The organism is Ectopseudomonas alcaliphila (genome assembly GCF_900101755.1).
GTDB lineage: Bacteria > Pseudomonadota > Gammaproteobacteria > Pseudomonadales > Pseudomonadaceae > Aquipseudomonas > Aquipseudomonas alcaliphila.
On the sequence record NZ_FNAE01000001.1, the window covers coordinates 170809 to 283699 of the forward strand.

General features: G+C 63.3%; 105 protein-coding genes, 1 tRNA gene and 1 riboswitch (1 of these 107 cut by a window edge). Of the genes, 47 read left to right on the top strand and 59 right to left on the bottom strand.

From position 1 onward, the window contains the following. Nucleotides 1-5: 5 nt before the first annotated feature. The gene (locus BLR77_RS00800; RefSeq protein WP_074675003.1) at nucleotides 6-872 is read right to left on the bottom strand and encodes a PHP domain-containing protein; all 867 of its coding nucleotides are present in this window, start codon (nucleotides 870-872) and stop codon (nucleotides 6-8) included. A gap of 274 nt (nucleotides 873-1146) precedes the next feature. On the opposite strand from BLR77_RS00800, the gene BLR77_RS00805 reads away from it, so the two are divergent. The 5 genes from BLR77_RS00805 (at nucleotide 1147) to BLR77_RS00825 (ending at nucleotide 4489) form a co-directional block, all read left to right on the top strand. Next, nucleotides 1147-1446, top strand: coding sequence for a YciI family protein (locus tag BLR77_RS00805; RefSeq protein WP_074675004.1), 300 nt, complete (start codon nucleotides 1147-1149; stop codon nucleotides 1444-1446). A 41-nt stretch (nucleotides 1447-1487) separates the two neighbouring features. Next, nucleotides 1488-1862: a translation initiation factor 2 (IF-2, GTPase) gene (locus BLR77_RS00810; RefSeq protein ID WP_074675005.1), complete on the top strand. Its 375-nt coding sequence runs from the start codon at nucleotides 1488-1490 to the stop codon at nucleotides 1860-1862. Between the two features lie 3 nt (nucleotides 1863-1865). Then, nucleotides 1866-2543, top strand: coding sequence for a response regulator transcription factor (locus tag BLR77_RS00815; protein ID WP_074675006.1), 678 nt, complete (start codon nucleotides 1866-1868; stop codon nucleotides 2541-2543). A gap of 139 nt (nucleotides 2544-2682) precedes the next feature. Then, nucleotides 2683-3096 (top strand): Spy/CpxP family protein refolding chaperone, encoded by a 414-nt coding sequence (locus tag BLR77_RS00820; protein ID WP_074675007.1) that lies wholly within the window; start codon nucleotides 2683-2685, stop codon nucleotides 3094-3096. 64 nt (nucleotides 3097-3160) lie between these two features. Next, nucleotides 3161-4489, top strand: coding sequence for a sensor histidine kinase (locus BLR77_RS00825; protein ID WP_074675008.1), 1329 nt, complete (start codon nucleotides 3161-3163; stop codon nucleotides 4487-4489). 12 nt (nucleotides 4490-4501) lie between these two features. On the opposite strand, the gene BLR77_RS00830 is transcribed toward BLR77_RS00825, so the two are convergent. After that, nucleotides 4502-5062 carry a nitroreductase family protein gene (locus BLR77_RS00830; RefSeq protein ID WP_074675009.1) on the bottom strand — a complete coding sequence of 187 codons (561 nt, stop codon included), beginning with the start codon at nucleotides 5060-5062 and terminating at the stop codon, nucleotides 4502-4504. 172 nt (nucleotides 5063-5234) lie between these two features. Beyond that, nucleotides 5235-5606, bottom strand: coding sequence for a YkgJ family cysteine cluster protein (locus BLR77_RS00835; protein WP_037002400.1), 372 nt, complete (start codon nucleotides 5604-5606; stop codon nucleotides 5235-5237). 150 nt (nucleotides 5607-5756) lie between these two features. Here BLR77_RS00835 and BLR77_RS00840 point away from each other — a divergent pair, with 150 nt between their 5' ends. Both BLR77_RS00840 and BLR77_RS00845 read left to right on the top strand, forming a co-directional pair. Beyond that, nucleotides 5757-7211 carry a TrkH family potassium uptake protein gene (locus BLR77_RS00840; protein ID WP_074675010.1) on the top strand — a complete coding sequence of 485 codons (1455 nt, stop codon included), beginning with the start codon at nucleotides 5757-5759 and terminating at the stop codon, nucleotides 7209-7211. Between the two features lie 3 nt (nucleotides 7212-7214). Beyond that, on the top strand, nucleotides 7215-8669 hold the full coding sequence (locus BLR77_RS00845; RefSeq protein ID WP_074675011.1) for a TrkH family potassium uptake protein: 1455 nt from the start codon (nucleotides 7215-7217) through the stop codon (nucleotides 8667-8669). Nucleotides 8670-8683: 14 nt separating this feature from the next. On the opposite strand, the gene BLR77_RS00850 is transcribed toward BLR77_RS00845, so the two are convergent. Continuing rightward, nucleotides 8684-9697, bottom strand: coding sequence for an AraC family transcriptional regulator (locus BLR77_RS00850; RefSeq protein WP_074675012.1), 1014 nt, complete (start codon nucleotides 9695-9697; stop codon nucleotides 8684-8686). 135 nt (nucleotides 9698-9832) lie between these two features. Between BLR77_RS00850 and BLR77_RS00855 the strand changes: the two genes are divergently transcribed. The 3 genes from BLR77_RS00855 to BLR77_RS00865 all read left to right on the top strand — a co-directional run bounded on the left by BLR77_RS00855 (nucleotide 9833) and on the right by BLR77_RS00865 (nucleotide 12330). Beyond that, nucleotides 9833-10150 carry an Mpo1-like protein gene (locus tag BLR77_RS00855; protein ID WP_074675013.1) on the top strand — a complete coding sequence of 106 codons (318 nt, stop codon included), beginning with the start codon at nucleotides 9833-9835 and terminating at the stop codon, nucleotides 10148-10150. 46 nt (nucleotides 10151-10196) lie between these two features. Then, nucleotides 10197-10784 carry an HD domain-containing protein gene (locus BLR77_RS00860; protein WP_074675014.1) on the top strand — a complete coding sequence of 196 codons (588 nt, stop codon included), beginning with the start codon at nucleotides 10197-10199 and terminating at the stop codon, nucleotides 10782-10784. A 157-nt stretch (nucleotides 10785-10941) separates the two neighbouring features. Continuing rightward, nucleotides 10942-12330 (top strand): adenylate/guanylate cyclase domain-containing protein, encoded by a 1389-nt coding sequence (locus BLR77_RS00865; protein WP_074675015.1) that lies wholly within the window; start codon nucleotides 10942-10944, stop codon nucleotides 12328-12330. 96 nt (nucleotides 12331-12426) lie between these two features. On the opposite strand, the gene BLR77_RS00870 is transcribed toward BLR77_RS00865, so the two are convergent. Further along, nucleotides 12427-13467, bottom strand: a complete 1041-nt coding sequence (locus BLR77_RS00870; protein WP_074675016.1) for a glycosyltransferase family 4 protein — start codon at nucleotides 13465-13467, stop codon at nucleotides 12427-12429. Continuing rightward, the gene (locus BLR77_RS00875; RefSeq protein WP_074675017.1) at nucleotides 13464-14276 is read right to left on the bottom strand and encodes a UDP-2,3-diacylglucosamine diphosphatase; all 813 of its coding nucleotides are present in this window, start codon (nucleotides 14274-14276) and stop codon (nucleotides 13464-13466) included. The genes BLR77_RS00870 and BLR77_RS00875 overlap by 4 nt, the downstream gene beginning before the upstream one ends. Before the next feature lie 134 nt (nucleotides 14277-14410). Here BLR77_RS00875 and BLR77_RS00880 point away from each other — a divergent pair, with 134 nt between their 5' ends. The 3 genes from BLR77_RS00880 to BLR77_RS00890 all read left to right on the top strand — a co-directional run bounded on the left by BLR77_RS00880 (nucleotide 14411) and on the right by BLR77_RS00890 (nucleotide 16562). Then, nucleotides 14411-15157, top strand: a complete 747-nt coding sequence (locus tag BLR77_RS00880) for a helix-turn-helix transcriptional regulator (protein ID WP_074675018.1) — start codon at nucleotides 14411-14413, stop codon at nucleotides 15155-15157. Between the two features lie 221 nt (nucleotides 15158-15378). Continuing rightward, on the top strand, nucleotides 15379-15714 hold the full coding sequence (locus BLR77_RS00885) for a tRNA-binding protein (protein WP_074675019.1): 336 nt from the start codon (nucleotides 15379-15381) through the stop codon (nucleotides 15712-15714). Then, nucleotides 15711-16562 carry a DMT family transporter gene (locus BLR77_RS00890; protein ID WP_074675020.1) on the top strand — a complete coding sequence of 284 codons (852 nt, stop codon included), beginning with the start codon at nucleotides 15711-15713 and terminating at the stop codon, nucleotides 16560-16562. Before BLR77_RS00885 ends, BLR77_RS00890 begins: the two co-directional genes overlap by 4 nt. Before the next feature lie 201 nt (nucleotides 16563-16763). Here BLR77_RS00890 and BLR77_RS00895 read toward each other — a convergent pair whose 3' ends face one another. Beyond that, nucleotides 16764-17045 carry an Rdx family protein gene (locus BLR77_RS00895; RefSeq protein ID WP_024308640.1) on the bottom strand — a complete coding sequence of 94 codons (282 nt, stop codon included), beginning with the start codon at nucleotides 17043-17045 and terminating at the stop codon, nucleotides 16764-16766. A gap of 71 nt (nucleotides 17046-17116) precedes the next feature. On the opposite strand from BLR77_RS00895, the gene BLR77_RS00900 reads away from it, so the two are divergent. Next, nucleotides 17117-19303: a patatin-like phospholipase family protein gene (locus tag BLR77_RS00900; RefSeq protein WP_074675021.1), complete on the top strand. Its 2187-nt coding sequence runs from the start codon at nucleotides 17117-17119 to the stop codon at nucleotides 19301-19303. Nucleotides 19304-19356: 53 nt separating this feature from the next. On the opposite strand, the gene BLR77_RS00905 is transcribed toward BLR77_RS00900, so the two are convergent. The 4 genes from BLR77_RS00905 to recQ all read right to left on the bottom strand — a co-directional run bounded on the left by BLR77_RS00905 (nucleotide 19357) and on the right by recQ (nucleotide 25681). Further along, nucleotides 19357-21453 (bottom strand): FimV/HubP family polar landmark protein, encoded by a 2097-nt coding sequence (locus BLR77_RS00905; protein WP_452124523.1) that lies wholly within the window; start codon nucleotides 21451-21453, stop codon nucleotides 19357-19359. Between the two features lie 279 nt (nucleotides 21454-21732). Beyond that, the gene (locus tag BLR77_RS00910) at nucleotides 21733-22164 is read right to left on the bottom strand and encodes a MarR family transcriptional regulator (protein ID WP_074675023.1); all 432 of its coding nucleotides are present in this window, start codon (nucleotides 22162-22164) and stop codon (nucleotides 21733-21735) included. A 132-nt stretch (nucleotides 22165-22296) separates the two neighbouring features. After that, on the bottom strand, nucleotides 22297-23457 hold the full coding sequence (locus tag BLR77_RS00915; protein WP_074675024.1) for a GGDEF domain-containing protein: 1161 nt from the start codon (nucleotides 23455-23457) through the stop codon (nucleotides 22297-22299). A 91-nt stretch (nucleotides 23458-23548) separates the two neighbouring features. After that, nucleotides 23549-25681: a DNA helicase RecQ gene (gene recQ / locus BLR77_RS00920; protein ID WP_074675025.1), complete on the bottom strand. Its 2133-nt coding sequence runs from the start codon at nucleotides 25679-25681 to the stop codon at nucleotides 23549-23551. A 171-nt stretch (nucleotides 25682-25852) separates the two neighbouring features. Here recQ and BLR77_RS00925 point away from each other — a divergent pair, with 171 nt between their 5' ends. From BLR77_RS00925 to lapD, 4 genes are all read left to right on the top strand, one after another. Continuing rightward, nucleotides 25853-26437 (top strand): UPF0149 family protein, encoded by a 585-nt coding sequence (locus tag BLR77_RS00925; protein ID WP_074675026.1) that lies wholly within the window; start codon nucleotides 25853-25855, stop codon nucleotides 26435-26437. A 45-nt stretch (nucleotides 26438-26482) separates the two neighbouring features. Next, nucleotides 26483-26881: a YbaN family protein gene (locus BLR77_RS00930; RefSeq protein WP_059391679.1), complete on the top strand. Its 399-nt coding sequence runs from the start codon at nucleotides 26483-26485 to the stop codon at nucleotides 26879-26881. A 186-nt stretch (nucleotides 26882-27067) separates the two neighbouring features. Next, complete coding sequence (gene lapG / locus BLR77_RS00935) at nucleotides 27068-27748, top strand: cysteine protease LapG (RefSeq protein ID WP_074675027.1); 681 nt, start codon at nucleotides 27068-27070, stop codon at nucleotides 27746-27748. A 9-nt stretch (nucleotides 27749-27757) separates the two neighbouring features. Next, nucleotides 27758-29704 carry a cyclic di-GMP receptor LapD gene (lapD, locus tag BLR77_RS00940; protein ID WP_074675028.1) on the top strand — a complete coding sequence of 649 codons (1947 nt, stop codon included), beginning with the start codon at nucleotides 27758-27760 and terminating at the stop codon, nucleotides 29702-29704. Nucleotides 29705-29798: 94 nt separating this feature from the next. Here lapD and BLR77_RS00945 read toward each other — a convergent pair whose 3' ends face one another. Together BLR77_RS00945 and BLR77_RS00950 are read right to left on the bottom strand one after the other, a co-directional pair. Then, complete coding sequence (locus BLR77_RS00945) at nucleotides 29799-30140, bottom strand: tryptophan synthase subunit beta (RefSeq protein ID WP_074675029.1); 342 nt, start codon at nucleotides 30138-30140, stop codon at nucleotides 29799-29801. A 152-nt stretch (nucleotides 30141-30292) separates the two neighbouring features. Continuing rightward, nucleotides 30293-38404 (bottom strand): retention module-containing protein, encoded by an 8112-nt coding sequence (locus BLR77_RS00950; protein WP_074675030.1) that lies wholly within the window; start codon nucleotides 38402-38404, stop codon nucleotides 30293-30295. Between the two features lie 446 nt (nucleotides 38405-38850). On the opposite strand from BLR77_RS00950, the gene BLR77_RS00955 reads away from it, so the two are divergent. From BLR77_RS00955 to BLR77_RS00965, 3 genes are read left to right on the top strand one after another with little or no spacing between them, the layout of a single operon-like run. After that, a complete protein-coding gene (locus tag BLR77_RS00955) occupies nucleotides 38851-40206 on the top strand; it encodes a TolC family outer membrane protein (protein WP_074675031.1) in 1356 nt (451 codons plus the stop codon). 33 nt (nucleotides 40207-40239) lie between these two features. Beyond that, on the top strand, nucleotides 40240-42390 hold the full coding sequence (locus tag BLR77_RS00960) for a type I secretion system permease/ATPase (protein ID WP_139202844.1): 2151 nt from the start codon (nucleotides 40240-40242) through the stop codon (nucleotides 42388-42390). 12 nt (nucleotides 42391-42402) lie between these two features. After that, entirely contained in the window at nucleotides 42403-43761 is a 1359-nt protein-coding gene (locus BLR77_RS00965; protein WP_074675033.1) for an HlyD family type I secretion periplasmic adaptor subunit, read from the top strand. Between the two features lie 288 nt (nucleotides 43762-44049). On the opposite strand, the gene BLR77_RS00970 is transcribed toward BLR77_RS00965, so the two are convergent. The 3 genes from BLR77_RS00970 to BLR77_RS00980 form a co-directional block, all read right to left on the bottom strand. Next, complete coding sequence (locus BLR77_RS00970; protein ID WP_074675034.1) at nucleotides 44050-44643, bottom strand: tRNA-uridine aminocarboxypropyltransferase; 594 nt, start codon at nucleotides 44641-44643, stop codon at nucleotides 44050-44052. A 93-nt stretch (nucleotides 44644-44736) separates the two neighbouring features. Then, a complete protein-coding gene (locus BLR77_RS00975) occupies nucleotides 44737-46302 on the bottom strand; it encodes a methyl-accepting chemotaxis protein (RefSeq protein WP_074675035.1) in 1566 nt (521 codons plus the stop codon). 117 nt (nucleotides 46303-46419) lie between these two features. Next, a complete protein-coding gene (locus BLR77_RS00980; protein WP_074675036.1) occupies nucleotides 46420-47313 on the bottom strand; it encodes a LysR family transcriptional regulator in 894 nt (297 codons plus the stop codon). Between the two features lie 422 nt (nucleotides 47314-47735). Between BLR77_RS00980 and BLR77_RS00985 the strand changes: the two genes are divergently transcribed. From BLR77_RS00985 to BLR77_RS01030, 10 genes are all read left to right on the top strand, one after another. Beyond that, entirely contained in the window at nucleotides 47736-48578 is an 843-nt protein-coding gene (locus tag BLR77_RS00985) for a sugar phosphate isomerase/epimerase family protein (protein ID WP_074675037.1), read from the top strand. Between the two features lie 9 nt (nucleotides 48579-48587). Beyond that, nucleotides 48588-49628, top strand: coding sequence for an isopenicillin N synthase family dioxygenase (locus tag BLR77_RS00990; RefSeq protein WP_074675038.1), 1041 nt, complete (start codon nucleotides 48588-48590; stop codon nucleotides 49626-49628). Between the two features lie 45 nt (nucleotides 49629-49673). Next, nucleotides 49674-50486 (top strand): ABC transporter substrate-binding protein, encoded by an 813-nt coding sequence (locus BLR77_RS00995; RefSeq protein WP_074675039.1) that lies wholly within the window; start codon nucleotides 49674-49676, stop codon nucleotides 50484-50486. Between the two features lie 128 nt (nucleotides 50487-50614). Beyond that, nucleotides 50615-52129, top strand: coding sequence for an amino acid ABC transporter permease/ATP-binding protein (locus tag BLR77_RS01000; RefSeq protein ID WP_074675040.1), 1515 nt, complete (start codon nucleotides 50615-50617; stop codon nucleotides 52127-52129). Further along, a complete protein-coding gene (locus BLR77_RS01005; RefSeq protein ID WP_074675041.1) occupies nucleotides 52126-52848 on the top strand; it encodes a class II aldolase/adducin family protein in 723 nt (240 codons plus the stop codon). The genes BLR77_RS01000 and BLR77_RS01005 overlap by 4 nt, the downstream gene beginning before the upstream one ends. A gap of 146 nt (nucleotides 52849-52994) precedes the next feature. Then, nucleotides 52995-53954 (top strand): agmatinase, encoded by a 960-nt coding sequence (gene speB, locus BLR77_RS01010; protein ID WP_074675042.1) that lies wholly within the window; start codon nucleotides 52995-52997, stop codon nucleotides 53952-53954. Between the two features lie 79 nt (nucleotides 53955-54033). Further along, nucleotides 54034-55428 carry a YjiH family protein gene (locus BLR77_RS01015; RefSeq protein ID WP_074675043.1) on the top strand — a complete coding sequence of 465 codons (1395 nt, stop codon included), beginning with the start codon at nucleotides 54034-54036 and terminating at the stop codon, nucleotides 55426-55428. Nucleotides 55429-55449: 21 nt separating this feature from the next. Beyond that, entirely contained in the window at nucleotides 55450-57051 is a 1602-nt protein-coding gene (locus BLR77_RS01020; RefSeq protein WP_074675044.1) for a 5-guanidino-2-oxopentanoate decarboxylase, read from the top strand. A gap of 323 nt (nucleotides 57052-57374) precedes the next feature. Next, on the top strand, nucleotides 57375-58715 hold the full coding sequence (locus BLR77_RS01025) for a purine-cytosine permease family protein (RefSeq protein WP_074675045.1): 1341 nt from the start codon (nucleotides 57375-57377) through the stop codon (nucleotides 58713-58715). 115 nt (nucleotides 58716-58830) lie between these two features. Beyond that, a complete protein-coding gene (locus BLR77_RS01030; protein WP_074675046.1) occupies nucleotides 58831-59562 on the top strand; it encodes an MBL fold metallo-hydrolase in 732 nt (243 codons plus the stop codon). Nucleotides 59563-59568: 6 nt separating this feature from the next. Here the strand turns inward: BLR77_RS01030 and BLR77_RS25780 are convergent, their stop codons facing one another. Together BLR77_RS25780 and aceK are read right to left on the bottom strand one after the other, a co-directional pair. After that, the gene (locus tag BLR77_RS25780) at nucleotides 59569-59697 is read right to left on the bottom strand and encodes a PA1414 family protein (RefSeq protein WP_017677423.1); all 129 of its coding nucleotides are present in this window, start codon (nucleotides 59695-59697) and stop codon (nucleotides 59569-59571) included. 87 nt (nucleotides 59698-59784) lie between these two features. Further along, complete coding sequence (gene aceK / locus BLR77_RS01035) at nucleotides 59785-61503, bottom strand: bifunctional isocitrate dehydrogenase kinase/phosphatase (protein WP_074675047.1); 1719 nt, start codon at nucleotides 61501-61503, stop codon at nucleotides 59785-59787. A 176-nt stretch (nucleotides 61504-61679) separates the two neighbouring features. Here aceK and BLR77_RS01040 point away from each other — a divergent pair, with 176 nt between their 5' ends. Further along, nucleotides 61680-62570: a DMT family transporter gene (locus BLR77_RS01040; RefSeq protein ID WP_074675048.1), complete on the top strand. Its 891-nt coding sequence runs from the start codon at nucleotides 61680-61682 to the stop codon at nucleotides 62568-62570. Nucleotides 62571-62735: 165 nt separating this feature from the next. On the opposite strand, the gene cysK is transcribed toward BLR77_RS01040, so the two are convergent. Then, nucleotides 62736-63707: a cysteine synthase A gene (gene cysK, locus BLR77_RS01045; protein WP_074675049.1), complete on the bottom strand. Its 972-nt coding sequence runs from the start codon at nucleotides 63705-63707 to the stop codon at nucleotides 62736-62738. A 127-nt stretch (nucleotides 63708-63834) separates the two neighbouring features. On the opposite strand from cysK, the gene BLR77_RS01050 reads away from it, so the two are divergent. The 5 genes from BLR77_RS01050 (at nucleotide 63835) to BLR77_RS01070 (ending at nucleotide 67963) form a co-directional block, all read left to right on the top strand. Next, entirely contained in the window at nucleotides 63835-64917 is a 1083-nt protein-coding gene (locus tag BLR77_RS01050; protein ID WP_074675050.1) for an AsmA family protein, read from the top strand. A 159-nt stretch (nucleotides 64918-65076) separates the two neighbouring features. Beyond that, entirely contained in the window at nucleotides 65077-65922 is an 846-nt protein-coding gene (locus BLR77_RS01055) for an AAA family ATPase (protein WP_074675051.1), read from the top strand. A 7-nt stretch (nucleotides 65923-65929) separates the two neighbouring features. Next, on the top strand, nucleotides 65930-66364 hold the full coding sequence (locus BLR77_RS01060; RefSeq protein ID WP_074675052.1) for a hypothetical protein: 435 nt from the start codon (nucleotides 65930-65932) through the stop codon (nucleotides 66362-66364). Next, nucleotides 66357-66752, top strand: a complete 396-nt coding sequence (locus BLR77_RS01065; RefSeq protein ID WP_083366012.1) for a GFA family protein — start codon at nucleotides 66357-66359, stop codon at nucleotides 66750-66752. The genes BLR77_RS01060 and BLR77_RS01065 overlap by 8 nt, the downstream gene beginning before the upstream one ends. Before the next feature lie 32 nt (nucleotides 66753-66784). Beyond that, nucleotides 66785-67963, top strand: coding sequence for a vWA domain-containing protein (locus BLR77_RS01070; RefSeq protein WP_074675054.1), 1179 nt, complete (start codon nucleotides 66785-66787; stop codon nucleotides 67961-67963). Between the two features lie 132 nt (nucleotides 67964-68095). Here the strand turns inward: BLR77_RS01070 and BLR77_RS01075 are convergent, their stop codons facing one another. From BLR77_RS01075 to BLR77_RS01095, 5 genes are all read right to left on the bottom strand, one after another. After that, nucleotides 68096-69148: a DUF2167 domain-containing protein gene (locus BLR77_RS01075; RefSeq protein WP_074675055.1), complete on the bottom strand. Its 1053-nt coding sequence runs from the start codon at nucleotides 69146-69148 to the stop codon at nucleotides 68096-68098. A 258-nt stretch (nucleotides 69149-69406) separates the two neighbouring features. After that, nucleotides 69407-69931, bottom strand: coding sequence for a DUF2937 family protein (locus BLR77_RS01080; protein WP_074675056.1), 525 nt, complete (start codon nucleotides 69929-69931; stop codon nucleotides 69407-69409). Between the two features lie 4 nt (nucleotides 69932-69935). Then, nucleotides 69936-70709 carry a class II glutamine amidotransferase gene (locus BLR77_RS01085; RefSeq protein WP_074675057.1) on the bottom strand — a complete coding sequence of 258 codons (774 nt, stop codon included), beginning with the start codon at nucleotides 70707-70709 and terminating at the stop codon, nucleotides 69936-69938. Nucleotides 70710-70713: 4 nt separating this feature from the next. Continuing rightward, nucleotides 70714-71160, bottom strand: a complete 447-nt coding sequence (locus BLR77_RS01090) for an HIT family protein (RefSeq protein WP_074676720.1) — start codon at nucleotides 71158-71160, stop codon at nucleotides 70714-70716. A gap of 63 nt (nucleotides 71161-71223) precedes the next feature. Then, nucleotides 71224-71697, bottom strand: a complete 474-nt coding sequence (locus BLR77_RS01095) for an MFS transporter (protein ID WP_074675058.1) — start codon at nucleotides 71695-71697, stop codon at nucleotides 71224-71226. 105 nt (nucleotides 71698-71802) lie between these two features. On the opposite strand from BLR77_RS01095, the gene BLR77_RS01100 reads away from it, so the two are divergent. Continuing rightward, complete coding sequence (locus BLR77_RS01100) at nucleotides 71803-73845, top strand: S9 family peptidase (protein ID WP_074675059.1); 2043 nt, start codon at nucleotides 71803-71805, stop codon at nucleotides 73843-73845. A gap of 77 nt (nucleotides 73846-73922) precedes the next feature. On the opposite strand, the gene BLR77_RS01105 is transcribed toward BLR77_RS01100, so the two are convergent. Further along, entirely contained in the window at nucleotides 73923-74237 is a 315-nt protein-coding gene (locus BLR77_RS01105) for a hypothetical protein (RefSeq protein WP_074675060.1), read from the bottom strand. A gap of 75 nt (nucleotides 74238-74312) precedes the next feature. Between BLR77_RS01105 and BLR77_RS01110 the strand changes: the two genes are divergently transcribed. Further along, nucleotides 74313-74666: a YajD family HNH nuclease gene (locus BLR77_RS01110; RefSeq protein WP_074675061.1), complete on the top strand. Its 354-nt coding sequence runs from the start codon at nucleotides 74313-74315 to the stop codon at nucleotides 74664-74666. A gap of 3 nt (nucleotides 74667-74669) precedes the next feature. On the opposite strand, the gene BLR77_RS01115 is transcribed toward BLR77_RS01110, so the two are convergent. The 8 genes from BLR77_RS01115 to rnd form a co-directional block, all read right to left on the bottom strand. Then, complete coding sequence (locus BLR77_RS01115) at nucleotides 74670-77171, bottom strand: TonB-dependent receptor (RefSeq protein WP_139202907.1); 2502 nt, start codon at nucleotides 77169-77171, stop codon at nucleotides 74670-74672. A 155-nt stretch (nucleotides 77172-77326) separates the two neighbouring features. Beyond that, nucleotides 77327-78277, bottom strand: coding sequence for a FecR family protein (locus BLR77_RS01120; RefSeq protein WP_074675063.1), 951 nt, complete (start codon nucleotides 78275-78277; stop codon nucleotides 77327-77329). Continuing rightward, on the bottom strand, nucleotides 78274-78798 hold the full coding sequence (locus BLR77_RS01125; protein ID WP_074676722.1) for an RNA polymerase sigma factor: 525 nt from the start codon (nucleotides 78796-78798) through the stop codon (nucleotides 78274-78276). Before BLR77_RS01125 ends, BLR77_RS01120 begins: the two co-directional genes overlap by 4 nt. Before the next feature lie 127 nt (nucleotides 78799-78925). Then, entirely contained in the window at nucleotides 78926-80152 is a 1227-nt protein-coding gene (locus BLR77_RS01130; RefSeq protein ID WP_074675064.1) for a gluzincin family metallopeptidase, read from the bottom strand. A 101-nt stretch (nucleotides 80153-80253) separates the two neighbouring features. Beyond that, nucleotides 80254-80703, bottom strand: a complete 450-nt coding sequence (locus BLR77_RS01135; RefSeq protein ID WP_074675065.1) for a YcgN family cysteine cluster protein — start codon at nucleotides 80701-80703, stop codon at nucleotides 80254-80256. Between the two features lie 84 nt (nucleotides 80704-80787). Further along, nucleotides 80788-81720 (bottom strand): D-2-hydroxyacid dehydrogenase, encoded by a 933-nt coding sequence (locus BLR77_RS01140; protein ID WP_074675066.1) that lies wholly within the window; start codon nucleotides 81718-81720, stop codon nucleotides 80788-80790. 3 nt (nucleotides 81721-81723) lie between these two features. Then, nucleotides 81724-82017: a YcgL domain-containing protein gene (locus tag BLR77_RS01145; protein WP_074675067.1), complete on the bottom strand. Its 294-nt coding sequence runs from the start codon at nucleotides 82015-82017 to the stop codon at nucleotides 81724-81726. Next, nucleotides 82014-83147: a ribonuclease D gene (gene rnd, locus BLR77_RS01150; RefSeq protein ID WP_074675068.1), complete on the bottom strand. Its 1134-nt coding sequence runs from the start codon at nucleotides 83145-83147 to the stop codon at nucleotides 82014-82016. The genes BLR77_RS01145 and rnd overlap by 4 nt, the downstream gene beginning before the upstream one ends. Before the next feature lie 131 nt (nucleotides 83148-83278). On the opposite strand from rnd, the gene BLR77_RS01155 reads away from it, so the two are divergent. Beyond that, nucleotides 83279-84340 (top strand): SMP-30/gluconolactonase/LRE family protein, encoded by a 1062-nt coding sequence (locus tag BLR77_RS01155; RefSeq protein ID WP_139202909.1) that lies wholly within the window; start codon nucleotides 83279-83281, stop codon nucleotides 84338-84340. 150 nt (nucleotides 84341-84490) lie between these two features. Here BLR77_RS01155 and BLR77_RS01160 read toward each other — a convergent pair whose 3' ends face one another. Both BLR77_RS01160 and gdhA read right to left on the bottom strand, forming a co-directional pair. Beyond that, a complete protein-coding gene (locus BLR77_RS01160) occupies nucleotides 84491-85171 on the bottom strand; it encodes a spermidine synthase (RefSeq protein WP_074675070.1) in 681 nt (226 codons plus the stop codon). Nucleotides 85172-85339: 168 nt separating this feature from the next. Continuing rightward, the gene (gene gdhA / locus BLR77_RS01165; protein WP_074675071.1) at nucleotides 85340-86677 is read right to left on the bottom strand and encodes an NADP-specific glutamate dehydrogenase; all 1338 of its coding nucleotides are present in this window, start codon (nucleotides 86675-86677) and stop codon (nucleotides 85340-85342) included. Between the two features lie 332 nt (nucleotides 86678-87009). Between gdhA and BLR77_RS01170 the strand changes: the two genes are divergently transcribed. From BLR77_RS01170 to BLR77_RS01185, 4 genes are all read left to right on the top strand, one after another. Continuing rightward, nucleotides 87010-87864 (top strand): sulfurtransferase, encoded by an 855-nt coding sequence (locus tag BLR77_RS01170; protein WP_074675072.1) that lies wholly within the window; start codon nucleotides 87010-87012, stop codon nucleotides 87862-87864. Nucleotides 87865-88063: 199 nt separating this feature from the next. Next, nucleotides 88064-88543, top strand: a complete 480-nt coding sequence (locus BLR77_RS01175) for a hypothetical protein (protein WP_074675073.1) — start codon at nucleotides 88064-88066, stop codon at nucleotides 88541-88543. Between the two features lie 149 nt (nucleotides 88544-88692). Then, complete coding sequence (locus tag BLR77_RS01180; RefSeq protein WP_074675074.1) at nucleotides 88693-89967, top strand: OmpP1/FadL family transporter; 1275 nt, start codon at nucleotides 88693-88695, stop codon at nucleotides 89965-89967. A 63-nt stretch (nucleotides 89968-90030) separates the two neighbouring features. After that, entirely contained in the window at nucleotides 90031-90642 is a 612-nt protein-coding gene (locus BLR77_RS01185) for a response regulator transcription factor (protein WP_074675075.1), read from the top strand. Here the strand turns inward: BLR77_RS01185 and BLR77_RS01190 are convergent, their stop codons facing one another. From BLR77_RS01190 to moaB, 24 genes are all read right to left on the bottom strand, one after another. Continuing rightward, nucleotides 90643-92391, bottom strand: coding sequence for a hybrid sensor histidine kinase/response regulator (locus tag BLR77_RS01190; RefSeq protein ID WP_074675076.1), 1749 nt, complete (start codon nucleotides 92389-92391; stop codon nucleotides 90643-90645). Between the two features lie 12 nt (nucleotides 92392-92403). Continuing rightward, nucleotides 92404-93462, bottom strand: coding sequence for a lipase secretion chaperone (locus tag BLR77_RS01195; RefSeq protein ID WP_074675077.1), 1059 nt, complete (start codon nucleotides 93460-93462; stop codon nucleotides 92404-92406). Nucleotides 93463-93504: 42 nt separating this feature from the next. After that, nucleotides 93505-94431, bottom strand: a complete 927-nt coding sequence (locus tag BLR77_RS01200; protein ID WP_074675078.1) for an esterase/lipase family protein — start codon at nucleotides 94429-94431, stop codon at nucleotides 93505-93507. A 346-nt stretch (nucleotides 94432-94777) separates the two neighbouring features. Then, nucleotides 94778-95329: a glutathione peroxidase gene (locus BLR77_RS01205; protein ID WP_074675079.1), complete on the bottom strand. Its 552-nt coding sequence runs from the start codon at nucleotides 95327-95329 to the stop codon at nucleotides 94778-94780. A 63-nt stretch (nucleotides 95330-95392) separates the two neighbouring features. After that, nucleotides 95393-95518, bottom strand: a complete 126-nt coding sequence (locus tag BLR77_RS25785; RefSeq protein WP_274379652.1) for a hypothetical protein — start codon at nucleotides 95516-95518, stop codon at nucleotides 95393-95395. Next, nucleotides 95515-96720 (bottom strand): MFS transporter, encoded by a 1206-nt coding sequence (locus tag BLR77_RS01210; protein ID WP_074675080.1) that lies wholly within the window; start codon nucleotides 96718-96720, stop codon nucleotides 95515-95517. The genes BLR77_RS25785 and BLR77_RS01210 overlap by 4 nt, the downstream gene beginning before the upstream one ends. A gap of 52 nt (nucleotides 96721-96772) precedes the next feature. Further along, complete coding sequence (locus tag BLR77_RS01215) at nucleotides 96773-97177, bottom strand: MarR family winged helix-turn-helix transcriptional regulator (RefSeq protein WP_074675081.1); 405 nt, start codon at nucleotides 97175-97177, stop codon at nucleotides 96773-96775. A gap of 72 nt (nucleotides 97178-97249) precedes the next feature. Next, the gene (locus BLR77_RS01220) at nucleotides 97250-97981 is read right to left on the bottom strand and encodes an adenosylcobinamide-GDP ribazoletransferase (protein ID WP_074675082.1); all 732 of its coding nucleotides are present in this window, start codon (nucleotides 97979-97981) and stop codon (nucleotides 97250-97252) included. Continuing rightward, complete coding sequence (gene cobC, locus BLR77_RS01225) at nucleotides 97978-98550, bottom strand: alpha-ribazole phosphatase family protein (protein WP_074675083.1); 573 nt, start codon at nucleotides 98548-98550, stop codon at nucleotides 97978-97980. The genes BLR77_RS01220 and cobC overlap by 4 nt, the downstream gene beginning before the upstream one ends. After that, entirely contained in the window at nucleotides 98550-99605 is a 1056-nt protein-coding gene (gene cobT, locus BLR77_RS01230; RefSeq protein ID WP_074675084.1) for a nicotinate-nucleotide--dimethylbenzimidazole phosphoribosyltransferase, read from the bottom strand. The genes cobC and cobT overlap by 1 nt, the downstream gene beginning before the upstream one ends. Continuing rightward, entirely contained in the window at nucleotides 99602-100123 is a 522-nt protein-coding gene (gene cobU / locus BLR77_RS01235; RefSeq protein WP_074675085.1) for a bifunctional adenosylcobinamide kinase/adenosylcobinamide-phosphate guanylyltransferase, read from the bottom strand. The genes cobT and cobU overlap by 4 nt, the downstream gene beginning before the upstream one ends. An 88-nt stretch (nucleotides 100124-100211) precedes the next feature. After that, a complete protein-coding gene (locus BLR77_RS01240; RefSeq protein WP_074675086.1) occupies nucleotides 100212-101660 on the bottom strand; it encodes a cobyric acid synthase in 1449 nt (482 codons plus the stop codon). Beyond that, nucleotides 101660-102670 (bottom strand): threonine-phosphate decarboxylase CobD, encoded by a 1011-nt coding sequence (gene cobD, locus BLR77_RS01245; protein WP_074675087.1) that lies wholly within the window; start codon nucleotides 102668-102670, stop codon nucleotides 101660-101662. The genes BLR77_RS01240 and cobD overlap by 1 nt, the downstream gene beginning before the upstream one ends. Continuing rightward, nucleotides 102663-103571 carry an adenosylcobinamide-phosphate synthase CbiB gene (gene cbiB / locus BLR77_RS01250; protein WP_074675088.1) on the bottom strand — a complete coding sequence of 303 codons (909 nt, stop codon included), beginning with the start codon at nucleotides 103569-103571 and terminating at the stop codon, nucleotides 102663-102665. Before cbiB ends, cobD begins: the two co-directional genes overlap by 8 nt. A 3-nt stretch (nucleotides 103572-103574) precedes the next feature. After that, nucleotides 103575-104228 (bottom strand): 5,6-dimethylbenzimidazole synthase, encoded by a 654-nt coding sequence (gene bluB / locus BLR77_RS01255; RefSeq protein ID WP_074675089.1) that lies wholly within the window; start codon nucleotides 104226-104228, stop codon nucleotides 103575-103577. Beyond that, nucleotides 104225-105517: a cobyrinic acid a,c-diamide synthase CobB gene (locus tag BLR77_RS01260; protein WP_074675090.1), complete on the bottom strand. Its 1293-nt coding sequence runs from the start codon at nucleotides 105515-105517 to the stop codon at nucleotides 104225-104227. Before BLR77_RS01260 ends, bluB begins: the two co-directional genes overlap by 4 nt. Then, nucleotides 105517-106128, bottom strand: a complete 612-nt coding sequence (cobO, locus tag BLR77_RS01265; protein ID WP_074675091.1) for a cob(I)yrinic acid a,c-diamide adenosyltransferase — start codon at nucleotides 106126-106128, stop codon at nucleotides 105517-105519. Before cobO ends, BLR77_RS01260 begins: the two co-directional genes overlap by 1 nt. Before the next feature lie 188 nt (nucleotides 106129-106316). Further along, a riboswitch (cobalamin riboswitch) is annotated at nucleotides 106317-106525 on the bottom strand. 33 nt (nucleotides 106526-106558) lie between these two features. After that, nucleotides 106559-107224, bottom strand: a complete 666-nt coding sequence (locus tag BLR77_RS01270) for a DUF799 domain-containing protein (RefSeq protein WP_373423183.1) — start codon at nucleotides 107222-107224, stop codon at nucleotides 106559-106561. 2 nt (nucleotides 107225-107226) lie between these two features. After that, nucleotides 107227-107583 carry a DUF4810 domain-containing protein gene (locus BLR77_RS01275; protein WP_074675093.1) on the bottom strand — a complete coding sequence of 119 codons (357 nt, stop codon included), beginning with the start codon at nucleotides 107581-107583 and terminating at the stop codon, nucleotides 107227-107229. Between the two features lie 16 nt (nucleotides 107584-107599). Then, the gene (locus BLR77_RS01280) at nucleotides 107600-108268 is read right to left on the bottom strand and encodes a CsgG/HfaB family protein (RefSeq protein WP_074675094.1); all 669 of its coding nucleotides are present in this window, start codon (nucleotides 108266-108268) and stop codon (nucleotides 107600-107602) included. Nucleotides 108269-108630: 362 nt separating this feature from the next. Then, entirely contained in the window at nucleotides 108631-109155 is a 525-nt protein-coding gene (locus tag BLR77_RS01285) for a C40 family peptidase (protein WP_074675095.1), read from the bottom strand. A gap of 84 nt (nucleotides 109156-109239) precedes the next feature. Next, entirely contained in the window at nucleotides 109240-109860 is a 621-nt protein-coding gene (locus tag BLR77_RS01290; RefSeq protein ID WP_074675096.1) for a C40 family peptidase, read from the bottom strand. Between the two features lie 145 nt (nucleotides 109861-110005). Continuing rightward, nucleotides 110006-111220, bottom strand: coding sequence for a molybdopterin molybdotransferase MoeA (locus BLR77_RS01295; protein WP_074675097.1), 1215 nt, complete (start codon nucleotides 111218-111220; stop codon nucleotides 110006-110008). Then, on the bottom strand, nucleotides 111217-111756 hold the full coding sequence (gene moaB, locus BLR77_RS01300) for a molybdenum cofactor biosynthesis protein B (protein ID WP_074675098.1): 540 nt from the start codon (nucleotides 111754-111756) through the stop codon (nucleotides 111217-111219). The genes BLR77_RS01295 and moaB overlap by 4 nt, the downstream gene beginning before the upstream one ends. A 68-nt stretch (nucleotides 111757-111824) precedes the next feature. Between moaB and mobA the strand changes: the two genes are divergently transcribed. The 3 genes from mobA to BLR77_RS01315 all read left to right on the top strand — a co-directional run. Beyond that, entirely contained in the window at nucleotides 111825-112415 is a 591-nt protein-coding gene (mobA, locus tag BLR77_RS01305; RefSeq protein WP_074675099.1) for a molybdenum cofactor guanylyltransferase MobA, read from the top strand. Nucleotides 112416-112501: 86 nt separating this feature from the next. Beyond that, nucleotides 112502-112723, top strand: a complete 222-nt coding sequence (locus BLR77_RS01310; protein ID WP_074675100.1) for a YgdI/YgdR family lipoprotein — start codon at nucleotides 112502-112504, stop codon at nucleotides 112721-112723. A 129-nt stretch (nucleotides 112724-112852) separates the two neighbouring features. Continuing rightward, nucleotides 112853-112891, top strand: a tRNA-Pro gene (locus BLR77_RS01315); it runs 38 nt beyond the window's last position.

The window sequence follows — 112891 nt, forward strand, 5'->3', positions numbered from 1 at the left end:
CCAGCTCATGAAGTGACAGCGGATGGCTGTGCATGTTCGAAGCGCTCCCAGAGCGCAGTCAGGTCATCAGGCAACGGGCGGTACATGCCCAACTCAGACCAGTCGCCAGGCGCATGAAAATCGCTGCCGACACTGGCCATCAAACCAAACTCGCGCGCCAGAATGGCCAAACCACCGACTTGCTCGGCGGGCTGCATGCCATTGACCACTTCCAGGGCATGGCCACCGGCTGCCGCGAAGTCGGCCACCAGACGTCGACGCTTACTGCGAGTGAAGTCGTACTGCCACGGATGCGCAAGACTGATCCAGGCGCTGGCTGAGCGCAAGGTGGCGACAGTTTCTTCCAGCATAGGCCAATGCTGCTTGACGTCACCCAGCTTGCCCGAGCCCAACCATTTGCGAAACGCCTCGGCGCGATCGCGCACGTGACCAGCGCGCACCAGAAATTCGGCGAAATGCGGTCGGGCCGGCGCGTTGCCACTGTCGCCCAGTGCCTGCTGAACCGCCCGCGCGCCCTCCAGAGCGCCAGGCATACCTTTGGCCGCCAGACGTCGGTCGATCTCTTGCGCACGCTGCCAGCGCCCATGGTGCAGGGCCTCGATGGCCGCACACAGCGCCGGCGCCTCGCGCTCGAAGGCATAACCCAATACGTGGATGGTCGCTCCACCCCAGGTGCAGGACAGCTCGATGCCATTGATCAGCTGCATATCCAGAGCCGTCGCTGCGCGGCGTGCTTCATCGAGGCCTTCCAGCGTGTCATGATCGGTCAACGCCAGCAGCCGAACGCCACGTTCGTGCGCCCTGGCCACCAGTACGGCGGGCGCCAGGGCGCCATCGGAGGCGGTGCTGTGGCAGTGCAGATCGACAATCATGGCGGCGCTTTCGTTGAGATTGATGTTTGTTATTATGCCCCACATTAGCGCCAAGCAGGCCGTTGAAAAACGTAGGCGAGGCAGCCAGTGCAATACCGATGGCGGCCCCACAAAAACAGGCGAAAAAGCGGAGTTTACGAGTTGTAAATGAGCATTTTGAGCCTGTTTTTAACGCAGCAATGGCAACGTAGGTAGTTTTTCAACAGCCTGCTAGGCAGTCGCCGTGTGGCGCAAATACTTCATCCCCCCGCTTCGACCCTAGATAAGGACTGAGATGCTCTACGCCATCATCGCCACCGACGTCGAAAACTCCCTGGAAAATCGCCTGGCCACCCGCCCCGCTCACCTCGCTCGTCTGGAGCAGCTGAAGCACGAAGGCCGCCTGCTGCTGGCCGGCCCACACCCGGCCATCGACAGCAATGATCCGGGCCCGGCGGGCTTCAGCGGCAGCCTGGTGGTTGCCGAGTTCGATTCCCTGGAAGCTGCCCAGCAGTGGGCCGACGCCGACCCGTACCGCGCAGCCGGCGTGTATGCCAGCGTGTTGGTCAAACCCTTCAAGAAAGTGCTGCCCTGACGAAACGCCACCCACGCTGCTTTCGCACACAAGGAATCGCGATGCGCTCGATCCCGCTGTCCCTGCTGGTCACCGTGATGCTGGCTTGTGCTTTGGTACAGGCAGAAGAAGAACCCGCTCAGCCGTCCGCCCCTGCAGCCGCGACCAACAGTCAGGCGCTGGAGCAGCGCCTGGCGCAAAGCGAGCAACTGCGCAACGAGCAGCAAGCGAGCAGCGCCGTACAGCTACAACGCCTGCGCCAGGAAAATCAGCGCCTGCGCTTGCAGCTCAAGGAAAGCCAGGCGCAGGCTCAACCCCGGCTACTCAGCGAGGAACAGACCTGGTTCGCCCTTGGCGCCGCCCTGAGTCTGATCTCGATGGTGTTCGGCGCCCTGCTGCGTGGTTCTCGCAAGACCCGTCGCGAATGGATCAATTGAGCCATGAGCCGACTGCTGCTGATCGATGACGACCAGGAACTCTGCGAGCTGCTGGCCAGCTGGCTGACCCAGGAGGGCTTTCAGGTGACCGCTTGCCATGAGGCCGGCGGTGCCCGTCAGGCACTCGCCGCACAGGCGCCCGACGCCGTGGTGCTGGATGTAATGCTGCCGGACGGCAGCGGCCTGGAGTTGCTCAAGCAACTACGAGGTGAGCATCCGGACCTGCCGGTACTGATGCTCTCCGCCCGCGGCGAACCGCTGGATCGCATCCTCGGCCTGGAGCTGGGCGCCGATGATTACCTGGCCAAACCCTGCGACCCGCGCGAGCTGACCGCACGCCTGCGTGCCGTGCTGCGCCGCACCGCACCGGCCCCGGCCAGCAGCCAGCTGGAACTGGGCGACCTCAACTTCAGCCCCAACCGCGGAGTGGTCAGCATTGGCGAGCATGACGTCCCCCTGACGCTTTCCGAAAGCCGCCTGCTCGAAGCCCTGCTGCGCCAACCGGGTGAGCCGGTGGACAAACAGGCATTGGCGCAACTCGCCCTGGGCCGCAAATTGACCCTGTACGACCGCAGCCTGGACATGCACGTCAGCAACCTGCGCAAGAAGCTCGGACCGCACCCGGACGGCCGCCCTCGCATTCTCGCCCTGCGCAGCCGCGGCTATTACTACGCGCTGTAAGCGCTTTTGCCGGCGCTAGGTAAATAGCCTGCAACACCGCCTTTACCCAAGCTTTACCCACGCCTGACTGCCCTTGACCTTGACCGCCGCATACTGAGCCCATCCGGTCGTTACCGGTTTCGAGACAAGGAGAATCACCATGCGCAAGACCCTCACCGCCCTACTGCTCGCCGCTGCCCTGCCGACCCTGGCCTTCGCCATGCCTATGCAAGACGGCGGCCCTCGCCACCATGACCGCAGCCACGGCATGTTCAAGGAGCTGAACCTGAGCAAGGAACAGCGCCAGGAGTTTCGCAAACTGATGGGCGAGCAGATGAAGGCCCATCGCGACATCACCAAGCGCTACCTGGACAAGTTGCCGGAAGCCGAGAAGCAGGCCATGAAGAAGGAGCTGGACAAGGCCCGCGCCGACCAGCACAAGGCCCTGCGTGACCTGCTCAACCCCGAGCAGCAGAAAGCCTTCGACGAACACCAGAAGAAAATGGAAGCTCGCCGCGCGGAAATGGCCGAATTCAAGGCCTGGAAGGCCGAGAAGGACAGCAAAACCAACTGATCGACACCCCCTAGACCCGCCGCCGCGCTCCCTGAGCCCGGCGGCTTTTGCATGAGGAATCACCGTGCGTTCACTGTTCTGGCGGATTCTGGCGACTTTCTGGCTGGGCATCGCACTGGTGGCCGGTCTGTCGTTGCTGCTCGGCCGCGCCCTGAATCAGGACGCCTGGATTCTGAGCCTGCACCCGGGCCTTGGCGATCTCGATAGCAAGTGGGTCAAGCACTATGAACAGCAGGGACCGGCAGCCGCCCAGGACTTTCTCGAGCGACGCAAACGCCAATACCGCATCGATACCCAGGTACTCGGCGAAAGCGGCCAGCAACTGGTCAAAGGCACCTTTCCGTCGCGCGCCGCCGCTTTCGAGGCGCGCCATGGCGATGACCGTCGCCTGCCCTGGCGCCGCCTGACGGCCGAATACACCAGCCCGGAAAGCGGCGAAAGCTATCTGTTCATTTACCGCATCCCGCATCCGGAGCTGGCAGCCTGGCACCGCGGCAGCCTGTTCTGGCCACTTAGCGCCATCGCCATCGCCCTGGTGGTACTGACACTGTTCAGCCTGATGCTGACGCTGACGATCACCCGCCCACTGGATCGCCTGCGCGGCGCCGTGCATGACCTTGGCCAAACCGCCTATCAGCAGAACAGCCTGGCCCGCCTGGCCACGCGCCGAGACGAGCTGGGCCTGCTGGCCAAGGATTTCAATCGCATGGGTGAGCGCCTGCAGGGGTTGATCGGCAGCCAGCGCCAGCTGCTGCGCGATGTCTCCCACGAACTGCGTTCACCTCTGGCACGCCTGCGTATTGCACTGGCCCTGGCAGAGCGCGCCGATGCCGCCGAGCGTGACAAGCTCTGGCCTCGCCTGAGTCAGGAGTGTGATCGACTGGAAGCGCTGATCAGCGAAATTCTTGCCCTGGCCCGCCTGGACGCCGAACCGGGCGCCGCCCAGCCGGTCGACCTGGATGCCCTGCTCGGCAACCTGCAGGAAGACGCGCGCCTGACCGCACCGCAACAACAGCTGCAGATCGATCTCGACCCACGTGCACGCCTGGAAGGCTGGCCAGACATGTTGGAGCGTGCGCTGGATAACCTGCTGCGCAATGCTTTGCGCTTCAGCCCAGCGGATCAACCTGTCCTCATCAGCGTGCAAAGCCAAGGGCAAAGCGTAACGCTGAGCGTGCGCGACCATGGCCCTGGGGTGGCCAATGAACACCTGCAGCAGTTGGGCAAGCCCTTCTTCCGCGCGCCGGGTCAGAGCGGCCCCGGCCATGGCCTCGGCCTGGCCATCGCGCGCCGGGCGGCGCAGCGTCATGGTGGTGAACTGCTGCTGAACAACCACCCGGAAGGCGGTTTCATCGCCACGCTCCGCCTGCCGGCAAAACAGCAGACCAGCTGAATCGACGCTCGATCAGCCCTCCCAGGCGCTGACGAAATCCTCGACGCTGAGCTCAGGGGCGCGCCGCAACTCACGCTCCGGTGTGCCAAGGTAGAGGTAGGCGATGATCTGCTCGTCCGCCGCCAGGCCCAAACCTTTGGCCACATGGGCGTTGTAGGCCATGTCGCCGGTACGCCAGACGGCACCGATACCCTGAGCATGCGCGGCCAGCAGCATGCCGTGAGTAGCACAGCCGGCAGCGATCACCTGCTCGGAGGCGGGCACCTTGGGATGAGCCTGAACCCGCGCGATCACCACCACCAGCAGCGGTGCGCGCAGTGGCATGCCACGCACCTTGTTCAGCGCCTCCAGCGGAGTCTGCGCATCGGCGACCTGCAAGGCCTCGGCGAACAGCTCACCCATGCGCTCACGCGCCTGCCCCTCGACCGTCAGAAACCGCCAGGGACGTAGCTGGCCATGATCAGGCGCACGCAAGGCTGCGCGAAACAGCAGGTCACGCTGCCCCGCATCCGGAGCCGGTTCGACCAGGCGCGGAACGGAAACACGGTTGAGCAGAGCGTCGAGAGCCTCCATCGGCCACCTCCAAAAACAAAGATGGCGCATTCTCAATGCTGCAAGCTGCTAGCTGCAAGCTGACCAATGCACGGAGCGGATGTCAGAAGCCTGTCAAACCGTGGCCCGGATGCAACACGGGGCTTGCTGGCCCCGGATTGCATCCGGGCTACACGCCAGCCTGCAGCCGCCGTCAGGCTACGCGGTCAGGCGATATCACCGGTTGTACTGGCGGCGTCAGCGGCGGCAGACCGTAAGCCTTGCGCGCATCGTCACAACGCGGATTGTGCTCACCGTTCGCCCATGACGCTTCGAACTCGCGGCAACTGCTCGAACGCTGTTCGTACATGGTGCAACGCACACCACAACCGACGTCGCCCAGCAGTTGCGTGCAACGTGCCGGCTTGCTCTCGGTGCCGCGCATGGCGACGTAGTGGGGGCTGATCTGGATGACCTGCTCGTCCGGAACGCTACCGCCCGCGGACTGGCACTCGCCCCAGAAGAAGGACACACGAAAAAACGCGCAGCAGGCGCCGCACGTAAGGCAGGGATTGGCTTCGGACATTTGAGGAGAACTCGGAAACCGACGGACGTCGGCAACTGGCGGCTATTCTATGCTCGGCAATGCGCTTGTAAAGCCCCCAACCGTTACGGTTTACAGCCGCCCGTCCGCGGGTAGAATGGCGCACTTTTACAACACGCCAGAGCCCTCTACATGGCCTTGCCGACGCTGCGCATCATCGGTTTCATCATCGGCATATTCCTGATTACCCTGGCGATCAGCATGGCCATCCCCATGCTGACCCTGCTGATCTTCGAGCAGCCGGAAGATCTCAATGCCTTTCTCTGGTCCAGCCTGATCACCCTGGGCGCCGGGCTCGCGCTGGTGATTCCCGGCCGTCCGCAAAACGCCCAACTGCGCCCGCGTGACATGTACCTGCTGACGACCGGAAGCTGGACCCTGGTTTGCGGTTTCGCCGCTCTGCCGATGATGCTGATCGCGCACATCAGTTACACCGATGCCGTCTTCGAGACCATGTCAGGCATCACCACTACCGGCTCGACCGTACTGACCGGGCTGGACAACATGTCGCCCGGCATTCTGATCTGGCGTTCGATGCTGCAATGGCTGGGTGGCATCGGCTTCATCGGCATGGCCGTGGCGATTCTGCCGCTGCTGCGCGTCGGCGGCATGCGCCTGTTCCAGACCGAATCTTCGGATTGGGGCGAAAAGGTCATGCCGCGCTCGCACATGGCCGCCAAGTACCTGCTGCTGGTCTATCTGGCCCTCACCGGGTTCGGCTTCCTGGCCTACTGGGCCGCCGGCATGGCCCCTTTCGACGCGATCAACCACGCGATGACCTCGATCTCCACTGGCGGCTATTCCACCTCGGATTCGTCCCTGGCCAACTGGCAGCAACCGGCCGTGCATTGGACGGCAGTGGTGCTGATGCTGCTCGGTGGTATGCCATTCATGCTCTATGTCGCCTTCGTCCGCGGCAATCGCCAGGCGCTGTTCAAGGATCACCAGGTACGCGGCTTTATCGGTTTTCTGCTGCTGGCCTGGCTGGTGTTCGCCACCTGGCTGTGGATCAATTCGGACCACGCCTGGCTCGACGCCCTTCGCATCGTCGCGGTGAACGTCACCTCGGTGGTCACCACCACCGGCTTCGCCCTCGGTGACTACAGCAGCTGGGGCAGTTTCGCCGTGCTGCTGTTCTTCTATCTGACCTTCGTCGGCGGCTGTTCCGGCTCCACATCGGGCGGCCTGAAGATCTTCCGTTTCCAGGTCGCCTACGTGCTGCTCAAGGCCAACCTGATGCAACTGGTGCATCCGCGCGCGGTGATCAAGCAGCAGTACAACAACCACAATCTGGATGAAGAGATCGTCCGCTCGCTGATCACCTTCTCCTTCTTCTTCACCATCACCATCGGTGTGCTGGCCCTGGCCCTGACCCTGGTCGGCCTGGACTGGGTCACCGCACTGACCGGCGCCGCGACCGCCGTGTGCAACGTCGGTCCGGGTCTTGGCCCGATCATCGGCCCGGCCGGCAACTTCGCCAGCCTGCCGGACTCGGCCAAGTGGCTGCTCAGTGCCGGCATGCTGCTGGGCCGCCTGGAAATTCTGACCGTGCTGGTGCTGGTCACCCGCAGCTTCTGGAAACACTGACCAATGCCTCTGTCCAGCCTGCGCATCCTCGCCTTCATCAACGGCATCTTCCTCGTCACCCTGGCGCTGAGCATGCTGGTGCCGGTGATCACCCTGCTGATCTTCGAACAGCCGCAGGGCATCAATGCCTTTCTCTGGTCCAGCCTGATCACCGCACTCACCGGTATTGCCATGATCGCTCAGGGCAGGCCCCAGCAAACGAAACTGCGCCCACGCGACATGTACATGCTGACGGTGTCGAGCTGGGTGATGGTGTCGATCTTCGCCGCCTTGCCATTCCTCTTCGCCGAGCGCGCCAGTATCACCGACGCCTACTTCGAGAGCATGTCCGGCATCACCGCTACCGGCGCCACGGTATTCAGCGGCCTCGACGACATGTCCCCCGGCACGCTGATCTGGCGCTCGCTGCTGCACTGGCTGGGTGGCATCGGCTTTATCGGCATGGCCGTGGCGATCCTGCCGATCCTGCGCATCGGTGGCATGCGCCTGTTCCAGACCGAGTCGTCGGATCGCTCGGAAAAGGTCATGCCGCGCTCGCACATGGTCGCCAAGTACATGGTGCTGGCCTATGTCGGCCTCAGTGCCATAGCCGTGCTGGCCTTCTGGCTGGCAGGCATGGGCCTGTTCGACTCGATCAACCACGCCATGTCCGCCATCGCCACCGGCGGCTTTTCCACCTCGGACTCTTCACTGGGTAAATGGCAGGCACCGGCGATTCACTGGGTCGCGGTCATGGTCATGGTGCTTGGCAGCCTGCCCTTCGTGCTCTACGTCAGCGCCCTGCGCGGCAACTACCGCGCGCTGCTACGTGATGCTCAGGTGCACGGTTTCCTGCTGTTACTGGTGGGCAGCTGGGTGGTGCTGGCTAGCTGGAAATGGCTCACCAGCGACCTTTACTGGCTCGATGCGCTGCGTCTGGTCGCCGTGAATATCACCTCGATCATGACCACCACCGGCTTTGCCGTCGGCGATTATCACATGTGGGGCCCGTTCGCCAGCATGATGTTCTTCTACCTGGGCTTCGTCGGGGGCTGCTCCGGCTCCACCGCTGGCGGCCTGAAGATCTTCCGCTTACAGGTCGCCTACATCCTGCTCAAGGCCAACCTCAGGCAGCTCATTCACCCCCGCGCGGTGATCAAACAGCAGTACAACCGCCACCGCCTGGATGAAGACATCGTTCGCTCGATACTGGCTTTCGCCTTCTTCTACACCATCACCATCGCCACCCTGGCGCTGGCGGTGGCGATGTGCGGGGTGGACTGGATCACCGCCCTGACCGGCGCTGCAGCGACGGTCTCCGGCGTTGGCCCGGGTATGGGCGAGATGGTCGGCCCGGCCGGCAACTACGCCACCCTGCCCGACCTGGCCAAGTGGCTGCTGAGCTTTGGCATGCTGCTCGGGCGCCTGGAGATTCTCACCGTGCTGGTGTTGCTGTTCCCGGCCTTCTGGCGCCATTGAGCGAGGCGTGAAGCTCAGCCGACAAGCCCACGACGACTGCGGTATTCGCCCGGTGTTTCACCGAACCAGCGGCGAAACGCCCTGAAAAAGTTGCTCGGATCGGCAAACCCCAGCAGGTAGGCGACTTCCAGCAGCGTCAGGTCGACCTGACCAAGATACTGCTCGGCCAGCTCACGGCGGGTGTCGTCGAGCAGTTGCTGGTAGCTGGTGCCCTCCTCCTGCAGACGCCGCTGCAGGGTACGCTGCGACAGGTGCAGCGTTTGCGCCACCACCTCGCGACGCGGCTCGCCTTGGGGCAACAGGCGGCACAGCACCTGACGCGCCTGATGGGTGACACGACTGCTGCAGAAACGCGCCAGGTATTCGCCGGCAAAACGATCATGCAGCTGCGCCAGCGCCTCGTTGGCACTGGGCAATGGCGCCTCCAGATCGGCACGCTCGAAGATCAACCCATAGTGCTCGGCATTGAACTTCAGCGGCGCCTGAAACACCTGCTGGTAGGGCACCAGGTCGGCAGGCGCCGGGCCTTGCAGGCGAATTTCACGAGGGCGAATGGGCTTTCCGGTCATCCAGCGGCAAAACGCCAGACAGTAGGCCAGCGACGCCTCGGCGCTCTGCCGGGCAGGCGGCAGGCGGTCGCCATGAATGACCAGCGTCAGCGCGTAGCCGTCGGGCTGTGGCAGGAAATTCAGGTCCGCCCCTTCACCGATGATGCGCTGATAGCGCACCAGACGGGTGAAGCCGTCGCGCAGATTGCGACTGGACATCAGCGCATAGCCCACCACATGGAAGGACGCAGGACGCACCACCTGCGCCATGTTCAGGCCGATCGCAGGGTTGCCCGACAACGCCACGGCCCGCTGCCACAGCCGGGTCATGCCGTCCTGAGGGAAGCGCGCATCCGGATCGTTCAACGCGGCGTAATCCATGCCCAGCTCGGCGAACAGAGCGACGCAGTCGACGCCGCCCAGCTCCAGCGCCTGCACGATGGCCAAGGCCCAGTTGGATGATGTGGTTCTTTCGCTCATCGTCTTGTTCTTATGGTCGATCAGGCCAGCAAGGTCAGGGTTGGCGGCGCAAGGATACTAGACTGGCACCTTAAGTCAGTGGCCCACGGAGACAGCAGGTCTAGACTCGTGGGTGACAATAACAGGAGGTGCGCCATGACCGCCCAGACTACCGAACGCTACCAGAGCTTCGCCGAGTTCTACCCCTATTACCTGCAGGAGCACAGCAACCCCGTGTGCCGCCGCCTGCACTATGCAGGCAGCCTGCTGGTGCTGGCGATCCTCGCCTATGCCCTGCTCACACAGCAATGGCTATGGCTGCTGGCCATGCCGCTGGCCGGCTATGGCTTCGCCTGGGTCGGCCACTTCATTTTCGAAAAGAATCGGCCGGCCACCTTTCAGTATCCGCTATACAGCCTGATGGGCGACTGGGTGATGCTCAAGGATGCCTTTACCGGCCGCATCCGTTTCTGACGAGACGGATGCACGCCCGCCTACAGAACAACAAGAACGAGAAACCATGAACAGCCGCGCCCGCTTTACCCATATGCAAGACGGCCAGGCCGAGGACTGGGCCATCATCGCCCAGGACTTCGCCGCCTACGCCGCCCAGCTGCCTGCCCGCATCCTCGATCACCTGCGTCTGCTCGACGGCGATTTCGGCGGTTTTCCGGTCGACCGCCTGACCCACTCGCTGCAGACCGCCACCCGCGCCTATCACGACGGCCGCGACGAGGAATACGTGATCTGCGCGCTGCTGCATGACATCGGCGATACCCTCGGCAGCTACAACCACCCGGACATCGCCGCAGCCATCCTCAAGCCCTTCGTCAGTGCCGAGAACCACTGGATGGTGGAGAAACACGGCATCTTCCAGGGCTATTACTTCTTCCATCATCTGGGCATGGATCGTCACCTGCGCGAGCAGTTCAAGGATCACCCCCAGTACCAGGCGACCATCGAGTTCTGCGCCAAGTACGACGCGGCCGCCTTCGACCCTGACTATGAGAGCCTGCCACTGAGCTTTTTCGAGCCCATGCTGCAGCGCGTGTTCGCCCGGCCGAAGAACTCCATCTATCTGGCTGCTATGGAAAATACCGGCGCCTGACCGCTGGCCACTGTTACGCCACCGTTCGGCGGCCATGCTTGGCTGGCCGCCACCCCTTGGTTATGATCCCCGCCCAGCGAGCCTCTGGCTCAGGTCTTGCAGACCAGCCAGGCGTCCAGCAGAGACGCCAGAAATCCAGCAGGGACAGTTCCAGCAGATGAAGCCAGCAATCACCAGCCGTGCCAACGGGCTACCGACGCCGCCGTTGCGCGAATACTATTCGCGCGTACTGGCCTATATCGCCACGGCCGCCAGCATCGCCGCCGGCACCTATGTCGGGCACTTCGCCTACGACATTCTGTGGATGGTGCCCTACGCCCTGCTCTACCCTCATCTGGCGCACAACCTCAGCCGCCGCTTCAAGCGCGACCATCCGCAACAGACCGACCTCGCCCTGCTGTTCTTCGATGCCCTGCACGCCGGCGCATCCTGCGTGCTGCTGGGTTTCTCCGCCGTACCCAGCCTGATGTTCCTGCTGACTCTCTGTTTCAGTGCCCTGGTGATCGGTGGCATGCGCTATCTGGGCCTGGGGCTGCTGGTGGCCGCCAGCGGCATGGCGCTGTGCGCCGCGCTGGTGGAAGTTCATCCCAATACCGACACGCCGACGCTGGTGGCGCTGGTCAGCATCCTCTTCGCCACCCTGTACATCTGCATCACCGCCTATTTCGTCAACCAGCAGGGCCTGCGCCTGGCCCAGGTGCGCAGCGAGATCAAGCGCGAGCAGGAAAAGGCCGCACGCCTGGCGCGCAATCTGGCCAAGTACCTGTCACCACAGGTCTGGGAATCGATCTTCACCGGCAAGAAGAGCGTGCGCCTGGAGACTCAGCGCAAGAAGCTCACGGTGTTCTTCTCCGATATCAAGGGCTTCACCGAACTGTCAGAAGAGCTGGAAGCCGAAGCGCTGACCGACCTGCTCAACACCTACCTCAACGAAATGTCGAAGATCACCCTGAAATACGGCGGCACCATCGACAAGTTCATCGGCGACTGCGTCATGGTGTTCTTCGGCGACCCGAGCAGCAACGGCGCCAAGAAGGATGCGGTAGCGGCGGTTTCCATGGCCATCGCCATGCGCAAGCACATGAAGGTGTTGCGCCAGCAGTGGCGCGCCCAGGGCATCACCAAGCCGCTGGAAATCCGCATGGGCCTCAATACCGGCTACTGCACGGTGGGCAACTTCGGCGCCGACACGCGCATGGACTACACCATCATCGGCCGCGACGTGAACCTTGCCAGCCGCCTGGAAAGCGCTGCCGAATCCGGCGAAATCCTGATCTCCCACGAGACCTATTCGCTGGTCAAGGACGTGATCATGTGCCGCGACAAGGGCCAGATCGCCGTCAAGGGCTTCACCCGCCCGGTGCAGATCTACCAGGTGGTGGACTTCCGCCGCGACCTGGGTGCCACGTCCAGCTACGTCGAGCATGAGCTGCCGGGCTTCTCCATGTACCTGGACACCAACGGCATCCAGAACTTCGACAAGGAGCGGGTGATCCAGGCGCTCAACCAGGCCGCCGAAAAGCTGCGTGACAAGGTCATTCTCTGACCCTGCCCCCGGCGGATCGCGGCTGAAGCCGCTCCTACATGAGTTAGGTCGGCGCTTGCATTAACGTAGGAGCGGCTTCAGCCGCGAAAAAACGGCCTACAACGCAGTATCCGGCAACGCCTCATCCAGCAACGCCGGCTCACCATCGATCAGCGGCTGCAACGCCAGAAACTCCAGCGCCGAAGCGCGCCAGGACTGCGCTGCCGCCAGTTCCGCGCAACGCCCCCGGTCCAGCTCCAGCGCAGCCAGACAAGCAGCGCGCAGATCCTCGGCCATCACGCCACTGATTCCCTGTTGCAGCACATCCAGCGGCCCGGCCACGGGAAACGCAGCCACCGGCGTGCCGCAAGCCAGCGCTTCCAGCATCACCAGGCCATAGGTATCGGTACGCGAGGGGAAGACCAGCACCGACGCATCCTGGTAGGCCTCGGCCAGCGCCTGGCCATGGCGATAACCGACGAAGCGCACCTGCGGATACTGCGCTTGCAACGCCTCACGCTGCGGGCCGTCGCCGACCACACGCTTCTCACCCGGTAGATCCAGATCGAGAAAGGCCTGCAGGTTCTTTTCCGGGGCGATGCGTCCGACGTAGAGAAACACCGGCCGCACCGGGCGTGAACGCGCCTCGTCCGGCCGAAACAGCCGGGTATCCACGCCCTTGCGCCACAGTTTCAGCCTTCGCAGATCCCAGCTGACGAACTCCTCACGCAGTCGCTCGGTCGTCACCAGCACAGCCTGACTCGGGCGATGGAAGGCGCGCAGAAAGGCATAACCGAAGCGCGGTGCAATCCAGGGCCAGCGCGTGCTGACGTACTCCGGGAAGCGCGTATGGATCGCCGTGGAGAACGCCAGCCCACGCTTGACCAGCCAACGTCTCGCCGCCCAGCCCAAAGGCCCCTCGGTCGCGAGATGCACACAGTCCGGACGAAAGGCGCGAATCGCCGCGCCGACGCGCCACAGATCCCACACCAGCGGAATCTCAGGGTAGGTCGGACAGGGCATAGCGCGGAAATCGGCTGGCGACAGCAGCTTGACCTGATGACCCAGCCCGCGCAGCTCAGCAACCAACGCTGCCAGGCTGGTGACCACGCCATTGACCTGAGGCGCCCAGGCGTCCGAGACGATCAGTATCCTCATGCGCCGGTCTCGAGGGCGACGGCTGGCTCCTCGCTGGCCAGTTGCGCCTCGGCCAGGCGATAGAGTTCGATCTGCCCGTCCCAGTGCTCGATCAGCGCCGTGCAGGACTCCACCCAGTCGCCGCAGTTCATGTATTCCACGCCACTTACCTGGCGAATCTCGGCATGGTGAATATGGCCGCAGACCACGCCCTGCAGGCCGCGCTTGACGCACTCGTGAGCGATGGCCTCCTCGAAATCGCTGATGAAGTTCACCGCCGTCTTGACCTTGTGCTTGAGGTAGGCCGACAACGACCAGTACCCGTATCCCCAACGACTGCGCCAGTGATTGAGCCAGCGATTGAGGGTCAGGGTGAACTCGTAGGCGGAGTCGCCGAGAAACGCCAGCCAGCGATGGTAACGGGTGATCACGTCGAACTGATCGCCGTGGATCACCAGCAACTGGCGGCCATCGGCCGTGACGTGCACCGCCTCGTCGACCAGTTGGATGTTGCCCAGCAGCAGACTGGAATAGCGGCGCAGGAATTCGTCATGGTTGCCGGTGACGTAGATCACCTCGGTACCGCGCTTGCTCATGGTCAGCAGGCGGCGGATCACGTTGGTGTGCGCCTGCGGCCAGTAGATGCCGCCGCGCAGTTTCCAGCCGTCGATGATGTCGCCCACCAGATAGATGCGGTCGGCGTGATAGCGCTTGAGAAAGGCTGCCAGGTGTTCGGCCTGGCAGTCGCGTGTGCCGAGGTGCACGTCTGAGATCCACAGGGTACGGACACGTTGCTTGCGGCTGGGCTTGGCGAGCTGGGCGCTGGTCATGGGCGGCCTCCGGCTGGGTTTAGACGAGCTTGAGGCGTCGCGGTGAAAGGCTTGTGACAGGAAAAAGACCGTTCCATGACGCAGCATCGCCTCAGCTCAGGCGTTACACTCCGGCGGTTACCGAGGAAACCGCCATGCTCCCGATCCTGTCCCTGCGTCATTACAGCCACGAAGTGCTCAGCCATAGCCACGACCATGCGCAGCTGGTGTTCGGCCTGGCTGGCGAGCTACAATTCGAAGTGGACGGCCAGGGCAGCCAGGTGCTGCGCCACCACCTGGCAGTGGTGCCGGCCGCAGCACGCCATACCTGTGGCAGCCCACGCGGCAGCCAGTGCCTGGTGCTGGACCTGCCGGCCAACGACTGGCTGGAACGCCAGCTCGGCCAACACGCGAGCGACATCCAGCGCCTGCTGGACAAACCCAACGCCCTGCAACTCGATCCGTCCCAGGGCCAGTTGCTCAACTGGCTGGCCTGCAGCCCGATCAACGATCCGATCATCGCCAGCCAAGGCGCGGCGCTGCTGCTCGGCAGCCTGGCCTGCAGCCGCCAGCAAGCCGAAGCGTCCGGTTTGCCGATGGCTGCCCTGGATCGCTATATCGAGCAGCACGCGGCGCATCCGCTGCAGGTGGCGGATCTGGCGCGCCTGGCCGGTCTGTCGGTGGCGCGCTTCCACGCCCGCTTCCTCGCCGAGACCGGGCGCACGCCCATGGAACACATTCGCCAACGGCGCCTGCACCTGGCCGAACACCTGCTGCGTGGCAGCGACCTGGCCGTCGGCGAAATCGCTGCCCGTGTCGGCTACAACTCGCAAAGCGCCTTTACCGCCGCCCTATCACGCCACCTGGGCATGACCCCGCGACAGCTGCGCCGCACGCGCTAGCGACCGTGTTCGCGCCCCAACCGTGAAATCGCCCCGGATTTCATCCGGGCTACAGCTGGAGCGCAGGGTGCGCCGTACGCAGCGCAAAACTATCGGTTGGCCCCGGTGCGCGCGGCGCACCCTACGCGCTGCCGAGAGTCTGGCGACAAAACTCATCACTCCCGCGACAGACAGCTACCGTCTGCGCCGCCTAGACTGCGCCGCATCATCGAGGAGTACCCATGCAAACCATCGAATGGCAGGATTTCGAGAAGGTGGAGCTGCGCGTCGGCACCATTCGCAGCGCCCGTCCCAATGAAAAAGCGGTGAAGCCGGCTTTCGTGCTGGAAGTGGATCTCGGCGAACTGGGCATCAGGACCTCCAGCGCGCAGATCACCGCGCATTACGTCTGTGACGATCTGGTCGGTCGCCAGGTGCTGTGCGTCTGCAATTTCGCCCCCAAACGCATCGCCGGGGTGCGCTCGGAAGTGCTGGTCACCGGTGTCTATGACAACGACAACCGTGTCGTCCTGGCCGGTTTCGACAGGCCACTGCCCAACGGTGCGCGCCTGGCATGACGGAACGTAACGCCCTGCTGGCGATTCACCTGGGTGCCCTGCTGTTCGGCCTGTCAGGCATTTTCGGCAAACTGGCGGCGACCACGCCGAACATGATTGCAGGCGGCCGCGCCTTCTTCGCCGTACTCGCCTTGAGCCTGGCTGCGGTGCTCTGGCGCAGCCGCAACGCGATTCGTCCAAGCCTGCGGCAGATGGTTCTGCTGGCACTCGGCGGCCTGCTGCTGGGCACCCACTGGGTCACCTTCTTCGAAGCGGTGAAAATCTCCGGCGTGGCCATCGCCACCCTCGGCTTCGCCAGCTTCCCGGCCTTCACCGTGTTGCTCGAAGGCCTGTTGTTTCGCGAGCGCACCCGCCCCAGCGAGTTCGCCATGGTCGGCGTGGTCTGCGTGGGGCTGATCCTGGTTACGCCGCAGTTCAGCCTCAACAGTGAAGCCACAGTCGGATTGCTGTGGGCGGTGCTGTCGGGCTTTCTGTTCGCCCTGCTGTCGCTGCTCAATCGTGCCAGTACGCGCGGCCTCGACCCGGTAAAGGCCGCGCTGTACCAGAACATCACCGTCCTGTTGTGCTTCCTGCCGCTGGCCTGGCCGCTGCTGCCCAGCGTGCGCGCGGTGGACTGGTTGTGGCTGGCCATGCTCGGGATTTTCTGCACGGGCCTGGCGCACAGCCTGTTCGTCGCCAGCCTGCGTGTGCTCAAGGCACGCACCACGGCAGTGATCTTCGCCCTGGAACCGGTCTACGGGATTCTGTTCGCCTGGTGGCTGTTCAGCGAGCAGCCGACACTGCGCATGCTGGCCGGTGGCGTGCTGATCGTCAGCGCCATCTTCGTTTCGGCGCGGATGGCGCGCTGAAACGAAGACGTCGCCCAAGAGCCTGTTTAGGATCTCGCGAGCTAGAGCGATACAACACCGATGGCGGCCCCGAAAAAATAAGCGAGGAACGGTCGGAGTCGCGGGCGACTGTACTTTTGTACATGAGCATTTCGACCGAGCTGGCGCTCCAGCTTGTTTTTAACGCAGTAACGCCGACGCGCAGCAGATCATAAATAGGCTCTAGCGGTCGTTGTGGCCCAGGTCGCGGGTTGGATCGATCAGATCGCGCACCCGCTGCTTGAGCACCTTGGCCTCGGGGAAACCACCATCGGCCTTGCGCTCCCAGATCTGCCGGCCATCGCAGAGGATGCGGAACACACCGCCAGTGCCCGGCTCCAGGCTGACCCGCCCCAGCTCGTCGGCAAAGGTGCTGAGCAGTTCCTGAGCCAGCCACGCGGCGCGCAGCAGCCACTGACACTGGGTGCAATAGGTGATGACGATTTCAGGCTTCTGATCGGACATGGCAGCGGCTCTACTGTGGGGCTTGATGCCTATAATAACGGCCTTTGTCTCTGCTCCTGCCGGAATCCACCATGCGCCGCCTGCTCTTGTCGCTGCTCTGCCTGTTCGCCCTGTCCAGCCTTCCGGCCATCGCCGCCGAGCGAGTCGGCCTGGTGCTGTCGGGCGGCGCCGCCCGCGGCCTGGCGCACATCGGTGTGCTCAAGGCGCTGGAAGAACAAGGCATTCGCATCGATGCCATCGCCGGCACCAGCATGGGCGCCATCGTCGGTGGGCTCTACGCTTCCGGCTATTCGGTGGCTGAGCTTGAGCGCCTGGCGCTGGAACTGGACTGGCAACAGGCGCTGTCCGACTCACCGCCGCGCGAGGACATCCCCTTTCGCCGCAAGCAGGACGACCGCGATTTTCTGATCAAGCAGAAACTCAGCTTCCGCGACGATGGCAGCCTGGGCCTGCCGCTGGGCGTGATCCAGGGCCAGAACCTGGCGCTGCTGCTGGAAAGCCTGCTGGTGCATCGCAGCGCCACCCGCGACTTCGATCATCTGCCGATCCCCTATCGCGCCGTGGCCACCGATGTGGTCACGGGTGAGCAGGTGATCATGGGCAGCGGCCACCTGCCGCAGGTGATGCGCGCCAGTATGTCGATCCCGGCGGTGTTCGCCCCGGTGGAAGTGGACGGCCGCCTGCTGGTCGACGGCGGCATGGTCAACAACGTGCCAATCGACGTTGCGCGGCAGATGGGCGTCGATCACGTCATCGTCGTCGACCTGGGCATGCCACTGAAACCGGCCAAGGAGCTGCTCACCGTGGTCGACGTGATGAATCAGTCGATCAACCTGATGATGCGCAAGAACTCCGAGGCTCAACTCGAAACGCTGGAGGCGGACGACGTATTGATCCTGCCACCTCTGGCCGGCTTCGGCGTCGCCGACTTCAACCGTGGCGAACAGATGATGGACGCCGGGTATCGCGCCACACAGATTCAGGCCGAGCGCTTGGCCCGTTTGCGTACCAGCAGTGCCGGCAACCCGGCACTGGCCATGGCGCGCTCGCGCGAACAGCGCACACCGGTGATCCGTGAGATCCAGGTGGAAAACGACTCGAAAGTCGGCGATGCGGTGATTCGCCGGCACATTCGCCAGCCACTGGGCGAACCGCTGGACATGGATCGTCTGCAGAAGGACATGGGCACCCTTTACGGCCTCGACTACTTCGAGCGCGTGCAGTACCGGGTAGAGCCGCTGGACGAGCGCGGCAGCGCCCTGGTGATCGATGCCCGTGGCAAACGCACCGGGACCGATTACCTGCGCCTGGGGCTCAATCTGTCCGACGACATGCGTGGCGACAGCGCTTTCAACATCGGCGCCAGTTACCGCATCAACGGCATCAACGAGCTCGGCGCCGAATGGCTGACACGCCTGCAGCTGGGTGACCGCCAGGAGCTCTACAGCGAGTTCTATCAGCCACTGGACGCCGGCTCACGCTACTTCGTCGCGCCCTACCTGTTCGGCGAGGCGCAGAACGTCGAAGCGATCCTGGACAACGACCCCATCGCCGAATACCGCCTGGAGCGCTACGGCTATGGCCTCAATCTCGGCCGGCAGATCGCCAACAACGGCGAGATTCGTTTCGGCATCGCTCAGGCCTGGGGCGAAGCGGATGTCCGCGTCGGCGAGCGCGATCTGCCCAGCTTCAGTTTCAGCGAGGGGTATTACGAGCTGCTGTACTCCTTCGACACCCTGGACAACCTCGACTTCCCGCGTACCGGTGAGGACATCGGCCTGATGCTGCGCAAGTATGACCGCGGGCTGGGCTCGGACGAGGAGTATCGGCAATGGCAGCTGAAGCTGGACAAGGCCTACAGCCATGGACCCAATACCTGGCTGTTCGGTGGCCGCTACGGACGCACGCTGGATGAAGCGGAAGTGGTCACCTCAGGTTTCATTCTCGGTGGCGCCCAGGAGCTGTCCGGCTTCCGCCAGGACTCGCTGAGCGGCCAGAACATGGCGTTGGCGCGGATGATCTACTACCGGCGCATGACGCAAACCTCGATGTTGCCGCTGAACTTCCCACTGTACCTGGGCCTGTCGCTGGAACGCGGCCGCGCCTGGAACAACGACAACGCCTTCGATAGCGGCTACATCAACGCAGCGAGCATCTTCCTCGGTCTGGATACGCCGCTGGGTCCGCTAAACTTCAGTTACGGCTTCAACGACGAACGGGAAAAAGCGCTGTACCTGAACCTGGGCAAGAGCTTCTGAAACGACGAGGCCGCGCATGTGCGCGGCCTCGTCAGGTGCAGCAGCAGAGTCGGTCAGGCGATTTCCGCCAGCAACTGGCGCGCGGCCTTCCTCTGCTCGTCATCGCCGTGGTCGATCACCTCGTTGAGGATGTCGCAGGCGGTGGCGATATCGCCCTGCTTGATATAAGCCAGGGCCTGGTTGAGCTGGGCCATGTGCTCCGGGTTGCCCGCCAGGTGATCGATGTCGCCCTGTAGCGCTGCAGTGGCATCGGCATCGCCGGCAAAAGCGTCGAGGAAGTTGTCATCCAGCGCCGGCACTTCATCGCTCAGCACCATTTCCATCTCACCAAAGGCGCTCAACTGCTCGTCTTCATGATGCAGCTCGAACACCTCCGGCAGCTCCTGCAGATTGCTGGCGAACGACGCATCGAACTCCGGCACTGCAGCAGCCTTGGGTTTGGACTTGGCAGTGGCTGGGAACGGGCTGACCAGATCCCAGTCGGCATCCAGCGACAGGTCGTCGAGATTGAGCTGAAAATCAGGTTCAGTCGAAGGCTCTGCCACAGGTTGCAGGGCAGCGACAGGCTCTATCGGTGCCTGCTGAATCACCCGCAGATCAGGATGACGCGCCTTCAGCGCATCGATGCGCTCGGCGTCGAACGCTTCGGCACGCAGCACTTCCTCCTCGCGCGCGAAGCCCACTCCATCGCCCAGCAGTGCCAGAACTTCCAACAGGCGGAAGCGTAGATCACTACGCTGCGGATCCTGCGCCAGGGCTTTGTTCAGTTCACCGCGCGCCTCGCTGAGACGGCCGTAGGCGATATAGACATTGGCGGCCTCGAGCGGGTCGACGGGCCCTGGCGCGCGCGCCGGGGCTGGAGTCGGCACCGCCTTGACCACAGGAGCTGCGCTAACGGGTGCCGCAACCGCAGCGAGTTGTGGATGAGACTGTTGCTGAGGCGGCTGTACCTTTGGCTGTACCTGCACCACCGGTTTGGTTTTCTCGCCACGCCGCCGCAGCGCCCAGAACAGCGCACCGAGCAACAGCAGAAGCCCGATACCACCGGCCAGCAGTGTCGACCACCAGCCTCGTTCTGCTACCACAGGCTCCTCGACACCGGCCGGTGCTGCTGCAATGGGCTGAGTCGCCGGCTCGGCCGGCGTACGCGCCGCCAGCTCAGCCAACTGAGCGTCCTTCTGCGCCAGTTGTTCCTGCAGTTGCTGCAGTTGCAATTGCAGTTGCGCCAGCCCTTGCTGCAGTTGCAGATTCTCCGCAGCCTGGTTGGCCAGCTCCAGATCGACCTGGCGCTGTTTCTCGGCCAACAGCTCCAGGCTTTCGCTTTGTTGCGGCGCTGGCTCCAGGGCAGCCAGAGGCGCGCTCACGGGCCCTTCGGCAGTGTTTTCTGCGAACGCAGGTGCGGCCTCGGCAACAACCGGAGCAGCGCTCGCCTGGGCAGCCCCCGCGCGAGCAGCATCTGGCAGCAGCAGGTCGGCGCCAGCCTGCAGGCGACTTGGATCGCCGCCGGCAAAGGCATTCGGGTTGAGGGCAAGAATGCCCTCCATCAGCGCCTGCTGAGACAACGTACTGCCCTGCTCACGCAGACGCGCAGCGATGGACCAGAGACTGTCGCCACGGCTGACCTGATGACGGTGCCCTGCAGATGCACTCGGCGGCGTGACCGTGCTGACCGGCGAGACCGGTGCCGCGGCGCGAGTAGAGGGCTGAGAAATGGCTGCAGCACTCGGCGCAGACACGGCGGTGTAAGCCGAAGAGCCAGGAGGGTCCAGCAGCACGGTGTATTCACGCAGCAGCTGGCCGTTGGGGCGCGCCAATTCGACGATGAAGTTCAGGTACGGCTCGCGCACCGGGCGGTTCGACACCACGCGGATCACGCTACGTGAACCCTGCAGAAGCGGCGTGAAGCGCAGATCGTTTAGAAAATAGAAACGTTCGACCCCCGAACGACTGAACACCTCGGCAGGCGCCAGGCCGACACGCAGATCCTGCGCACCGAGATCGCCCACTTCGAGCAACTCGATTTCGGCCTCGAAAGGCTGATTCAGCGCCGAATGCAGCGTGATTTCACCCAAACCGAGCGCCGGAGCCATTCCCGAATAGAGAGCAGACCCAGACGCCAAACCCAACATCAACTGACGCACCCGAGCCATGTGACCTCCAGGGTTATCCGGCTCGAACGCCACCTCCTCGACTTCCTGTCTGAGCTTCCCTTGGCCGGGAGGCTGGCGCCCTTGATAGTTCAGAGAACGAGCGACAAGGTCCTTGTCGAGGCCGTCTCGAATTGCATTATGGCTACTAATTCACAAAGTAGCGGCTTGGACGCCAGTTCGCCGACGAAAGCACAGTGCCATCAAGGTAAATCAGTCAAAAATTAGGCACAGAAAAAATCCGATCAGAAATTGATCGGATTTTTGACAGTACAGGCGAACTCACTTCATCAGGTTGCCGAGTACTCGGGCGTGCACCTGCTGACAGCGGCGCAGATCATCCTCGTCGATACCGGCGAAGACCTCATGGCGCAGTTGGGTGGAAATCGCTTCGATCTTCTCGATCAAAGGCTGCGCATTCGGCTGCAGTGCGATCTTCTTGGCGCGACGGTCTTCGGGTACCGCCACGCGAATGACCAGCCCCTGGCTTTCGAGACTGTCGAGCAGACGCGCCAGCGTCGGGCCTTCCACGCCGATGCTCTGCGCCAATTCACGCTGGGTCGGCATTTCGCTGAAGCGCGCCAGATGCAGCAGCACCAGCCAACGAGCCTGGGACAGGCCGAGGCCAACCAGGCGTCTATCGAGTTCGGAACGCCAGGCACGTGACAGCTGGGCGACCTGCATGGCAAAGCGATGTTGATCGGGGTAAGACATGGGCAAGCGGACTCATACAAAGGTCAAAAACTAATTATTAGTCAGCTAGCCATAACCCGATGCGCAGGGCAAGCGCAGATTGCGCCAGGAGCATTGCAGAATGCGACCGACTCGCTACGCCCCGACTGCAACTCAGGCCGCGACCCTGTTACGTCCGAAAGCCTTGGCCTCGTACAGCGCTCTGTCAGCCTGTTCGTAGAGTTGGCTCAATTCAGGCTGGCTGTCGGGGCTCAGGCAGGCGACGCCGACGGACATGGTCAGTACATCGGCGCTATCGGAGCCACGATGGGCAATGCCCACCTCCTCTAGCGAATGGCGTAGCGCCTCGGCGCGCTGCCTGGCTTCATTGGCGCTGATGTCGAACAACAGCAGCGCGAACTCCTCACCGCCAAGCCGTACGCCCATATCCAGTGGGCGCCGTGCGGCCTGCTCGATCAGTGACCCGACACGCTGCAAAGCCTCGTCGCCAGCCTGATGGCCATAGCAGTCGTTGTACGCCTTGAAATGATCGATATCGCAGAGCAGCAACGCAATCGATATGCCGTCACGCTGCGCCTGGCGCCACAGGCGCTCGAACTGCCGGTTGAAGCTACGGCGGTTGTGCAGCCCGGTCAGGCTGTCGTGATGGGCAAGCAGATGCATCAGGCGGCTGATCAGGAAATACTCGCGCGACTTGTATTCCAGTAGGTAGCAACCGACAGCGCCGATAAGATTGCCGAAGACCAGGAACAACAGGCTGTTGATCAGACGCGGAGCAGGCAGCCCTGCGGCCAGTTCCGCCAGCCCATAGGCGAGCAGAATCACCAGGGAACAGGCAAGGGCCTGGCTCAAGCGCAGGCCTACCAGGAAGTACGCCGCCATGCTCACCAGCAGCAGACCTTCATAGGGGTAGCCGGGGTTGGCGCGATGGGCGATGCCGACAATCACTGCTGCCCCCACGCCGAGCACGAGGATGCAGATCATGCTCAGCGGTAGCAAAAGATGAATGTAGCGACGTTGCAGGATCAAGGCCGCGCAAACCAGCAGGATGACCAGCACCACCACGCGCACCGCGATCACCCACCCCAGGTGTGATGCAGGCACCACCAACATGTCGAGCGCCGCCAGAGCCAGCCAGATGACCGTGGCGACGCAGAGCGCGATCCGTTTTAGCTCGAAGCCATCCTCGAGCATGTGCGCACGATATTCACGCTCGAGAGCGCGGGAGAAACGCAACCGACGAAAGCCCAGGCTCAACTGATCGGCATAGGGGCTCGGACGAACTTCGTCGGGCCAAGCGTGATAGTTAGGCACCCTCACCTCGTTATCTGGCGGCCTGCCCACACCTTAGCCTTGTGAGCGAAATGCCGCCAGAATCACACTGGCGAGTTTCACCGCGGGCCGCTCAGATCTCGAACTCGGCCTGCAGTGCTGCGCGCACGCAGTAGAGTACCGCCTCATCGACCCGCCCGGCGAATAACGGGGCAATCTCGCTGACTGCCGGTAACTCGCCCTCGCCATCGAGGAAGGCCTCCTGAATCTCGCCCAACAGTTCCTCAGGCAGGTCCAACGCCTGTTCCAGGCTCAGTTGCTGCTGGGCGATGGCTTCGGCCAGCAGGCTGTAAACGTTCTTCTCGCTGCAGTTAAGCTGGCCGGCAATCTGCGCGGGCGTCATGCCGGCGCGGGCCAGGCTGACCAGCTCATGACGCAGATCGGCCACCGGAGCCGGCGTGTCATCCGCGCCGCTGCCATTGAGCACTTCCAGGAAGGCCTGACCGTAGCGTTCCAGCTTGCGCGCGCCGACGCCGCTGACCTCGGCCATCTCGCTCAGCGAGCTGGGCTGGCTGCGCAGCATCTCCAGCAGCGTGGCATCGGGGAAGATCACGTACGGCGGTACGCTGTGTTCCTCGGCCAGCTTACGGCGCAGGCTACGTAGCGCCTCCCACATTTCCCGTTCATGGCCACGCACCAACTGGCTGGCGGCGCTGCTGGAGGCCTTGGCCGCCTGCGCCGGCTTGGGTTCACGGCGCAGTTGCAAGCTGACCTCACCGCGCAGCAGCGGCCTGCAGGTCTCACTCAGACGCAGACCGCCGAAACCGTCCAGATCGACATCGGCCAGACCGCGGGCAACCAACTGGCGGAACAGGGTGCGCCATTCGACTTCGGAAAAACCCTTGCCCACACCGAACACTGCCAGGTGCTGATGACCAGCGGCACGAATCTTTTCGTTGTCTCGGCCGAGCAGAATATCCACCAGATGGCCGACACCATAGCGCTGGCCACTGCGATAGACAGCCGACAACGCCTGGCGCGCCGGCTCGGTGGCGTCCCAGGTCTCGACACCGTCGATGCAGTTGTCGCAGTGCCCGCAAGGGTTGGGCAGTTCTTCATCGAAGTAGGCCAGCAGCGCCTGACGCCGGCAGCGTGTCTCCTCGCACAGGGCGAGCATGGCGTCGAGCTTGTGCTGCTCGATGCGCTTGTGGCGCTCGTCACCTTCGGAATTGTTGAGCATCTGCTTGAGGAAGATCACATCCTGCAGGCCGTAAGCCATCCAGGCATCGGCCGGCAGACCGTCGCGGCCGGCGCGACCGGTCTCCTGGTAGTAGGCCTCCAGCGACTTGGGCAGATCCAGGTGACAGACGAAACGCACGTTGGGCTTGTCGATGCCCATGCCGAACGCGATGGTCGCCACCATGATCAGGCCTTCCTCGTTGAGAAAGCGCTTCTGATTGAAGGCACGCAATTCGTTGGGCAGGCCGGCGTGATAAGGCAGAGCCGGGAAGCCCTGGTTGCTGAGAAAGTCAGCGACCTCCTCGACCTTCTTGCGCGACAGGCAATAGACGATGCCGGCATCACCCTTGCGCGCAGCGAGAAAGTTCAGCAGTTGCTTGCGCGGCTGATCCTTGGGCTGGATGCGGTAGAAGATGTTCGGCCGATCGAAGCTCGACAGAAAGCGCTCGGCGTTGTCCAGGTGCAGGCGCTGGACGATTTCTTCGCGGGTGCGCTTGTCCGCGGTGGCGGTCAGGGCGATGCGCGGCACATGGGGAAAAAGCTCGGCAAGCTGACCAAGCTGCAGGTATTCCGGACGGAAATCATGGCCCCACTGCGAGACGCAGTGCGCTTCGTCGATGGCAAACAGGGCAATGTCCAGGCCCTGCAGGAAGCTCAGCATGCGCGGCTGCACCAGGCGCTCGGGCGCCAGGTAGAGCATCTTGATCTGCCCGCGACGGATACGGTCGGCGATCTCACGTTGCTCGTCAGGGCCCAACGTGGAATTCAGCGCCACGGCTGCCACACCCAGCTCATCAAGGGTGGCCACCTGATCGTCCATCAGGGCGATCAGCGGTGATACCACCACTGCCAGGCCCTCACGCATCAATGCCGGCACCTGGAAGCACAACGACTTGCCGCCGCCGGTAGGCATCAACACCAAGGCATCACCGCCGGCGGCTACACGCTCGATGATCGCGGCCTGGTTGCCGCGAAAGGCGTCGTAACCGAAAACGTCTTTGAGAATGCGCATGGCGTGGTCGAGCATGAAGGCCTCCAAATCGAGCCGCACATTATGCCGCAGGATCGGTCATAACAGGGTGCCTACCTGTCCGAAGCCGCTGAATCGCTGTCAGTAGAGCGCCCGTGCTGGTCGCAGAGGCAGCGGTGAACTAGAATCCATCCTCGTTTATCCCCTAAGCCTCAAGGTAACCCCACGATGTCCTTCGCTGAGCAACTATCCCGCCTGCAAGCCTTTCTCGATGCCGATGAGCTGCACGAAGAAGCGCTGGACTACGTGGCCGCCCATGGTTATCTCACTGCACTGGCGATCTGCCCCGATCAGGTGCCGGAGCGTGAGTGGATCGACGCCCTGTTCGCCGAGCCGCCGCACTACCGTAGCGACGCCGAGCGTGAAGAGGTCGAAAGCACGCTGATCCATCTCAAGGCCCATATCGCCCGTCAGCTGGCCGGCGAAGAAGAGCCCGAACTGCCGTGCGACCTGGACCTCGGTGACGAGCCGGATGACTCCGACCTGCGCGGCTGGTGCATCGGTTTCATGGAAGGCGTGTTCCTGCGTGAAGCCGTGTGGTTCGAGGATGCCGAAGACGAAGTCAGCGAGTTGCTGCTGCCGATCATGGTCGGTTCCGGTCTGTTCGACGAACAGGCCGAGTTTGCCGAGATCGCCCGCGACCGCGACCTGGTGGACAGCATGATCGACCAGATTCCCGAGCTGCTTACCGCCCTCTTTCTGCTGTGCCAGGCTCCGGAAGAAAAACCTGCGCTGCTCAAACCCCGCCACTGACCGCACCAGCCGGGGCACTGCCCCGGCTGCCGCCAAGACTCGCCCATGCCGCGTGACATCCAGCCAAGCCGCCATCGCAGTGTCCGCTACCTGCTGCTGACCATCGGCTGGCTGAGCGTGGCGCTCGGGGTCATCGGCATCTTCCTGCCAGTATTGCCGACTACACCGTTCCTGCTCCTGGCGGCGGCCTGCTTCGTGCGCAGCTCACGGCGTTTCTACCTCTGGCTGGTCACCCATCCGCACCTGGGGCCATGGATTCGCGACTACCTCGAAGGCCAGGGCATCCCGCTCAAGGGCAAGGTCTACGCCCTGGTGCTGATGTGGGCCAGCATCAGCTTCTCCTGCTATCTGGTACCCATGCCCTGGGCGCGAGTATTCATGCTCAGCAGTGCGGTACTGGTCAGCCTGTATATCCTCAAGCAAAAGACCCTGCCCAATCCCTGATTGGTCTGCGTAGCCCGGATGCAATCCGGGAACCCGGCGCCACTTCCTCGGATTGCGCCTTGGCGACGGAAGCCAGCCACTTAATCGACAACCTTTTGACACCGTCTTCTCGCTCCAGCGAAGAGGCCGGCAAAAAGCCGACACCTCGCCTAGACTCAGCCAATCGAGCCTGGAGACCACGACCCCATGCGACGGCTGCGTGTTCAGGGATGGCGGTGGCGGCTGCTGATCCTGTGGATCGGCGGCGGGCTGCTGGCCGCGCTGGCGCTGGCCGATTGGGACTTCGCGGTGATCGTGAAGAACGCGGAGAACCGCTACGGCAACCTCGGCCCTGCGCGCAAACGCATTCTCGACTGGGAAGAGCTGATCAAGACCAGCGCCAGCCTGGGCGAGGCGGACAAGCTCAACGAGGTCAATCGCTTCTTCAACCGCACCATCCGCTTCGTCGATGACATCCAGCTCTGGCAGGAGAACGACTACTGGGCCACCCCGGTAGAAATGCTGGTCAAGGGCGCCGGCGATTGCGAGGACTACTCCATCGCCAAGTACTTCACCCTGCGCCGCCTCGGTATCCCCAGCGAGAAGCTGCGCATCACCTACGTCAAGGCGCTGAACTACAACCAGGCGCACATGGTGCTGACCTACTACGCCAGCCCCACCGCCGAGCCGCTGGTGCTGGACAACCTGATCAACGACATCCGCCCTGCCTCGCAACGCAAGGACCTGCTGCCGGTGTACGCCTTCAATGCCGAAGGGCTCTATCTCGCAGGTTCCAACACGCGCAAGAGCGACACCAAGAAGCTCTCTCGCTGGCAGGACATCCTGAAAAAAATGCGTGCGGAGGGCTTCGCCATCGGCGAAGGCTAGGAGGAACCCATGTCCCTACTCAAGCAGCTGTTTCTCGCCATCTGCCTGTTTCTGGTGGTGGCCTTCACCGGCAGTTTCATCGCCGGAGTGGAGAGCTCGCGCGAACAGTTGATCAGCCAGTTGCGTTCGCACGCTCAGGACGCCGCCACGGCGCTGGGGCTGTCGATGACGCCGCACGTGGACGACCCGGCGATGATCGAGCTGATGGTCAGCTCGATCTTCGACAGCGGCTACTTCGCCAGCATCCGCGTGGTACGCATTGCCGACGACAGCCTGATCGTCGAACGCAGCACCGAGATCAGGCCCGAAAGCGTACCCGGATGGTTCGTCGAGCTGGTCGATCTGCAGCCCCAGGGCGGCGATGCGTTGATCATGCGCGGCTGGGAGCAGGCCGCCAGAGTAGAGGTGCTCAGCCATCCGCAGTTCGCCCTGGCCAAGCTGTGGGACAGCGCCCTCGGCAGCCTGTTCTGGCTGCTGCTGTGTGGCCTGGTCAGTGCCGTGCTCGGTGGCTGGCTGCTGCGTACCCAACTGCGGCCGCTGGACAACATGGTGCAGCAGGCGCAAGCCATCAGCCGCCGCGAGTTCCTCACCCTGCCCCGTGTACCACGCACGCCGGAGCTCAAGCGCGTGGTACTGGCAATGAACCAGATGGTCGACAAGCTCAAGACCCTGTTCGCCGAAGAAGCCGCGCGCAGCGAGAAACTGCGTGAGGAGGCTTATCAGGACAGCCTCACCGGCCTGGCCAACCGCCGTCAGTTCGACATACGCCTGAGCAACCAGTTAGTGATCAACGAGCAGCATCCAGAGGGCTACCTGCTGCTGCTGCGCCTCAACGACCTGGGCGGCCTCAACCAGCGCCTCGGCGGCCAGCGTACCGATGCGCTGATCGCCGCATTGGGCGATCAGCTCCGCCAACTGCTGGCGTTACCAGGGCGCAGCCAATGGCTGGCATCGCGCAACCGCGGCGGCGAGTTCACGCTGCTTGCGCCCGGCCTCAATGGCGAAGACGCAGATCGCCTGGCCAGCGAACTCAGCGAAGCCCTGAACAGCCTGAAGCAGACTGGTGCCAGCGACTGCGATCCCGTTGCCCACATCGGTATTGCCGCCTTTCGCCCTGGCGAGCAGAGCGAGGCAGTGCTGAGTCGCGCGGATCAGGCGCTGGCCCAGGCGCAGAGCCGCTCGGACAGGTGCTGGGAGCGCCTCGACGACTTCACCACCCGGCCCACTCATGGCCTGCACGACTGGCGCGGCTGGATCGACGATGCGCTGACCCAGGGCAAATTGCAGTTGTATTTCCAGCCGGTTGCCGAATGCGCCGCGGGCACGCTGATGCAGCACAAGGTCCTGGCGCGCCTGCTTGATCCGGCCGGCGAAGCCATCACCGCCGGGCGCTTCCTGCCCTGGATCGAGCGCCTGGGCTGGGCCGCGCGCTTCGATCTGGCGATGCTCGAACACAGCCTTGACCACCTGACGCGACACCCGCAACCCCTGGCGCTGAGCCTGTCTGCCGCGACCTTGCGCAATGAACAGGACAAAGCGCGCCTGCTTGATGCGCTGAACAGTCGCAAAGACGTAGCGCACCTGATGACGCTGGAAATCGATGAACGCCACCTGCCGCCACCCGCCGAGCTGGAAGCGCTGAGCCAGGCGATTCGGGAGGCTGGTTTCAACCTGGGCCTGCAACATTTCGGTGGGCGCTTCAGCCTGATTGGCAATCTCACCCACCTGGGCCTGGCCTACCTGAAGATCGATGGCACCTATATCCGCGCCATCGACCAGGAGAGCGACAAGCGGCTGTTCATTGAAGCAATCTTCCGCGCTACCAACAGCATCGACCTGCCGCTGATCGCCGAGATGGTGGAAACCGAAGAGGAGCTCGCAGTCCTGACTGAACTGGGCATACACGGCGCCATGGGCCGTCTGATCGGCGCACCGGCTCCATGGGGCAGCAAATGACTGTAAAGGCCCCGCCCCGGGGCGACTTTCCAAAGGTCCGGGTTGTCGCACCGACCGCTTCGCCGCAGGGCGCGACTCCTACAAAGGCGTGGTCCTAGACCAGATCGTGCTCGTCGTCGCCAAGCAGGCCGCTAAGGCCCTCGATCTCGGCGCGGGCAATGGCGCGCTGGTCGAGCTTCTGCCGCGCGGCCTCGGGCAGGTCGGTGTAGCGGATGACGCCTCGCTCGACCAGTACGCTGACCACGTCTTCCAATACGCGCACCAGCTCCAGGTCAGACTGTTTCAGGCTGTCCAGGCGCGCCTTGACCTCTTCCCTGGCCTCAAGCCAGCTGTGTAGCTCCTCGCTCTCGACAGCCAGGTTTTCCGTCATACCCTCAAAGGGTTCATGTTCCACTCGCAACAAACGCCCGGCCGCGTCGCGCTGTACGTAAACCATCGCTGCCTCCAGCAAACGCCATAAAAAAGCCCGCCACCCGGAGCGGGTAGCGGGCTTACTCTAGTTGAGTGCTGCAACTAAGGAAACTCTGATAAGCGTTTCCCTTTGCCTGAGAGGCCGCCAGCACAACGCTGACGGCCTCCCCTTACCTCTCAGGCGACCAGCTGATTCTGGTCCAGCATGCCCTGGATGATATCTGCAGTATTGCCACCGGAGAGGATGGTGTTCTCCAGGGTGATGGTCTGATCCACCGGCGCGCCACCTCCTGCACTGGCGATGTTGATCACCGTACTACCCGGATCGCTGACGAAGTCGAAGCTCAGGTATTGGCTCAACACGTCGGCGCTGGCCGGATCGCTGACGCCCACCAAAAGCTGCGACAGATCCAGCGTGTCCTCTCCGTTACCGAAGTCCTTGACGATATCGTGATAGTTGCCGCCGCGATCCCCCGCATTCCAGACGAAAGTATCGTTGCCGCTACCGCCGAACAGCACATCGTTGCCAGCGCCGCCGATCAGGATGTCATCGCCGCCCTGGCCGAACAGCCAGTCGTTGCCGGCACCGCCTTCGAGCGTGTCATTACCTCCGACGCCCGGCACCGATGCACCCAGTTGCTCGGCGTGCAGGTGGATGAAGTCCATGATCTGCGTCTGAGTCGGGGCCACCCCGGAATTGAGCGCCGTCAGGTGGTCGATCAGTACCTGATAACCGGGCGCCTTGCTGGCGTCTATCCACAGGGTATTGAGCGCGTCACCGAACAGGTAGTCGTCACCTGCACCGGCCACCAGATGATCGTCACCCAGGCTGGCGTAACCACCATCGGTGACGCTGCCGGGGTCGAGCACCGCGAAAAGTTCACTCGGCGTGGTAACGATCTGCGGCTGGCCTACCGCACCGTTGACGGTGTTGCCACCGAAGGACAGTGACCCCTCCCCAGTCACATCGGTATTGTCGAAGAAACGCAGCACATTGCTGTTGACCCCGGTACCGATGCCGATGGCATGCACCTCGGCGCGCTCCATCAAGATCGAGGCATGATCCAGAGCCCGGTCGACGTCGCGGTAGTTCACCGTGCTGCCGCTGTTGCTGTTGTCACCGTTATAGGTGGTCGGGTCGCCATCGGTCAGGAAGTAGGCGAGGTTGTTGTAGCCGTTGGCCTGCACCCCATCGAACCAGGCATTGGTCTGCTGCATCGCCGCCTCGTAGTTGGTGGCCCCGGAAGCGGTCAGCGCCATCAGCACGTTGTTCGGTGCAGCCAGGGCCGCCTGGATCTGCGCCAGGGTGCCGCTGAGCAGCAGGCTGGAGCTGGACGAGAAGGAGATCAGCGCGATATTGATCTGCCCGGTATGGGTACCGAGTTTGCCAATGAAGGCATTGACCGCATCCTTGAGCAACGCCAGGCGGCTGCTGTATCCCCCATCGCCATCCGGATCGCTGCTCATGCTGCCGGAACGATCGAGGATCAAGGCGATGTTGTAATTCTCCGCCGGCTGGACCACCGGTGGCTTAGCGCCCCCCAGGTCACCGATCAGCACGTCATTGCCGAAGGTCCCTTCGATAGCACCCTTGCCATCGTCATACTGACTGGGCACATGGTGAGGCACGCTGGAGTTCGGTGTGTCGTCGGCATTGCTGCCGACAACCAGTACCGACTGATCGCCGCGGATGCAGATATCCAGATCGGCCGAAGCACGGTCGCCATCGCCGTCGCTCACCACGTAGGTAAAGCTCTGCGTCAACTGCCCGCTGGGGCCGAAGCTCAGGTTGCCTTTCGCGGAGAAGTCGAACTGCCCGACATTGTCCCCATCCAGGTGAATCTTCAGGGTCCCGGTTGCGGTAGTGAGCGTCAGCTCGGCGGTCGCGGCATTGAAGGCCCAGGTGACGGTACCAGCCCCGCTCACCTCGATGCCGTCGCCGGCCTCGTTGAGGCTGAAGGTCTGGCCATCGACACTGACCGACTCAATACGCCCAAGACCATCGGCGCCCAGGCTGTCGTTGGCCAGAACGTCACCGGAGACACTGCCGCCCAGGTCGGCCAGGTCCAGCAGAGTTTCGGACAGGCTGTCAGGCGCGCTGTTGATCACCGAACCATCACTGGCGATCTGCCCCATGAAGGAGCCCGTGAAGTTGATGCCCACGGAGTGCGCCGTAAAGCTGTTGGTGGCGCTGTTGTTATCGCCATCGATGTTGCCGATGAAGTTCGTCCAGTTGTTGGCGATCCAGGTGGTCAGCGTCCCGCCCTGCGCTCCGACGGTGGGCTCACCATCGGAGATGAAGTACAGCTTGTGCTGCTGCGCCGGATCGGCGCCCGGAGCGTTGATATCGTTGGTGATCTGCGTCTTGGCCACGCCCAGGGCCTGCTCGTAGTTGGTGAAACCACTGACGGAAAGACCGTTGACCGCCGTGAGCAGAGCCGTATAGCCCGGATCACCCACTGAACTGAAGGTGAAGTCGCCGATTTCCGCAGCACCCGAGTTGAAGGTGATCAGGTTGACGTGCACCGGAGCAGAAAGATCGGCATAGCCCTGGGCCAGGGCGATCACCGCCTGCTTGAGCGCTGCCAGCTTGGCGCCAGCCATGCTCAACGAGACGTCCAGCACCAGGGTCAGGTTCACCAGCGGCGGGGCGGCCTGAACGATGCAGTCGGGCTTGTCGCTGGCGGCAATGGGCACATCATCCTGCACGTCGATCACCAGCGTCCCCGCCGGGAAGCCGGCGGGTAACGGGTCGCCGTCGCCATCGGTCGCCTGCAGCATCTTGGAGAAATCGATAGGCTGCCCTGCCGTACCCAGGGTCTCACCATCGTCGCCATCGCCCAGCGGATGATCCAGCGGACCTTTGAGCTCGAAGCGATAACTGCCGTCAGCCCCCACCTCGAAGCTGAATACCGGATAGCCGTCGACACCCGCCACCTCACCGATCAGGGTGGAATTGACCAACTGGTCGCCATCCCATTCGTACTCGACTCGGTAGCTCAGTTCGACGCCACCGGAGCTGAGCTGCTGCGTCAGCATCGAGGCCACATCACCGGTCAGGCTGAAGTTCCCCGGCCCATCGGCACCAAAATTGACCAGCGCGTGCAGAGTGCCAGCACCCCCTTCGGCCACCAGTGTCTGGCCAGCCTCGGGATTGCCGAGATAGGGCGCGCTGAGCAGATCTTCATGCACGAGATGGTTGATGGACGGGGCGCAATTTTCCCCCGCCTCCTGATACTGCGGCCGCGTCGCCTCGAGCACCGCCGGCCCACCGAAGGCGCTGTTGCCACCGACCAGGTAGTTGCCCAGGCCTAGCGCGACTGGATCGACGATTTCACCATCGCCATCGTAGAACTTGGTACCTGCCTTGATGTAATAGGTTTCGACGGTGCCGCCATAGGCCTGCTCGACCCAGGCGACGTAACCTTGCGGGTGGCTGGGATCCTTGATGTCACTCCCGCCGGAATACTCGATCTTGACTGCTTTGACGCCATCATTGGTGTTGACCAGGAACAACACATGGGAAATGCCATGATCGATGTTCTTCGGGTCACAGCCGCAGTCCTTATCGGCCAGGGTTGGCACGTCGTCCTGCACGTTGATGACGAACAGACCGCCAGCCCCCTGCGGTATCTGCAGCGGGTCGCCATCACCATCGGTGATCGCCAGCAACTGGGTGAAGTCGATGCCAAAGGCGCCGCCCGACGACCAGAGCTCATTGTCATCGCCATTTTTCAGCGGATGATCGATTGGCCCCTGCAGGGTGAAGGTGAAGTGACCGTTAGCCTCCACCACCAGGGTGAATACCGGATAACCGTCTGCAACCGTGGCTGTCGCAGTAAGCGTGGTGCTGACCAGATTGCCGTCGTCATCGAGCTCCTGGGTGACCTTGTAGTCGAGTGGCTCACCGCCAGAAGTCAGCCCCTGGGCGTTCAGCAACTCGGCTGCACTATCCTCCCCCACCAGGCTGAAATCGCCGGGGCCATCGGCGCCGAAGGCAACCAGTGACAGCAAACTGGCTGCTCCCGTCGCAGTACTGATCACCAACGTCTGGCCAGGACCATCCGGGTTGCCCTGGTGGGGATCGGTCAGTTTGTCCTCATGAACCGTACCACCCACCGGCGCAGGCGTCTTGACCGTCCAGGTAGCCTGGATATTGACGTCGTTGTAGTCGTTATCGCTATCGCTGGCGCTGTTGATATCCTCCCAGTTCTGGTTTCCGGGGGCGTCGTTGTCTTGTACATGGGTCTTGCCTGCGGGATTGAGCGCCGGGTTGTCGAACAGCACATCAGCGCCGCCACTGCCGGTAAGCGGCTGACCATCAGCCACTGCCTGCCACTGCCCATCGATCAACTGGAACGTTAGCGCAGTGCCGTCAGGTACATCGTTCGAGGCACCATTGGGGATGATGAAGAAGCCCACTGACGCGGGATCAAGCCCCTGCAGCGTGATGGAATCACCGATCTGCATGGCGGTGGTATTACCCCAGACCAGCACGCCACTGACGGGTATGCCGTCAGGCCCTTTGATGTAGTAGCCGTAGCTGTTGAGGTAGCCGGCATCACCACCCTTGTAGGTAAGGGTCAGGCAGTGATTGGGGCCGCCATCCACCAGCTCGGGGACGTCGTCCTGCACGTTGATGACGAACAGGCCACCTGCATCGGCGGGCATTTGCAGCGGATCACCATCTCCATCGGTCGCGGTGATCAACTGGGTGAAATCGATGCCGAACGCGTCACCGTTGGACCACAGCTCATCGTCATCACCATCTTGTACCGGGTGGTCGATGGGCCCCTCCAGCTCGAAGTGGAAGCTGCCATCGGCATGGACCGTCAGGGTAAACACCGGGTAGCTACCCAGGCTTTCCGCAGATACGGCGGTCAGGGTCGAACTGACCAGCTTGCCGTCGACGAGGGTTGCCACCATTTCGTAAACCAGCCCCTCGCCGCCGGACGTCAGTCCCTGGGCATCCAGCAACCCCTTGGCCACAGTGCTCTCGACCAGACCGAACGCACCGGGACCATCAGCACCGAAGGAGACCAGCGAAGACAGGTTGCCTGCACCGCCAGCGGTACTGACCACCAGAGTCTGGCCGCCATTGTCGGGGTTACCGCCATGCGGGTGGGTCAGAAGGTCCTCATGGACCGTTCCACCCAGGGCCGGGCTCTGCGGATCGACGGGTTTCAGGACCGGCACATCGTCCTCAACATCAATAACGAAGCTACCGGCACCAAAGCCACCGGCAATCGGGTCGCCGTCACCGTCAGTGGCGATCAATACGCCGGAGAAATCCAGCACCAGGTTGCTTGTGCCCAGGGTTTCGCTGTCATCACCATCCTGCAGCGGATGGTCCAACGGGCCCTGCAGCAGGAACTCGTAGCTGCCATCGGCATCCACGGTCAGGGTGAAGATGGGCTTGACTCCAGCCATTGCGGTCAGCGTGCTGCCATCGGCGGACACGCTGTACACCAACGCCACACCTCCCGACGTCAGCCCCAGGTTCTGCAGAGCCGTCAGCGCGCCCGGCTCAGTGCTCAGCGTAAAGCCTCCACGCCCGTCGGCCCCGAAGTTCACCAACGCATCCAGGGTGCCGGCACCACCACTGACGCTCAGCACCTGATCGTCGCCCTCGGCATTGCCCGGCATCAGCGCATCTTCGTGTACCAGCCCACTGACCACCGGCTGTTGCGGATTGAGCTGGGCCGGCAGCGGAACGTCATCCTGAATGTTGATGACGAACAGGCCTTTAGCGCCTTCAGGCAGTTGGAGCGGATCGCCGTCGCCATCAGTAGCGGTGAACAGGCGAGTGAAGTCGAGGCCGATACCGCCTTCGGACGACCACAGTTCGTTATCGTCACCATCGGCGCGAGGATGATCGATGGGGCCCTCCAGTTCGAAGCGGAAGCTGCCATCGGCGTTGATTACCAGGGTGAATACCGGATAGCCGCCAACCTCAGCGACCGCCGTCGCAGTTAATGTGGTGCTAAGCAGGTTGCCGTCAGGATCCGTGGCCGTGCTAACGCTGTAGACCAGTGGCTCACCGCCAGAAGTCAGGCCCTGGGCACCCAGTACCTCTGCTACCGTTTCACTGCTTACCAGGCCGAATGCACCCGGGCCGTCAGCCCCGAAGGACACCAGCGCCATCAGACTACCAGCGCCACCCTCCGTACTGATCACCAGGCGCTGACCAGCTTCAGGATTACCGGGATAAGGCGTGTCCAGTTGGTCTTCGTGCACCGTGCCGCCGACGGGCGCCTTGGTGGTCCATGCCACCTGGATGTTCACGTCGTTGTAGTCGTTGTCACTGTTACCGTCGCTGACATCCTCCCAGTTCTGATTGCCCGGCGCGGCATTGTCGTCAACATGGGGCTTGCCATTGGGATTCAGCGCTGGGTTGTCGAACAATACGTGCGCACCACCGGCGCCATTGATTTCTGTATCGCCGATGAAGGCCTTCAACTGCCCACCGACGACCTTGAAAGTTACCTCGGCGTTACTGACAGCGCCGTTCGAGCCCCCATTGGGAATGATGAAAAACCCAACCTGACTCGGATCGAGCCCGTGAAGGGTGATCGAGTCGCCCTCAGTCAGACCGGTGGTGTCGCCCCAGATGATCTGACCGCCAGTCGGCTCACCACCTGGGCCTTTGATGTAATAGCCGTAGCTGTTGAGGTATGACGCATCACCGCCCTGATAGGTGATGGTAAGGCAGTGTTTGACCCCGTCTTCCACCAACACAGGTACGTCGTCTTCCACGTCGATCACGAAGCTGCCAGGGTTGAAGCCGCCTGACACCGCGTCGCCGTCATAGTCGGTAGCGATCAGCAGCTTGGAGAAGTCCAGCGCCAGGTCCTTGTCGCCCAACAGCTCACTGTCATCTCCATCCTTGCGTGGATGATCGATCGGCCCCAACAGGGTGAAGACATACCCACCATCACTGCTCACCACCAGCGTGAACACCGGCACGCCACCCGCAGTCGCTGTCAACGTGCTGGTGCTGCCATCGCCCGAGACCTCTACTGAATAGACCAACGGCTCGGTACCCGACGTCAGGGCCAGGGCCTGCAGATCGGCCAGCGCCCCAGGCTCGGTACTCAGCTGGAAGCCGCCACGCCCATCAGCCCCGAAGTTGACCAGCACATCCAGTGCCCCCGGATCGCCAATCAGCTGATGGGTTTGCGCCGGCAGGTTGCCGGGCTCGGCATTGCCGACAACAGCCAGGGCATCTTCATGCACCAGGCCTCCGACGACCGGACGCTGACCTTCACTGCCGGCCAGTTCGGGACTGTCGTCGTCGATCAGGATGCTCAGGCTCCCGCTTGCCGGGGTGCCGTTACCGTCGGTGATGGTGTAGTTGAACAGATACAGGATGTCGTTCTCGTCGCTCTCACCCAGGGGCGGTGCGGCATGATCCAGGGGAGCGAAGAGGTCGAACTGATAAGCCCCGGTCAGCAGGTTGGTGACCTGCACCTCGAACACCAGCGTCTCGCCGGCAAAGGCGGTCAGGACGAGTCCGTCGGCGCTGACCTGATAGGTCAGCGGTACACCACCCGAAGAGATACCCAGGGCCGCCAGCCCAGCAGTCGACCAGGTGAAGGTGCCCGGCCCGTCCGGCCCGAAACTGTAGCCGAGCACGCCACTGACACTCGTGGCCTCGCCGTCCAGGTCGTTCACACCGCCAGCGATGCCGTTAGGCAGGCCGTCCTCGTCCACCGCATTGGAGGCCGTGCCACCCGTGGGAATACCATCCACCGCAGGCGCCGCATCGGCAGTAGCGATGGGTTCAGCCTCCGGAAACTCAGGTCCACCGGGTAGGCCTTCAGTGGGGAAACCGATCACCGGATCCAGCGCCCCGCCGACCTCATCGAGCAGCACGAAGGAATGCCCGCCCCCCACGCCGCCCGCTCCGCCAGCGCCAGCACCTGGCCCTGCGGCAGTGGCCTCGCCCTCGAGGGTCGGGTCGACACCGGCTTCGATGGCCGCCTGCAAGCGCTCGACATCGGTGAGGTCGGCATCGCTGGGAGCGGCAGGAGGCGTTTCAGCGACCGGGGTCTGCGATTCGCCGCGATAGGCGAGCATCTGCGCGTCGAGCGTCATGCTGCTGTCGCGCCCAAGCGTCAGTTGCTGGCCGTTGGTCATGGCAATGGCCACCGCGCCCGCGGCGCCGGTTACCAGTTGCTCGCCCGCGTAGACCCGATCCCCTTCGCTGATCGGCCGGCGCGATCCGTCGCTCGCTACCGCGAACACTTCGCCGACAACCTGACTGACGACACCAATAAGAGTAGCCATGATTCCATCCTCACTACAGCTGCCGACCACCGCCGACACGTACCTACCGAAAGGGCCAGAACACCTTTTCGAAGCCGAGGAGAAAACCAAGACAGCTGATTGAAATGGAACGGCGCAAAATCCCAAAAACGCTACTGACAAAAAAATGTCACTACAGCCTGCGTCGAACTACTCCATCAGATGAATCCCCGCCCTTTTGATGCCTGACAACTCAATTGGGCTGCGCACCCACGGAAAATGAGGACTTGCGCAGCTCACAGGTTGAAACAATGTGCTGCTTTTCGCAGAGTTCATAAGATTTTTTCTGAATATAGGTTGTGAAAAAAACATCTTAGGTTCTCCAAAAGTTGTTCTTAGCTCTGATGTTACAAGCCTGAAACGGTTTTACAGGCAAAAACGCCATTTTTATGGCGACAGGATAAGAACTTCAGTAAGGAGAAACGCCAATGCGCACCTTAACCCCGCTATGGAGCGCCATGCTTTTGGCGACTGTTTGCAGTCAGGCGCAAGCCATGAATCTCTCGGAAGCGATTCAGAGCACGCTGGATAATCACCCCGAAATCCACGCTGCCGCCAATAGCCGACTCTCATCGGATGAAGATGTGAAATTCGCCAAGGGCGGCTACCTGCCCACCGTTGACCTGCTGGTCGGTTACGGCCGGGAGCGTACGGACAGCCCCAGCACACGGGCGCTTGGCGATCACAACAAGGAAACCCTGAACTACCGCGATGCCGAGCTGCGCCTGCGGCAGATGCTGTTCGACGGCTTCAATACGCCCAACGAAGTGGCGCGCACCCAGGCAGTGGTCAACTCCCGCGCCTACCGCCTGCTCGGTACGTCCGAAAGCCTGGCCCTGCGCACCGTCGAGGTCTACCTCGATGTGCTGATGCGCCGCGAGATGGTCACCCTGGCCCGCAACAACCTGCAGGCGCACCAGCGCATCAACGACCAGATCGGTCTGCGCAGCCGCCAGGGCGTCGGCAGTACTGCGGATCTGGACCAGTCCGAAGCCCGTCTGGCGCTGGCGCAGAACAACCTCTACACCGAAGAGGTCAACCTGGCCGATGCCGAAGCCAGCTTCTTCAGCGCCGTGGGCCGCCTGCCGGATCAACTGGAAAGCCCGGCGTCGATCAAAGGCGGCATGCCGGCCGACCTGCTCGCCGCGCGGCAGACCGTGATGGACAACAACCCCTTCCTGAAATCAGCGCAGGCTGACGTCAACGCTGCCGAGAAGCAGTACGAGGTTGCCAAGTCGCCCTTCTACCCGCGCTTCGATCTGGAGCTGGCCACCTCGGCCGATGACAACGTGCAGGGCGATGAAGGCCACTACAACACCTGGCGAGCCGCGGTGGTGATGAACTACAACCTGTTCAACGGCATGCGCGACAAGGCTCGGCTGCAGTCGGCCGCACACCAGATCAACGAGTCGATGGACATCCGCAACAACGCGCTGCGCGTGCTCAACGAGAACCTCTCGCTGGCCTGGAACGCCATGGAAAACGCCCGCCTGCAAACCCCCAAGGCGCGTGACTACGCGGACTACACCTCACGGGTTCGCGAAGCCTATCAGCAGCAGTTCAGCCTGGGCCAACGCACATTGCTCGACCTGCTCGACAGCGAAAACGAGCTGTTCACCGCCAATCGCCGTTACACCGAAGTGCGCTACGGCGAAGAGTTCTCGATGTACCGCGTTGTCGCGGCAATGGGTGATCTGCTGCGCCAGCAACAGGTCGTAGTCCCGGCAGAAGCTGTAGCCCTCACTGAAGTGAAGAGCGAGGCACGTTTGCCGGATATGAAGTAGTACCGGCTTGAGGAGTAGTAGAAATTGACCACCATGGAACGGCCAGGACCTGCCAGTGATCCGCGGCTCAGTCACGACGATCCGCTACTGGATGGGTTGTTGATCCTCTGCAGGCTGCACGGCTGCTCGGCCAGCCGTGGCACCCTGAGCGCCGGCCTGCCCATGCCGGAGCAACGCTTGAGTCCCGACCTGCTGTCGCGCGCTGCGGCACGGGCCGGGCTGCAGGGTCGCCTGCTGCAGCGCGACCTTGCCAGCATTTCCTCACTCAACCTGCCAGTCCTGCTGCTGCTCAAGGACGGTCGCTGTGCGGTCTTGCGCCAGTGGGGGCCGAAGCAGCAGGCGCAGATCCTGCCCTGCGAGACCGATGGCGGCGAACAATGGGTCAGCCGTGAACAATTGGCCGCCGAGTACAGTGGCCGGGCCTTTTTTGCCCGCCCTCGACATCAGTTGGAAGAAGCCCGCACGCCGCTGGTGCCACGCATCGAAGCCTGGTTTCGCGACACCCTCAAGCTGTCGCGCTGGCTCTACACCGATGCCGTCCTGGCCAGCCTGCTGATCAACCTGCTGGGCCTGATGGTGCCGCTGTTCGTGATGCAGACCTACGACCGTGTCGTGCCCAACCAGGCGACCGCGACGCTCTGGGTGTTGGCCATTGGCCTGTTTATCGGCACCGGCTTCGAACTGCTGCTCAAGGTGCTGCGTGCCCACCTGCTGGACACGGCGGGCAAGAAGACCGACGTGGTCCTGTCGGCCACCTTGTTCGAGCGCATCACCGGCATGTCTATGAAAGCGCGACCGGCTACCGTGGGCGGCTTCGCGCAAAGCATTCACGACTTTCAGGGACTGCGCGATTTTCTCACCGCAGTCACGCTGACCAGCCTGATCGATCTGCCTTTCTCCCTGCTGATGCTGCTGGTGATCGGACTGATCGGCGGCCCGTTGGTGTTCATCCCGCTGTTGGCGTTCCCCCTCACGGCGCTGTTCGCCTACATCATCCAGATACGCCTGCGCGACACGGTACAGAAAAGCCTACAGCTCGGTTCGCAACGCCAGGCGCTGCTGATCGAAACCCTCGGCGGCCTGGAAACGCTCAAAGCCTGTGGTGCGGAAAGCGAGCGCCAGCACCAATGGGAGCAAACCCATGGTGCCCTCACCCGCCTGGACGGCCATGCGAAATTCCTCGCCTCGCTGGCCACCAACGGCACCCTGTTCCTGCAGCAGTTCGCCGGCATGGCCACCATAGTCGCAGGGGTCTATCTGATCATCGCCGGCAATCTCAGCGTTGGTGCGCTGGTGGCCTGCTACATGCTCGGCAGCCGCATCCTCGCACCACTGGGACAGATCGCCGGGCTGATCACCCGCTACCAGCAAGCGCGCCTGACCATGACCAGCACCGACGCCCTGATGGCCCTGCCGCAGGAGCGTGAGGACAAGCAGCGCCCGCTGGACCGCACCCAGCTCAAGGGCGCCCTGGAAGTGCGGCAGATCAGTTTCACCTACCCCGACCAGAGCGCACCGGCGCTGAACAACGTCAGCCTGCGTCTGGGAGCGGGTGAACGCCTCGGCATCATCGGTCGCAGCGGTTCGGGCAAGAGCACCCTGGCGCGCTTGCTGATGGCGTTCTACAGCGCTGACGAAGGGCAGATCCTGCTCGACAACCTCGATCTGCGTCAGCTCGACGTCGCCGATCTGCGCCACCAGATCGGCTACGTCGCCCACGACCTGCCACTGCTGGCCGGCAGCCTGCGCGACAACCTGACCCTGGGCGCCCGTTACATCAGCGACGCACGCATGCTGGAAGTTGCCGAACTGACCGGCGTGGTCGACCTGGCACGACAGCATCCGCAAGGCTTCGACCGCCCGGTAGGCGAACGCGGCCAGTTGCTCTCTGGTGGCCAGCGCCAGGCCGTGCTGCTGGCCCGCGCACTGCTGCTCGACCCGCCAATCCTGGTGCTCGACGAACCCACCAGCGCCATGGACAACACCAGCGAAGACCTGCTGCGCCAACGCCTGCACAAGTGGGTGCAGGGCAAGACGCTGATCCTCATCACCCATCGTGCCTCCATGCTCAGCCTGGTGGATCGCCTGGCCGTGCTGGACAACGGCCATGTGGTGGCAGACGGGCCGAAGGAAGCGGTGATCGAAGCCTTGCGCAAGGGCCGCGTCGGCCCAGCCACCCTGTAGGAGCGACGTGCGATGCAAGCGACCCAGAACCTCGGCAACTATTTCGGCAGCCTGCGCGAGAAACGTCAGGACATCGAATTCATGCCGGAAGTGGAAGGCGCCATTCTGGAGGACTCGCCCTGGCTCAGCCGCGCCACGATCTGGGTGGTCAGCGCCTGCCTGCTGGCAGCGCTGGTCTGGGCAAATTTCGCCGTGCTGGAAGAGGTCACCACCGGCGAGGGCAAGGCTATCCCGTCGAGCAAGGTGCAAGTGATCCAGAACCTGGAGGGCGGCATCGTCAGCGAGATCTTCGTGCGCGAAGGCCAGGTGGTGGACAAGGGCGACACCCTGCTGCGGCTGGATGACACACGTTTTCTCTCCAATCGCGGGGAAACCGAAGCGGATCGGCTGGCGCTCATCGCCCGCCTCGAACGACTGAGCGCAGAAGCCGAAGGCCGAGAACCGCACCTGCCCGAAGAAATCACCCGCGACGCGCCACAGCTGGCCGAAGATCAACTGGCTCTGTATCGCTCGCGCCAGCAACGGCTGCGCAGCGAACAGCGCACGCTGGGCGAACAACTGCGGCAGAAGGAGCAGGAGCTCGCCGAATTTCGCTCCAAGGCCCAGCAGTACCGCTCCAGCCTCGGCCTTCTGCAGCAGGAGCTGAACATGTCGCAACCCCTGGTGGCCTCGGGCGCCATCTCCGAAGTCGAGGTGTTGCGCCTGCGCCGCAGCGTGGTGGAAGTACGCGGCTCGCTGGAAACCACCAACCTGGCCATCCCGCGCGCCGAAGCGGCGATGAGCGAGATCAGGAGCAAGATGGAGGAGTCCGAGCTGGCATTCCGCGACGAAGCCTTCAAGGAGCTCAACGAATTACGCACCGAGCTGCAGAAGATCACCGCCACCAGCGTCGCCATCCAGGACAAGGTGACCCGTACCACCGTCACCTCGCCGGTGCGTGGGGTGATCAAGCAGCTCAAGGTCAACACCATCGGTGGCGTGGTGCAGCCGGGCAGCGACATGCTGGAGATCGTGCCGCTGGACGACAGCCTGCTGATCGAAGCCAAGGTGCGCCCGCAGGACGTGGCCTTCCTCCATCCCGGCCAGAAGGCCATGGTCAAGTTCACCGCCTACGACTACACCATCTACGGCGGGCTCAAGGCCAACCTGGAACTGATCAGCGCCGACACCATCACCGACGAGGAAGGCAACAGCTTCTACCTGATTCAGGTGCGGACCGACAAAAGCCACCTGGGCAGCGAGGAGAACCCGCTGCTGATCATCCCCGGCATGGTCGCCACGGTGGACATCATCACCGGCGAGAAGAGCGTGCTGGCCTATCTGCTCAAGCCCGTACTCAAGGCGCGCTCGGAAGCCATGCGCGAACGTTGAATACCTGCCGTGCACGCGCGTAGCTCGGATGAAATCCGGGATTGATTGTCGAGACGCAGAACCTTCCCGGATTGCATCCGGGCTACGCGACTGACGCAGCACCGTAGGGTGCGCCATGCGCACCGGGCCCATCTCCGACACAGTGAAAATCATCAAAGCTGGTGCGCGCGGCGCACCCTACATGCCCCTGCCTCGCGCTTGACCGCCGGACATTCATTAGAGTTCTCCCGGATTGCATCCGGGCTACGCAGCCGAAGCGATACCGTAGGGTGCGCCGTGCGCACCTTCTTAGCGCTGGTGGTTGCGGAGAAAGACTTCTTCGCCCATCGCCGCGATCTGGCCTTCGATCAGCGCATCGAAGGGCCGCAGCAGCGCGTCGAAACGACGTGGCGCCTCCAGCACATCCAGCGCGGCTGCAATCGCTTCGATGGTCGACAGCGCCCCTTCTTCGGGCGCCTTGCGCAGGCGATAACGCGACGGCGCAGCGGCGTTCAGGCTGACTCGCGGCAACGCCGCCAGTAGCGGGTTGAGATGCAATAGCTTGCGTGCCTTGCGCCAGGTGCCGTCGGGCACGACCAATAGCAGCGGTTTCTCCTTGGGTGCGTAGCCTGTCAGGGCCGCAGCATCATCACCGGGAAACAGCAGGCAGGCTCGATAATCAGGCTGGGCGAACAACTGCGGCAGGTCATCGAATACCTCGCCGACGCGCAGCTCGGCATGACGCAACCCAAGCGCAGCCAGTCGAGCAGTATTGAGCGCATGGCCGACCTCGCTCGGGTGCTGCAGGATAAGCACACGAGTACGACTCTCGAGATCGGGAATCAGTGGGCAGAGGCAATGGCCGAGCGGGCGCTGGCAGCGGGAGCAGGTCGGACGAGGCATGCCGCGCAGTGTGCCAGAACGCCTCGCGCTCGCGTAGCCCGGGTGCCATCCGGGAGCATCGAATCACTCCCCGGATGGCATCCGGCTAAGCGGTCAGCGGTTGAAGCGCTCCGCCAGACTGTGCAGGTAATCGGCCATTTCCTCCAGCTCGCGGCTGATGGCCGCGCCCTGATGTGCCTGGCCAGCACTATGGTCGGAAAGTTGGGCAATCCGCGTAATCTGCCGGCTGATGTCATCGGCCACATGGCTCTGCTCTTCGGAAGCAGCCGCCATCTGCTGGCTCATGCCGGTGATGCGCGTCACCGCAGCGCTGATGCCCTCCAGTGCATCGCGTACCGACTCCACGCTCTGCACGCTGCCACGGGAAATGTCCTCGCCTCTGCCCGCCGTCACCACCGCACGCTCGGCCCCTGCACGCAGGTCGGAAATGATCTGGTGAATCTGCTCGGTGGACTGGCGAGTACGCGAAGCCAGTGACCGCACTTCATCGGCGACTACCGCGAAACCGCGGCCCTGCTCCCCTGCGCGCGCGGCCTCGATGGCGGCGTTGAGCGCCAGCAGGTTGGTCTGCTCGGCAATCGAGGTGATCACATCGGCAACGCTGCCGATGGACTGCGTGGAGTTGGCCAGTTCGTTGACCGCCTGACCAATATCGTTGACCGCCGTGGCCATCTGGCGCATGGAATCGAGGCTGCCTACAGCAAGATCGCGCCCCTCACGCGCCAGGCGATCGGCTTCTTCGGCAGCATGCGAGGTGTTCTGCACGTTGTGCGCGACTTCCTGAATGGTCGCCGCCATCTGGTTGATGGCCGTGGCCGATTGATCGGTCTCGGCACGCTGCTGATCGAGCATATGCGCGCTGGATCGCGACAACTCGGCCGATTGCGTGGCGCGCTTCTTGACGTTCTCGCCGGCATCTTCCAGCCGCGTCAACGCCGTCTGCAAACGCGCTTCCTCACTGATCATCGCCATGTCCAGCAGGGCCTGGGCACCACGATTGTCGCTGTAGGTCAGCGCGACAAGGCCGCTGGTAAAGGCTTTCGGATGATCCGCCAACGTTCTCCGGATCAACTGTCGCGTGCAGTAGAGCTGATATGAGCCGAGGGCGAACAGCGTCAGCACGATAAAAACCATCAGCGGCCAACCAGAAACCACCCAGTGCGCCGCAACGATCAGCAGCGCCGCGGCGATCAGCGGCCAGGAGCGCACCACATCGTAGGTCCAGTACTCCAGCTTCGGCACGGGTGGTTTGCCGGCCCGCAGACGGGCATAAAGCGCTTCGGCACGACGTTTCTGAGCTTCGCTTGGCAATGAGCGCACCGACTCGTAGCCCGAAACCCGGCCGTTCTCGTAGACGGGTGTGACGTAGGCACTGACCCAGTAGAAATCGCCATTCTTCGAACGATTCTTGACGATGCCCATCCAGGGTTTGCCCTGTTTGATGGTGTCCCACATATGGCCGAACACTGCCGGTGGCATGTCCGGGTGACGCACCAGATTATGCGGCTGACCGATCAGCTCCTCGCGGGTGAAGCCGCTGATCTCGACGAAGGCGTCGTTGCAGTAGGTGATCTTGCTGTTGAGGTCGGTGGTGGAAATCAGGCGCTCTTCCGCTGGGAAGGTTCTTTCCCGCTGAGTCACGGGCAGGTTATTGCGCATCGAGGCTTCCCTGTTCGAATTGAAGTGGGTGCAGACGTATGACTAAGTACTAGCACAGCCTAATAACCGCGCCAGCTAAAGGTTCTAAGCCTTTCGGAGGAGAAAGGCGACCCTGTTTCAGATCTGATTCAGTTGCGTCTTGAGCAAATCGCGAAAGGTCTGAATCAGCGGCTCGCGGGTACGTCCCCGGCGCAGGATCAGCGAAAACGGGGCCTGGTAGCCAAATACAGCTGGCAGCAACACACGCAGCTTGCCTTGGTCCGCCCAGGGCTGAGCGTAGTGTTCCGGCAGATAGCCAATGTAGGCGCCGGAGAGCACCAGAATCAGCTGCGCCTCCATCGACTCCACGGTGGCCGCGCTGTGCTTGAAGCCATGGCGAGCCAGTTCGGCCTGGCTCCAGTAGCCACGGCCCACCATGCGTTGCTGGGTGATCAGCTCTTCGGGAATCCTGCGCTGCTCGAACAAGGCATGCCGCTCGCTGCAATACAGCCAGTGCTGCTCACGGTACAGCGGCTGGTAGACCAGCCCGTTCATGCGCGTGGAAAAGGCGCCGATGGCCAGGTCCAGGCGATTGTCCAGCACCGCCAGTTGCAGCTCGTAGGGGCTCATCACCGACAGGTGCAGATGCACGCCAGGGTGTTCCTGGCTGTAGGCGCCGATCACCTCGGCCAGCGGCAGAGCCGGATCACTGACAGTGGAGTCCAGCACGCCGAGGTTGAGGGTGCCGCGCAGTTCACCCTTGAGCGCCGCCGAGTAACGCTCGAAACCTTCCAGTTCGCCGAGCAGGCGCAGGGTTTCCTGGTGGAACAGTTCGCCCTTGCTGGTCAGGCTGAAACCGCCACGCCCGCGATGACAGAGCACGATGCCGAGCTGACTCTCCAGCTGGCTCATGTAGGTGCTGATCGCCGACGTGGACAGGTTCAGCTCCTGCTGCGCAGCGGCGAAGCCCTGATGGCGCACCACGGCGACAAAGATCTTCAGCAGTTTCAGATCGGGTAAAGCGAGGGACATGGCGGCGCACGGCAGATGAAAGACGCGTCAGTGTAGCGCCCTGCCCTTGCCTGGCACATCCAGCAAACGTAGCCCGGATGAAATCCGGGACAACACCCAGCCTATTTCCCCGGATTGCATCCGGGCTACAAGACTGCACAGCCCTGTTCCAGGCACAGACCGGCGAAACGACTGGTGCGCACGGCGCACCCTACGGAGCGGCGCTAGCTTGGTAGCCCGGATGAAATCCGGGGCAACGCACGTCGTAGCAATAGTTCAGCAATCACTGAACTAAGTATTTGTTCGATGCGATTTAACCCATTCGCAGGCTGAGCCAACAATGCCGCCATAACCAGGCGCCGACTCGAATCGGCCGCCACCGGGCGCCACACCACGCCCCTTGCCAATCTGCCGCTGACCCTCGCCCTCTTCAGGAGACGGCCATGCGACTGGAAATCTTCCGCACCCTCTGGGGTTATCGCGGCAGTTGGCAGCAAGCGCTCGACGAAGCCCTCAGCGCCGGCTTCGACGGTATCGAAGCGCGCATTCCCGAGGCTGCCGCGCAGCGCGCCATCAATGCCCGTCTGCTGCGCGAGCAGAACATCCCCTATATCGCCACCCTGTTCACCTCCACACCGGTATTGCCACGCCAGAGCGATAGCCCGCAGGTGCACCTCGAAGACCTGCGCATGAAACTCGACTGGGCCGCCGAGCTGAGCCCGCGCCTGGTCAACGTGCTGCCCGGCAATGATCGCTGGGCGCTGAGCGAGCAGGTCGATTTCTTCGCCCATGCCGTCGAACTGGCCTCGGCCTGCGGCCTTCACGTCTGTTTCGAGATTCATCGCGGCCGCTCGCTGTACAGCCCCTGGATCACGCTGGACGTGATCCGTCAGGTACCCGAATTGCGCTTCACCAGCGATATCAGCCACTGGCTGGTGACCTGCGAACGCCTGCTCGACGACCCCGCCGACGACCTCTCCGCCTTCATCGAGCGGGTCGACCACATCCAGGCCCGCGTGGGCTATGACCAGGGCCCACAGGTGCCACACCCCGGCGCGCCGGAGTACGCCGAGGTGCTGGCCTTCCACCAGCGCCACTGGGAAAGCATCTGGAGCAGCCAGGAAAAGCGCGGCCTGCAGAGCACCACCCTGACCCCCGAATTCGGCCCGGACGGCTACCTGCACCACCTGCCCTTCACCGACGTACCGGTGGCCGACCTTTGGCAGCTCAATCAGTGGATGGCGCGCTGCGAGCGCCAGCACTTCCACCGTTTCACCAGTCGCTGAGGAACCGTGATGAACACCAACGCCAAGCATTTCACCGAAATCCCCGTGGTCGATATCGCCGGCCTGTTCAGCAGCGACCCGGCCGCACGCCTGGCCGTGGCCGAGGAACTGGGCCGCGCCGCGCGCGAGGTGGGCTTTCTCTACATCAGCGGCCATGGCATCGAGCAGACGCTGATCGACGGGCTGCACCGCGCCGCCGAGGACTACTTCGCCCAGCCGCTGGACGCCAAGATGCACCACTACATCGGCACATCGGCCAGCCACAAGGGCTTCGTGCCCGAGGGCGAGGAGCGCTACGGCGCCGGCAAGCCGGACCACAAAGAAGCCTTCGACATCGGCTTCGAAGTGCCCGCCGACAACCCGCTGGTACTGGCCGGCACGCCGCTGCTGGGGCCCAACGACTGGCCCACTCTGCCTAATTTCAAGGAGGCGGTGCAGGCCTACTACGCGCGCATCTTCCAGCTCGGCCGCACGCTGTTTCGCGGCTTCGCCCTGGCCCTCGGCCTGCCGGAAAACACTTTCGACGAGATGGCCAAGTTCCCACCGTCGAAGCTGCGCCTGATCCACTACCCCTTCGACGGCGACGCCCATGATGCACCCGGCATCGGCGCCCACACCGACTACGAGTGCTTCACCATCCTGCTTGCCGACCGTCCGGGGCTGGAGGTAATGAACGACCTCGGCCAGTGGATCGACGCCCCGCCGCGCGCAGGCACCTTCGTCGTCAACATCGGCGACATGCTCGAGGTGATGAGCGCCGGCACCTTCGTCGCCACTTCGCACCGCGTGCGCAAGGTCAGCCAGGAGCGCTACTCCTTCCCGTTCTTCTATGCCTGCGACTACCACACGCAGATCCGCCCGCTGCCGCAGTTCGAGGCCACCGGCCAGAGCTACGAAACCATCAGCATCGGCGAGCACATGTGGAGCCAGGCGCTGCAGACCTACCAATACCTCAAGAAGCGCGTCGAGGACGGCCAGTTGCAGCTGCCCGAACGCGCCCGCGCGCCATCCAGCTTCGGCCACCTGAAGCACCAGCCGAGCGCGCTGTGACTTTCCCCACTGCCAACACAAAAAACTGATCCGGAGATAAGCACAATGGCAAACCGCACCCCGCTGCGCACCACCGCCCTGGCCCTCGCCTGCACCCTCGCCGGCCTGTTCCAGTTCGGCGCCGCTCACGCCGCCGAAACACCCAAGACCCTCTCTAGTGGCGAGCTGAAGGTGGGCATGGAGATTTCCTACCCACCGTTCGAATACTACGAAGGCGACAAGGTGAAAGGCTTCGACCCGGAAGTTTCGGCGGCTCTGGCCAAGCGTTTAGGGCTGAGCGCCAGCTTCAGCGACATCACCTTTCCCAACCTGATCCTCGGCCTCGACGCTGGCCGCTTCGACACCATCATTTCCGGCATGTACATCCTCCCGGAGCGACTGGAGAAGGCCGATGCCATCCCCTACGCCAAGACCGGCGCGGCGATCATGGTGCGCAGCGACGCCGCGAAGAAACCGGCTACCCCTGAAGAACTGTGCGGCCTGACCGTTGGCCTGCAGCAAGGCACTTCGTGGATTCCGGCACTGCAAAAGGTCTCCGATGGCTACTGCAAGGAACAGGGAGCCGGCGCCATCACCATCAACCAGTACCCGACCACCGCCGAAACGTCCCAGGCGCTGCTCTCCGGGCATATCCAGGCGCATCTGGAGATCGATGCGGCGTCACTGCTGATCATCGAGAAATCCCGTGGCCGCATCGCCATCAGCTCCCAAGGTTCGATCTATCCGCAGGTGCTGGGCATCTACGTGAAGAAGGGCAACGCCCAACTGCTTGACGCCCTGAAAACCGCGCTGGACGAGTTCAAGGCCAGCGGCGAGTACGCCGAACTGCTGAAGAAATACAACCTAGAAGAAGCCTGAGGTAATTCCGTGGGCGAGTCATGTCGTCATGACTCGCCCGCGGCCGCTGCGTTGAATGACCGCTTCACCCCACAGGCCGGTCCTTGATCCGGCCTGCCCCTTTTCGGCTTGAGTCACAGGTGCCCCATATGCCGTTCGAATGGAGCTATTTCCTCTCCCTGTTTTCCATGCCGGCCTTCTGGGCCGCGTGCTGGACTGTGGTGAAACTCAGTAGCCTGGCCTGGCTGCTCGGCCTTGTGCTCGGCTTCGGCCTGGCCAGTGCCAAGCAGGCCGCCAGTCGCTGGCTCAACGCACCAGCCGCGATCTACGTGTGGTTCTTTCGCAGCGTGCCGCTGCTGGTGCTGCTGATCTTCGTCTACAACCTGCCGCAGCTCATGCCTGCCAGCGGCAAGGTGCTGTCCAATCCGTTCTACGCCGGCCTGTTCGCCCTGGTACTGACAGAAGCGGCATACATGGCGGAAATCCATCGTGGGGGCTTGTTGTCGGTGGCTAAAGGGCAGCGCGAAGCCGCCCGTGCCCTGGGTATTGGCCGGCTTGGCACCCAGCGGCTGATCGTCGTGCCGCAGGCCTTTCGCATCGCCCTGCCGACCCTGACCAACGAGTACGTGACCATCGTCAAGCTGACCTCGCTGGTCTCGGTGATCTCCCTCAGCGAACTGCTGCTGGTCGGCCAGCGCCTTTACGCGCAGAACTTCCTGGTGCTGGAAACCCTCGGCGCCGTGGCCGTGTACTACGTGCTGATCGTCAGCCTGTTCGGCTGGGGCCTGCAGTACCTGGAGCGCCACCTCGACCTGGGCCGGCGCAAACCGGGCACCCTCGGCGATGCCCAGGTGGCCAAGCTGCGCAGCGGCCTGCCACAGGTGGCGGCTGGCAACACCCGGGTTCGTGAGCCAGGTACTCCGGCGGCGCTGTACCTGAGCAATATCCACAAGCACTACGGCGACCACCACGTACTCAAGGGCATCGACCTGAGCGTGCAGCCTGGCGAGGTGATTTCCATCATCGGCCCGTCCGGCTCCGGCAAGACATCGCTGATCCGCACCGTCAACGGCCTGGAGAGTATCGACGAAGGTGAGATCGTGCTGTTCGGCGAGAGCTTCATCCAGGCCGGTGACCGCCCCGAGAACCGCCGCCAGCGTGACGGCGTGCGGCGCATCGGCATGGTGTTCCAGAGCCTCAACCTGTTCCCCCACCGCACCATCGTCGACAACGTCCTGCTCGCGCCGCGCTATCACGGCCTGGGTGATACCGCCGAACTGCGCCGGCAAGCCCTGGCGCTGCTGGACAAGGTCGGCCTGCTGGCCCACGCCGACAAGTATCCGCACCAGCTCTCCGGCGGCCAGCAACAGCGCGTGGCCATCGCCCGCGCCCTGGCCATGCAGCCGGACATCATGCTGTTCGACGAGCCCACTTCGGCGCTCGACCCGGAGCTGGTGGGCGACGTGCTCGCGGTGATCCGCGACCTGGCCCGCGAAGGCATGACCATGCTGATCGTCACCCACGAGATGGACTTTGCCCTGTCGATTTCCGACCGCGTGCTGTTCATGGAAGACGGTCATGTCCAGCTCGACGCCTCACCCGCCGCCATCCGCCAGGGCGACCACGAACGCGTACGCCGCTTCATCGGCCTGGAAAACGCATGAACGACATCGCCACCCTGCGCCGCGACCTGGCCGCAGCCTACCGCCTGGCCGCCCTGTTCGGCTGGGACGATACCCTCTACACCCACTTCTCGGTACGTCTGCCGGGCGCTGGCGAGCCGCGCTTTCTGATCAACCCGTTCGGCCTGTTCTTCGAGGAAGTTCGCGCCAGCGACCTGATCGTGGTGGACATGCACGGCAAGGTGGTCGAAGGCAACGCCGATTACAACGTCGCCGGTTTCACCATCCACAGCGCCGTGCACATGGCCCGCGACGATGCCCATTGCGTGATCCACACCCATACCCTGGCAGGCATGGCAGTGGCCGCGCAGGACGCCGGCCTGCTGCAACTCAACCAGATCAGCACCGAGTTCCACCAGCGCCTGGGTTACCACGCCTACGAAGGCGTGGCGCTGGATCTGGAAGAACGCGCGCGCATCCAGGCCTCGCTGGGCGACAACATCGCCCTGCTGTTGCACCACCATGGCCTGCTCAGCGTCGGTGCCAGCGTCGCCGATGCTTTCTACGTCATGTATTACCTGAACCGCGCCTGCGAGATCCAGCTCGCCGCCACTGGCGGCGGCCAGGCCTGCAGCGAGATTCCGACGCACCTGTCGCAGCATGCCTGCGAACAGTTGCAGGGCGCCGAATGGCAGCGCCAACTGCTGTGGCAGGCCTGGCTGCGCAAGCTCGATCGCCTCGATACCAGTTACCGCGACTGAGGTGCGCGCCACGCCGCACCTTATGAACCGGGGCTTACAGCTTTACTTCAAACAATCCTGAAGTAAGTTTTTGCCCCAGCCGATTTTTCCCAGCGCCTGGCCGGCCAAGAATCCGGCCACAACCAGAACGAGCCTGAGGCCTACCCATGGACAAGACTTTCCACCAGCCCCTGGGCGGCAATGAAATGCCCCGCTTCGGCGGCATCGCCACCATGATGCGCCTGCCCCATATCCAGAGCCCCGAGGAAAAACGCCAGCTCGATGCCGCCTTCGTCGGCGTGCCGCTGGACATCGGCACCTCGCTGCGCTCCGGCACCCGCTTCGGCCCGCGCGAGATTCGCGCCCAGTCGGTGATGATCCGCCCGTACAACATGGCCACCGGTGCCGCCCCCTTCGACTCGCTCAACGTGGCCGATATCGGCGATGTGGCGATCAACACCTTCAATCTGCTCGACGCCGTGCGCATCATCGAAGAGGCCTACGACGAGATCGTCGAACTCGGCATCAAGCCGCTGACCCTGGGTGGCGACCACACCATCACCCTGCCGATCCTGCGCGCCCTGCACAAGAAGCACGGCAAGATCGGCCTGGTGCATATCGACGCCCACGCCGATGTCAACGATCACATGTTCGGCGAGAAGATCGCCCACGGCACCACCTTCCGCCGCGCCCAGGAAGAAGGCCTGCTCGACAGCCAGCGCGTGGTGCAGATCGGCCTGCGCGCCCAGGGCTACACCGCCGAAGACTTCAACTGGAGCCGCAAGCAGGGCTTTCGCGTGGTGCAGGCCGAAGAGTGCTGGCACAAGTCGCTGGAGCCGCTGATGGCCGAAGTGCGCGAGAAGGTCGGCGGCGGCCCGGTGTACCTGTCGTTCGATATCGACGGCATCGACCCAGCCTGGGCCCCCGGCACCGGCACCCCGGAAATCGGCGGCCTGACCACCATCCAGGCCATCGAGATCATCCGTGGCTGCGCAGGCCTGGACCTGATCGGCGGCGACCTGGTGGAGGTCTCGCCACCCTACGACACCACCGGCAACACCTCGCTGCTCGGTGCCAACCTGTTGTACGAAATGCTCTGCGTGCTTCCGGGGGTTCAGCGCCGCTGACCTCCGGCTTTTATTGCTCCGCCCGGGCGCCCCGCGAGGCGTCCGGTACATCCCTACAACAACAAATCAGGGTGCCCAGATGAATCGCGAAGAAGCCATGCCGCTGCTGGACGACCAGCCGCCGGCCGATACCTCCTACAGCTTGCGCCAGTTGCTGATCTTCCTGATCCCCTCGCTGCTCGGCGTGCTGCTGTTTCTCACCCCCATCGTTTATGAAGAAAAGGTCACCATCGGCCTCGGCGTGATGGCCGATGCCCTCAAAGCCGGCTTTAGCGACTGGCTGCCCGCCATCGCCACCGCGCTGTTGCTGCTCTCCGCCGCCCTCGGCCTGTTCGGCAGCCTGCTCAAGCCACGCTGGCTCACCGAGCGTCGTGCGCTGAACGACCTGTTCGTGTTGCCGCCGCTGTGGCTCGCCCTGCGCGTGCTCGGCGGGCTGTTCGCGGCCATGACGTTCTGGCAGTTCGGCCCGGAATGGGTGTGGAATGCCAATACCGGCGGGGTAGTGTTGAAAGACCTGGCGCCGGTGTTGATCACCTTCTTCCTGGTCGCTGGCCTGATCCTGCCGCTGCTTACCGACTACGGCCTGATGGAGTTCATCGGCACCGTGGTGCGCAATGTGTTCCGCAAGATCTTCGGCTTACCGGGACGCTCGGCCATCGATGCCATCGCCAGTTGGCTCGGCTCCGGCACCGTCGGCGTGCTGATCACCGCGCAGCAGTACCAGAAGGGTTTCTACAGCGCGCGGGAAGCGGCAGTGATCGCCACCAACTTCTCCATCGCCTCGATCGCCTTCAGCCTGCTGATCACCAGTTTCATGAAGCTCGACCATCTGTTCGTGCCCTTCTACCTGACCGTGGTGGTCGCCGGTCTGGCTGCCGCCATCATCACCCCGCGTATTCCACCGCTGTCGTGGAAGAAGGACGAGTACGTCGCCGGCGTCGGCAAGCAGATCAAGGAAGACGTGCCGGCCGGCACCTCGCTGCTGCGTTGGGGCCTGCTGCAGGCGGTCAGGCGCGCCAACGCCAATCCCTCGCCGGGGCAGATGGTCAAGGTCGGCGTGCACAACGTGGTCGATATCTGGCTGGGCCTGCTGCCGCTGGTAATGGCCATTGGCACGGTATCGTTGGCCATCGCCGAGTTCACCCCGATCTTCAACTGGCTGTCCGCTCCCATCGTGCCGCTTCTCGAGCTGCTGCAACTGCCGGAAGCCACCAAGGCAGCGCCGGCGATGCTGGTGGGCTTCGCCGACATGTTCCTGCCAGCGGTGCTGGGCAAGGGCATCGAGAGCGAACTGACCCGTTTCGTGGTGGCCTGCGTATCGCTGACCCAGCTGATCTACATGTCCGAAGTCGGCGTGCTGATCATCAAGGCCAAGCTGCCGCTGAATCTGCTCGAGCTGTTCGTCATCTTCATCATCCGCACCCTGATCACCCTGCCGATCATCGCGCTGATGGCGCACTGGATCGTCGGCTGACGTCGACACAAGGACCTGACCATGACCACCTGCGGCGAATTTCTCGTCAAGCAACTGGAAGCCTGGGGCGTCGACACCGTGTTCGGCATCCCCGGCGTGCACACCGTCGAGCTCTATCGCGGCCTGCCATCGAGCAGCATCCGCCACATCACCCCGCGCCATGAACAGGGCGCCGGCTTCATGGCCGACGGCTATGCCCGCGTCTCGGGCAAGCCGGGAGTGTGCTTCATCATCACCGGCCCCGGGATAACCAACATCCTCACCGCGATGGGCCAGGCCTATGCCGACTCGATCCCGATGCTGGTGATTTCCAGCGTCAACGAACGCGCACGCCTCGGCCTGGGCAAGGGCTACTTGCACGAACTGCCCAACCAGCGGGCGATGACCGCCGGCGTCACCGCGTTCAGCCACACCCTGATGAGCGTCGATGAACTGCCCGGCGTGCTGGCCCGCGCCTTCGCCGTGTTCGAAGGCGAGCGGCCGCGCCCGGTGCATATCGAGCTGCCGCTGGACATCATCACCGCCGACGCCACGCACATGACCCCGGCGCCACGGCCGACCGTGCGCCGCCCGGCGCCCAACCGCACGCTGATCCGTGAGGCCGCCGGCCTGCTCAGGCAGGCCGAACGCCCCCTGCTGCTGCTCGGTGGTGGCTGCGTGGCTGCCGAATCCGAAGCTCGCGCCCTGGCCAGCGCCCTGGATATACCGACCGCGCTGACCATCAATGCCAAGGGCCTGTTGCCGCCGGGCCATCCGTTGCTGCTGGGCAGCAACCAGTCGCTGCGTCCGGTGCGCGACCTGGCGCTGGAAGCCGATGTGGTACTGGCCATCGGCACCGAGCTGGGCGAGACCGACTACGACGTGGTGTTCGACGGCGACTTCCGCCTGCCCGGCCGGCTGATCCGCATCGACATCGATGCCCAGCAGCTGCAGCGCAACTTCACTCCGCACCTGGCGATCCAGGGCGATGCTCGGGTAGCCATGCGCATGCTGCTGGCCGAGTTCGACCCGCGCGAAGCCAACACGAGCAGCCCCGGCGCCCGGCGTACCGCAGCCGTGCAGGCGCGCCTGAACCAAGACTTCAGCGGCTGGGCGCATTACCGACAGCTGTTCGATTGCATCCTCGATGCCCTGCCGGATGCCCGCTTCGTCGGCGACTCGACGCAGACCGTGTACAGCGGCAACCACCTGGTCGAACTGGACGGCACCCGGCGCTGGTTCAACGCCTCCACCGGCTACGGCACCCTCGGCTATGGCCTGCCGGCGGCCATCGGCGCCAAGCTGGCCGAACCGACGCGACCAGTGATCAGCCTGATGGGCGATGGCGGTATTCAGTTCACCATCGCCGAGCTGGCCAGTGCCGTAGAGGCAAGGGTCGGCATCATCGTGCTGCTGTGGAACAACGCCGGCTACGGCGAGATCAAGCGCTACATGCAGCGCCGCGACATCACCCCAATTGCCGTCGACATCTACACACCAGATCTGCTGGCTATCGCCCGTGGCTTTGGCTGCGCCGCCGAGCGTGCGCGTGACCATGCGCATCTGACCGAGTTGCTGCGCAGCGCGCCGCATGATCGTCCCTTGATCATCGAAGTGCAGGAGGCCGCACCCTTTCATCCCTGACGACATTGATCGCGGCTAAAGCCCCTCCCACGGAAATCGAGGTGCCCCTGTAGGAGGGGCTTTAGCAGGCCGTTGAAAAACGTAGGCGAGGCAGCCAGTGCAAGGCAAAAACAGGCGAAAAAGCGCAGTTTACGAGTTGTAAATGAGCATTTTGAGCCTGTTTTTAACGCAGCAATGGCAACGCAGGTAGTTTTTCAACAGCCTGTTAGCCGCGACATCCCCGCCACGGATTACATCCGGGCTACGGACATAACCACAAGATTCAGCTGTATCACTGACTGCCGCCCACCAATACCAATAATCAAGCATCGGGGAGTCGTTCCATGTTCAAGAATCTCAGCCAGCATTTCGGCCAGGACGGTCTGGCCCCAACCGATAAAGCGCATCGCAGCCTCGGCCTCGGTGGCACCATCGCCCTGTGGTTGGGCGCCAACGTGGTGGTCACCACCATCCTTACCGGCATGCTGCTAGTGCCGGATCTGAAATTCACCCAAGCCATGCTTATCGTGCTGATCGGTTCGGGCATCGGCATCCTGCCGCTGGTACTGGTCGGCCTGATGGGCCAGCGCAGCGGCCTGACCACCATGGTGCTGGCACGCGGCAGTTACGGCGTGCATGGCGCCAAGCTGCCGTCGTTGGTCAATCTGCTGACTTTGCTGGCCTGGAGCTGGATCCAGGCACTGCTGGCCGGCATGAGCCTGAACTACGCGGTGGAGCACCTGACCGGCTACTCCAACCTGCCGCTGTTCACCATCCTCTGCGAAGCCCTGGTGCTGCTGATCGCCCTGCGCGGCCACCTGGGCATCGAGCGGGTCGAGCGCTGGGCCGCCATCGGCATGCTCCTGCTGGCCGGCGCGGTGTTCTACGTGATGGGGCAGAAGTTCGAGTTCGACAGCCTCTTGGCCATGCCCACCGAACCGCGCAACGAAATCACCCCCGGCATTGCCTTCGATATCGTCATCGCCACCGCGTTTTCCTGGATTCCCCTGGCCGCCGACTACAACCGCAACTGCCGTAGCCAACGCGTGGCGGGGATCGGCACCTGGGTCGGCTATGTCGCCGCCACCCTGCTGGCCATGGGCCTGGGCGCGACCGTCTCGGGCTTCTCGGTGCTGAGCGGCATGGAGCAGACCTACGACCCGGCCGTGCTGCTGGCCGGCTTCGGTTTCGGCCTGCCGGCGGCGATCGTGGTGTTCCTCTCGGTGATGACCACCAACGTCATGTGCGTGTACAGCGCCTCGCTGTCGTACCTCAACATCAGCCCGAAAACCCCGTTCTGGAAGCCGGCGCTGGCCATCGGCGTGCTGTCGATCCTCGGCTCGCAGATCCCCGGCATCCTCGACAACTTCCAGAACTTCCTGCTGGTGATCGGCAGCGTGTTCATCCCCGCCTTCGCCGTGCTGATCGCCGACTACTTCCTGATTCACAAGGGCGACTACGCGGTGGATGAACTGCTCAGTGAAGACGGCGGTCGCTACCGTTACCTGAACGGCTTCAACCCGGCCGCTTTCATCGCCTACGGCCTGGGCGCGGCGCTGGCCTACTACTGGGGCTGGGTCTCACCGCTGGCCTGGGGCGCCTCGCTGCCGGTGTTCCTGATCACCGCCGCCAGCTACGCGGTACTACGCCGCTGGGTGCTGGTACCACGGGCACAGCTGGCGTAGCGTGATGACAACCGTGGCGGGTTGCACCCGCCCTACCGGAAACGACGCCCCGTAGGGCGGGTGCAACCCGCCACCGAGGCCACCGCAGGGTGCGAACCCGGTTTAAGGAACCACCATGAAAATCGTCAGCCGTGACCGCTGGTTCGAGGTGGAGCACCGCCACGACGGCATCTGCCTGATCCACGAGCCCTACGTGCGCCCCTTCTACCGCTGCAACATGTGGCATGTGCAGGGGCGCGAGCATGACGTGCTGATCGACTCCGGTTCCGGGCTGGTCAGCCTGCGCGAGCAACTGCCGTGGCTGACCGAAAAGCCGCTGCTGGCAGTGGCCAGCCATTGCCACTTCGATCATATCGCCGGGCATCACGAATTCGATGAGCGTCTGGTGCATCCGGCCGAGGCCGATATCCTCGCCGCACCGGACGGTGCCAATACCCTGGCCACCGACTTCGTCGGTGACGACATGTTCGAAGCGCATCCGGACTGCCCGCTGTGCTACGCCGAATACCGGGTACGGGCGGCGCCGGCCACACGCCTGATCGAGGATGGTGACGTACTGGATCTGGGCAATCGGGTATTGCAGGTGCTGCACACACCCGGTCATTCACCCGGTGGCATCAGCCTGTGGGAAGCGAGGACGCAAACACTGTTTTCCGGCGACATCCTCTACGACGGTCCGTTGATCGAGGACGCCTACCATTCGGATCTGGAGGATTACGCGCACAGCCTGGCGCGCCTGCGCGAGCTGCCCGTACGCACCGTGCACGGCGGGCATTTCGCGAGTTTCTCGGGGCAGCGCATGCGCGAGCTGATAGACGCCTGGTTCGACGCCCATCGGCTCACCTGACGAGTTTCAGCGACGCTGACGCTCGCGGCGCAGGCGTTGCTGCTCGGCTTCACTGATGCGAATCGGCTGGGGTTGCGGAGCAAGGCCGAGGGCCTGCAACAGGGCTTGCAGTTGTTCTTGCAGCTTGGCGAGCATGGGTACGACCTCCTGCCAAGTAAAGGGACGAGCCAACGGCTCACCTATAAGATTAGGCCGGGCCAAACGGATTTCAACCAGCCTCCGTCAAATCACCGGACTCTTGCGTCGATAGGGGAACACGTCGATCACCTTGCCCGCCCGGATCGCCTCCTGCAATTGTTTCCAGTAATCGGCCTCATAGAGATTGCCATGCAGCTGGCTGAACAGCCTGCGCTGCCTGATATCGGCGAACAGGAACGGCGGAAACTCCTCGGGAAACACGTCCATCGGCCCCACCGAATACCAGGGCTCGGAGCTCATCTCGTCCTCGGGGAAACGCGGCGGCGGGATGCGCCGGAAGTTCACCTCGGTGAGAAAGCAGATCTCGTCGTAGTCGTAGAACACCACGCGGCCATGGCGGGTGACACCGAAGTTCTTCAGCAACATGTCACCAGGGAAGATATTGGCCGCCGCCAGTTGCTTGATGGCCAGGCCGTAGTCATCCAGTGCCTCGCGCACCTGCGCCTCATTGGCACCTTCCAGGTAGAGGTTGAGCGGCGTCATGCGCCGTTCGGTCCAGCAGTGGCGCACCAGCACGGTGTCACCCTCCACCACCACGGTCGACGGCGCCACTTCCAGCAGCTCGGCAAGGCACTCGGGCTCGAACTTGGCCTTGGGGAAGCGGAAGTCGGCGAACTCCTGGGTATCGGCCATGCGCCCTACCCGGTCGACGCTTTTCACCAGCCGGTACTTCTCGATCACCGTCTTGCGATCCACCGTCTTGGCGTGGGCGAAGCGGTCCTTGATGATCTTGAACACGGTGTTGAAGCCCGGCAGCGTGAACACGCTCATGACCATGCCACGCACGCCTGGCGCCATGATGAAACGGTCATCGGTGCTGGCCAGGTGGCCGATCAGCGCGCGGTAGAACTCGGACTTGCCGTGCTTGTAGAAGCCGATCGAGGTATACAGCTCGGCAATGTGTTTGCCCGGCAGGATGCGCTTGAGAAAGCCGACGAACTCGGCCGGAATCGCCACGTCCACCATGAAGTAGCTGCGGGTGAAGGAGAAGATGATCGACACCTCCGCCTCGTCGGTAATCGCCGCATCGGCCTGGATGCCCTGCCCTTCGCGGTGCAGCAAGGGGATCGCCAGCGGCCACTGCTCCTCGCGGGTGTAGATGCGCCCGATCAGGTAGGCGCCCTTGTTGCGATACAGCACCGAGGAAAACAGCTCGATGCACAACTCAGGATCCTTGCAGACCCAGTCCGGCAGGCTGGCACGCAGTTGCTCCTGCAGACGCTGCAAATCGCGCGACAGATCCTCGTAAGGGGCATCGAAGCGGTAGTCGTCGAAGATCGCCTGCAGCGCCAGGTGCAGCTCGCCAGCTGGCCGATAGCTGCGCGTCTGCGCTGCGCCGGGCTGGTTGCGCAGCGATGGCCGGGTGGTATGGATGAACATGCAGCCATCGCTGATCTGGTCATGACTGAACAGGCTGCAGAAAATCGAGTTGAACCAGGTTTCCGCCAGTTCGTCATCAAACCGCAGGTCGATCAGCGCGATATAGGCACTCTTGACCAGCGGCCATTGCCCTACATCCAGCAACGAAGCATCGAACCCTTGCAGCAGACGCTCGCGGGTTTCTGCAACCTTCTCCTCGTACAGGTTGATCCGCGCCGCAGAGGCCAGCTGCGCCTCCTGCCACTGCGCCTGCTCGAAGCGCACGCGGGCGCCATCGGTGATCTGACGAAAATGCTCACGGTAATCGTCGAAGCCATCGAGGATCAGCCGCGCGATTTCGCCGGCTGGCCATTGCTGCCCCATGGAAGTGCCTCGCAAGGAAATGAGTGAAGCGAGCTTAGCCGCAAAGTCGGCCAAACGTAGCCCGGATGCAATCCGGGCTACGGGTTGGCACAAACCTCGTTCGAAAGCGCAATGCGGATTGCCAGAAGCCCGCCCAGCAGCAACACTCTCGCCCCCACCCTGCCGGATGCTTCGCCTTGCGTACCGCCGATCTGCTTCGCCTGCTGCTGCTCGCCGCCATCTGGGGCGCCAGCTTCCTGTTCATGCGCGTTGCCGCTCCGGTGCTGGGCAGCATGCCAACCGCGTTCTTTCGCGCCAGCTTCGGCGCGCTGGGACTGCTGGCGCTGCTCCTGCTGCTGCGCAGTGACTGGGACTTTCGCGGCAAATTGCGCATCTGCCTCGGCCTGGGCGTGATCAACGCCGGCCTGCCTTCGGCCATGTATTGCCTGGCGGCGCTGATCCTGCCGGCCGGTTACTCGGCAATCTTCAACGCCACCACACCCTTGATGGGTGTGCTGATCGGCGCGTTGTTCTTCCATGAAGGCATCACACGGAGCAAGGCGGCGGGTGTGTTTCTCGGCCTGCTCGGCGTGGCGGTGCTGACCCGCACCGGTCCGGTGGCCTTCGACATGCAACTGCTGCTGGGCGCTGGTGCCTGCCTAGTGGCCACCACCTGCTACGGCTTCGCCGGTTTCCTCACCCGCCGCTGGATCGGCCAGCAGGGCGGCCTGGACAACCGCCTGACCGCCTTCGCCAGCCTGGCGGGGGCCAGCCTGTTCCTGTTGCCGCTGTTCGCCGGCAGCCTGGCACTGCAGCAACCGCCAAGCTGGGGTGGCATCGAGGTATGGCTGTCGCTGGCCGGCCTTGGCCTGGTCTGCACCGCGTTCGCCTACGTGCTGTATTTCCGCCTGCTGGCCGATATCGGGCCGATCAAGGCCAGCACCACCACCTTCCTGATCCCGCCGTTCGGCGTGCTGTGGGGCGCCCTGCTGCTGGGCGAACCGCTGAGCTGGGACTACCTGCCTGGCTGCGTGCTGATTGCCTTGGCGCTTTGGCTGGTGGTCAGGCCGAGCGTGAGCAGAACGTAGCCCGGATGAAATCCGGGACACAGCTGGTGTCATTTCCCGGATTGCATCCGGGCTACGGACTGGCAATCAGACCATGCGTCGCCAAGCCATAAGGTGGATCGCGCTTTATCGATCCACCCAAAAGGTGGATGTGAAAAGCGCCATCCACCCTTGCCTGCAGCTGCTTTACTGTTGCAGCTCCTGCTCGGTGAACATATCGCTGAACAGCATGCTCGACAGGTAGCGCTCACCGGAGTCCGGCAGGATCACCACGATGGTCTTGCCCTGCATCTCCGGCTTCTCGGCCAGACGCACCGCCGCGACCATCGCTGCGCCGCAGGAAATCCCGCAGAGAATGCCCTCTTCGCGCATCAGGCGCAGCGCCATGGCCTTGGCTTCATCATCATTGACCTGTTCGACCTGATCGACCATCGCCAGGTCGAGGTTCTTCGGCACGAAACCGGCGCCGATGCCCTGAATCTTGTGCGGGGCTGGTTTGACTTCATCGCCTGCCAGGGTCTGGCTGATCACGGGCGAGCCCACCGGCTCCACCGCAACCGAGAGGATCGGCTTGCCCTGGGTTTGCTTGATGTAGCGCGAAACCCCGGTGATGGTGCCGCCGGTGCCAACGCCGGCCACAAGAACATCGATGGCGCCTTCGGTGTCGCGCCAGATTTCCGGGCCAGTGGTCTTTTCATGGATGGCCGGGTTGGCCGGGTTCTCGAACTGCTGTGGCAGGTAATACTCGGGATTGGCGGCAGCCAGCTCGTTGGCCTTCTCGATCGCGCCCTTCATGCCTTTGGCCGGCTCGGTCAACACCAGTTCGGCACCGAGCGCCTTGAGCACCTTGCGTCGCTCCAGGCTCATCGAGGCCGGCATGGTCAGCACCAGCTTGTAACCGCGCGCGGCAGCGACGAACGCCAGGCCGATACCGGTATTGCCCGAGGTCGGCTCGACGATGGTCATGCCCGGCTTGAGCACACCGCGCTCCTCGGCGTCCCAGATCATGCTGGCGCCGATGCGGCACTTGACCGAATAGGCCGGGTTGCGCCCCTCGATCTTGGCCAGAATGGTCACGCCTTTCGGCCCCAGGCGGTTGATCATCACCAGCGGCGTATTGCCAATGGCCTGGGAGTTGTCAGCGAAGATGCGGCTCATGATTCCTTCCTAAGCAGGTGGACGATGGATAAAGGCACCAGCCTATGCCCAGGTGCAGCAGCAGTCCAGCCGAACAGAATGCCATGCGTGCAGTCAATCGAAGACAGGTCACCCGATGGACTGTCCAATGAAACGACGCTACAGCTGGCCCCTCAGGACCCTGCTCGTTGCCCTGCTGCTGGTACTGGCGGCGCAACTCACGCTGCCCTGGCTGATCCGCGACTACCTGAACGGCAAACTCGCCGACATGGGCGACTACCAAGGCCAGATCAGCGATATCGACCTGGCCTGGTGGCGCGGCGCCTATCGCATCAACAACCTGCGCATCGTCAAGACCAGCGGCGATGTGCCGGTGCCGCTGCTCGACGCCCCGCTGATCGATCTGGCAGTGAGCTGGCGCGCACTCTGGTCAGACCGCGCCGTGGTCGCGCAAGTGTTCTTCGAACGGCCGCAGCTGAATTTCGTCGACGGCGGCGATGACAGCGAGGCCAGCCAGACCGGCGCCGGCACCGACTGGAGCGACCAACTGGACAAGCTGCTGCCCATCACCCTCAACGAGTTGCGGGTGATCGACGGTCGCATCAGCTTCCACAACTTCAACACCGACCCGAAAGTCGAACTGAATGCGAGCGAGATCAACGCCAGTCTGTACAACCTCACCAACGTCAGCGATGACGACGGCGAACGGGTGGCGCACTTCGACGGCAAGGCGTTGCTGTTGGGTCATGCGCCGCTGGAGGCCCAGGCATCGTTCGATCCGTTCGAGCAGTTCGAAGAATTCGAGCTGCGCCTGCGCGCGCGGGATATCGACCTGACCCGCTTCAACGACTTCGCCCGTGCCTATGGCCGCTTCGACTTCAAGCGTGGCAGCGGCGACCTGGTGATCGAGGCTCAAGCCGAGGACGCCCAGCTCAGCGGCTATATCAAGCCGTTGCTGCGCGAAGTGGAAGTGTTCGACTGGGAGCAGGACGTCGAAGACGAGGACAAGGGCGTGCTGCGCTCGCTGTGGGAGGCACTGGTCGGCGGCGGGGAAACCCTGCTGAAGAATCAGCGTCGCGATCAGTTCGCCACCCGCGTGGAGCTCAGCGGCAACGTGCATGATCAGGAAGTGAGCGCCTTCCAGGCTTTCCTGGCGATTCTGCGCAATGGCTTCGTCGAGGCCTTCGATCCGCGCTTCGAACGCCCGCCGCCGCAGCAGGATGACGCCTAGCTGACAGGTCCAGGCAATCGCACGGCCCCGTGACCGACCATTCAGTGACTGAATGCTGCGTCTGCGTTCACAGTGCGCGGGGGCGCACGTTATAGTCAGCGCCTCAACCTGATACCGAACGCCCGGCGCAGCCGGCCGTCACCGTTCGAGGATTTACCGATGAAGTTCGAAGGCACCCAGTCCTACGTCGCCACCGACGACCTCAAACTCGCGGTCAACGCCGCCATCACCCTGCAACGCCCATTGCTGGTCAAGGGTGAGCCGGGCACCGGCAAGACCATGCTTGCCGAGCAACTGGCCGACGCCTTCTCGGCCCGCCTGATCACCTGGCACATCAAGTCCACCACCAAGGCGCACCAGGGCCTGTACGAGTACGATGCGGTCAGCCGCCTGCGCGATTCGCAGCTCGATTCCGACAAGGTTCACGACGTTCGCAACTACATCAAGAAGGGCAAGCTGTGGGAGGCGTTCGAATCCGAAGAGCGCGTGATCCTGCTGATCGACGAGATCGACAAGGCCGACATCGAGTTCCCCAACGACCTGTTGCAGGAACTCGACAAGATGGAGTTCTACGTTTACGAGACCAACGAGACGATCAAGGCCAAGCAGCGTCCGATCATCATCATCACCTCGAACAACGAGAAGGAACTGCCGGACGCCTTCCTGCGCCGCTGCTTCTTCCACTACATCGCCTTCCCGGATCGCGACACGCTGAAGAAGATCGTCGACGTGCACTACCCCAACATCAGCGGCGAGCTGGTGGCCGAGGCGCTGGACGTGTTCTTCGACGTGCGCAAGGTGCCGGGCCTGAAGAAGAAGCCTTCGACCAGCGAGCTGGTGGACTGGCTCAAGCTGCTGATGGCCGACAATATCGGTGAAGCCGTGCTGCGCGAACGCGACCCGACCAAGGCTATCCCGCCGCTGGCCGGCGCTCTGGTGAAGAACGAGCAGGATGTGCAACTGCTCGAGCGCCTGGCCTTTATGACCCGCCGCGCTTCGCGCTGAGACTGCAATGAGCCTTGAACGGATCAGGCGAAAGCGCCAGAAGAATGTCCAGGAACAGGCTCTACTCCGGCGTGAAAGCCTACGACTGACAGCGGAGCACTATCGCAACCAGCCAGAGCGATTGCCCCGCGTGCTTGTACAGCACCCCAAGGCTCAAAACATCGACTGGGACCGCAGCGTCATGGTTGATCTGCACCTTGAGCAATACGGTGGCTATGGTGTGAGTGGCACAGTGCTGACTCAAGAGCAGCGCTTCGTCGAGTTCGATCTCGACACCAACGAGGACTATTCAGCATTGGATGCGATAGGCCGCAACCTTTGGTGTGACGTGACCGAACAGACATCGACATCCCGCCACGAACGGGGAATCGGAGTGAGCGACGGCGCCTGGGCACTGGAAATTCAAGCTCAGCTCAATGGAGAAGCTGATGACAATGCATAGTGGCAGTTGCCTTTGCGGCGCAGTGAAGTACCGCATCGACGCCCCCATCGAGTCCGCCACCCATTGCCACTGCAGCCAGTGTCGCAAGGGCAATGGCGCAGCCTTCGCCAGTTACGGCAACGTGCGGCGCGAGCACTTTCACTTCACTCAGGGTTTGGAGCAGGTAACCGAGTTTCACTCCTCTCCTGGTGTGACTCGTACTTTCTGCCGGCAGTGCGGCAGCAATCTGCAGTGGTTCGCCGAGCATCCACGCCCCAACTGGCTTTCAGTAGCGCTCGGCACTTTGGACTCAGCACTCGGCGAGATTCCGCAAAAGCACATCTACCCCGAATCCAAAGCCGATTGGTACTCCATCACCGACGGCCTACCTCTGGAGCACCGCTCATGAGGCTCCACAGATAAATAAACGAGGGTGCAGCCATGCTGCTCAACCTATTCAACGAAATGCGCGCGGCCAAGGTGCCGGTGTCGGTGCGCGAACTGCTCGACCTGATCAATGCGCTCAAGCACAACGTCGTGTTCGCCGACATGGACGAGTTCTACTACCTGGCGCGTGCCATCCTGGTGAAGGACGAACGTCACTTCGACAAGTTCGACCGGGCTTTCGGCGCCTACTTCAACGGTCTGGAAAACCTCAATCAGCATATCGAGGCGATGATCCCCGAGGAGTGGCTGCGCAAGGAGTTCGAGCGCCTGCTGAGCGATGAGGAAAAGGCGCAGATCCAGAGCCTCGGCGGCCTCGACAAGCTGATCGAGGAGTTCAAGAAACGCCTCGAGGAGCAGAAGGAAAAGCACGCCGGCGGCAACAAGTGGATCGGCACCGGCGGCACCAGCCCGTTCGGCTCCGGCGGCTACAACCCGGAAGGCATTCGTGTCGGCGATGCCGGCAAGCGCCAGGGCAAGGCCGCCAAGGTGTGGGATCAGCGCGAGTACAAGAACCTCGACGACCAGGTCGAGCTGGGCACGCGCAACATCAAGGTGGCGCTGCGCCGCCTGCGCAAGTTCGCCCGCCAGGGTGCAGCCGAAGAGCTCGACCTGGACGGCACCATCGACCACACCGCCAAGGATGGTGGCCTGCTCAATATCCAGATGCGCCCGGAACGACGCAACACGGTCAAGCTGCTGTTGTTGCTGGATATCGGCGGCTCGATGGACGCCCACGTCAAGGTCTGCGAGGAGCTGTTCTCGGCCTGCAAGACCGAGTTCAAGCATCTTGAATATTTCTACTTCCACAACTTCGTCTACGAGAGCGTGTGGAAGAACAACATGCGCCGCACCAGCGAACGCACCTCGACGATGGACTTGCTGCACAAGTACGGCGCCGACTACAAGGTGGTATTCGTCGGCGACGCGGCCATGGCGCCCTACGAGATAACCCAGGCCGGCGGCAGCGTCGAACACTGGAACGAGGAAGCCGGCTACGTCTGGATGAAGCGCTTCACCGAGAAGTTCAAGAAGATCATCTGGATCAACCCCTACCCCAAGGACACCTGGAACTACACCGCCTCCACCGGCCTGGTGCGCGAGTTGGTCGAAGATCGCATGTACCCGCTGACCCTGCAGGGGCTGGAAGACGGCATGAAGTACCTGTCCAAGTAAGGCTACACGCAGCAACGAAAAACGCCGCGAACCCTGCACAGGATTCGCGGCGTTTTTGTAGCACGGATGCAATCCGGGAATTCTTGCGAGCGCAGGCCCCGGATTGCATCCGGGCTACGGTGAGATTCGAACTCAGCGTTTCTCCGCGTCGTCCGTCTTGTTCAGATCCATCACCGTCTGCGCCGGCGCTGGCTCTTGCGGCTTGGTCTCGGCAGCCGTGGCGACAGGCGCACTCACCGCTTCGGCCGGAGCTTCCTTCTTGCGCAGACCAATGCGCTTGAACAGCCAACCGACCAGTATCACCGGGATGAACCAGAACTTCTTCAGCAGGACCAGCAGCAGCGCCAGCAAACCGGTCTTGGCGGCGACCTTGCCGGCCACCAGAGCGCCCAGGCCGTAGGCGGCCACGGTATCCAGATCGGGATCGAACTCGGCATAGCGCTGGCCCGGGTTGAACTCGGTCGCCGCCAGCACCGCCGGCACGCTGGCCTCGATTTCCGCCAGCTGATCCATGTTGGCGACGAAATTCAGCACCAGCACGCCCTTACGGCCCAGCACGCGGATGTTGTAGTTGAGGGTATTGGCCTCGCTGTCGCCGAACTTCAGCTCCTTGGCCCAGTGCAGTTTCTTGCCTTCGGCATCGTAGTGTGGCGCGGCGGCCCAACCGACCAGTTGCACCGGCTCGTAGCCGTTCTCCTCACGCCAGGTGTTGGCCTCACGCATGTCGGCCTGCATGTCCTTGAGCATATCGCTGTAATCGATGTCGGCAGCGTCCTCGTCGGAAACGTAGCCGCTGGCTTCGTACTCCACCGTCACGCCCCAGGATTCCTCGGCCAGCGGCGACACACCGGCCGGCAGGATCATGCCCAGCGGCGGTACGTCATCCGGCGGGTTGCCCCAGCCATCGACCAGCAGGCGCTGGGCGTTGTCACCGTCGAGAAAGACCAGCGAATCAGGCAGGTTGAGGGTGGCCAGATCCTTGCCGAGCACAACCCGCCCGGTCTTGAATTCCAGGCTGGCGACGAACTCCTCGGGGCTGATGTATTGCGCCGAATCATCGGTTTCGATGATCTCCTCAATGACCGCAGCGCTGTCTGGCGCGGTCTCGGGGTTGGCGTATGCAGCGCAGGTGAACGGCAGGGCAGCAGCCAGGGTGGCTGCCAGGATCGAATCCTTGATCGACATGGAAACTCCAATAACGCGAGATAGGGTAAATGTAACGCCGTATTACATTAACACGACCTACCTCGCGCTCAGGCGAACCAGTGCACTTTTTTGTGGCTTGCCATCTGGCCGCCAGTGATGGCGGAAATGCCGGCCTGGCAAGACTGCGTGGATGCAGGAGGTAAGGCGGCGCAGGATGCCAAAGCCGGGGAGCAAAACCGGCCTTGCCGACCACCCTCCGGGCTTGCGCGACGAAAGGCTCCCGGCGCTTTATTGCACTTAGCGCCAGTGTCGTTGCTGCGCCCGCCTGGTCCGCCCCGCTCCGAACATCCAGCCGAACAGCACTACCAGCACCTCAGCCAGCCAGGCCAGCAGCAAGGCGCTGATCACGCCCCAGAGAATCGCATCCGGGGTGAACAGCACCTGGTAGCGATAAGCCTGCAGGGTCTCCTGAAACAGCGCGTGATCGGCAGCGGTCGCCAGGTGCCAAGCCTGGCCGTACCAGGCGCCCTGCATGACCTGCCATTCGCGCTCGAGCAAGGCCGCACGCTGCACCAGATGCCCCACGCTATTGGCATCGCTACGCATCACCGGGTCGTCACTGACGCGGTAGTGAGCCACCAGCGCATCCATGTCGCCCTTGAAGAAACTGCGCGCAGTTTCCTGAAAACCTTTGAGGCTCTGCTGCGACTCCAGCCGATGGGCCTCGACCCGCTTGGCGTAATCATCGATGAAGCCCGGCACTTGCACGCCGAGCAACAGGCCGAGAGCGAACAGCGTCAGACGCAGATAGCTTCTAAGCATGAGGTCAGGCCTTGCCGTGAGTGATGCATTCGCCGCGGCGCCACAGGCGCCATTCGCCCGGCTGGTACAGCGACCATTGCTCGTTGTCGGTCAGAGGCTCGGTGGCGATCACCGTCACCACGTCGTTGGGCGTGGTTTGCGACTGGAAATCCACCTTCAGATCGGCGTCCTTGAGTTGCGCCGGGCCGAAAGGCGCGCGACGAGTGATATGCGCCAACTTGGTCGAACAGAAGCTGAACAGCCAATCGCCATCACTGAGCAGGCAGTTGAATACGCCAAGCTTGCGGTAACTGGCACAGGACGCCACCAGCACCGGCAGGAGCATTTCCACTGACACAGGCTCGGGAAAGGCGCGACGCACACGGTTGAGCAAATCGCAGAACGCTGCCTCGCTGTCAGTTTCGCCGACTGGTCGGTAGAAGGTGGTGGAGCCTTCCAGGCCAGCCAGTTGGCCGTTGTGCGCGAAACACCAGTTACGCCCCCACAACTCGCGGCTGAAGGGGTGGGTATTGACCAGGCTGACCTTGCCGACATTGGCCTGGCGGATATGGCCGATCACCACCTCGCTCTTGATCGGGTAGCGCTGCACCAGCTGCGCTACCTCGGACTCGCTGCTCGCCCGCGGGTCCTGGAACAGACGCAAGCCGCGCCCTTCGTAGAAGCCGATCCCCCAACCATCACGGTGCGGCCCAGTGCGACCACCACGCTGCATCAGCCCGGTGAAGCTGAAGACGATATCAGTGGGTACATTGGCGCTCATGCCGAGCAATTCGCACATCGAATCAATTCTCCTTGCCGAGGATCAGGCGCAGACGCTCGGCTTCATCTTGCAGACGCGCTTCGATTCGCTTGCGGCCCATTGGCAGAAAACGCACCAGCAATCGCCAGAGCAGCGCCGGCAGGTCACCCGGCCGACGCGGAATCAGGTGTAAATGAAGATGGGGCACGTGCTGATTGGAATCCGGACCGTCGTTGATCAGCAGGTTGATGCCATTCTCGCCGTAGCCCGCCTCGCGCAGCGCCGCAGCCACACGCTCGGACAAGGCCAGCAGACGCTCACGAACCGGTGGCGGCAGATCACGTAGAAACGGCGCATGCAGGCGACTGACGATCAGCACATGGGCCGGACGCATCGGAAAGATATCCAGCAGTACGATGAAATCTTCGTCTTCATACAGACGATGAGCAGGTAGCCGTTGCTCGGCAATGGCACAGAACACGCAATCCATCGGGCCTCCCTTGCACAAGGCCATCATGCTGAACGCCTGGGCCGGCAGGCGCAAGGGGTCAGATCAAATACGCGGTTCCATACGACCAGCGCGATCGCGTCCATAGTCGCGGATCGGCAGGTCGTCGTCCTCTTCCATGCGCTCGCGCAGGGTGCGCGGGTCTTCGTCGGGCTCGGCGACATGCTCGGCCTGACGCCCTTTCCACCAACGCTCGATGGGCCAGCGAACAGCGACGAACAGCAGATACACGGCGAGCGCGATCAGGCTGTAGAGCGCCAGATCGGCGACCGCACGCCAGGCGTTGTTACCGACCTTGAGCATTACATCCATGGCGGTGACCGCCAGTGCGGGCGCGAACAGCTCGCGCGCCGGGTCGACGATGGTCGGGCTGAACAGCAGCACGGCCATCAGCACCCGCAGCGGCTCGCGCAGATAGCGCCACATCCAGCTGGTCAGGCGCATCCACACCAACAGGCAACCCAGGGCGGCAATCCCGTAGGCCGCCCAGGCCAGTAGGTAGTCGTTTTCATTCATCATAAGCAGGCGCCGGCGTGGCAGGTCTGGCAAAGGGGCGCTTATGATAGCGGCTTTTGCCCAATGCGGCGCCCCTGCCGTCGCCCTCTCGTTCTCTGGAGCCACGCCATGTCCTCTGCCCCCATCGCCCGCCAGGAAGCCGGCAACGACCCCTATCACTGGCTGGAAAACCGCGACAGCGACGAGGTGCTGGCGCATCTGCAGGCAGAAAACGCTTACCTGGACGCCGTGCTGGAACCGCAACAGGCACTGCGCGAGCAATTGTTCGAGGAGATCAAGGGGCGCATTCGCGAGACCGATCTGTCGCTACCGACACCCTGGGGCGACTACCTCTACTACCAGCGCACCACGGCCGGTGACGAGTATCCGCGGCACTATCGCTGCCGCCGCCCTGCCGATGGCTCTCTGGACGTCGACGCGGCCAGCGAAGCGCTGCTGCTCGACCCCAACGCGCTGGCTGGCGGCGGTTTTCTTTCCGTCGGAGCGTTCAGCATCAGCCCTGACCAGCAGCGCCTGGCCTACAGCCTCGACAGCAGCGGCGACGAGATCTACCGCCTGTTCGTCAAGGAACTGGAGAGCGGCCAGATCAGCGAACTGCCCTTCGACGACTGCGACGGCAGCATGACCTGGGCGAACGACAGCCAGACGCTGTTCTTTACCGAGCTGGACGACACCCATCGTCCCTACAAGCTCTATCGTCACCGCCTCGGCGACGCCGCCGCCGAAGCAGTATTCGAGGAACCCGATGGCCGCTTCTTCCTGCACTGCTACCGCTCCAGTTCCGAGCGCCAGTTGATCCTGCAACTGGGCAGCAAGACCACCAGCGAAGTCTGGGTGCTCGACGCTCAGCAGCCGCAGAACGACTTCAATTGCCTGGCACCGCGCGAGGAAGGTCACGAGTACGATGTCGATCACGGCATGCTGGACGGTCAGTGGTGCTGGCTGATCCGCAGCAACCAGAGCGGCATCAACTTCGCGCTCTACCGCGCTACCGAGGAGCAGCCGCAACGCCCGCACTGGCAGCAGATTCGCGCCCATGACCCGCAGGTGATGCTCGAAGGCGCAACGCTGAACCAGCGCGCGCTCACCCTTGCCCTGCGCGAAGGTGGCCTGCCGATCCTCGAAGTGCAGCCGCAGGGCGTTGCAGCCTATCGCGTGCAACTGCCGGACGCGGCCTACAGCCTCTACGTGCAGGACAGCCTGGAGTTTCACAGCCCGGTGATCCGTCTGCGCTACGAAGCGCTGGGTCGCCCCGCGCAAGTACGCCAGCTGGATCTGGTGACAGGTGAACAACAGGTGCTCAAGCAGACGCCCGTGGAAGGCCCGTTCGATGCCGACGCCTATGAAAGTCGCCGCCTCTGGGCCAGCGCCGCCGACGGCACGCAGATACCGATCAGCCTGGTGGCGCGCCGTGACGTGTTCGCCGCAGGCAAGCCGGCGCCGCTCTATCTCTATGGTTACGGTGCCTACGGTGCGAGCCTTGACCCCTGGTTCTCCCACGCCCGTCTGAGCCTGCTGGAGCGCGGTTTCGTCTTCGCTATCGCGCACATACGTGGCGGCGGCGAGATGGGTGAAGCCTGGTACCGCGCCGGCAAGCTCGAGCACAAACAGAACACCTTCGACGATTTCATCGCCAGCGCCGAGTGCCTGATCGCCGAAGGCCTGACCACCCCCGCGCAACTGGCGATCAGTGGTGGCAGTGCTGGCGGCCTGCTGATCGGCGCCGTGCTCAACCAGCGTCCCGAGCTGTTCGCTGCCGCCATCGCCGAGGTGCCTTTCGTCGACGTGCTCAACACCATGCTCAACCCGGACCTGCCGCTGACCGTGACCGAATACGATGAATGGGGAGACCCGAACCAGACCGACGTATTCGCACGCATCAAGGCCTACGCACCCTACGAGAACGTGCGCGCCCAGGCTTATCCGCCCATCCTCGCCGTCGCAGGCTACAACGACAGCCGTGTGCAGTATTGGGAAGCGGCCAAATGGGTGGCCAAACTGCGCCGCGACAAGACCGACGCCAACCTGCTACTGCTCAAGACCGACCTCGGCGCCGGCCATGGTGGTATGAGCGGACGCTATCAGGGCATCAAGGATGTGGCGCTGGAGTATGCCTTCCTGTTCCGTGTGCTCGGGATAGCACACCCGTAGGAGCGGTTGGGCGGCATTCCGCTTCAGCCGCGACTCCCCAAGCATCGCGGCTGAAGCCGCTCCTACAGAACCGACGATCAGTCCTGCTTGCGTTGCCCGTCCAACCCCTGACTGTTACGGCGCATCTGCTCATCCAGTTGCGGAATTGGCTGATCGCCATTGGATCGGGGCGTTGCGCCAGGAAGGGGTTGCCCCTGCGGCGGAGGCAAAAGGGGCGCCGATCCCTGGCGCTTGATCGGTACCGCAGTCGAGGGCTGGCCATAAGGCTGCGGGGTTGCCGTACCCGGCGAGCCGGCCTCCGGCGCAGACGGCATGCGCGCCGGTTGCTGCGCCCATGACAGCGTAGCGAGGCTGGACGCCAGGATCATCGCGGCAAGACGGGGGATACGCATGATGGCTCTCCTGCTCGACTGGCTTTCGTTCTATTCTGGCAACACCTGCCCACGAACGTTCCAGTGAATTGCCTCATGACACCGACCAGCAAGCTCGACAAGATCCTCGCCGAAGCCCAGCAACGCCGCGAAACCAGCTACAGGGAAAAGGCGCTGCGCATGTATCCGCACATCTGCGGCCGATGCGGCCGCGAATTCAGCGGCAAGCGCCTGAGCGAGCTGACCGTGCACCACCGTGACCACAACCACGACAACAACCCGGAAGACGGCTCCAACTGGGAGCTGCTGTGCCTGTACTGCCACGACAACGAGCACCAGCGCCAGGTCGATTTGCATTACCAGAAGGAAGAAGCTGCCAGCGCCGGCTCTGGCAGCAAGGTCACGCACAAGGGGTTGGCCGGGCTGGCCGATCTGCTGAAAAAGTCCTGAGTATCAGAAGAATCTCGTGACACTGATCTTGGCATTGCGCCCCTGGCTGTAGACGCGATCACCACTGAGTGCTGGTTGATAGAAACGGTTGAACAGATTGTCCACCACGAAGTTCACCTCGGTACCTTTCAAACCAGCCTGCTGCGGTATCCAGCTGGCAAATACTCGATGAGTGTCATAACTGGCATTGTCGAAGTGATCGTAAAACGTGTCCCCAACCGAACTGCCCATACCCCCGGAATATCTATCGCTGGGCAGTCGGTCGGTCTTGCGCACGAACTCGCCCTGCCAACCCAGCCGCATATCCGCCTCGGGAATTTTCACTCCCAAAGTAGCCACCCACTTCGCTGGCTGAATACCCCGCGCCCAGACATCCGGCCCCCAAGGATTGGTGTAAGCCCCCTCATGCTCGCCGCTCATCCACGAATAGGACAGGGCACCGAATACACGGGCGCTGTCATAGAAGCTCTCGACCTCGAACCCCTCAATGGTCAGATCACCAATGTTGCGATAGTTACCCTGGGGCAAGTAGGCCCCGCAACTACCCGACAGGGTACCGTTGCTAGCGGCCTGTTCTGCACAGCCTACGCCCACGTTCTTGAAGATTTCGTCCTTGATCTTGTTACGAAACAACGTGGTACGGACCTGCAGGCTGTCGCCATTGACCAAGAGATCACCTAGATTGACCACGCTACCGAAGCGCAGGGCATGGATTCGCTCGGGGTCGAGATCGCGACTGGTTGCCGGTCGAGTCGTACTGTTCTGTACTTCGTACTGCTCATCTATCAGCGGAGCACGCCAGGTCTGCGTGTAATCGGCAAAGAAGCCCAGCTGCTCGGTTGCACGCCAGAACAACGAAAGACGCGGAGACCAGCCCGAATAACTTTGGCTGCTGTAATCATGCCCTCTGGCACTGTTGTTATAGACGGGAGCCAGATTAGGCTCACCTTCATTGCGAACACTGTCAAAACGCATCGATGGCGTAATCGTCAGACGGCCGTAGTCGAGCACATCCTGCACATAGAAACTGTGAGTCAGTTGCTCGCCGCTGGGCATGAAGGTCGGCTGAAAACGGCCAAAATTGTAATTGGCATTGTTGTAGGTACTGGTGTCGATATACATCCGAGTATCGCGGTTGTGCTTGCGCCATGCCCCACCCAATGTCAATTCATGGGAAAACACCCCCGTGTCGAAGCGGCTGGTGTTGCGCAACTCAACGACCTTATCCCGGTATGCGGTATCCATTTTTCGCCCACCGGTTGCGACTTGTACAAACGCACTTTGCTCACGCTCATCGACCTGTTCGACCTTTGACTGCGCATAGCTGAAGGTCAGATCGACCCAGGGGTTATCCAGTGGCTGGAAGTGATACTTGCTCGCCCATGTCGTATCGATAGTTTCCCGGTGGGCCAGGAAACGACGCAACGCGCCTTCATACCCGTACTGGTTGATATTGCTCTGGGTAGGAGGCGTTGGGTAACTGGAAGAAGAGAACGGGGTCCACCTTGTACTTTTCGAGCGCGACCAGGAAAGGTTGACGTCATGCTCCTCGGTAGGATGCAAGTTGAGTTTGAATAAGCCGGCAGCCAAATCCTGAGACGTGTTCGGCAAACGCTGCGGATTGATTGGATAACGATTGTCCGGATCAGGAATGGTGTCAGCGAGTTTGATATCCCGACCGTCACGCCCGGTCAGGTAAAGCAGCGAATCAGCAAAGCCGTCGTCGGTTCGACCATACACTGCGCCACTGTATATCTTCTGTTGATCATTACTGTGATAGCCGTACTTGAGCATGGCACCCGCGTTGCGGCCTTCCTGCAGCAAGTCCTGTGCATCCTTGGTCTCCATATGGACGGTGCCACCAAACCCACCATTGCCGGTAAATACCGAGTGAGGCCCCTTGTCCACCTCGATGCTCTTGATCAGCTCAGGCTCGATGAACACCGTCCCCTGCTGATAGCGTTCGAAACCGCTCTTGGTCGCACCATCCAGGGTGAAGGGAACATCCTCTGCATCACCCAACCCCCAGATATTCATGGTCTGACCACCCGGCTTCGGCGAGCCCCCCATGCTCACACCAGGCAGGGTCTGCAGCAGGCTGGGAACATTGTCAGCCTGCCGCTGCTCGATTTCTCTGCTGGTCAAGGTCGAACGCCCGACGTTGCTGGAGTCGACCTGGCGACCATCACCCACGATGCTCACCGAACCCAGCTCGATGGTATTTTCGTCACGCGCCGTGACGGCCTGCTGGCGCACCACGAAACCACCTGGGGTCACCACCAATTCAAGACCACTGCCTAGCAGCAACTGGTGCAGCGCCTCTACCGGCTCGTAGCGCCCACGCAGCGCACGTCCTTGCAGCCCTTGCACCTGATCGCTCTCGAAAAAGATCTGCAGCTGTCCTTGACGGGCCAGGGCTGTCAACGCACTACCCATAGGTTGAGCGGCAAGCTCGAAGTCACGGGGCTGCGCCTGAGCGATGGTGCTCATCAGGCAACCGATCATCAGTGAGGCACCAGCAGATGCGCATCTCCGGTCATGTGGCAAAAGGCGGGTTTTCATCCAGATCTCCACTACATTACGGCACCACCACGGCATGAGGTGGGCGGAATGGGAGACGGTTAAATGACAAAAACCCACATATGCGAATGAAAATATTTTTAATCTTTCGCTTTCACCACTCGAACACTGCCATCATCCGAACGCTCCAGCGCCACAGGCAACATGACTGGCAGCGCCGCAAGAAAATCATCGGGCCGCGCAAGATCAACGCTACCGGAAACCTGTCTATTGGCCAGAGAAGCATCACCGAGCGAGACTGGAGCAGTACGATACTGCGACAGTTCATCCAGCAATTGCGCCAATGGCAATTGCTGAAAAAGCAGGCGTCCCGACCGCCAACTGGCCACCTCATCCTCGGCAACCCGCGAACGTAGCAGCTCGCCACGAGCCTGCTCGTAGACCGCGCGATCTCCTGCCAGCAGCTCCGTCAGCACTGCCCCTTCCTGCGGACGCAGAGCGACTCGTCCCTGTTCCACTGTCACGATCAGATGCTCGCTACCACGACGCACATCGAAACGCGTTCCGAGCACCGTTACGCTGCCCTCTCCGACCTGCACATGAAAGGGCCGCTGCTCATCCCTAGCCACGCTGAAATACGCCTGCCCCTGCAAAAGCTCGACCTCGCGTCGATCCGGCAGCAAGCGAACCTCCAGACGGGTGTTGCGATTGAGATGAATATGACTTCCATCACCCAGGGTCACCTCGCGAGGCTCCGTGGAACCGCTCACTAGGGTGAGCTCCACGTCCTGCGGACCATCCAGCCAGACAGGCAGCAACGCCAGCAATCCAAGGCAGGCCGCCACGGCCAACGAACGCCAACGCGGACGGCGCAGCCGGCGAGTCACACAAGCTCGTGGCCTGGGCAGATGGGCCATGTCCTGCCAAAGCAACTGCAGATCGGCGAAAGCCTGGGCATTGGCCGGATCGGCCGCAAGCCAGGCCTGAAACCGAACCTCGTCCTGTGCATCGAACGCATCACCACTGCGGCGGGCGAACCAGCTGGCCGCCTGCTCATCAGGCCGCATCACATCGATTCGGTTCTCGCTCATTGCTCATCCGTCCCTGTCTCACGCGCCAGCTGCTGCTTGCAATGCAACAAGGCGGCAGCAATGTGCTTCTCCACCATGCTCAGGGAAATGCCCATACGCGCAGCCACCTGATTTTGCGACAGACCTTCGAAACGGTGAAGGATCAAGGCTTCGCGTCGCCTGGGCGGCAGGTCCTCCAGCACCCGAGCCAATTGTCGCAGCCGCTGCTGCTGATCGAGACGTTCCAGTGGACTAGGCTGTACCGCTGCGGTATCTGCAATTACCTCTAATGGCTCGATTTGCCCCTGACGTTGCTGGCGACGCCAGTGATCACGCAGCAGATTGCGGGCAATATGAAAAAGAAAGGCGCGAGGCTGCTCAACACCATTGCGATCACGCCACCCTAACCACTGGGCGAACGCATCCTGAGCCAGATCAGCAGCATCGGCCTGACTCTCCAGACGTTTGCGAAAGAAATGCGTCAGTTCGGCATGGACGCTGCGATAAACGGAAGAGAAGGTGCCGCGAAACTGCTCATCCACGGACTGCACCACTGGGCAAGGTGCCACAGACTGCCTGCACGAGACCACCTGACTGTAAAAGGCGCCCGAAAGCGCCTATAAATGATAATAAATATCATTTAACAGCCATTGTCATATGCTAGTCAACTCAGCGCAGCAACCGCGTATCCAGCGTCTTCGACGGACCGCCGATGACGTTCTCGGTGATGTCGATGAAGTCCTTGGTGCTGACCCGGTCCAGACGCATCAGTCCACGGGTCACGTCATCCAAGGACAAGTTGCCCTTGTCTTTGGTCTTCTGCCGAATTTCCCGGTCCAGCTCCTGCAGCAGCAGCACCGCACGTGCGGTGACGGGGCCGCTGGCATTGTCGGTGCGCAGGCTGTTGACCGGCTTGCTCCAGCGAATCAGCTGCTCGCGGATCTTCTGATAGCGGTCCTCGCTGATACCACCCGCGCGGCGCATCAGCTCGATGGCGTAGTACTCGGCCAGACCTTCGGCGATCCAGTCACTGCGCTCGCGGCCATAGATGCGGCCGAATACGTGCACCAGTTCGTGCACCAGTGAGCTGGTGCCATTCTCGCTGACCAAGGGCCGGTCGGCGTGCATGAAGTAGGAATTGGCCGCCGACAGGCCGCCGCGCCACATCGGATCGCCAGCGCCGACGATCAGCAGTTTGTCCGGGTCGCGCGGAAAAACCTGCTGCATCTGCGGCCAGACGAAGGTGAGGAAGGTCATGATATCCATGCGCCGCATGCCCTCGCCGACCGGCGCGGAGATGGCGATTTCGGTATCGCCCAGGCGGGTGCGACGGGTACCCAGCTTGCCGGCAAGCATCCAGCCGGTCGGGCGGTCGAACTTGCGCTGCGGGTTGTCGATGCGAAAGCGGTTCTTGCCGATGCGCGGCCAGCCGGTTTCCACGCTCTTCCAGCCCTTGGGCAGATCGAACTGCAGGCGCGCCACCAGCTCGGTCTTGTTCTGCTGATCGAGCTTGGCCGCCGGAATCAGGTCGTCACCCCTGAACAACGCCCAGTCGTCGGTCATCCTGGCGTCGTAGCGCCCCGGTTTGCGTTCGTTGTCGATCAGCACGCGGTAGCTCAGTACGCTCTTGCCCTCGCCCGGCTGCCACTTGCCGCGCCCGGCAACCTCCTGCGACCACTGGCCATCGGCCTTGAAATCGCTGAAGCGCCCGTCTTCGCCAAGATTGAAGTCGAGGCTGCGCACCCGCTCGCCCTTCTCCAGGGTGATGCTGACTTCAGCCTGATTGCTCTCTGGCAGAAAGCGCACCCGGTAATCCAGATCGACCTTCTGCGTGGCGGCGAAGGCCGGCAGACTCAGAAGCAGCAGAGACGCGTACAACGGCAAGCGAAGGGACATCGAGCAAAACTCCTGATGCGGGACGTGGCGGCATATGACAGCTGCGCCACAGGGCAAATTCCATGAACGGGGGACAGATTTGCCACGAAGCCGCGCAGCAATCAACCCGCGCGGAAAATCAGATGATCTTCCCAGTCGTCTTCGGCCACGCTGTTCTCACTGAGCATACGTCCCGATTGAGAAACTCGCTCGGCGTGCACGGCATCCGGGTCGCCGCTGACCAGATGATGCCAATGTGGCAGGTCCTTGCCTTCGCTGACCAGGCGGTAAGCACAGGTCGGCGGCAACCACTGGAACTGGTCGGCCTGCGCCGGGGTGAGCTGAATGCAGTCAGGCACATGCTTGACCCGGTTGGGATAGTCGCTGCAGCGACAGGTCTGCAGGTCCAGCAATTTGCAGGCGATGCGCGTGTAGTAGACGGCACCATCGTCCTCGTCCTCGAGCTTCTGCAGACAGCACAGGCCACAACCGTCGCACAACGACTCCCACTCCCCCTGATCGAGCTGGGCGAGGGTCTTGCGTTTCCAGAAGGGTTCGAGATCGGCGGCCATGGCAGCAGTATGGACTCAGGCGGAAAAAGCGCGGCAGTCTAGCTTGGGCGGCACGCAGGGCCAAGCTGCCCTGGCCCAACGGCATCAGTAACCGCGGGCGAAATCCACTTCACCACGCAACGCCTCCCCGCTTTGCCAGCGCGCCAGGTTGTCGATGAACAGCTCGCTCATCAGCAGCGGGTCGGTGGGCGCCGAGCTGTGGCCAGTGAGCAGCAGACGCGGTGCGTTCCAGAACGCATGACCGGGCGGCAGCGGCTCTTCGCGACAGACATCGATCACCGCGCCGGCCAACTGGTTGCGCTCAAGCGCGGCGACCAGATCGGCATCGACCACGGCGACGCCGCGTCCGGCATTGATCAGCACGGCTTGCGGGCGGAAATGGGCAAGCAGCCGGGCATCGTACAGATCGCGCGTTGCCGGCGTGTCCGGCAGCAGATTGACCACGTAATCGGCCCAGGCGACCCTTTGCGGCAGTTGATCCATGGCCGCCACGTCGAGAAAGGGCGCCTGCTCACGCGCCTGACTGGCGACGCCACGCAGCTCCACGCCGAAGGGCTGGAGAAAGTCGGCGACGGCCTGACCGATATCACCGCAACCGACCACCAGCACCCGCCGCCCACGCAGGCTGCGCGGCAAGCTGTGATCCCAACGCTGCTCGACCTGCGCCGCCAGCCGGGCGAACAGGCGCCGCTCATGGGCCAGCAGATGACCGAGCACGTATTCGGCCATCACCTGACCGAAGATGCCGACGGCGCGGGTCAGGCGATAATCGCGCGGTAATCCTTCCGCCAGCAGCGGCGTGATACCGGCCCAGGTCGACTGCAACCACTGCGGGCGCGCGCCTTCGCGCAGCAAGGGCGCGAGCAGGTCGGGCTGCCCCAGCCAGAGGTCGCATTCGCCGGCGACCGCACGCAGCTGTTCGAGCTGCGCGCCTGCTACCAGTTGCAGTTCAGGGCGGGCGCTGCGAATGCGCTCGGCATAGAGCGCGTGATCCTCTTCAGCGATCAGCAGGCGCATGGTTTACACCGGATCGTTACGGCGCAGCAGTTCGTCGGGCAGATGCTGAATGTACTCCTCCTCGGGAGGCGGCATCTGCAGGTGATAGCCCTGCGTTTCGAGGTTTTCCAGCACGGTGGCGATGTCTTCCCGAGATAACTGCCGCTCCGGGCTGAGCACCAGATCGAAGGCGTGCGCAGGCGGGCCGAACACAGCGAGCAGCCCTTCGGGCACACGCTTCAGGGCATCGGCCTTGAGCACGTAGAGATACATCTCGTTCTTGCGCGGGCTTTTGTAGATGGAACAGATGCGTTTCACGCGGATTCTCCTTCAGCGGCCAGGCAGTCCAGAAGAGCCTGGCCCATCAACTCCCGGCGCCAGCCGCGCAGGGAGTCGGGCAATTGATAAGGACCATTGGGATAGCCGCTTTTCAGCAGGGCTTCCAGGGTCTTCTTGCGCAACATCAGCTCGGGCACGATATCCAGGCGCTCGCCCTCGCGCTGACCGACGGCACGCAGCTTCTTCAGCAGCGCCGAGGCTTCGATCGGCAGCGGCTCGGGCAAGGCTTCGGGCCACTGCTCGGGCGGCAGCGCCGCGGCCTCACGCATCAGCTGCAGCAGCGTCTCTCCGTCCTGACGCACGGTTTTCGGATGCATGTCCTCGATACGCGCCAGCGCTACCAGATTATCCGGCTGGGTACGTGCCAGCGGCCACAACGAATGCTCACGCAAAATGCGATTGCGTGGCTGGTTGCGCGCACGCGCCTGACGCTCGCGCCAGGCGCACAGCGCGCGCAGCACGGCCTGCTGCTGACGCGAGAGTTTCCAGGCCAGCTTGGCATCGCGCCAGGCATCTTCTGGAGCGACTTCACGACCGAGATTGGCGACCAGCTCGGCACCGTCCGCCAGAATCCACTCGACCTTCTGCGGCGCCAGGCGGGCCATCAGGGCGCGGTACACCTCGACGAGATGCGAGACGTCCTCGGCGGCGTAGCGCACCTGCAGTTCGGACAGCGGCCGTTGCAACCAGTCGGAGCGGGTTTCGCCCTTGGGCAGCTCGATATCCAGCAAGGCTTGCACCAGGCGCGAGTAGCCCATGGAGAAGCCGAGGTTGAGATAACCGGCCGCCAATTGCGTATCGAACAGCGGCGCCGGCAGGCAGCCGGTCAGGCGCAAGAAAACTTCCAGATCTTCACTGCACGAATGCAGCACCTTGACCACGGTCGGCGCTTCGAGCAGCGCGGCGAACGGCCGCCAGTCGCTGATACGCAGGGGGTCAATCAGATAGGCACCATCGCCAGCGCTGACCTGCAGCAACCCGGCGATGGGATAGAAGGTGTCGACGCGCATGAACTCGGTGTCCAACGCGACGAAGGGCAGCGCCTGCCAGGCGGCGCAATGCTCGGCCAGGCTGGCGTCGTCGAGAATCCAGTGAATGTCGTTAGCCACGCGGCTCTCCCGTCTAGAATGCCGCGCAGTATATATGCCCAGGCCATTGCACGGGGCAGCGGCCTGCCGCCGATGGTGGGAACTGTGTAATCTGTGCCGCGCACCACCTCCTACACGGAAGAACAACAATGCTGAAGAAACTGCTTGCCCTGATCGTCGTGCTGCTGGCCGCTGCCGCTGGTTACCTGGCGCTCACCCCCAGCCCGATCGATCCGCTGCCCTGGGACGCGGCACCCGCCCCGGCGATGACGGGTGCACTGGAACCCAACGACACCCTGATGAAAGCCGAGCTGCTGGCACGAGGCCAGGTGCATGGCCCGGAAGACACCGCAGTCGATGCTCAGGGCCGGGTATATGCCGGCCTGCATGACGGCCGCATCGTTCGCGTGCTGGAAGACGACAGCCTGGAAACCTTCGCCGACACCGGCGGCCGGCCGCTGGGGATGAACTTCGACGCCAGTGGCAACCTGATCGTCGCCGACGCTTACAAGGGCCTGCTGAGCATCGACCCGCAAGGCGCGATCACGGTACTGACCACCGAAGCAGAGGGCTTGCGTTTCGCCTTCACCGATGACCTGGACATCGCCAGCGACGGCACCATCTACTTCAGCGACGCCTCGTCGCGCTTCGAACAGCCGGACTACCTGCTCGACCTGCTCGAAGCCCGTCCTCACGGCCGCCTGCTGAGCTATGACCCGGCCAGCGGCGAAACCCGCGTATTGCTGAAAGACCTGTATTTCGCCAACGGCGTAGCCCTGTCGGCGAACGAGGACTTCGTGCTGGTCAACGAGACCTATCGCTACCGCATCACCCGCTATTGGCTCAAGGGCGACAAGGCGGGCCAGCACGATATCTTCATCGACAACCTGCCAGGCCTGCCGGACAACCTGCAGGGTGACCGCAACGGCACCTTCTGGGTCGCGCTGCCGACACCGCGCAAGGCCGACGCCGACTTCCTCCATCGCCACCCCTGGCTGAAAGCACAACTGGCCAAACTGCCGCGCGCGCTGTGGCCGAAGGCAATCCCTTACGGCTTCGCCATCGCCCTCAACGAGAACGGCGAGATCATCCGCAGCCTGCACGACACCAGCGGCACGCACCTGCGCATGGTGACTTCGGTGAAGCCGGTGGGCGACTATCTGTACTTCGGCAGTCTGGACAACGACCGCATCGGCAAACTGCAGATTCACTGAGAGTCTGCCCACGATCTTTCGACGAGATGTCACCTGCGAATAACCGTAAAAAGGCGAAGCGGTCATTCGCGGTGGTGCGCCAAGTTGGTGGGCTGAAGCCCACCCTACGGTAGGGTGGGCTTCAGCCCACCAAATCAAAAGGCTGCAGGCTCAGACCTTCTGGGCAATCCAGATGGTATGCCGCGTGCCCCGATTGCCGTGGGCATACACCTGCACCGCTTCACCCTTGAAACCCGCCTTGCGCACCTTCTCCGAGAATGCCCGGTCGGCGCTGGATGACCAGACCGCCAACATGCCCTTGGGTCTCAGCGCTTTGGCGCACTGGCGCAGGCCGTCCATGCTGTACAGCCAGTCATTGCCCTTCTGGGTCAGCCCTTCGGGACCGTTATCGACGTCCAGCATGATCGCGTCGTAGCAATGCTCGGCGGCCTGCAGCACCTTGGCGACATCCTCCTGAATGATCACCGCACGCGGGTCATGCAACGGATAACCGGACTTCGCCCCCAGCGGGCCGCGGTTCCACTCGATCACCCCAGGCACCAGCTCGGCCACCTCCACCTCGGCATCCGCGCCCAGATGCTGTAGCGCCGAGGCCAGGGTAAAGCCCATGCCCAGACCGCCGATCAATACCCGCACCTGCGCTCGCCCGGCGATCTGCTTGCAGGGAATAGCGGCCAGGGCATCTTCCGAGCCGTGCATGCGGGTATTCATCAGTTGCCCGCCATCCCCACCAGCGATCTTGATAACGAAATCTTCGCCGTATTCGAACAGGTTCAGCGCACCAGTCGTACCCGGGATCGGAGCAGTGTCGAGCAAGACAAAACGTTTCATGCAGAGTGCAGACCTGTGTAGCGAGCGTGAGGGCAGGCAGCATGCCTGAAACAGTCCGGCAACACAGCCCCGCCAGAAACGACAAGGCCCCGCGTTTGTACGCGGGGCCTTGTGACGACAGCGACGCTGCTTTCAGAGCCTGTTCAAAGTCAGCCTTTGAACAGTTTCTCAGACCACGCCTTGCGCCAGCATCGCATCGGCGACCTTGACGAAGCCGGCGATGTTGGCGCCCTTGACGTAGTTGATGCGGCCGTTCTCCTCACCGTGGTGCACGCAGGCATGGTGAATGTTCTGCATGATGCCATGCAGACGCTCGTCCACCTCACCGGCGCTCCAGTGCAGGCGCATGGCGTTCTGGCTCATCTCCAGGCCGCTGGTGGCCACACCACCGGCGTTGGAGGCCTTGCCCGGTGCGTAGCAGATGCCGGCTTCGACGAACAGGTCCACCGCTTCCAGAGTCGAGGGCATGTTGGCGCCTTCGGCCACGCAGATGCAGCCGTTCTTCAGCAACGTACGAGCGTTCTCGCCGTCCAGCTCGTTCTGCGTCGCGCAGGGCAACGCGATATCGCACGCCAGGCCCCAGGGGCGCTGACCCGCGAGAAACTGCAGGCCGTAATGCTCGGCCATCTCGCGCAAGCGACCACGACGCACGTTCTTCAGCTCAATCAGGTACTGCCACTGCTCGTCGCTGAGGCCACCCTCGGCATACAGACTGCCTTCCGAGTCAGACAGCGAGATCACCCGACCGCCCAGCTCCATCACCTTCTGCGCCGCGTACTGGGCCACGTTGCCGGAGCCGGAAATGGCCACACGCTTGTCCTCGAAGCCCTGGTCGATACGCTTGAGCATCTCCTCGGCGAAATACACGCAGCCATAGCCAGTGGCTTCCGGGCGGATCAGGCTGCCACCGTAGCTCAGGCCCTTGCCGGTCAGCACCGAGGTGAACTGGTTGGACAGACGCTTGTACTGGCCGAACAGATAACCGATCTCGCGACCGCCGACGCCGATATCGCCGGCCGGCACGTCCAGATCGGCGCCGATATGACGGTACAGTTCGGTCATGAACGACTGGCAGAAGCGCATCACCTCGCCTTCGCTCTTGCCCTTGGGGTCGAAGTCCGCACCGCCCTTGCCGCCGCCCATGGGCAGCGAGGTCAGCGAGTTCTTGAACACCTGCTCGAAGGCGAGAAACTTGAGCACGCCCAGGTTTACCGAGGGGTGGAAGCGCAGACCGCCCTTGTACGGGCCGATGGCGCTGCTCATCTGGATGCGGTAGCCGCGGTTGACCTGCACCTGGCCACGGTCATCGACCCAGGGCACGCGAAACAGAATGGCGCGTTCCGGCTCGACCATGCGCTCGAGAATGCCGGCCTCGCGATAACGCGGATTGGCTTCGAGGAAGGGCCACAGACTGCGCACCACCTCCTCCACCGCCTGGTGGAATTCCGGCTGATCGGGATCGCGCTGTTTCAGGCGCGCCAGGAAAGAATCGACGGACAACGACATGCGGCACCTCGACACCACGCAGATAAAGTGGCCGGCACTCTATCAGGCACAAAGGCACCAAAACAGATCAAAATGTCGCCTTGATGAAACTTTTTAGTGCATTACCCCATGAGCCAAGATTTTAATGGCTCTATATCGGAAGCCGACTGACTCAATAACGCACCAAATAATGGCCTTAAGCGCACGCATATCGATCACGTTTTTTGAACCGAGGCTCACCACTGGCGCGACAGGTCTGCCGAATGAGCTGAACAGGCTCTTGCGTGATGGAGGATCGGATCGCGGGCCAGGCGGTATGATGGCGCAAACCCTGCTACGACACAGGAGACACCATGCCACTCGCTCAACTGATCAGCACGGAACACCTTCAACAACGCCTGGGACAGGACAATCTGCTGGTACTGGACTGCCGCTTCGCCCTCGAAGACCCGGCGTACGGACGTCGCAGCTACCTTGATGGGCATATCCCGGGCGCTCATTTCCTCGACCTCGAACAGGACCTCTCCGCCCCGGTGGTCAAGGGCATGACCGGTCGCCATCCGCTACCAGACCCCAGCGCCCTGGTCGAACGCCTGCGCAGCTGTGGCCTGCGTGCAGACAGCCAGGTGGTGCTGTATGACGATGGCCCCGGCGCCTTCGCCGCACGCGCCTGGTGGTTGCTGCTGTGGCTGGGCAAACGTGATGGCCTGTACCTGCTCGATGGCGGACTGAAAGCCTGGCGTGAAGCCGGTCAGGAACTGACCACAGCGGCACCGAGCAACGCCCCCGGCGATTTTGCGGCGCAGCCCGACAGCAGCCTGCTGCTGACTGCCGATCATCTGGCCCAGCGCCTGGGCAACCCGGATCTGACCCTGCTCGACGCCCGTGCACTGCCGCGCTTTCGTGGCGAGGTCGAGCCGCTCGACCCGGTCGCCGGGCATATTCCCGGCGCGCAATGCGCTGTATTCACCGACAACCTGGATGGCGATGGCCGCTTCCTTCCGCCGGCCGCCTTGCGCGAGCGCTTCGACAAGCTGCGCGGGGAACGCTCGCTGGAAAACCTGGTGGCCTACTGTGGCTCCGGCGTCACTGCCTGCCACAACCTGTTCGCCATGAACCTCGCCGGTTACCCCCTGGCACCGCTCTATGCGGGTTCCTGGAGCGAATGGATCACCGATCCGACGCGCCCGGTAGCCACGGGTGATTGATCGATGGTTTTAAGCACCAATCGAAATATGCCCAATAACTCAGATCTGAAATCAATTTAAAAACAGTCCTTTACAGCTGAAATATCGCACTAGACTTGAAAATGAGCGGCTAACCCCGCTCCCGGTGGGGCCTTTATCGAAGAGCCACTAGAAAAGCTGCCACGCGCCCGGCCCCACCGGCACCCTCCACGAGGATGCCATGGGAATAGCCGCCTGCGATCTCAGCCAGCACGTGATCCGCCCTACCCTTCTCTATCTCGAACGTCATAGTGCGACGGCCGAAGCGCTGCTGCTGGGGGCTGCGGCCTGTCAGTCGGCACTGGGCAGCGCGCTGGACACCCCGCAAGGTCACGGCCTTTACCGCATCAGCGAACAAAGCCACCAGAGACTCTGGGATCAGCATCTGGCCTTCGACCCGGAGCTTGCCAGCCGTGTACGTGGCCTCGCCAGCCAGCATGCCTTTCTGGAAGCGCCGCACATGGAGCTGACGGTCAACTTGCGCTACGCCACGGCCATTGCCTGGCTACTGGTGGAAAGCGAAAACCTGGAGCTGCCGGCTGCCGATGACCTGCTGGCCATGGGCCGAATCTGGTGCAAGGTTTTTCAGCCACAGGCGGGCCAACATGACTTTCTCGCTGCCTGGCAACGCTGCATCGAGCCCGTCAGCCAGGTAGCCTGACCGAATCGTCAAAAAATCCAATTTAGAAAATCCATACATTATCAAACCAATTGTCCGACAATACGCTCTATTTCGGGAACTTCAGCGCCTTGGCAGGGGTCAGGAAAAACTGTAGCGTGCGCCCCCCGCCTCACCACAGGAGCTTCCCCGTGAGCAAACGTCTTCTCAAGACCGGTCTTGCCGTCGCCATCACCGCCACCTCGAGCCATGGTTTCGCCAGCGGCTTCGCCCTCAACGAACAAAGCATTTCCGGCATGGGCACTTCCTTCGCCGGACGCTCATCGTCCGCCGATGACGCCAGCACCGTGTTCGGCAACCCCGCCGGTATGGCCCGTCTCAAGCGCGACGAAGTGTATGTCGGTGCTGCGGCGATTCATGCCAAGAGCGATATCAGCCACGCCAGCGCCAACGCAGGCCCCCTGGCGCTGTCGGGTAGCAACGACGGCGATATGGTTCCGACCACTGGCGTACCCATGGGTTACTACGTCAAGCCACTGGACGACAAGGTCGCCTTCGGTCTGGGCGTATACGTGCCCTTTGGCCTGATGACCGACTACGAGAGCAGCTTCCAGGGCCGCTACTACGCCGACAAGAGCTACGTGCGGGTGATCACCGTGCAGCCGACCCTGAGCTATCGCTTCAACGACAAGCTGTCGCTGGGTTTCGGCCCGACCTTCAACCACATCGAAGGCGAACTCACCTCCTCAGCGCTCAACCCGCTGAGTCCCGGTAGCAATGACGGCAAGGTGAAGGTCAAGGGTGACGACACCGCTGTCGGCTTCAATGTCGGTGTGCTCTACGAGTTCACCCCGAACACCCGCGCAGGCGTGACCTACCATTCGCGCGTGAAGTACGAACTGGAAGGCGATACTCGCGTTTCCGGTAGCGGCGCGCTGGCCGGCATCGCCGGCAAGTACGACGCCAATCTGGACCTGACCACGCCCGAGTCGGTGGATATGTCGATCACGCACGACCTGAGCGATGCGCTGACGCTGTATGTCGGCAGCACCTGGACGCGCTGGAGCCGCTTCAAGGAAATCCGCGTGGAGAACGACTCGGCAACGCTGCCGGCCAACCTCTCCACCATCGTCGAAGAGCAGAACTGGCACGATACCTGGGCCCATGCGGTCGGCCTGTCGTACAAGGTCAGCCCGCAGTGGACGCTGCGCACCGGTATCGCCATCGACCAATCGCCGACCAACAACGTCGACCGCTCGCCGCGCGTGCCCTCCGGTGACCGCACCATCTTCAGCGTCGGCGCCGGCTGGAGCCCCAACCAGGACATGACCATCGACGTGGCCTATTCCTACCTGCAGGAAGAGTCGGTGGACGTGAACCACGTCAGCGCTACCCGTGGCACCTACAGTGCGCGCTACAAGAACAGCGCTCATGGCCTGGGCGCTTCACTCAGCTACCGCTTCTAATCGAGGCGCGGCCTTGGCTAAACTCACGCGGCAGAACAACAATAAAAGCCGCGTGAGAACGTCATGACTGCCCTCTGCACCACCCTGCCCGACAATCTTCGCCTGCTGCTGGTCGACGACCACCGCATCTTCCTCGACGGCCTCTCCCTGGCCTTGTCGCCACTGAGCCAGAACCTGCAGATCCACACCGCGCACAGCGCTGCAGAAGCAGAGCAGTGTCTGCGTCAGCATGACTACGACCTGATCCTGCTCGACCTGCGCCTGCCTGACGAGCCCGGCATCGAGCTGCTGCAGCGCTGGCAGGCACGCGGCGAGAGCACGCCGGTGGCGATTCTCAGCGCCAGTGATTCCGCGCTGGAGGCGCAGGCGGCGCTGACCGCTGGCGCACTCGGCTTCATCCCCAAGAGCTCCGATGGCAACGCCCTGCGTCAGGCGGTGACCCGCGTCTTGCTCGGCGAAACCCTGCCGGCGCCAAGCAGCTCCTCACCGCTGACGCCCAGGCAGCTGGAGATTCTCCAGTTGTTGGCAGAAGGCTTGCCGAACAAGGCCATCAGCCGCGAGCTGGGCCTGGCCGAAGACACGGTAAAAACGCATCTCAAGGCGCTGTTCGAAACCTTCGCCGTGCATACCCGCACCGCCTGCGTCAGCGCCGCTCGTCAGCGCGGCTGGCTGTGATCAGCTGAGCGCCTGGCGTGCTTGCAACTGAGTGGCCAGCACCTGACGCAAACGCGCCGGCAACAGAGGCTTGCCCAGGGGGATGACGTGCGCCGGCAGGCAGCGCTCGTGCAATTCGGGGCTCAGATCGGCAGTGATCAGCAACGCCGGCAACATCTGCCCCGCCGCCTCGCGCAGTCGCTCGATGGCTTGCAACCCGTCACCCTGTTCAGCCAGCCGATAGTCGCTGATCAGCAACTGCGGCGCCTCCTGACGCAAAGCCTGCAGGGCACTGGCAAGGTCGGCGCAGGCCTGCACCTGACAACCCCAGCGACGCAGCAAGCCGGCCAGTGCTTCACGCCCGGTGGCGTCGTCTTCGAGCAACAGGATGCGCCCGTGCAACGCCTGCGCAGCATCAATGCGTGGTGCCGGCGCCGGCACCTCAGCCAGCGGCAGGCGCAGGACGAAACGCGTGCCAGCGCCAGGCCGGGAATGCAGCCGCAGGGGATGCTCCAGCACCTCGGCCAGCTGCCGCACGATGGCCAGGCCGAGACCGAGTCCGCGTTCGGCATTACGCCCCGGATTGTCCAACTGGCGAAACTCCTCGAACACCAGCGCCTGCTCTGCTTCGCTGAGACCGCGGCCATCGTCCGCCACCTCCAGCACGATCTCGTCGCCCTCCCGCCGCACACTCAGATGCAGATGCTGCGCCTGCGCGTGTAGCAGCGCGTTGTTGAGCAGATTGCGCAGCAGTCGTTCCAGCAGCAGCGGGTCGCTGTACACCCCGCACTCGTCACAGTGCAGCTGGAGTTGCAGTCCCTGTTGCTGCGCCTCCGGGGCCACTTCGGCGATCAAGCGTTCAAGCAATGGGCTCAGGGCGAACGCATGCGGTCTGGCCTGGACACCACCGGGCAGGGTCAGACGGGTGTAATCGAGCAACGATTGCAGCAAACGCCCCAGTTGCTCCACCGATGCGGCCAGACGCGCGCTGATGCGCCGGGTCTGCTGATCACCGCCCTGCGCCACCAGGTGTTCGGCGTACAGCCCCATGGCGTTGAGCGGCTGACGCAGGTCGTGGCTGGCAGCCGCCAGCAGACGCAGTTTGCGCGCATCGTCGGCCTCGGCTCGCTGGCGCGCCAGATCGAGCAGGCGCAGGTTCAGCCAGGCGCCGCGCTGACCGTGCTCCTGCATATAGGTGCCGACGCTACCGATCAGGTTGGCGCAGAACAGAAACAGCCCCTGGTAAGCCAGTTCGCCTCCCGTTTCACCGAACAGCACGCCAATGCCGATGAACAGCAGGCAGAAGCTCCAGCTGCACAGACTGATCGCGCGGAACGACAGCCCCAGCAGGGCGTAACCGAATAGCAGAACGAGGAACAGGCCGTCATAGGGCATCGCCACGCCCTGCTGCCAGCACAGGTGCACGATGAGCGCGACGCTGACGCCGTTGACCCAGTAGGCCGCGGCATAGACCAAAGGCACCCTGGCAGATGGTGCATCGGCATGGCGGCAATAGAAAAAGGACAGCGCCAACACCACCAGGGCGAGCAGGCGCAGCGGTAACACCGACAAGCTGACCGCCAGCGGCATCAGCAGAAAATCCAGCAGCGCATAGATCAGCTGGAACAGCGCTGCAGTGGGGGCGATCAGGGGCAGACGCCGACGAATGCGCTGCACCCGATGCTCGGTGAAGCCCGCTTCCAGCTCGGCAACGAAACGCAGCGAGCGATAGCCTCGGCGCTGCTGGGCCAGCAGCAGACGCTCACTCATGAGCGGCGCCCTTCAGGGCTCGAGCGGCTCCGGCTGTTGCGCAGCGATGGCGTCATAGGTTTCCACACGGTGTCGGTCTTCACTGCTGAACAGCCGCTCGCGCAGCTGGCGCTGCAATTGCTCGCCATCGGCCTCGCTCAGCCCACGGCCTTGCAGGCTGGACAGCTCGCTGCGATAGGCCTGGTAGCGCTGCTGCCAGTCGCGCTCGCGACGCTGCTCATCCAGCAGACGCTGCACGGTGTCCGGATCATAGGTCATCGCCAGGAACTCGCGCACCTGCTGCTCGTCCGCGTCATCACGCCATAACTGCTCACTGTGCTGCAATTGCTGCAGGGCCAATTGCTGGCGCTGCTCGCTCTCTCGCAGCGCATCGGGCAGACGCTCACGCAGCTGTTCGAGCAGCTGCGTGCGCTGCGCCTCGCCGAGGTCATCACGCTGCTGCAAGGCCAGATTATCGAGGGTGTAACGGGCATAGGCCTGTTCGGCGCCGAATAGCGCCTCCTGCGCAGCTGCAGAGAAATGTGCGCGGCGCAGCTCGTCCAGACGCGCGAAAGCCGACTGCAGCGCCTGCAACTGCGCCTTCGGCTCGACCTGCTGCCGGGCATCCAGCGGCTGCTGCATCAGCGCCATGCTCGCGCGCTTGTAGTCCAGGTAGTCGCCGAGCAAACCGATCAACTGCCCGAGCGCTGGTTCCGGCAGACGCCGTCCGGCATCGGCCAGCAGCGCTTCGATCACCGCATCGAGCCCGGAACGATCGACCGCGCTGAGGAAGTAATCGAAGTAATCGCGAACCGCCAGATCCAGCACCAGATTGCCGGCTGAGTCCGTCAGCAGTTGGCCATCCACCTCGGTACCGGCCAGGCTGGGCAAGGTCGCGGCTATTGCCGGTTGCGCCTCAGCTGGCGCCTTGGCGGCGGGAGCCGAAGCCTGCTCGATCGACGACTGCTGCGACGGCATGGCGACAGCGGCGGCAGGTTGCACCCCGGGCTCCGCTGCCGGCCAACGCCAGTACAGGGTAAGGCCGCCAGCCAGCACCACGGCAGCCAGGGAAAGACTGAAGAACTTGGACATGCAACCTCACTGCGGCGAGTTGCCCCGCCGCGCTCATCGGGATCAGACGCCTTTGTTCTTCAGGCGATTGGCATGCTGGCGATACAGCGAGACCGGCTCGGTCCAGCCACGGATGCCGAACAGGTGGTTGATCGCATCGACGTGGTTCATGTTGTAGCTGTCGTCGATCACCTGCCCCAGATAGGTGGAGCACACGCCCACCAGGCCGTCGTTCTTCTCGCTGCCGAACACCAGCCCCGTGAAGGCCAGGAATGGGTCGGCCGCGTCGAGCACGTTGGTATAGGACGAGTTACCTGTCCAGGAGTAGTAGCGAATGCTGTGCCCGCGCACGTTATGCACTTCCGTGGATTTGGCGCAGTAGCTGCTGTTGTTGACGCCCCAGGGATGGCGACCATTCAAGGCAGTGGTGCCCGCAGTGGTCAGGGTGCCCAGCGCATTGATGCCGTTCTGCGGATTGCTGGCCCCGGACAGCAGGTTGATAACCGCGCCCAGTGCATTGGCGATGGCATTGGCACCACCTTCGATACCGCCACCCGGGGGAATCACCCCACGTATCACGTCGGCCACTTTCGAGCCCTTGTTGACGCCATTGATCGAGGTGACCGAGGCCACCAGATCCGGGCGCAGCGAAGCGGCCACGCGTGATGTCGGCGAGCCCTGGCTGTGACCGATCAGGTTGACCTTGCCACCGCCTGCGGTGGCCCAAGGCACGATCTGCCGGGCCAGCTCGGCGCCGCGCTGCTCGCTGTCGTTGAACGCAGCGACACTGGCGACATGAACCCGCGCACCGTCGCGCTCGAGGTTCCAGGGAATGGTATGGAAGTAGTTGACCAGACCGCCGATGGTGTTGAACCCGGTCACGCCGTGCACCAGCACGATCGGATACTTGGTCTTGGTGTAGTTGGCCTGGGCCTCGATGGCGCCAAGCAGGGCGAATGTTGCGACAGCAGCGGTATAGACGCGACGCATGGGTGCCTCCTTATTGTTCTTGTGGGCACGCCGGGTGAACTGCGTCCGGCGCCTGAGCAGTCTAGGCAGGCACACGGACACGGCCCATCGCCCAGATGGGTGAAGGGCCGTGGAGCGGGAGGAATCAGAGCCTGTTCAAAGTCTCGCGAGCTAGAGTCATGCAATACCGATGGCGGCCCCACAAAAACAGGAGAGGAACGGTCGGAGTCGCGGCCGACTGTGCTGTAGCACATGAGCAGTACTCACTTCGTTCGCCCTTCGGGCCGCGCTAAAGCGCGTTAGCCGCAAGCGGCTTGCCGAGCCTTGACGCAGCAGGGCCGACGCGCAGCAGACTTTGAATAGGTTCTCAGGGTTGCGAGGCGATCGCCTTTTCTACGGCGGCAATCAGCTCGGGATCATCGGGTTTGGTCAGGCTAGAGAAACTCGCCACCACCTTGCCCTGGCGGTCGACCACGTACTTGAAGAAGTTCCAGCGCGGCTGGCGACTCTGCTCGGCCAGGCCCTTGAACAACGGGATGGCATTGGCACCGGAAACCGGCTGCGGCTCGGTCATGGCAAAGGTCACGCCGTAGTTGACGTAGCAGACGGTGGCGGTTTCCTCGCTACTGTCGGCCTCCTGGCGGAAGTCGTCGGACGGCACGCCCAACACTTCCAACCCCTGACCCTTGTAGCGCTGGTAAAGCGCTTCGAGCCCTTTGAACTGCGGGGTGAAGCCGCAGAAGCTGGCAGTATTGACCACCACCAGTGGCTTACCCGCGTACTGACAGAGATCGACGCTGCTGTCCTTGCTGCGCAATTTGGGCAGCTCGCCCTGGAGCATGGCCGGACACTCAGCGGCCAGCACCGGCAAAGCCAGGCTGGAGAGCAACAAACAGCAAGCAAAACGACGCAGTGACATGACAGTGAACCTCAAGAGATAACGCAATAGCGTCACGCTACTCGCAGCTCACGCCCCAGGCAACTAGCAGATACCCACCCCCAACTGCAGCAAGGCCAGGCCACCCTGGCGCCAGCCCCACCAGGCCAGCGCCAACAGGAGGCCAAGGCCCACCGTCAGGCCGGCGAAAACCAATGCCCTGCCGCTCAAGCCGGCACTCCCTGCAGACGCGCCACCGGCACCTCACGCACCGGCCAGTTCAGCGCTGCAGCCATCACACTCAGGCCGATGGAGATCTGCCAGACCAGGTCGTAGCTGCCGGTGGTGTCGTAGAGATAGCCGCCCAGCCAGCCACCGAGGAAGGAACCGAGCTGGTGGAACAGGAAGACGATACCGCCGAGCATCGACAGGTTGCGCACCCCGAACATGGTCGCCACGGTACCGTTGGTCAGTGGCACGGTGGACAGCCACAGCAGGCCCATGGCGATGCCGAACAGGTAAGCGCTCCATTGCGTCAGCGGCGTCAGCAGAAACAGGGTGATCACCATCCCACGCAACAGGTACAGGATACTGAGCAAGCGCGGCTTGGCCATGCGCCCACCGAGCCAGCCGGCGATATAGGTGCCGAAGATGTTGAACAGGCCCACCAACGCCAGCACCGTGGTGCCAGTCAGCGCCGGCAGGTGGTGATCCACCAGATAAGCCGGCAGGTGCACGGCGACGAACACCACCTGAAAGCCACAGACGAAGAAGCCCAGCGCCAGCAGCCAGAACCCGGAGTGACTGGTGGCCTCGCGCAGCGCTTCGACCAGCGTCTGCTGCGGACCATTGGTCACTGGTGGCGGCGTCTCCTTGATCATCACGGCCAGCGGAATCATCAACGCCACCAGCAACCCCAATGCCAGCAGCGCAGCCGACCAGCCGAGCCAGCCGATCAGGCCGAGCGTGCCGGGCAGCATGGCGAACTGACCGAAAGAGCCGGCCGCGGCAGCGATGCCCATGGCCATGCTGCGCTTCTCCACCGGTACGGCGCGACCGACCACGCCGAGAATCACCGAGAACGACGTGCCGGACAGACCGATACCGATCAGCAGGCCGGCACTCAGCGATAACGACAGCGGCGAGTCGGCCATGCCCATGCACACAAGACCCAGCACGTAGAGCACGCCGCCGATGACGATAGCCTTGCGCGCACCGAAACGGTCGGCCAGCGCCCCGGTGATCGGCTGCGCCAGGCCCCAGATCAGGTTCTGCAGGGCGATGGCGAAGGCGAACACCTCACGGCCCCAGCCGAACTCCGCACTCATCGGCGGCAGGAACAGGCCGAAGCCATGGCGAGTGCCAAGCGACAGCGCCAGAATCAGCGATGCGCCCAGCAGCAGCCAGGTGGTTGAACGCCATGCAGTTGTCATCGGTATCTCCAGCGTACGGTCGCCTGCGACCGTGTAGGCAGTGATGCGGCCATCAGGCCAGTTCCTCGAGCAGCCTCATCAGCTCGGCGCGGCGATCGACGCCCAACCGAGCATTGAGCTCACGCTGCACCTGTTCCCATAGCGGCAGCGCCTGTTCGATGCGTTGCAGGCCGGCTTCTGTGAGCCGTACCTCACGAGCGCGCAAGTCGCGCCCTTCTCCCAGTTGCACGAGCCCCTGTTCTTCGAGAACCCGCAGGTTACGCCCGAGCGTGCTGCGATCGAGCCCCATGGCCTCGGCCAGCACCGAGATGCTCGGCTGCCCGAGTCGCTGCACATGGCGTAGCAGGGAAAACTGCGCAGCCCCCAACCCGACGACAGCCAGGGCATCGTCGTAGCGGCGGGTGATGCCACGGCTGGCGCGGCGCAATTGGGTACAGAGGCAGGAGGTCGGCAACATGAATGCAGGTATATACCCGCATAAGCGATTGGCACTCATACAGTTACGTAGCGCGTCGCCATAACAGTTGTTTCAGAGGCTTAATGCCAGAGCCAACAGTGCAGCACACTCGGCCAGCTCGACCAGCGCACCGGCGGTATCGCCCGTGGTGCCGCCCAGGCGCCGCAACAGCGCGCGGCGCAGCCAGACGAACAACAGCAATGCCGAGGCCAGTGCCAGCAGTCCCTGCCAACCGAACAGCAGCATGCCCAGCAGATGTACGCCCAGCACCCAGGGTAACTGTTGGCGCGGCAGATGATCGACCAGCGCCTGGCCCAGCCCGCCGGCGCGCACATAGGGCGTGGTCGCCAGCAGCAGCGGCAGCAGGCTGCGTCCCAGCCAGGGCAGTAACAACAGGTAGATGCCCTGCCCGGCCTGCAACAGGGTCAGCAGCGCGGCGAACTTGAGCAACAGCAGTAGGACCAGCACCACCACGGCGATAGGGCCGCTGCGTGGGTCCTTCATGATCGTCAGGGTGCGTTCGCGGTCGCCGAAGCCGCCGACCCAGGCGTCGGCCGTGTCGGCCAGACCATCCAGATGCAGGCCACCGCTCAGCCCCACCCACAGCGCCAGGATGATCGCTGCCTGCAGCGCACCTGGCGTCTGTCCCAGCAGCAGATGGGCGAGCCACAGCAGCAGACCGAGCAGCAATCCAACAGCCGGATACCAGAGCAACGAGCGCCCGACCTGCTCGGACGTCGGCATTCCCGGCAGACTCACCGGCAGGCGGGTGAGGAACTGCAAGGCGATCAGCAGTGCAATCATGGCAACTCCGCCAGCCTCCCGCCGGCATCCAGGCTCAGGCGAAAACGCTGGGCGTAGCCGACGTTGACCTGCAGCAGATCCTGCCGTGGCAGGCCGCGCGCGCGCGCCAGCAGCAGGCGCATCACACCGCCATGAGTAACCAGCAACAGGCGCTCGCCCGCGTGGCGTTGCTGCAAGCGCTGTGTGGCAGCCAGTACACGCGCCTCGAACTGCAGCAACGGCTCGCCATTGGGCGGCGTGAATGCGTAGGGATCGGCCCAGAAGCGGCCCAGCGCGTCGGCATCGCTGTCCATCAGCTCTGCGGCGCTGCGCCCCTCCCAATCACCGAAGTGCAGCTCTTGCAGTCCCGCCTCGTAGTGCAGCGGTAGCGCATTGGCCAACGCGACCTCTTCGGCGAAACGCGCGCAGCGCTGCAGCGGCGAGCTGATCAGGCGATCCCAAGGGCCGGCGCCCTGCACTGCGCTGCGCAGCTGCGTCCAGCCCTGCTCGGTCAGCGCATCATCCAGGCTGCCGCGCAGCCCGCCTCCCTGCTCGGTCTCGCCATGTCGCAGCAGTTCCAGATGCACCATCAGTTCGGTCTCTCGGCCACGGCGGCCTCGGCGAAGGTCGCCATCTGCCCGTGCAGAGCGCAGGCCAGACGCAGCAATGGCACGGCCAACGCGGCGCCGCTGCCCTCGCCCAGACGCAAACCGAGTTCCAGCAGCGGCTCGGCCTTCAGCGCCTGCAGCACGCGAACATGACCGGGTTCGGCACCGTGATGGGCGAACAGCAGCCAGTTTCGGCAGGCAGGGTTCAAACGCACCGCGAGCAAGGCCGCGACGCTGCAGATAAAGCCATCGACCAACACCGCGATCCCCTGCTGCGCAGCGGCCAGGTAGGCGCCGGTGAGCGCGGCGATCTCGAAGCCGCCCAGGTGGATCAGCGCCTGCAACGGCCCGTCGATCCGGGCTTGGTGCAAGGCCAGCGCGGCATCGATCACCCGCGCCTTGTGTGCCACGCCAGCGTCGTCCAGGCCAGTGCCAGGGCCGGCCAGCTCGCTCGCCGGGCAACTCAGCAGCCAGCAGGCCAGTGCCGCCGCCGCCGTGGTGTTGCCGATGCCCATCTCGCCACCGACGAACAGGTCGCAACCGACGGTGCGCGCACGCTGAATACTGTCGCGGCCAGCTTCCAGGCAGATCATCACTTGCGCATGGGTCATGGCCGGATCACGGGCGAAGTTCTGCGTACCGGCGCCAACCTGCAGATGACGTACGCCAGGCAGCGGCGGCAAGGGTTCGGCAGTGCCCAGGTCGATCACCTCCAGCGCAGCGTCCAGCTGGCGCGCGAGCACGCTGATGGCCGCACCGCCGCTGACGAAGTTGGCCAACATCTGCCCGGTCACCGCCTGCGGGTAGGCGGAAATCCCTTCGGCCACCACACCATGGTCACCGGCAAAGATGGCGATCCACAGTTTGTCCAGGCTCGGCCGCTCACGCCCTTGCAGCGCTGCCAGGTGAATGGCCAGTGCCTCCAGCCGGCCCAGTGAGCCGGCCGGTTTGGTCAGTTGCTGCTGACGGTTTTCCGCCTTGGCCCTCGCGACATGATCGAGCGGCTGACACGGTCCTTGCCACCATTGCAGACTCATAACGCATCCCCCTTGAGCACCATTGGCAAGCCAGCGACGGTGAACAGCACGCGCTGACTGTGCTCGGCCAGCGCCTGGTGCAACCAGCCGGCCTCATCGACATAGCGACGGGTCAGCTCGCCCAGCGGCACCACGCCCAACCCGGTTTCATTGCTGACCAGCAGGATGCGCCCTGGCAGCTCATCCACACAGCTGAGCAGCGCATCGCGTTCGGCTGCCAGCCGGGTCGGATCGTCCTGCATCAGCAGGTTGGTCAGCCACAGGGTCAGGCAATCCACCAGCAGGCAGCGCCCGGGCGCGGCCTGCTCGCGCAGAACACGGGCCAGCTCCAGCGGCTCCTCGACCAGCGCCCAGTGCGCCGGCCGCCGCGCGCGATGCTGAGCGACGCGCTCATTCATCTCGCCATCGAGCGGCTGGCTGGTGGCTACATACACCACCTCAAGCCCCGATTCTCCGGCCAGTTTCTCGGCCAGCCGGCTCTTGCCGGAACGGGCACCGCCGAGGATCAATTCAAGCATGCTTCAATCCACATTCTTTTCTCCTTGTAGGAGCGAGCTCCGCTCGCGCACCGTACGGCACAAAAAGCCGCGCGAGCAGAGCTCGCTCCTACAGACCACAAAGCACTCTGAGCTTCTCGGTATCCAGGTGCTGTTCCACCTGGTCGGCCAGGCGCTCGATATCGCGCTCGCGCAACGCCTGGTAATCCACCATCTGCACCTCATGCAACCCGGCCCAGCGCAACAGCGCGGCGAGCGCCGGCGGCTGCTCGAACAGGCCGTGCAGGTAGGTGCCGAGCACCTGGCCGTCGGCACTGAGGCCACCGTCGTGGCGGCCGTCATCGAGCTGTACGGCACCATTGAGGCCCGGCCCACGGCTGACGCCGGCATGAATCTCGTAGCCGCTGACCTGCGCCTGCTCCAGGCACAGCCGGCCGTGCACGTTGCGCAGCTGTTTCTCCGGTTCCAGCAGCGTCTCGAAATCCAGCAGGCCGAGGCCCTCGCTGCTGCCGGCAGCGCCTTCCAGGCCATGCGGGTCGTGAATCTGCCGACCGAGCATCTGCAGGCCGCCGCAGATGCCCAGCAGCTTGCCGCCATAACGCAGATGGCGGGCGATGGCCGTGTCCCAGCCCTGCTCGCGCAGCCGGGCCAGGTCGGCGCGCACGCTCTTGGAGCCGGGCAGGATGATCAGGTCGGCCGGAGGGATGGCCTGGCCCGGCCCGACGAAGGTCAGCTGCACCTGCGGATGCAGGCGCAAGGGGTCGAAATCGGTATGGTTGCTGATGCGCGGCAGCACCGGCACCACCACGCGCAGCGCCTGCGCGCTCTTGGCCTGCTGACGGGTATCGACGGCGTCTTCGGCTTCCAGGTGAAAATCCATCAGGTACGGCAGCACGCCGAACACCGGCTTGCCGGTGCGCTGCTCCAGCCAGTCCAGCCCCGGCTTGAGCAGGGCGATGTCCCCGCGAAAACGGTTGATCACGAAACCCTGAATACGCGCCTGCTCGCTCGGGCTGAGCAGCTCCAGGGTGCCGACCAGATGGGCAAACACGCCGCCCTTGTCGATATCGGCGATCAGGATCACCGGACAATCCACTGCCTCGGCAAACCCCATGTTGGCGATATCGCCGGCGCGTAGATTGATCTCGGCCGGCGAGCCGGCGCCTTCGACCAGTACCAGTTCATGACGCTCGACCAGTCGGGCGTGGGACTCAAGCACCGCCGCCATGGCCACCGGCTTGTAGCCGTGATATGTCAGCGCCTGCATATTGCCGATGGCCCGGCCGTGGATGATCACCTGGGCACCCATGTCGCTGTTGGGCTTGAGCAGCACCGGGTTCATGTCGGTATGCGGCTCCAGCCTGGCCGCCTGCGCCTGCACCGCCTGGGCCCGGCCGATTTCACCGCCATCGGCGGTCACTGCCGAGTTGAGCGCCATGTTCTGCGGTTTGAACGGCACCACGGACACACCCTGGCGCTGCGCCCAGCGGCACAGCGCCGTCACCAGCGTGCTCTTGCCGGCATCGGAGGTGGTGCCCTGCACCATCAACGTAGGCATCAGGGCGTTTCCTCGAGACTCACCAGAATCGGTGCACACTCCAGCAGGCCATGCTGCAGACGCTGCCAACCCGCCTCATCGGCCGGCAGGCCGAAGCGCAGACTGTCCAGTTCGGTGAACAGGCGCACCAGGATGCCGCGTCGCGCCAGCAGCTCGGCGCAGGGCACGGCCCGGCGCGTACAGCAGAACTGGAACAACGCCGAACCGCCAGTTGGCGGCATACCGCAGTCGCGCAGCAAGGCGGCCAGACGCTCGCCATCAGCCAACAGGCGCTCGCGCTGACGGCGCTGGCCCTCGCTGTCACCGAGCAGATGGCAGGCGATGCTGCGCGCCGGGCCGCTGACCGCCCAGGGCCCGAGCAGCGCTTCCAGCTCGTCGAGCAAGGCCTGCGCCGCCAGGACGAAACCCAGGCGCAGGCCGGCCAGACCGAAGAACTTGCCGAACGAACGCAGCACGATCAGCCCCGGCATGTCGCTGTAGGCCGCCACGCTGCGCTCCGGCGTGCAATCCATGAAGGCTTCGTCGACCACCAGCCAGCCGCCGCGCTCGGCCAGTTCATCGTGCCAGTCGAGCAGACGCGCCGGCTCGATCACGCGCCCGGTAGGGTTGTTGGGATTGACCACCAGCAGCACGTCGAGCTGCGACAGCGCCCGATGCACCGAGCCCTCGCTGAGCTTGATCACCCGATGTCCCTCGCGTCGCCAGGCGGCGGCGTGCTCGGCATAGGTCGGCGCGAGGATACCCACGCTGCTGTGCGCACGCAGACGCGGCAAAGCCTGAATCGCTGCCTGCGAGCCGGCTACCGGCAACAGGCTGGCTGCGCCGTAGTAGTCGCGCGCAGCCGCCTCCAAGCCATCGTTCGCCTCGGGCAATCGCGCCCAGGCGTGAGCCGGCAGCGGCGGCAGGTCCCAACCATAGGGGGCGATACCGGTGGACAGGTCGAGCCAGTCCTCCAGTGGGATGCCATAGCGCTGCGCCGCCGCGCGCAGACGACCTCCATGTTCAAGCACCCAGCACCTCCCAGATCATCAGGCATAGCAGCCACAAACCAACGCCGGCGATAACCCTGTTCATCGCCCGCTCGATATCCCGCGCACACGGCGGCGGGCCTTCGCCCAATTGCGGGCGCTCATGCACCTCGCCGTGATACTCCGCCGCACCACCCAGGCTCACGCCCAGACTGCCGGCACCTGCCGCCATCACCGGGCCAGCATTGGGACTGTCCCACAAGGGCGCCTGCCGGCGCCAGCAGCGCAGGGCCAGAGCGGTACGTCCAAGCAACGCATAAGTCAGCGCCACCAGGCGCGCCGGGATGTAGTTGAGCACGTCATCGATCTTCGCCGCCGCCCAGCCGAAGCGCTCGAAGCGTTCGTTGCGGTAGCCCCACATGGCATCGAGGGTATTGCTCAGGCGGTACAGCACGACGCCGGGAGCGCCGGCGACGATGAACCAGAACAAGGCGGCGAATACCGCGTCGGAGCCGTTCTCCAGCACCGACTCGGTGCCGGCGCGGGCCACCCCGGTGGCGTCCAGCTCGGCGGTATTGCGGCTGACCATCCAACCGACGCGCTCGCGTGCCAGCGGCAGATCGCCCAGGCGCAGCGCGCGGGCCACCGGCTGCGCATGTTCGTAGAGGCTGCGCAGGCCAAGGGCGAAATACAGGGCGAAGATCTCCACCGCCCAGCCAAGCGAGGTCACCTGCATCAACAGCCAGGTGAGCAGGGTCAGCGGCAGCACCGCCAGGCACCAGGCGGTCACGCCATGGCTGCGCCAGCCGCCGCCAGCCGGATTGAAGCGCTGCTCCAGGCGCCCCGCCAGGCGCCCGAAGGCCACCAGCGGATGCGCACGCCTGGGCTCACCCAGCACGGCATCGAGCGCCACGCCGGCACAGGTGATCAGCGCCAGGCTCATCGTTCAGTCACCCTGTATTCCCCATCGATTCTCGAACAGCAGCTCGCTCAGCGGTCGTGGTTTGGCCCAACCCTCTTCCACCAGCATGGGTTTTTCGTAGAAGGCCTGTACCGGTCCCAGGCACAGCAGCGCCACCGGTTTGCTGCCAGCCGGCATACCCAGCAACGCGGCCAGCGCCTCTGGGTCGAACAGCGATACCCAGCCGAGCCCGAGCCCTTCGGCACGCGCAGCCAGCCACAGATTCTGAATGGCGCAGGCCACCGAGGCCATATCCATTTCCGGCAGGGTACGTCGCCCAAAGACATGCGCTTCGCGCCCCTCCATCAACGCCACGGCGAGTAGCTCGGCGCAATCGCGAATGCCCTCGACCTTCAGCCGCATGAACTCGTCACTGCGCTCGCCCAGGGCCTCGGCAGTACGCACCCGTTCGGCCTCCACCAGTTCATGAACAGACTCGCGCAGTTGCGGATCAGTGATCCGCACAAAGCGCCACGGCTGCATCAGGCCGACACTGGGGGCGTGGTGGGCGGCTTCGAGCAGGCGCGCCAGGACCTCGGCCGGTACCTCGCCACCACTGAAATGACGCATGTCGCGGCGCTCGGCGATGGCGCGATACACCGCCGCGCGCTCCTCATGGCTGAAGGCATGCTCGCTCATGGACGTAGCAGCGCGGCGGCCGCCTCCGGATTGGACGGCAGATAGAAGTGGATATAGCTGGCGGTGAGTCGCCCCAGACGATACACCGCCTCGGCCACCGGCTTGCCGTTCGGGCAGCGACCACGCACCAGCGGCTCGAGCGGGCTTTCCAGACGCGAGTGATGGTAGCTGTGGCCACGCAGCTCACCTTCCGGCAACGTCACTGCCTGCAGGGCCAGGGCGGTCAGACGCGGTTGCAACGCAGCGCTGCCTGCCAGCAAGCCGAGCATGCGGCCACTGGCGCCCTGCTTGTCGCGCAATTCATCGAGCAGATAGAGCATACCGCCACATTCGGCCAGCAGCGGCTTGCCGGCCTGATGATGGGCGCGGATCGCTGCGGCCATGGCCTGGTTGCCTTCCAGCTCGGCCAGGTACAGCTCCGGATAACCGCCGGGCAGATAGAGGCTGTCCACCGCCGGCAGCTCGCGATCGGCCAACGGCGAGAAATAGTGCAACTCGGCGCCAAGCACCTGCAGCAGGTCGAGGTTGGCCTGATAGAGGAAGGCGAATGCCGCATCGCGCGCCACGCCGATGCGTACGTCAGCCAATAGTGGCGCCAACTCATCGAACTGCGGCGCGGCGAAGCTCACCGCAGGCGGCAGGTCGACGTTGGCACTGGCCGCCAGCGCATCGGCGGCCGCGTCCAGGCGGGCATCCAGATCGGCCAGTTCCGCCGCCTGCACCAGCCCCAGGTGGCGGCTGGGCAGCTCCACCGCAGCGCTGCGCGGCAACGCGCCGAACCAGCGGATATTCGATGGCAGCGCATCACGCAGAATCTCGCCGTGGCGCGTACTGGCGACACGATTGCCGAGCACGCCGGCAAAGGGCAGATCCGGCTGGAAGGTGGCCAGGCCGTGGGCCAGGGCGCCGAAGGTCTGCGCCATGGCCGCACCGTCGATCACGCCCAGCACCGGCACGCCGAAGTGGCGCGCCAGGTCCGCCGCCGAGGGCTTGCCATCGAACAGGCCCATCACCCCTTCGATCAGAATCAAGTCCGCCTCGCCAGCGGCCTGCCAAAGCAGTCGCCGACTTTCCGCCTCTCCGACCATGGCCAGGTCGAGCTGGTACACCGGCGCGCCACTGGCACGGGCGTGGATCATCGGGTCGAGAAAGTCCGGGCCGCACTTGAACACCCGCACCCGCCGCCCCTGGCGGGTGTGCAAGCGCGCCAGGGCAGCAGTGACGGTGGTCTTGCCCTGACCGGAAGCCGGCGCGGCGATCAGCAGCGCCGGACAGTGACGTGCGCCCATCAGAATTCGATGCCCTTCTGTGCTTTTACCCCGGACTTGAACGCGTGCTTGACCAGGCTCATCTCGGTGACGGTGTCAGCCGCCTCAATCATCCCAGGCAAGGCGCCACGGCCGGTCACCACCACATGCTGCAGCAGCGGCCGGGCTTCGATATCGGCCAGCACCGCATCCAGTTCGAGATAACCGTGCTTGAGAGCGATATTGAGCTCGTCCAGCACTACCAGGCCGACGGACTCATCACTGAGCAGCCGCCGGGCAACCGCCCAGGCCTCCTGCGCCTTGGCAATGTCGCGCTGGCGATCCTGGGTTTCCCAGGTGAAACCCTCGCCCATCACGTGGTAGCTGACTTCCTCGGGAAAACGGCGGAAGAAGGTTTCTTCACCGGTGCTGGCCGCGCCTTTGATGAACTGCACCACGCCGACCCTGATGCCATGGCCAAGGGCGCGCGCAACCATGCCGAAGGCGCTGCTGCTCTTGCCCTTGCCGTTGCCGCTATGCACCAGCAGCAGGCCGTATTCGTCCTGGGCCTGGGCGATCTTCTCGTCGATCAGGGCTTTCTTGCGTTGCATGCGCGCCTTGTGGCGGGCATCGCGGTCGGTCGATTCGCTCATGCGGTGATCCTGTCAGGCGCCCGCCCCGGCCTGCTTGAGTAGGCAGTGGGGCGGCAACGAGGAAAACGACGCGGCGATCATCCGCACATCCTCATTCAGGCGCTAATGGCTTGGCAGGCGAGCGGAAGACAGAAAACACGAACGCCCCGGTAGAACCGGAGCGTTGGCCGGACAGCGCCCTCCGCGATGCCGTGAAACTGCGACAGGCCGGTCTCCGGGCTTGTGAGCGAACCATCGGTTCGACGCCGCGCCTTCCCGTGCATTGCACAGTGGACTGAAGCGACGTTTGACTCACCTACCGTTGCGGGGGCAGCGCCGGCATTGGAACCGGCTTCCCTGTTTCACCCCTTGGCCATCACGGATGATGGCGCGGGGCACCTGAAGCAAGGCGCGCAGGTTAGAGGCAGGGCACCATGCGCGTCAACTCGGCTCAGCGAGCGGCGTCGGGACGAGCGCGCGGCCCCGGCAGAATGCCATTGTGCGGGTTGCTCGAGAGCAGACGAGCACTGGTGATGCCGGCGATTTCATGACCACGCTCACTCAGCGTATTGACCACCTGATCGACCAACGCCACGATCAGCATGCCGACCAGCCCACCGCTGTTATTCTGCTGCTGCTCAGCACTGCTGGCGCGGGCCGAGCCTTCCCACAGCAGCTTGCCAGTACGCAGATCGACCAGCTTCGCTGAGGCGGTAACGGCCACTTCGCTGCTGATGATCTTGTAGCTGCTGCCGTACTCGGTCACATCCAGGTACAGCACGCTATCGGCACCGAAGATCTCATGCAGCTTTTGCGGCGAGGCGTCGCGAACTTCCTCGGCATTCATCAGGCCATTCTGCTTGAAGGTCTCGTCCACCACGCCAACCGGCATCACGTAGTAGCCGGCCTCGCTCAGCGGCAGCGTGACCTGCGAATAAAGACTGTAGGAAGCCTTCACATCCGGCGACTGGTTGACGGGCGGCAAGACCAGAATCGATGCCGGCTTGCTTTCGAGAAAAGCCGTGTAGTCATAGCTCTTGGGCGTGGCGCAGCCGGCAAGAATCGCCAGGCAGGCCAGCAACGCACCGGCCTTGAGCGAACGCAGAGAAAGGCTCATCTTCATTTGTCGAATTTCCGCATCAGAAAGTCCATGTACGTGGCGGACTCGGGGTAGAGCGCCTTCTCGGTCTCGAACTGCTGGCGAACCTGGTCGAGCTTGCCGACATCGGCGTAGAGCATGCCCAGGTGAGCGTGGAAGCCCGGTGGCAAGGTGCGATCAGCGGCGCGCGCCTTCTGCACGCTGGCCTCCAGCGCAGCGATTTGTTCCTCGGTGCCGCTCTTGCCGTCGAAGCGCTGGTACACCTGTTGCTGGTAGCCGTCCCAGTAATACAGGGGCTGCGGGCCACTGGCGCAGCCCCCCAACACGCCGAGAAGCAACATCCCGGACAAAGCGGCCAGTCTGCGGGTAACGATCATGATTGCTAAGTTCCTTTTACTTGGCTGGATTCCATGCGCCACTGTCGACGCCATTGACCAGGTTGTTCACCGCCTCGCGAATGGCGAGATCGAGCACTTTGCCATTGAGGGTAGAGTCATAGCTGGCGGTGCCGCCGAAACCGATGACCTCGCGGTTGGACAGGCTGTATTCGCCCGCGCCCTGGGAGGAGAACACCACTTCGGAGGTCTTCACATCAACGATGTTGAGATTGACCTTGGCATAGGCGATCTGCTGCTTGCCACGGCCGAGAATGCCGAACAGCTGGTGATCGCCGACTTCCTTGCGACCGAATTCGGTGACATCGCCAGTCACCACGTAGTTGGCGCCACGTACCTGCTGCGCCTGCTTGGAAAACCCGGACTCCTGCTGCAGCTCGGCGAGGTTGTCGCGATCGAGCACATTGAAGCGGTTGGACTGCTGCAGGTGAGTGATCAGGATGGTCTTGGCCTGACCGCCGAGACGATCGACGCTGTCGGTGAAAATCCCACGCATGTAGCTGGAACGGTTATCGAACTTGCCGACAGAGATTGGACTACGCGCCCCGGCATAGGCCACCTGCGCAGTATTGACCTTGGCGACCTCCAGCGTGCGCGACTGCTCCGTTGCGCAGCCAGCAAGCAGCACGAACAAGCCAGCAAGACTGCCGGCAAGGGTCTTTTTCATACGAACCTCACTTCAATAGATGAATACGCCTGCTCAGCACATGCCGAGAGACAAAAAGCGGGGACGTCAGGGGAATGCCTTGAAAAACAGGCAAGGAGAAGCGCGGCGAACGAGTCTGTCCCTGACGATTGGATCCACTGCCAAGTCTGTAAGTAGTGGTGCATCCTGCGAGCGCGGCGATTCTAACCAAGCAAAAGAGACTTTGCCATCCCGGCTAGCACACGAAACCACCGACCCTGCACATGCGGCGGAGCCCAGGGTTATCACCTAGCAACTGAAGGTTCTGCAGAGCGTACGTGCACTATCAAACAACTGTGGCAGGCGCTCACGGCAGGCCGCGTCGAGTTGCAGTAGCCAGCGCCTCAGGGGTTACGCGCAAGCTCTGGCGTGATGACCCGCTTGGCATCGAGATAGACGCCCTGCCAGTAACCGCTGGCGAGGCTGTCCAGGCGCACCGTTCCACCTGTGGACGGAGCATGGACGAAGCGACCTTCGCCGACATAAATCCCGGCATGACTGACTGCCCGCCCGCCGTTGGTGGCAAAGAACACCAGGTCGCCGCTTTTCAGGGCGTCGCGACGGACATCAGGGGTGCGCATGGCACTCAACTCACGCGTCGAGCGCGGCAGACTGATACCGGCAGCATCGCGGTAGACATAGCCGATCAGGCCGCTGCAGTCGAAACCACCCTCAGGGGTATTACCACCATAGCGATAAGGCGTACCGACCAGACCAAGAGCGCGGAACAGCACGTCTTCAGCGCCCCCCTGATAAGAGGACGAAGAGACTGGAGGTATGTAGCTGGGCTGGGGAGAGGGAGCGCGGCTGCTGCAGGCACTCAGCAGCAGAACGAGAGCGATGAGGGCAACACGGGTCGTGACGGGCATAAGCGAGGCGATCCTGAGCCTGAATGCGCTCTACTCTGCCGATTCACGACGAACGGCGCAACCCTGGGGTTACGCTGTGAAACATCAGTTATGGCGCTTGGCTGCGGCCTGATCTTCCACCGGTGCCAGCGCGAGGACGCGCTTGGCCTGCAGATAGCTGCGGTTCCAGTAGCTGTCATCGAGGCTGTCGATGCGCACACCGCCACTGCGACTGCTGCTGGAGTGGATGAACTGATCATCGCCGAGGTAGATACCTGCGTGACTGACGCGACCACGGCCACGATCATTGAATAGGATCAGATCACCCGGCTCCAGATCGGCACGCGCCACCTTCGGCGCATCGAGCTTGATCAGCTCACGCGTGGAACGTGGCAGCTCCAGGCCAACTTCCTCGCGGAACAGGTAGCCGACGAAACCGCTGCAATCGAAACCGGACTGTACCGAGGTGCCGCCGTAGCGATAGCGAGTGCCTATCAGCGAGCGGCCGAGATCGAGCAGACTGTCCGCCAGCTGCGGCATTTCGTAGGGTTTGTCGTCGATCAGCGCGGTGATTTCATCATCGGCAGGCTCGACCTGCTGAGAGAGCGGACGAGCAACTGGCTCGACCTTGGCTTCGCTGATCTGCGGTTGCGGCGAGTGGCCGGCGCAGGCAGCGAGAAAGACTGTGAGTGCGAGAGGCACGAGGGGTGCGAAGCGTTTTAGCATGGGCACGACCGTGTCAGTTGAATTTACAAGTCGGCGACTATGCCTTCTACGAGGCTCATTTGCAAATTCTATCGTTAGAAATGTGACCCAGTAGTTTCGCCGCGCCATCTAAAGCGCCCGACCGCACAGCCGGGCGTTTCAGGCGCTAGCCGAGAATCTCGCTCAAGGGAATGAAACGCAGCATATCCCCTTCGACCAGCGTGCTGCCCTCCATCACCTCGGCCAACCCTTCGGCCCAGGCGGCACTGCGCAGCACACCGGAACTCTGATTGGCATAGGGCACAACACGGCCATGCTCCAGGCGCGCACGCAGGTATTCACGGCGCATACCCGGCTTACTCCAGGTAAAACCTGCCGGTACCGCGAAGCCCAACGGCTCTACCCGCAGCCCCCCCAGACGACGCAACATATAGGGACGCGCCAACAGCCCGAAGGTGACCAGTGTGGACGCCGGGTTGCCCGGCAGACCTATTACCGGAACGCCTTGGTAGTGGCCGAAAGTCAGCGGTTTACCCGGCTTGATCGCCAATTTCCACAGCGTCAGTTCGCCCGCCTCACGCAGGGCCATGCCGAGAAAATCCGCCTCCCCTACCGAAACGCCACCGGTGGAGAGGATCAGATCGACCTCCCCCAGCGCTCCCAGCGCTTCGCGGGTACGCTGCAGGTCATCGGGCAATATTCCCGCATCGACCACACTGCAGCCCAGCCGCTGCAGCCAGGCAATCAGCAGACGCCGATTGCTGTTGTATATCTGCCCCGGGCCAAGCGCCTGCCCAGGCTCTACCAGTTCGTCACCAGTGGATAGCACGGCAACGCGCAGCCGCCGCCGTACTGACAACCGCGCAGCGCCAAGGGACGCCGCCAACCCCAGCTCGATTGGCCCCAGACGGGTACCGGCCGGCAGCACGCACTCGCCGATGCGGGTTTCCTGACCTTGAGCTCGAACGTTCTGCCCGGCTTTCAATGCTTCGCGGAAATTGACGCACCCCGATTCATCGAGCTCGGCGTTCTCCTGCATTTCCACTGTGTCGGCACCTTCCGGTAGCGGCGCCCCCGTGAAGATGCGCGCACAGGTCCCCGGCTCCAGCGGTGTTGGTGCGGTGCCGGCCTGAATGCGCTGGCTAACCGGCAACGCCTGGCCAGTCCAATCGGCCAGACGCAGCGCGTAACCGTCCATGGCGCTATTGGCCCAGGGCGGTAGATCCAGCGCCGCGATCAGCGGCTCGGCCAATACCCGACCATCAGCTTCGGCCAGCACGACCTGCTCGGTCTCCTCGATGAGGGAAGCGCCGGCCAATGCCAGCAGACGCTCCAGCGCCGCCTCCATGGGCAGCAGGCCGGGATGATCGCAAGCACTCATCCGCGCGTCTCGCAGGCGCCCACCTGCTTCAGATGCGGCACGAAGTTGCAGGGACGATGGCGTGCATCCAGTTGCTCGCCGAGGATGCCATCCCAGGCAGTGCGGCAGGCGTTGGTCGAACCCGGCAGGCAGCAGATCAGGGTGCCGTTGGCCAGACCGGCCAGCGCACGCGACTGGATGGTGGAAGTGCCGATATCGGCCAGGGAGACCTGCCGGAACAGCTCGCCGAAACCATCGACCTGCTTGTCCAGCAGGCAGGTGACCGCTTCCGGCGTGCTGTCGCGGCCAGTGAAACCGGTACCGCCGGTGATCACCACCACCTGCACCTGATCCTCGGCAATCCAGGTCGCCACCTGAGCACGGATCTTGTACAGATCATCCTTGAGCAGAACGCGAGCGGCCAGTTGGTGCCCGGCGGCGGTCAGACGGTCGACCAGCAGTTGTCCCGAGGTATCGGTCTCCAGCGTGCGCGTGTCGCTGACGGTCAGCACGGCAATATTCAGCGGTACGAAAACCGCGTCGGCCTTGTGGTTCATGGCAGGCTTCCAATTGGGAGAGAATGGGCGCTGTTATATCACACAGCCTGCCTTCGGAGACTGCACACATGCCCGCATCCAACGCCCGCCCCACCTGCTCGGTGCTATTGCTTTCCGGTGGCCGAGGCCTGCGCATGGGCGGCCGCGACAAGGGTCTGCTGGAGTGGCACGAGCGGCCGCTGATCGCCTGGTTGCATGACCTGACCAGGCCGTTGAGCGACGACCTGATCATCTCCTGCAACCGCAACACCGAGCGCTATGCGCCCTACGCCGACCAACTGGTCGCAGATCAGGATCAGGACTTCCAGGGGCCGCTGGCTGGCATCCGCGCTGGCATGGCCGCGGCGCGCCACGAGCAGATGCTGGTGCTGCCCTGCGATGCACCGCTGGTGGACCATGCGCTGATCGAGTCACTGCTCGCCCACGCGGGCAGCCGGCCGGTAGTGATCCGCCAGGGCAACTACTGGCAGCCACTGTTCTGCCTGCTGCCCACAGCGCTCAAAGACGATCTGGAACACGCCTGGCAGTCTGGCGAACGCAGCCCACAACGCTGGTTCGGCAAACTGGCGCCCATCGCCGTCGACTGCACGCTGGACGACGCCCGACTGGCCAACCTGAATACCCCGGAAACGCTCGCGCACAGCATCTCTCCTTGCTGAAGCAGAAAGCCCTGCGCGGAACTCATACGACAGTTATACGTCTGAGCGAGGGTATAGCACCTCTTTAGCACCCAAGGAGACAGACCATGACCAAACGGATAATCCCCGCCCTTCTGATGGCAATCGGCTTTGCTGTACTGGCCGGCTGCTCCACGCCGTCGGTGATCACGCTGAATGACGGGCGTGAAATTCAGACGGTGGACAAGCCCAAGTTCGATGAAGAATCCGGCTTCTACGAATTCGAGCAACTCGACGGCAAGCGCGCCACGATCAACAAGGATCAGGTGCAGACCGTCAAGGAGCTCTGAGACTGGAGCCTGGGCCTTACCGAAGGACGTCGAGCTCCGTACAGAGCACTGAAGGGGATGATTGGCCTGCAGATTTTTTCAGGCTAACCCCTTGTGCGGTAAAAGTTTTTCGGTAGAATACGGCTCATTCGGAGTGTAGCGCAGCTTGGTAGCGCGTCTCGTTCGGGA

What these genes read in the sequence shown, in the direction of transcription:
- BLR77_RS00850 (WP_074675012.1), bottom strand. Translation starts at nt 9,697, where the DNA reads ATGAGCGAAAGAACCACATCATCCAACTGGGCCTTGGCCATCGTGCAG.
- BLR77_RS01030 (WP_074675046.1), top strand. Translation starts at nt 58,831, where the DNA reads ATGAAAATCGTCAGCCGTGACCGCTGGTTCGAGGTGGAGCACCGCCAC.
- lapD (WP_074675028.1), top strand. Translation starts at nt 27,758, where the DNA reads ATGTCCCTACTCAAGCAGCTGTTTCTCGCCATCTGCCTGTTTCTGGTG.
- BLR77_RS01210 (WP_074675080.1), bottom strand. Translation starts at nt 96,720, where the DNA reads ATGACAACTGCATGGCGTTCAACCACCTGGCTGCTGCTGGGCGCATCG.
- BLR77_RS01000 (WP_074675040.1), top strand. Translation starts at nt 50,615, where the DNA reads ATGCCGTTCGAATGGAGCTATTTCCTCTCCCTGTTTTCCATGCCGGCC.
- BLR77_RS00885 (WP_074675019.1), top strand. Translation starts at nt 15,379, where the DNA reads ATGCAAACCATCGAATGGCAGGATTTCGAGAAGGTGGAGCTGCGCGTC.
- BLR77_RS00815 (WP_074675006.1), top strand. Translation starts at nt 1,866, where the DNA reads ATGAGCCGACTGCTGCTGATCGATGACGACCAGGAACTCTGCGAGCTG.
- BLR77_RS00870 (WP_074675016.1), bottom strand. Translation starts at nt 13,467, where the DNA reads ATGAGGATACTGATCGTCTCGGACGCCTGGGCGCCTCAGGTCAATGGC.
- BLR77_RS01020 (WP_074675044.1), top strand. Translation starts at nt 55,450, where the DNA reads ATGACCACCTGCGGCGAATTTCTCGTCAAGCAACTGGAAGCCTGGGGC.
- BLR77_RS00805 (WP_074675004.1), top strand. Translation starts at nt 1,147, where the DNA reads ATGCTCTACGCCATCATCGCCACCGACGTCGAAAACTCCCTGGAAAAT.
- gdhA (WP_074675071.1), bottom strand. Translation starts at nt 86,677, where the DNA reads ATGTCGTTGTCCGTCGATTCTTTCCTGGCGCGCCTGAAACAGCGCGAT.
- BLR77_RS00880 (WP_074675018.1), top strand. Translation starts at nt 14,411, where the DNA reads ATGCTCCCGATCCTGTCCCTGCGTCATTACAGCCACGAAGTGCTCAGC.
- BLR77_RS00810 (WP_074675005.1), top strand. Translation starts at nt 1,488, where the DNA reads ATGCGCTCGATCCCGCTGTCCCTGCTGGTCACCGTGATGCTGGCTTGT.
- BLR77_RS00955 (WP_074675031.1), top strand. Translation starts at nt 38,851, where the DNA reads ATGCGCACCTTAACCCCGCTATGGAGCGCCATGCTTTTGGCGACTGTT.
- BLR77_RS01220 (WP_074675082.1), bottom strand. Translation starts at nt 97,981, where the DNA reads ATGATTGCACTGCTGATCGCCTTGCAGTTCCTCACCCGCCTGCCGGTG.
- BLR77_RS00895 (WP_024308640.1), bottom strand. Translation starts at nt 17,045, where the DNA reads ATGTCCGATCAGAAGCCTGAAATCGTCATCACCTATTGCACCCAGTGT.
- cobO (WP_074675091.1), bottom strand. Translation starts at nt 106,128, where the DNA reads ATGAGCGAATCGACCGACCGCGATGCCCGCCACAAGGCGCGCATGCAA.
- cobU (WP_074675085.1), bottom strand. Translation starts at nt 100,123, where the DNA reads ATGCTTGAATTGATCCTCGGCGGTGCCCGTTCCGGCAAGAGCCGGCTG.
- BLR77_RS00950 (WP_074675030.1), bottom strand. Translation starts at nt 38,404, where the DNA reads ATGGCTACTCTTATTGGTGTCGTCAGTCAGGTTGTCGGCGAAGTGTTC.
- BLR77_RS01090 (WP_074676720.1), bottom strand. Translation starts at nt 71,160, where the DNA reads ATGGATTGCGTGTTCTGTGCCATTGCCGAGCAACGGCTACCTGCTCAT.
- BLR77_RS00830 (WP_074675009.1), bottom strand. Translation starts at nt 5,062, where the DNA reads ATGGAGGCTCTCGACGCTCTGCTCAACCGTGTTTCCGTTCCGCGCCTG.
- BLR77_RS01080 (WP_074675056.1), bottom strand. Translation starts at nt 69,931, where the DNA reads ATGCTTAGAAGCTATCTGCGTCTGACGCTGTTCGCTCTCGGCCTGTTG.
- BLR77_RS00925 (WP_074675026.1), top strand. Translation starts at nt 25,853, where the DNA reads ATGTCCTTCGCTGAGCAACTATCCCGCCTGCAAGCCTTTCTCGATGCC.
- BLR77_RS00860 (WP_074675014.1), top strand. Translation starts at nt 10,197, where the DNA reads ATGAACAGCCGCGCCCGCTTTACCCATATGCAAGACGGCCAGGCCGAG.
- BLR77_RS01060 (WP_074675052.1), top strand. Translation starts at nt 65,930, where the DNA reads ATGAGCCTTGAACGGATCAGGCGAAAGCGCCAGAAGAATGTCCAGGAA.
- mobA (WP_074675099.1), top strand. Translation starts at nt 111,825, where the DNA reads ATGCCCGCATCCAACGCCCGCCCCACCTGCTCGGTGCTATTGCTTTCC.
- BLR77_RS00980 (WP_074675036.1), bottom strand. Translation starts at nt 47,313, where the DNA reads ATGTCCCTCGCTTTACCCGATCTGAAACTGCTGAAGATCTTTGTCGCC.
- BLR77_RS00840 (WP_074675010.1), top strand. Translation starts at nt 5,757, where the DNA reads ATGGCCTTGCCGACGCTGCGCATCATCGGTTTCATCATCGGCATATTC.
- BLR77_RS01185 (WP_074675075.1), top strand. Translation starts at nt 90,031, where the DNA reads ATGACTGCCCTCTGCACCACCCTGCCCGACAATCTTCGCCTGCTGCTG.
- BLR77_RS00930 (WP_059391679.1), top strand. Translation starts at nt 26,483, where the DNA reads ATGCCGCGTGACATCCAGCCAAGCCGCCATCGCAGTGTCCGCTACCTG.
- BLR77_RS01105 (WP_074675060.1), bottom strand. Translation starts at nt 74,237, where the DNA reads ATGCGTATCCCCCGTCTTGCCGCGATGATCCTGGCGTCCAGCCTCGCT.
- BLR77_RS00985 (WP_074675037.1), top strand. Translation starts at nt 47,736, where the DNA reads ATGCGACTGGAAATCTTCCGCACCCTCTGGGGTTATCGCGGCAGTTGG.
- BLR77_RS00970 (WP_074675034.1), bottom strand. Translation starts at nt 44,643, where the DNA reads ATGCCTCGTCCGACCTGCTCCCGCTGCCAGCGCCCGCTCGGCCATTGC.
- BLR77_RS00865 (WP_074675015.1), top strand. Translation starts at nt 10,942, where the DNA reads ATGAAGCCAGCAATCACCAGCCGTGCCAACGGGCTACCGACGCCGCCG.
- BLR77_RS01290 (WP_074675096.1), bottom strand. Translation starts at nt 109,860, where the DNA reads ATGCTAAAACGCTTCGCACCCCTCGTGCCTCTCGCACTCACAGTCTTT.
- BLR77_RS01205 (WP_074675079.1), bottom strand. Translation starts at nt 95,329, where the DNA reads ATGTCACTGCGTCGTTTTGCTTGCTGTTTGTTGCTCTCCAGCCTGGCT.
- BLR77_RS01260 (WP_074675090.1), bottom strand. Translation starts at nt 105,517, where the DNA reads ATGGGCGCACGTCACTGTCCGGCGCTGCTGATCGCCGCGCCGGCTTCC.
- recQ (WP_074675025.1), bottom strand. Translation starts at nt 25,681, where the DNA reads ATGCTCGACCACGCCATGCGCATTCTCAAAGACGTTTTCGGTTACGAC.
- BLR77_RS01055 (WP_074675051.1), top strand. Translation starts at nt 65,077, where the DNA reads ATGAAGTTCGAAGGCACCCAGTCCTACGTCGCCACCGACGACCTCAAA.
- BLR77_RS01215 (WP_074675081.1), bottom strand. Translation starts at nt 97,177, where the DNA reads ATGTTGCCGACCTCCTGCCTCTGTACCCAATTGCGCCGCGCCAGCCGT.
- BLR77_RS01175 (WP_074675073.1), top strand. Translation starts at nt 88,064, where the DNA reads ATGGGAATAGCCGCCTGCGATCTCAGCCAGCACGTGATCCGCCCTACC.
- BLR77_RS01065 (WP_083366012.1), top strand. Translation starts at nt 66,357, where the DNA reads ATGCATAGTGGCAGTTGCCTTTGCGGCGCAGTGAAGTACCGCATCGAC.
- cobT (WP_074675084.1), bottom strand. Translation starts at nt 99,605, where the DNA reads ATGAGTCTGCAATGGTGGCAAGGACCGTGTCAGCCGCTCGATCATGTC.
- BLR77_RS00845 (WP_074675011.1), top strand. Translation starts at nt 7,215, where the DNA reads ATGCCTCTGTCCAGCCTGCGCATCCTCGCCTTCATCAACGGCATCTTC.
- moaB (WP_074675098.1), bottom strand. Translation starts at nt 111,756, where the DNA reads ATGAACCACAAGGCCGACGCGGTTTTCGTACCGCTGAATATTGCCGTG.
- BLR77_RS00800 (WP_074675003.1), bottom strand. Translation starts at nt 872, where the DNA reads ATGATTGTCGATCTGCACTGCCACAGCACCGCCTCCGATGGCGCCCTG.
- bluB (WP_074675089.1), bottom strand. Translation starts at nt 104,228, where the DNA reads ATGAGCGAGCATGCCTTCAGCCATGAGGAGCGCGCGGCGGTGTATCGC.
- BLR77_RS00855 (WP_074675013.1), top strand. Translation starts at nt 9,833, where the DNA reads ATGACCGCCCAGACTACCGAACGCTACCAGAGCTTCGCCGAGTTCTAC.
- BLR77_RS01140 (WP_074675066.1), bottom strand. Translation starts at nt 81,720, where the DNA reads ATGCGCCTGCTGATCGCTGAAGAGGATCACGCGCTCTATGCCGAGCGC.
- BLR77_RS01280 (WP_074675094.1), bottom strand. Translation starts at nt 108,268, where the DNA reads ATGAAAAAGACCCTTGCCGGCAGTCTTGCTGGCTTGTTCGTGCTGCTT.
- BLR77_RS01070 (WP_074675054.1), top strand. Translation starts at nt 66,785, where the DNA reads ATGCTGCTCAACCTATTCAACGAAATGCGCGCGGCCAAGGTGCCGGTG.
- BLR77_RS01295 (WP_074675097.1), bottom strand. Translation starts at nt 111,220, where the DNA reads ATGAGTGCTTGCGATCATCCCGGCCTGCTGCCCATGGAGGCGGCGCTG.
- BLR77_RS00910 (WP_074675023.1), bottom strand. Translation starts at nt 22,164, where the DNA reads ATGTCTTACCCCGATCAACATCGCTTTGCCATGCAGGTCGCCCAGCTG.
- aceK (WP_074675047.1), bottom strand. Translation starts at nt 61,503, where the DNA reads ATGGGGCAGCAATGGCCAGCCGGCGAAATCGCGCGGCTGATCCTCGAT.
- BLR77_RS01005 (WP_074675041.1), top strand. Translation starts at nt 52,126, where the DNA reads ATGAACGACATCGCCACCCTGCGCCGCGACCTGGCCGCAGCCTACCGC.
- BLR77_RS00820 (WP_074675007.1), top strand. Translation starts at nt 2,683, where the DNA reads ATGCGCAAGACCCTCACCGCCCTACTGCTCGCCGCTGCCCTGCCGACC.
- cobC (WP_074675083.1), bottom strand. Translation starts at nt 98,550, where the DNA reads ATGGTGCATCTGGAACTGCTGCGACATGGCGAGACCGAGCAGGGAGGC.
- BLR77_RS01170 (WP_074675072.1), top strand. Translation starts at nt 87,010, where the DNA reads ATGCCACTCGCTCAACTGATCAGCACGGAACACCTTCAACAACGCCTG.
- BLR77_RS00965 (WP_074675033.1), top strand. Translation starts at nt 42,403, where the DNA reads ATGCAAGCGACCCAGAACCTCGGCAACTATTTCGGCAGCCTGCGCGAG.
- BLR77_RS00900 (WP_074675021.1), top strand. Translation starts at nt 17,117, where the DNA reads ATGCGCCGCCTGCTCTTGTCGCTGCTCTGCCTGTTCGCCCTGTCCAGC.
- BLR77_RS01050 (WP_074675050.1), top strand. Translation starts at nt 63,835, where the DNA reads ATGAAACGACGCTACAGCTGGCCCCTCAGGACCCTGCTCGTTGCCCTG.
- BLR77_RS01115 (WP_139202907.1), bottom strand. Translation starts at nt 77,171, where the DNA reads ATGATCGGTTGCCTGATGAGCACCATCGCTCAGGCGCAGCCCCGTGAC.
- BLR77_RS00975 (WP_074675035.1), bottom strand. Translation starts at nt 46,302, where the DNA reads ATGCGCAATAACCTGCCCGTGACTCAGCGGGAAAGAACCTTCCCAGCG.
- BLR77_RS00945 (WP_074675029.1), bottom strand. Translation starts at nt 30,140, where the DNA reads ATGGTTTACGTACAGCGCGACGCGGCCGGGCGTTTGTTGCGAGTGGAA.
- BLR77_RS01120 (WP_074675063.1), bottom strand. Translation starts at nt 78,277, where the DNA reads ATGAGCGAGAACCGAATCGATGTGATGCGGCCTGATGAGCAGGCGGCC.
- BLR77_RS01130 (WP_074675064.1), bottom strand. Translation starts at nt 80,152, where the DNA reads ATGTCCCTTCGCTTGCCGTTGTACGCGTCTCTGCTGCTTCTGAGTCTG.
- BLR77_RS01310 (WP_074675100.1), top strand. Translation starts at nt 112,502, where the DNA reads ATGACCAAACGGATAATCCCCGCCCTTCTGATGGCAATCGGCTTTGCT.
- BLR77_RS00835 (WP_037002400.1), bottom strand. Translation starts at nt 5,606, where the DNA reads ATGTCCGAAGCCAATCCCTGCCTTACGTGCGGCGCCTGCTGCGCGTTT.
- BLR77_RS01100 (WP_074675059.1), top strand. Translation starts at nt 71,803, where the DNA reads ATGTCCTCTGCCCCCATCGCCCGCCAGGAAGCCGGCAACGACCCCTAT.
- BLR77_RS25780 (WP_017677423.1), bottom strand. Translation starts at nt 59,697, where the DNA reads ATGCTCGCCAAGCTGCAAGAACAACTGCAAGCCCTGTTGCAGGCCCTC.
- BLR77_RS01015 (WP_074675043.1), top strand. Translation starts at nt 54,034, where the DNA reads ATGAATCGCGAAGAAGCCATGCCGCTGCTGGACGACCAGCCGCCGGCC.
- BLR77_RS00905 (WP_452124523.1), bottom strand. Translation starts at nt 21,453, where the DNA reads ATGGCTCGGGTGCGTCAGTTGATGTTGGGTTTGGCGTCTGGGTCTGCT.
- BLR77_RS01085 (WP_074675057.1), bottom strand. Translation starts at nt 70,709, where the DNA reads ATGTGCGAATTGCTCGGCATGAGCGCCAATGTACCCACTGATATCGTC.
- BLR77_RS00995 (WP_074675039.1), top strand. Translation starts at nt 49,674, where the DNA reads ATGGCAAACCGCACCCCGCTGCGCACCACCGCCCTGGCCCTCGCCTGC.
- BLR77_RS00890 (WP_074675020.1), top strand. Translation starts at nt 15,711, where the DNA reads ATGACGGAACGTAACGCCCTGCTGGCGATTCACCTGGGTGCCCTGCTG.
- BLR77_RS01025 (WP_074675045.1), top strand. Translation starts at nt 57,375, where the DNA reads ATGTTCAAGAATCTCAGCCAGCATTTCGGCCAGGACGGTCTGGCCCCA.
- BLR77_RS01110 (WP_074675061.1), top strand. Translation starts at nt 74,313, where the DNA reads ATGACACCGACCAGCAAGCTCGACAAGATCCTCGCCGAAGCCCAGCAA.
- BLR77_RS01240 (WP_074675086.1), bottom strand. Translation starts at nt 101,660, where the DNA reads ATGCCTACGTTGATGGTGCAGGGCACCACCTCCGATGCCGGCAAGAGC.
- cbiB (WP_074675088.1), bottom strand. Translation starts at nt 103,571, where the DNA reads ATGAGCCTGGCGCTGATCACCTGTGCCGGCGTGGCGCTCGATGCCGTG.
- BLR77_RS00875 (WP_074675017.1), bottom strand. Translation starts at nt 14,276, where the DNA reads ATGACCAGCGCCCAGCTCGCCAAGCCCAGCCGCAAGCAACGTGTCCGT.
- BLR77_RS01135 (WP_074675065.1), bottom strand. Translation starts at nt 80,703, where the DNA reads ATGGCCGCCGATCTCGAACCCTTCTGGAAACGCAAGACCCTCGCCCAG.
- BLR77_RS01270 (WP_373423183.1), bottom strand. Translation starts at nt 107,224, where the DNA reads ATGAGCCTTTCTCTGCGTTCGCTCAAGGCCGGTGCGTTGCTGGCCTGC.
- BLR77_RS00990 (WP_074675038.1), top strand. Translation starts at nt 48,588, where the DNA reads ATGAACACCAACGCCAAGCATTTCACCGAAATCCCCGTGGTCGATATC.
- cysK (WP_074675049.1), bottom strand. Translation starts at nt 63,707, where the DNA reads ATGAGCCGCATCTTCGCTGACAACTCCCAGGCCATTGGCAATACGCCG.
- speB (WP_074675042.1), top strand. Translation starts at nt 52,995, where the DNA reads ATGGACAAGACTTTCCACCAGCCCCTGGGCGGCAATGAAATGCCCCGC.
- BLR77_RS01190 (WP_074675076.1), bottom strand. Translation starts at nt 92,391, where the DNA reads ATGAGTGAGCGTCTGCTGCTGGCCCAGCAGCGCCGAGGCTATCGCTCG.
- BLR77_RS01075 (WP_074675055.1), bottom strand. Translation starts at nt 69,148, where the DNA reads ATGTCGATCAAGGATTCGATCCTGGCAGCCACCCTGGCTGCTGCCCTG.
- lapG (WP_074675027.1), top strand. Translation starts at nt 27,068, where the DNA reads ATGCGACGGCTGCGTGTTCAGGGATGGCGGTGGCGGCTGCTGATCCTG.
- BLR77_RS01160 (WP_074675070.1), bottom strand. Translation starts at nt 85,171, where the DNA reads ATGAAACGTTTTGTCTTGCTCGACACTGCTCCGATCCCGGGTACGACT.
- BLR77_RS01275 (WP_074675093.1), bottom strand. Translation starts at nt 107,583, where the DNA reads ATGATCGTTACCCGCAGACTGGCCGCTTTGTCCGGGATGTTGCTTCTC.
- BLR77_RS00960 (WP_139202844.1), top strand. Translation starts at nt 40,240, where the DNA reads ATGGAACGGCCAGGACCTGCCAGTGATCCGCGGCTCAGTCACGACGAT.
- BLR77_RS01285 (WP_074675095.1), bottom strand. Translation starts at nt 109,155, where the DNA reads ATGCCCGTCACGACCCGTGTTGCCCTCATCGCTCTCGTTCTGCTGCTG.
- BLR77_RS01195 (WP_074675077.1), bottom strand. Translation starts at nt 93,462, where the DNA reads ATGTCCAAGTTCTTCAGTCTTTCCCTGGCTGCCGTGGTGCTGGCTGGC.
- BLR77_RS01200 (WP_074675078.1), bottom strand. Translation starts at nt 94,431, where the DNA reads ATGCGTCGCGTCTATACCGCTGCTGTCGCAACATTCGCCCTGCTTGGC.
- BLR77_RS01095 (WP_074675058.1), bottom strand. Translation starts at nt 71,697, where the DNA reads ATGATGAATGAAAACGACTACCTACTGGCCTGGGCGGCCTACGGGATT.